This window comes from Devosia marina (assembly GCF_009758415.1).
Taxonomy (GTDB): Bacteria; Pseudomonadota; Alphaproteobacteria; order Rhizobiales; family Devosiaceae; genus Devosia; species Devosia marina.
The window spans coordinates 914,099-1,023,324 of the sequence record NZ_WQRF01000001.1 but is presented as its reverse complement, the minus strand read 5'-3'; the positions used below and the strand labels follow the sequence as shown (position 1 = coordinate 1,023,324).

Below are 109,226 nucleotides of genomic sequence, written 5' to 3'. Positions count from 1 at the left end.
CTGCTCGACTCGGGTGAAGCTGGCGACAACATCGGCGCCCTGATCCGCGGTGTTGACCGCACCCAGGTGGAACGTGGCCAGGTGCTCTGCAAGCCCGGTTCCGTGACCCCGCACACCGACTTCGTTGCTGAGGCCTATATCCTCACCAAGGAAGAAGGCGGCCGTCACACTCCGTTCTTCGGCAACTACCGTCCGCAGTTCTACTTCCGCACCACCGACGTGACCGGCATCGTGACGCTGCCGGAAGGCACCGAAATGGTGATGCCGGGCGACAACATCAACATGAATGTTCAGCTCATCGTTCCGATCGCCATGGAAGAGAAGCTCCGCTTCGCTATCCGTGAAGGTGGCCGCACCGTCGGCGCCGGCGTCGTCGCGAAGATCCTGAAGTAAGCCTCTTTGAGACAGTCGCGGCGCGCGAGACTCGCGCGCCGCGAACCTTTTATGTCAGGATTGTGAAGATGAACGGTCAGAATATCCGCATCCGCCTCAAGGCGTTTGACCACCGCGTGCTCGACACCTCGACCCGCGAAATCGTCAATACCGCCAAGCGCACGGGTGCACAGGTTCGCGGTCCGATCCCGCTGCCGACCCGCATCGACAAGTTCACCGTGAACCGCTCGCCCCATATCGATAAGAAGGCGCGTGAGCAGTTCGAGATCCGGACCCACAAACGTCTCCTGGACATTGTGGACCCGACTCCCCAGACGGTCGATGCATTGATGAAGCTCGATCTCGCCGCCGGTGTCGACGTCGAAATCAAGCTCTAAAACAAGAGTTTCCGCGCCTGCCGCTAAATGGGTCCTCTGAAAACATGACCCGGCAGAGCGCCAACAAGAAGGTAAAAACCGATGCGTTCTGGATTGATCGCACAGAAGCTGGGCATGACCCGCATCTTCACCGAGGACGGTAACCACGTCCCCGTGACGGTGTTGGGTTTGCAGAACTGCCAGGTGGTAGGCCAGCGGACCGTCGAAAAGGACGGCTATGTCGCCCTGCAACTGGGTGCTGGCCAGGCCAAGCCCAAGAATGTCTCCAAGGCTGAGCGCGGCCAGTATGCCGTTGCCAAGGTGGAACCCAAGCGCCATGTCGCCGAGTTCCGCGTTGACGCCGACAACCTGATCGAGGTTGGCGCGACCCTGAAGGCTGACCACTTTTCCGAAGGCCAGCTGGTTGACGTGACCGGCACCTCCATCGGTAAGGGCTTTGCCGGCGGTATGAAGCGCTGGAACTTCGGTGGCCTGCGTGCCTCGCACGGTGTGTCCGTGTCGCACCGCTCGATCGGTTCGACCGGTGGCCGTCAGGACCCGGGCAAGACCTTCAAGAACAAGAAGATGCCGGGCCATATGGGCGATCGTCGCATCACCACGCAGAACGTCAAGGTCGTCAAGACCGACGTGGAGCGTGGCCTGATCATGATCCAGGGTTCGGTGCCAGGCTCCAAGGGTGCCTGGATTATGATCAAGGACGCCGTCAAGAAGCCGGCTCCCGCGAACGCTGCCTTCCCTGGCTCGTTCGAGGCTGCAGCTTCGGGAGATGCTAAGTAAATGGAACTCCAGGTAACCACTCTCGAAGGCAAGTCGGCCGGTAAGGTCGAGGTCGCGGACGCTGTGTTCGGCCTCGAAGTCCGTCCCGACATCCTGCACCGCATGGTGCGCTACCAGCAGCTCAAAGCCATGTCCGGCACGCATGACGTGAAGAACCGGTCGGAAGGCGTGCGCACGGGCAAGAAGTTCGTGAAGCAGAAGGGTTCGGGTGGCGCCCGTCACGGCGACCGCAAGGCTCCGCAGTTCCGTGGTGGTGGCCGTGCTTTCGGTCCGACCCCGCGCAGCCATGCTATCGATCTTCCCAAGAAGGTCCGTGCTCTGGCGCTCAAGCACGCTCTGTCGTCCAAGGCCAAGGCCGGTTCGCTGATCGTGATCGACAGCGTTGCTCAGAAGGAAGCCAAGACGGCGGCCCTGCGCACCACTTTCGGCAAGCTGGAATGGGCAAACGCCCTGATCATCGATGGCGCGAATGTCGACCAGAACTTCGCTCTGGCCGCCCGCAACATCCCGAATATCGACGTGCTGCCGATCCAGGGGATCAACGTTGTTTCGATCCTGAAGCGCGACAAGCTCGTCTTGACCAAGGCAGCGCTGGAAGCGCTCGAAGCGAGGTTCGCATGAACAAGCTTGCCGCATACGACATCGTCCGTAACCCCGTCGTGACTGAAAAGTCGACGATGGCTTCGGAATACAACCAGGTCGTTTTCGACGTGGCGATTGATGCCAGCAAGACCGAGATCAAGGCCGCTGTCGAGCAGCTCTTCTCGGTCAAGGTCAAGGCAGTGAACACCCTGGTCCGTAAGGGCAAGGTGAAGCGCTTCCGTGGCAAGGTTGGTGTTCGCAACGACGTCAAGAAGGCCGTCGTAACCCTGGTCGATGGCCAGTCGATCGATATTTCGACCGGCCTATAAGGGATAAGAGACAGACAAATGGCTCTAAAGACTTACAATCCCACTTCCGAAGGCCGTCGCACGCTGGTGACGACTGACCGGTCGGAACTGTGGAAGGGTGCTCCGGTCAAGGCTCTGACCGAAGGCCTGAGCAAATCCGGTGGTCGCAACAATCGTGGTCGTATCACTGCGTTCCATCGTGGTGGCGGTCACAAGCGCAGCTATCGTATGATCGACTTCAAGCGCGTGAAGTTCGACATGGTCGGGACCGTTGAGCGTCTCGAGTATGATCCGAACCGCACGGCCTGGATCGCGTTGATCAAGTACGAAGACGGCGAGCTGGCCTATATCGTCGCGCCGCAGCGTCTGGCTGCTGGTGACAAGGTGATCTCCTCGCTCAACGGCGCGGACGTGAAGCCTGGTAACACCATGCCGCTCGAACGCATGCCGGTGGGTACCATCGTGCACAATATCGAGCTAAAGCCCCGCAAGGGCGGCCAGGTTGCCCGTTCGGCCGGTGCTTATGCCCAGTATGTGGGCCGCGACCAGGGTTGGGCCATTCTGCGCCTGAACTCGGGCGAGCAGCGTCGTGTGCACGGCTCGTGCCTTGCCACTGTTGGTGCGGTCAGCAACCAGGACCACTCGAACACCTCGATGGGTAAGGCTGGTCGCAATCGCTGGCTCGGCCGCAAGCCGGTCAACCGCGGCGTGACCATGAACCCGGTCGATCACCCGCATGGTGGTGGTGAAGGCCGTACCTCGGGTGGCCGTCATCCGGTGACCCCGTGGGGCAAGCCTACAAAGGGCAAGCGTACGCGCAGCAACAAGGCTACGGACCAGTTTATCGTTCGCAGCCGTCACGTGAAGAAGGGCAGGTAAGACATGACCCGTTCGATTTGGAAGGGGCCGTTCGTCGACGGCTATCTGCTCAAGAAGGCCGAGAAGGCCCAGACCTCTGGCCGCAATGATGTGGTCAAGATCTGGACCCGTCGCTCGACCATCCTGCCGCAGTTCGTCGGCATCACGTTCGGCGTGCACAATGGCCAGAAGCATGTCCCGGTGCTCGTCACCGAGGAAATGATCGGTCACAAGTTTGGCGAGTTCGCGCCGACCCGTACCTATTACGGTCACGCGGCCGACAAGAAGGCCAAGAGGAAGTAGAGATGAGCAAGCCTAAGACTGAGCGCGCTCTCAAGGATAACGAGGCAAAGGCTGTCCTGCGCATGCTGCGCATCAGCCCTCAGAAGCTGAACCTCGTCGCGCAGTTGATCCGTGGCAAGAAGGTCGAGCGGGCTTTGGCCGATCTCGAATTCAGCCACAAGCGCATCTCCGGCCAGGTGAAGAAGGTGCTCGAGAGCGCCATCGCCAACGCCGAAAACAACCACGGCCTGGACACCGACGCTCTTGTCGTTGCTGAAGCCTATGTGGGCAATTCGCTGGTGATGAAGCGCTTCACCGCTCGCGGCCGTGGCCGGTCGTCGCGGATCGAGAAGCCGTTCTCGCACCTGACGATTGTTGTCCGGCAAGTTGAGGAGGCCGCATAATGGGCCAGAAAATCAATCCGATCGGCTTCCGCCTCGGCATCAACCGGACCTGGGATAGCCGTTGGTTCGCCAACAAGGGCGAATATGGTGTCCTGCTTCAGGAAGACCTGAAGATCCGCACCATGCTGATGAAGGAACTGAAGGCCGCTGCGGTCTCCAAGATCGTCATCGAGCGTCCGCACCGCAAGTGCCGCGTGTCGATCCACACTGCCCGTCCGGGTATCGTGATCGGCAAGAAGGGCGCTGACATCGACAAGATCCGCGCCAAGGTGAAGAAGTTCACCGACAGCGAAGTGCACATCAACATTGTTGAAGTGCGCAAGCCGGAAACCGATGCAACGCTGGTTGCCCAGGGCATTGCCCAGCAGCTGGAACGCCGTGTGGCCTTCCGTCGCGCCATGAAGCGCGCCGTGCAGACCGCAATCCGCATGGGCGCCGGTGGTATCCGTGTCAATGTTGGTGGTCGTCTCGGTGGTGCCGATATCGCCCGTACCGAATGGTACCGGGAAGGGCGCGTGCCGCTGCACACCCTGCGTGCGGATATCGACTACGGTACTGCTGAAGCCGAAACCACTTACGGCATCATCGGTATCAAGGTCTGGATCTTCAAGGGCGAAGTCCTCGAGCATGATCCGTCGGCCCATGAGCGTCGTGCCACCGAAGGTGGTGAAGGTGGTCAGCGTTCTGAGCGCGAGCCGCGCCGTGAACGCGGCGACCGCGACCGCGAACGCGCATAAGAAGGTTGGTTCATTATGCTGCAACCGAAGAGAACTAAGTTCCGCAAGGCCCACAAGGGCCGGATCCATGGCGAAGCCAAGGGTGGTACCACCCTGGCTTTCGGTCAGTACGCACTCAAGGCCACCGAGCCGGAACGCGTCACGGCCCGCCAGATCGAAGCTGCCCGTCGTGCGATCACTCGTGAGATGAAGCGTCAGGGCCGCGTCTGGATCCGGATTTTCCCGGATGTGCCGGTTTCCAAGAAGCCTACCGAAGTCCGTATGGGTAAGGGTAAGGGCTCCGTGGAGTACTGGGCTGCGCGCGTAAAACCGGGTCGTATCGTTTTTGAGATTGACGGCGTACCCGAAGACGTTGCAAAGGAGGCCCTTCGCCTCGGAGCAATGAAGTTGCCGATCACCACGCGTATTGTCACGCGTATTGCCGATTAAGGAACACGAGCATGAAAGCCAGTGATGTGCGGGCCAAGACCGCAGACGAACTGAAAGATCAGCTCGTCGACCTGAAGAAAGAACAGTTCAACCTGCGTTTCCAGCGCGCTACCCAGCAGTTGGAAAAGCCGGCCAGGGTTCGGGAAGTCCGCCGCGATATCGCGCGGATCAAAACCGTCCTCGGCCAAAAGAACGCAGCTAAGTAAGGATTCACACCCATGCCAAAGCGCGTTTTGCAGGGGACCGTTGTCTCCGACGCCAATGACAAGACCATTGTGGTTCGTGTCGAGCGCCGTTTCACCCATCCGCTTCTGAAGAAGACCGTGCGTCGTTCCAAGAAGTACCACGCCCACGATGAAAATAATGTGGCAAAGGTCGGTCAGACCGTGTGGATCGAGGAAACAGCGCCGATTTCGAAGAACAAGCGTTGGTCGCTCGTGCCGGCTTCGTCGCCGTCTGCGTAAGAGAAACAATTCAGGTCGGCGCGCCGGGTGACGGTGCAGCCGATAAACTAGAAGGCATCCAGTCATGATCCAGATGCAGTCCAATCTCGACGTCGCGGACAATTCCGGCGCTCGTCGTGTCATGTGCATCAAGGTGCTGGGCGGTTCGCATCGTAAATACGCCTCGGTCGGCGACATTATTGTCGTTTCGGTCAAGGACGCTATTCCGCGCGGCCGCGTCAAAAAGGGCCAGGTGATGAAGGCCGTGGTGGTTCGCACCGCTACCGACATCCGCCGTCCCGACGGCACCGTCATCCGTTTCGACAAGAACGCCGCCGTTCTTCTGAACAATCAGAAAGAGCCGATCGGCACCCGTATCTTCGGACCGGTTCCGCGCGAACTCCGCGCCAAGAACCAGATGAAGATCATTTCGCTTGCCCCAGAGGTGCTGTAATGGCCGCCAAGATCAAGAAGGGCGATAAAGTGATCGTCCTGGCCGGCAAGGACAAGGGCAAGACCGGTCAGGTCCTGTCCGTCATTCCGTCCGAAACCCGCGCGATCGTCCAGGGTATCAACCTGGTTCGTCGCCACCAGAAGCAGACTGCATCGAATGATGCCGGCATCTTCACCAAGGAAGCGCCGATCCATCTTTCGAACCTGGCGGTCGCCGACAAGGATGGCAAGCCGTCCCGCGTCGGTTTCCAGATCAAGGACGGCGTGAAGACCCGCGTCGCCAAGACCACCGGAGATCAGATCGATGGCTGAGACCGCTTACATTCCGCGTCTCCGGACCGAATACGACACCACGATCAAGGCCGCCCTGCGTGAGCAGTTTGCGTACAAGAACGTGATGGAACTGCCGCGGCTCGACAAGATCGTGCTGAACATGGGCGTTGGCGAAGCCGTCAACGACACCAAGAAGGTGAAGTCTGCCGCCGACCAGCTTGAGCTGATTTCCGGTCAGAAGCCCGTGATCACGCACGCCCGCAAGTCGATCGCTGGCTTTAAGGTTCGCGAAGGCATGCCCCTGGGCGTCAAGGTCACGCTGCGCAAGACGCGCATGTATGAATTCCTGGACCGCCTGGTGAATATCGCCCTGCCGCGCGTCCGCGACTTCCGCGGCCTCAACCCGAACGCCTTTGACGGCCGTGGCAACTATGCCATGGGCATCAAGGAACACATCATCTTCCCCGAGATCAACTACGATCAGATTGATCAGGTCTGGGGCATGGACATCGTGATCACCACGACGGCCCGTACCGATGATGAGGCGCGTGCGCTTCTCAAGGCTTTCAACTTCCCGTTCCGCCAGTAAGCGGCGCCGAGGAAGGGATAAAGGATCAGGACATGGCAAAGACCAGCTCCATCGAAAAGAACAAGAAGCGCGCCGCTCTGGCTCAGCAGTACGCCGCCAAGCGCGCCGCGCTCAAGGCTACCGTCAAGAACCAGGACGCTCCGATTGAAGAGCGTTTCAAGGCCAGCCTCAAACTGGCTGAACTGCCCCGCAATTCGGCCAAGGTCCGCATTCGCAACCGTTGCGAAGTGTCGGGTCGTCCGCGTGGTTACTATCGCAAGCTCAAGATGAGCCGTATTGCCCTGCGTCAGCTGGGCAACCTGGGCCAGATCCCGGGTCTGGTGAAGTCGAGCTGGTAAGGAGAAACATCAAATGAGCTTTTCCGATCCAATCGGCGATATGCTGACCCGCATCCGCAACGCTCAGGAGCGTCGCAAGAATTCCGTTTCGACTCCGGCTTCGACCCTGCGTGGTCGGGTGCTGGACGTTCTCCAGTCCGAGGGTTTCATCCGCGGCTATTCGGAGACGAAGTTCGAGAACGGCGCTGCCGAGTACGAGATTGAACTCAAGTACTCGGACAATGAAGGCGTTATCCGCACGATCGAACGCGTTTCGCGTCCCGGCCGTCGGGTGTACGCATCCGTCAAGAATATTCCGCAGGTTGCCAATGGCCTGGGTGTCTCGATCCTCTCCACCCCCAAGGGTGTGATGGCCGACCACGAAGCCAAGGCTGCCAATGTGGGTGGCGAGGTACTCTGCCGCGTCTTCTAAGCCAATTGGCTTAGGGGATCGGCAAGACGATTACTCAAGGAAGCATTATGTCACGTACTGGCAAGAAACCGGTGGCCCCGGTGAGCGGCGTCACGGTAACGATCAATGGTCGTACCGTCAGCGCCAAGGGCCCGAAGGGCGAACTGAGCCTGCAGCTCATGGATATCGTCAATGTCGAGCAGGGTGAGGACGGTATCGTCGTTTCCCCGGCCAACGATACCCGTGAAGCTCGCGCCGCCTGGGGCACCACCCGCGCGCTGATCCAGAACATCGTTACGGGCGTGAGCGCCGGTTTCGAGAAGAAGCTGGCGATCCAGGGCGTTGGTTACCGCGCCGCGATGCAGGGCAAGGACGTCAAGCTCTCGCTCGGTTTCAGCCACGAAGTCGTGTATGAGGCTCCTCAGGGGATCACCCTCGCTGTTCCGGCCCCGACTGAGATCGTGGTGACTGGTATCGACAAGCAGCAGGTTGGCCAGGTTGCGGCTGAGATCCGTGGTTGGCGTCCGCCCGAGCCCTATAAGGGCAAGGGTGTGCGTTACGCCAACGAGCAGGTCTTCCGCAAAGAAGGCAAGAAGAAGTAAGGAGCGCCACAGATGGCTATTTCTGCAAAAGGTGCGGAACGCCGCAAGGCCCGTGTCCGCAAGGCGCTCAAGGCTCGTGCCTTTGGTCGTCCCCGTCTCAGCGTTTTCCGCTCGGACAAGAACATTTACGCCCAGATCATCGACGACACGACCGGCCGTACGCTGGCTGCCGCTTCGACCCTGGAAAAGGACGTGCGCGGTTCGCACAAGAACGGCGGCAATGCCGATGCGGCTGTGGCCGTTGGCAAGCTGATCGCCGAGCGTGGCGTGAAGGCCGGTGTCGGCGAAGTCGTGTTCGACCGTGGCGCCTATATCTATCATGGCCGTGTTAAGGCCCTTGCAGACGCTGCCCGTGAGGGCGGCCTGCAGTTCTAACAACGGCGAGGAAGAGAATTATGAGCAGAGACGTTCAAGAACGCGAAAGCGAGTTCGTCGATCGCCTGGTCCACATCAACCGTGTGGCCAAGGTTGTGAAGGGCGGCCGTCGCTTCGGTTTTGCCGCCCTCGTCGTTGTCGGTGACCAGAAGGGTCGCGTCGGTTTTGGTCACGGCAAGGCCCGTGAAGTTCCCGAGGCAATCCGCAAGGCAACCGAGCAGGCCAAGCGTCAGATGATCCGCGTGCCGCTGCGCGACGCCCGCACGCTGCACCATGATGTCACCGGCCGCCACGGCGCCGGCAAGGTCATTCTGCGTGCTGCAGTTCCAGGTACCGGTATCATTGCCGGCGGTCCGATGCGCGCAGTCTTCGAGACGCTGGGCATCAACGACATCGTCGCCAAGTCGCAGGGCACGGCGAACCCCTACAACATGATCCGTGCCACGTTCGATGCGCTCAAGCGTGTTGACAGCCCCCGTTCGGTGGCCTCGCGTCGCGGTATCAAGGTTTCCGAACTCCAGGCTCGCCGCGGCGAAGCTGCAGTCGAAGCCTGATAGGGGCTCTGGAGAAGTACAATGGCAAAAGACAAGACCATCGTTGTCCAGCAGGTCGGCTCGCCGATCCGCCGTGAAAAGAGCCAGCGCGCGACCCTGATCGGTCTCGGGCTGAACAAGATGAACAAACAGCGTGAGCTGGTTGATACGCCCGAAGTGCGCGGCATGATCAACAAGATCCCGCATCTCGTCCGCGTCGTCGGCGAGTAAAGGAAGGTCGGATCAATGACTCGTTTGAACGAACTTCGCGATAATCCAGGTGCCAACAAGACCCGCGTTCGCGTGGGCCGTGGTATCGGTTCGGGCGTCGGTAAGACCGGTGGCCGCGGTGTGAAGGGCCAGACCTCTCGCTCCGGTGTCGCCATCAACGGCTTTGAAGGCGGCCAGATGCCCCTTCACATGCGTATGCCAAAGCGTGGCTTCAACGCCTGGAACCCGAGCGACTTCAATGAAGTGCGCATCGATCGCATCCAGGCCTATATCGACAGCGGCAAGCTCGATGCCAAGGCTGTCGTGGATGCTGCTGCCCTGATCGCCGCTGGCGTTATCCGTCGTCCCAAGGACGGCGTGCGCCTGATCGGTTCGGAAGGTTTTTCGGCCAAGAAGGTAACCTTCAAGGTTGATTATGCCACCAAGGGCGCTGCTGCGGCCATTGAAGCAGCCGGCGGCAAGCTCGACCTTATCCCGGTCAAGGAGACCTGGAAGAAGGCCCCACGCGCCGAGTAATTCACTTGGCAGGGCGCACCCGGCATGACGCCGGGTGCGTTCTTATGGTTTGTTGCGTCTGGCCGGCACATATCCCATATATGCGTCTCCAGCGCTCCGAGCGCACCTGGCATCCAAGCCGTAGGAGCGAATTATATGGCGTCCGCAGCCGAACAGCTGGCACGTAATCTCAGTTTCTCGACCTTTTCCAAGGCGAAAGCCCTTCAGCAGCGCATCCTGTTTACACTTGGAGCGCTGCTTGTTTATCGTCTGGGCACTTTCATTCCGGTTCCGGGTATTGACCCCGATGCGTTCCGCGCGACATTCGAACAGTCGCAGCAGGGCATCATCGGCATGTTCAACATGTTTGCCGGTGGCGCTGTCGAGCGCATGGCAATCTTTGCCCTGAACCTTATTCCTTACATTACCGCATCGATTGTGGTGCAGGTGGTGTCCACGGCGTCCCCGCGTCTTGAAGCTCTCAAGAAAGAGGGTGAGGCCGGGCGTCGCAAAATGAACCAGTACACCCGCTATCTGGCGGTACTGTTCTGTGCCGTGCAGGCCTATGGCATTGCCGTTGGCCTTGAGGGCAGCCAGGGCGTTGTGCTCAATCCGGGCTGGTTCTTCCGCATTTCCACGGTGATTACCCTGGTGGGTGGCACCATGTTCCTGATGTGGCTGGGCGAGCAGATCACCGCGCGCGGTGTCGGCAACGGCATTTCGCTGATCATCTTTGCCGGTATCGTGGCGAACCTGCCCGCGACTGTTGCACAAACGCTTGAGTTGGCGCGTACAGGGGCTCTTCCCGCACTTGCCGGGCTCGGAATGCTGGTGCTGGCCCTGGTGGTGATTGCTGTCATCGTCTTCTTTGAGCGTGCTCAGCGCAGACTGCTGATCCAGTATCCAAAGCGTCAGGTCGGCAACAAGATGTTCCAGGGCGACACTTCGCACCTGCCACTCAAGCTGAACACGTCCGGCGTTATTCCGGTGATTTTCGGTTCTTCCCTGCTGCTGCTTCCGGCGACCATCGCCTCGTTCGCAGCCCAGGGCAATGCTCCGGGCTGGTTGACGACGGTGACGGCCCTGCTGGGTCGCGGGCAGCCGCTCTATCTGGCGCTGTTTGCCGCCTTCATCATTTTCTTTGCGTTCTTTTACACGGCGATCGTCTTCAACCCGACCGAGACGGCGGACAACCTGAAGCGTTCCGGCGGTTTCATTCCCGGTATTCGACCCGGTGAGCGCACCGCTCAGCACATTGACTATGTGTTGACTCGCATCACGGTGGTCGGCGCGATCTATCTGACGATCGTTGCGCTAATTCCTGAAGTGCTGTTCAGCCAGCTCGCGGTCAGCCAGTTTATCGGCGGTACCTCGCTGCTGATCATGGTGACGGTCACGCTGGATACGATAACGCAGATCCAGAGCCATCTGGTGGCCCAGCAATATGAAGGGCTGCTGAAAAAATCCCGTCTTGGAGGAGGCAAGCGTCGATGAGGTTGATCCTGTTGGGACCCCCAGGGGCGGGGAAGGGCACACAGGCCAAGATTCTGGTGGAGGCCTATGGCATCCCCCAGCTTTCAACCGGCGACATCCTGCGCGCCGCCATTGCTGCCAAGACCCAGCTGGGTCTTGAAGCCAAGGCGATCGTGGATCGAGGCGACCTGGTTTCCGATACTATCGTCAATGGCATTGTTTCGGAGCGTCTGGACGCGGAAGACTGCAGGCCCGGGTTTATCCTGGATGGTTTCCCGCGCACGATTGCGCAGGCCGAAGCACTCGATCAGATGCTGGCGGACAAGGGAATCGCCCTTGATGCGGTCATCGAGATCAAGGCGGAAGCTGACGAGCTGGTGAAGCGCGTCATCAACCGCGCCAAGGAATCGGGTGGCGCCCGTGCCGATGACAATGAGGAAGTGCTGCGCAAGCGCCTTGGTGTCTATTCGGAACAGACTGCGCCACTGGTTGAATACTATGCCGGCAAGGGCCTGCTGAAGCCTGTCGACGGGATGGCTCCCGTCGAAGAGGTAACAGCGGCCATCAAGAGTGCCCTGGGCAAGTAAACAATAGGCCGGGTAGGGCAGTTGACTCTACCCGGTCTTATCCTTAAAGAACCGCACCAGTCTCATGGATCATTGGGCTGGATTCGGTTCTCCCTTAGTTGGGGGTCGAAATCCGGTCCCTTGTTGTTTAAAGGCACCCGCCGGGATGGCGCGTGTGAATGAAGGAGAGCAGACGTGGCTCGTATTGCTGGCGTCAACATTCCGACGAATAAGCGCGTGGTTATCGCGCTGCAGTATATTCACGGGATCGGCGAAAAGTTCGCCAAGGACATTACTGAGGGTGCCGGTATTCCGGCTGAGCGCCGCGTCAACGAGCTGACCGACGCAGAAGTGATTCAGATCCGTGAAGCCATCGACCGCGACTATGTCGTGGAAGGTGACCTGCGCCGCAATGTTGCAATGAACATCAAGCGCCTGATGGATCTGGGTAACTATCGCGGCCTGCGCCACCGTCGTGGCCTGCCGGTCCGTGGTCAGCGCACCCATACCAATGCTCGTACCCGCAAGGGTCCGGCAAAGCCGATCGCCGGCAAGAAGAAGTAATTGCTGTCCCGCAATTGCGGGGTGGTTTTTTGAATTGGGAGTGGCGGGTCAAGCCTTTCCGGAGTTCGTCAGAGCTTGCCGGGTAGACTTGGACCGCTTCTTCCGTGGTGGAGCTGCTGGAATTACGGCAGCGCCGATATCCTAGAGGATAAGAATGGCTAAGACTGAAGTCGCGCGCGTCCGTCGCAAGGAGCGCAAGAATATCACTTCGGGCGTCGCTCACGTGAACGCCTCCTTCAACAACACGATGATCACCATCGCTGACATGCAGGGCAACACGATTTCGTGGTCGTCCTCGGGCGTGATGGGCTTCAAGGGTTCGCGCAAGTCGACCCCTTATGCTGCTCAGGTTGCTGCTGAAGATGCGGCCAAGAAGGCCCAGGAACACGGCATGAAGACCCTTGAGGTCGAAGTGCGCGGTCCGGGTTCGGGCCGTGAATCGGCACTGCGTGCTCTGCAGGCCGCTGGCTTTAATGTCACTTCGATCCGCGACGTCACGTCGATTCCGCACAATGGCTGCCGTCCACGCAAGCGGCGCCGCGTCTAACAGGACGATTGGAAGTCTCCCGGCCGATTGAATGGGTCGGGAGTTCTATTGTGTATGCGGCGGAGCGGCCGAATTGGCCGCTAAATTGAAAGGACATTACCGTGACGATCCAGAGGAACTGGCAGGAACTGATCAAGCCGACCAAGCTGGACATTGTTTCGGGCAGCGACAACGCGCGCGTGGCCTCGGTGGTTGCCGAGCCGCTTGAGCGCGGCTACGGGCTTACCCTGGGCAATGCCCTGCGTCGCGTGCTGCTGTCGTCGCTTCAGGGCGCGGCAGTGACCGCTATCCAGATTGACGGCATTCTGCACGAATTCTCCTCGCTGCCCGGCGTGCGCGAGGACATCACCGATCTCGTTCTCAACGTCAAGGAAATCGCCCTGAAGATGGGTGGCGAAGGCCCGAAGCGCCTGACCCTCTCCCGGCAGGGCCCCGGTGCCGTCACTGCTGGCGACATCAAGGTTACCGGCGACATTGAAGTGCTGAACCCCGAGCTGGTCATCTGCCACCTGGACGACGGTGCCGAGATCAATATCGAGTTCACCGTGGACACCGGCAAGGGCTACGTCCCCGCTGACAAGAACCGTCCCGAGGACGCACCGATCGGCTATATCCCGGTTGATGCCCTGTTCTCGCCGGTTCGCCGCGTGAGCTACAAGGTTGATGCGACCCGTGCCGGCGAAAGCCTGGACAAGGACAAGCTGACCCTTTCGGTCGAGACCAATGGCGCGATCTCGCCGGAAGACGCGGTGGCCTATGCTGCCCGTATCCTGCAGGACCAGCTGTCGGTCTTCGTCAACTTCGAAGAGCCCACCAAGGAAAAGGCCCAGGACGCTGTCCCGGAACTCGCCTTCAATCCGGCGCTGCTCAAGAAGGTGGACGAGCTCGAGCTGTCGGTCCGCTCGGCCAACTGCCTGAAGAACGACAACATCGTCTATATCGGCGACCTGATCCAGAAGACGGAAGCCGAGATGCTGCGGACGCCGAACTTTGGCCGCAAGTCGCTCAATGAAATCAAGGAAGTCCTGGCACAGATGGGGCTTCATCTCGGAATGGACGTCAACAACTGGCCGCCCGAGAATATCGATGACCTCGCCAAGCGCTACGAAGATCATTATTGATCCGGCGCTGACCAGACTTTAGGAGATAACCCATGCGCCACGCTTCCCGAGGCCGCAAATTCAGCCGGACCGCATCGCACCGCAAGGCGATGTTTGCCAACATGTCCGCCGCGCTGATCAAGCACGAACAGATCGTCACCACGCTTCCCAAGGCCAAGGACCTGCGTCCGATCGTCGAGAAGCTCATTACCCTTGGCAAGCGCGGCGATCTGCATGCCCGCCGCCAGGCCATCGCCCAGATCCGCGATGAAGCCATGGTCGCCAAGCTCTTTGCCGTGCTCGGCCCGCGTTATGCCGAACGCCAGGGCGGTTACCTGCGCATTCTCAAGGCCGGCTTCCGCTATGGCGACAATGCCCCGCTGGCCGTGATCGAGTTCGTCGATCGTGACGTCGATGCCAAGGGTCAGGACTCCGGTCCGGTCTTTACGCAGGACGACGAAGCCGAAGCGGCGTAAGCCTTGTCGGCAAGACAGTGATTGAAGGCGGTCTGGGATATCCCGGGCCGTCTTTTTCGTTCGGGGAGCGAAAATCTGAACACCATCCTGGTCACTGGAGCGTCCGAAGCTATCGGAGTTCATACGCGGTGCCTTGGACGGGGTGCAGGCTGTAGGTGCCGGGACAAAGTGGAGGCGATCAAAACGGCGTTGGTGATAGATCCCACGCTTTGTAGAGAGCCTGCAGTTGAGTCTGATCTTGGACTACGAGGTAGGGAAGGCCAGACTCTATTGCATGTCGTCGGCTGGCCAAGGCGGCATTTCGTGTGCGCCAGAGCCATTGGATCATGGCCCACTTGATCGAATCCCTGTTGCCTTCGAGTGCTCCGGCACGCGGTACATGTCCCAGCGTACGTCGAAAATAACGCCAGTAGCGGCGCCAGAGATGGTCGTCGACTACGATTATGCCGGTGGCCCGTGCGAGGCGCTGCGGCAGCAGTTTCGTGTAATTGCCGTCCATGACCCATTCCGGCCCGGCGATGGCGGCATCGTGGATCGCCGCGAACTCCTCATCAGGCCGTTGTTTCCAATCGGTGTTGGGGAGGTGACGAAACAGGTCGATATGCAAGGTCGGGACACCGAGCTTGTTGCCAAGGGCAACCGCTAGCGTCGACTTTCCGGCATTGGTTGGCCCCAAGATGATAGTGCGGCGACCAAGATCCTCGATCGGCATGAATTCATGCATGGTCAGCCCCCAAGGAGACAAAAAAGCCGCCCCAGCGAACCGGGGCGGCGAGATACGTTATGAATTGGCTACTCGGCCGGCGCCATGTCCTTGCCGGTGTAGATGCTGTCGACCCAGTACTGCTCGCGGCGGTCGAAGCCGTTGAACGGGGTCAGCGAGGCCTGGGTGTAGGCGCCCATCAGGCCGAACTCGATCCAGTCATCCTCGTCGATATCGCTGGGCAGGGTGAAGACCTGGGGCAGCACGTCATAGCTGTCGCAGGTCGGGCCCCACATGGTGAATTCTGAGAACTCGCCATTATTGTCGTGCAGGCGCGGGCCGCGCCAGACGCGCACCGGCGGGGTGAAGTGCATGAACTTCACTTCCATCAATGCACCATAGGCGCCGTCATTGACATAGACGGCCTGGCCACCGCGCTGATGCTTTACGCGCAGCAGGAGCGACGTAGAGGAGGTTACGAGAGCCCGTCCTGGTTCGATGATGAGTTCGGGTGCCTTGTTTGGGAAGTGTTCGGAGACTGCCTCGGCAATGGTCTCGAAATAGTAGTCCATCGGCGGCGCTTCGCTGGTCGGGTAGGGGGCCGGATAGCCGCCACCGATATTGAGGCGCTTGAGGTCGATGCCGGCTTCCTCGACAATGCGCGCCGCTGCTGCGATGTGGCGCGCATAGGCATAGGCGTCTTCGCACTGGCTGCCGACATGGAAGCAGAGGCTGGGCGTGTAGCCCATCTTCTCGACTGCGGTCACGATTTCGGCGGCGGACTGTTCCATCACCCCGAACTTGATGCCGAAGTCATAGGATTTCAGCGCCTTGCCGGCCTTGAAGCGGGTCGTGACTTCGACGTCACGGCTGGGCGAGACGATGGAGGCAAGTTGGTCGAGCTGCTGGGGGTGGTCGATGGTGAAGCTGCGCACCCCGAACTCGTCGTATGCGCGTTCGATTTCTCGCTTGTTCTTGATCGGGTTGTTGTAGTGCATCACCGCGCCGGGAGCGTAGTCGCGCACCAGCTCCATTTCGGTGTTCGAAGCAACGTCGAATGCCTTGAGACCCTCGGCATGCAGCTGGGCAATGACATGCGGGCTGGGATTGCACTTGACGGCATAGGTCAGCAGCCCGTCGAACCCCTTCTGGAACACCCCGATGGCCCTGTGAAACTCGCGCTCCGAGAACAGGAAGGAGGGGAAGTCGGGGGCTTCAGCAGCAATCAATGCCGAGGTGTTGGCATGAATGGTCTTCGGCTCGTCAGTCATTGGACAACAGGCCTTTCAGGGCTGGAGGTCGGGGGAAAATTGAGCGCTGCGTATAGGGCCATGTGCCCCTGGGCGCAAATGTTTATTTGGGCTGCAAGCCAACAATGTTGAGGCGTCATTTTCGTGACAGATTCGGGGTGTTCTGGTCGCCCTGTCCACAGCCTGTGGTTCGGCTCACAAACTGATTCCGAAGGATTGGCCATGTCTTTGCGTTCGCTGGTGTTTTCCTGCATTGCCCTCGTCGCTTTGGCTGGTGCGGGAACCCTCGCGCTTGCACCCTGGAATGGAGCGCAGCCGAGCGTGGCCCAACAGGTGCAGCCCGACACCTCAGAGGTGCAACGTGCCATTCCGCAAAGCGATGCACAACTAAAGCTCAGTTTTGCGCCCGTGGTACAGGCGGTGTCGCCCTCGGTGGTCAATGTCTATGCGACGCGTATCGAGCAAAGGGCGATGTCGCCTTTTGCCAACGATCCATTCTTCTCTCGCTTCTTCGGCGACCGATTTTTTCAGAGTCGGCCACGCGAATCCCGGTCGCTGGGCTCGGGGGTCATCGTTGAGAGCAGCGGCGTAATCCTTACCAATCGTCACGTCATCGAAGGCGCGACCGATGTGCGCGTCGCGCTTAGCGATGGGCGCGAATTCGACGTCGATGTGGTGATTGAAGACGAGCAGACCGATCTGGCCGTCCTCAGGGTCCGGACAAGCGGCGGAGCGGCCTTCCCCGCCATTGAATTTGCCGATAGCGATAAACTGCTGGTCGGTGATCTTGTGCTAGCGATCGGCAATCCGTTTGGGGTCGGGCAGACCGTGACGAGCGGAATTGTCTCCGCCCTGGCGCGCACGGGTGTCGAGGCAAGCGACTATGAATTTTTCATCCAGACCGATGCCGCCATCAATCCGGGTAATTCCGGTGGCGCTCTTGTGGATCTGAACGGGCGATTGGTGGGCATCAACACCGCCATCTATTCCCAGACCGGCGGGTCGGTGGGGATCGGTTTTGCCATCCCCGCGAACATGGCCCGTCTTGTGGCAGAGGCGGGCGTGAACGGAGGGGAGATCGTGCGCCCCTGGTTCGGCGCCAAGATGCAGCCAGTCAGTGCCGATATCGCAGATAGCCTGGGCATGGCAGCGCCGCACGGCGCGATGATCACCGAGGTGGCGCCTGGTGGTCCGGCGGAACGGGCCGGCTTCCAGTCCGGGGATGTTATCCTGTCCGTCGATGGATTGCGCGTCGATGATCCCAGTGCCTTCAATTTCCGGTTGGCGACGCGGGCCCTGGGTGAGGCAGCGCAACTGGAGCGGCTGCGAGGTGGATCGACCGAGATCGTATCGCTCCTGGTTGAGGCCGCGCCGCAACCTGCCGAGTCTGCCCTTGCGACTATTTCCGCCAGTTCGCGATTTTCCGGGGTGAGCGTGCGGCAGCTTGATCCGGCCCTGGCCGAGCAGCAGGGGTTGCCCTACGACGCCAAGGGTGTGTTGGTGACCGCGGTCGAGCCCGGGTCTCCGGCTGAGGCGATGGGATTGCAGGTCGATGATGTCATTCTCGCGCTCAACGATATCGAGGTGGTCGATGCGGCAATTTTCGAACAGATCGCCAGCCAGCGGGTGCGCACTTGGCAGATCATCCTGCAGCGTGATGGACGGATCAGCCGAGCTATTGTTTCTGGCTGATGCACGACGCCTTCTGGTCTGCTAGGGAAGGTTCATGTCTGACCTTTTCGCCGCCGATCCAACAGAAACCGACAAGGCCCGCCCCTTGGCGGACCAGCTGCGCCCGCTCAGCCTCGATGAGGTGATCGGGCAAACTCATCTCCTGGGAGACGGGGGAACCCTGCGGCGCATGCTGGCATCGGGCCGGTTGGGCTCGCTGATCCTTTGGGGCCCGCCAGGGACCGGCAAGACTACTGTGGCGCGGCTGCTTGCCGACCAGATCGGCTATCGCTTCGAGCAGATTTCGGCAATTTTTTCCGGTGTCGCGGACCTCAAGAAGGTCTTCGAGAAGGCGCGTTTCGAGCGTATGTCCGGCCACCGGACCTTGCTCTTTGTCGACGAAATCCATCGCTTCAACCGTGCCCAGCAGGACAGTTTCCTGCCGGTCATGGAAGACGGCACCGTGGTGCTGGTGGGGGCGACGACGGAAAATCCGTCTTTCGAGCTCAATGCTGCGTTGCTGTCGCGCAGTCAGGTGCTGCGCTTTGAATCGCTCGGCGCAGATGACCTGGAAAGCCTTTTGCGGCGTGCTGAGAATCTGTTGGGCGCCGCACTTCCACTAACGGATGAAGCGCGCGCCACCTTGCTGGGACTGGCTGACGGGGATGGTCGGGCCCTGCTCGGACTGGTCGAGGAGATCCTGGCCTCGGCAGCGCCGGAAGAAGTGCTCGATCCAAGTAGTCTGCTTTCGGTGGTGCAACGCCGGGCGCCAATCTACGACAAGGCGCAGGACGGCCACTACAATCTGATTTCGGCCCTGCACAAGACCATTCGCGGCTCTGATCCGGACGCGGCTCTCTATTACTTCGCGCGCATGCTCGATGCGGGCGAAGACCCCTTGTTCCTGGCGCGCCGCCTGATCCGCATGGCGTCGGAAGATATCGGGCTGGCCGACCCGCAGGCGCTGACCCTGGCCGTAGCCGCCCGCGACGCCTATCAAATGCTTGGCTCGCCGGAAGGTGAGCTGTCGCTGGCGCAGGTGGTGGTCTATCTGGCACTCGCGCCCAAATCGAACGCGGTCTATACCGCCTACAAGGCCGCTGTATCCGTAGCCAAGGCCACCGGGTCGCCCATGCCGCCCAAGGTCATTCTCAATGCCCCCACCAAGATGATGAAGGGGCAGGGCTATGGCGATGGGTATATTTATGACCACGACACGCCTGAGGCCTTTTCGGGACAGGAGTATTTCCCCGAAAAGATCGGACGGCAGGACTTCTACCGCCCGGTCGAGCGTGGGTTCGAGCGCGACCTGCGCAAGCGGATGGACTATTTCGCCCGGCTTCGCGCAACAAAAAACGGTTCTGGTAGCGAGGGTTAGATGATGCAGGCTGCACTACTCGTCGGTGCCGGAGGCGCCCTTGGAGCCATGGCGCGCTATGGAGTGTCGGTGGCCCTCGGGCGCCTCTGGCCCGTGAGCTTTCCGCTGGGAACACTGCTCGTCAATGTCCTCGGCTCGATTGCAATGGGATTGCTGATCGGGATCCTGGCGCGCACGACGCCGCAAATGTCCAATGAAATCAGGCTGTTCGTTGCCATCGGCATTCTTGGCGGCTTTACCACCTTCTCGTCCTTCTCGCTCGACACAATTGCCCTGGTCGAGCGTGGGGCATTGACGCAGGCAATGGTCTATATCGCCTTGTCGGTTGTGGTTTGCCTCGCCGGGCTATATCTCGGGCTGCTGGTAACGAGAGGCGGCGCAGCATGAGTGGCGTACAACATCGCGATGTAACGGCGGACGACGACGGGATGCGGCTTGATCGCTGGTTTGCCCGGCACTTTCCGCAGCTTGGTTTTGCACGACTGCAGAAGCTCATTCGCAATGGCGAGGTGCGCGTCGACAAGGGCCGCGTGCAGACCAGTACGCGTCTGGCCGAGGGGCAGATTGTCCGTGTCCCGCCGATTGATGATCCGGATACCGTCCGTGCATTCAAGCCCAACCTCGAAGATGTCAGGTTTCTCAAGGACCTGATCCTTTATGAGGATGACGACCTCTATGTCTTCAACAAGCCCCATGGCCTCGCCGTGCAGGGTGGCAGCGGCACGGTCCGGCATATGGACGGGTTGCTTAAAAACCTGCCCAACAAGGCCGGTGAAGCCCCGCGCCTCGTGCACCGGCTGGACCGGGACACCTCTGGCTGCCTTGTCGTTGCCAAGACAGCGGCCGCGGCCAAGCATTTCGGGTCCGTGTTCCGGTCGCGTTCGGCGCGCAAGATCTACTGGGCGATCGTTGCGGGCAACCCGACGCCGCGGCAGGGCGAGATTTCTTGCTTTCTGGCCAAGCAGGCCACGACCGACGGGGAGCAGATGGTTGTGGTGCGCAATGGCGCGCCCGGTGCCGTGCATTCGTCGAGCTATTATTCCACCACGGACACGGCGAGCCGGCGCTTCGCCTGGGTGACGCTGAAACCGGTGACCGGCCGCACCCACCAGTTGCGCGTGCACATGGCCCAGCTTGGCACACCGATCATTGATGACCCGCGCTATTTCAATATCGAGAACTGGCAGGCAGCACCGGGGCTGGGCGAGGGGTTGCACCTGCACGCCCGGCGCATTGCGCTGCCACTGCGCAATGGCAAGAAGATCGATATCTCCGCGCCGCTGCCGCCGCATATGCGGCAGAGCTTCGAGGCGCTCGGGTTCGACCCGGATCGCTATGATGCACAAAATACAGATCCGGAGTCCGCGGCGTGAAGCTTGTCATGTTCGACATGGACGGCACGCTGATCGATACCCAGGCGCTGATTGTCGAGCACATGGCGACGACATTTGCCGAGGCGGGCCTGGATGTCCCTGCGCCAAGTGCGGTGCGCAGGATCATTGGACTGTCCCTGCCCAAGGCGATGCTGCAATTGCTCGGCCGGGACGATCACGATCTCGCCGAGCGGCTGTCCGAACGTTACCGCGCGCATTATCGCGGTTCACTGGTGGCTGCTGAGGGGCGCGAAGGCCTGTTCCCGGGCGCACGCGAAGCTCTCGATATGCTTTCCGCACGATCGGAAGTGGTCATGGGGATCGCGACGGGTAAAGGTTTGCACGGGGTTCACCGGCTGACACAGTTGCACAATATCGCCCACCACTTCGTGACCTTGCAGACCCCGGACAATAATCCGTCCAAGCCTCATCCGGGCATGATGCTGCAGGCTATGGCCGAGACCGGCGCGGACAAGCACCGCACCGTCATCATTGGCGACACAACCTTCGACATGGAAATGGGCAAGGCCGCCGGCACCAGGACCATCGGGGTCACCTGGGGATACCATGACGCAGTTGAACTGCGCGGCGCAGGAGCCGATATGCTGATCGAGGGCTATGAGGACCTTCCGGCGGCCATAGACAGCATTCTGGAGAACTGACATGCGAGACCAGCTTGAAGAGGCGCTCCGGCATCAGGATGCCGGCTACGGGCGCGCGCAGCACCTGAACAGGGTGGAATTGCCCAAGCGGTTCTACAAGTCCGTCGATGTCGCGCGTAGCGAAGAGGGCTATGCGGTAACTCTTGACGGTCGCCCCGTTCGAACGCCGGGCAAGAAGATCCCCATCGTCTTGCCGGTACTCGATCTGGCTCAACACAAGGCTGAAGAATGGGCGGCACAGAAAGAGTTCATCGACCCGGCCACCATGCCGATGACGCGGCTGATCAACTCGGCGGTCGAGAGCGGCGAGGAAATGATCCCGGCCTTCCGCGCTGAAGTCGGCAAGTTCGCAGCCAATGATCTGCTGCTGTACCGCGCCGATTCCCCCCAGGAACTGGTGGCCGAGCAGGAGCGGGTCTGGGACGGCGCCTTGGTAAAGCTGGCGCGCAAGTTCGACGTCGCCTTTCAACCGACCATCGGCATTATTCACCAGCCCCAGCCGGCGGCCACGCTTGAAAAGCTGGATGCCGCGCTTGAGGGGCAGGGCTTGCTCAGCCTGACAGCGCTGGTGTCGATCACCGGGATCACCGGGTCGGGCCTTTTGGCCCTGGCGTTGCTGCACGAGTTGATGGATGCCGACGCGGTCTGGTTCGCCGCCCATGTCGATGAAGATCACCAGATCCGGCTTTGGGGCGAGGACGAAGAGGCCATGGCGCGTCGTGCCAAAAGACGGGTCGAATTCGATATTGCAGTTCGGGTCGTCGACGCGCTGCGTTAGCCTTGTCGCCGGACAATCCAGTCGGCCGTTTCCGGTGAAATTTCGCGCAAGGGATCCAGCACGAAATCGCGTTGATGGGCGAAGCGGTGCGGCAGGATGAGCTTGGTGGAGTCCATCTCGACCCGCTCATAGGCGATAATGTCGATATCGATGAGGCGCGGGCCCCACACTTCATGGCGTACCCGGCCCATGTCGCGTTCGATGTCGAGGCAGGCGTGCAGCAAGTCCACGGGTAACAGATCGGTTTCGACGGTTGCGGCCATATTGGCGAAATCGGGCTGGTCGGTCTTGCCCCAGGCCTTGGTGCGGATGACGGTCGACTGGGCGACTACGCTGATTGCCTGATGTGCGTTGAGCCGGGTCATGGCATCGGCCAGTTGCGCGGCAGGGTCACCAATATTGGCGCCCAGGGAGAGCCAGGCCGTCGGCATCAGACCGGCCTCACACGGTGCAACTCAATTGCCGCTTCGCCCCGCACCATGGCGATCGGGGCCTCGGGCTTTCGCACCCGCACGATCACCCAGTCGATATCGCTGAACGCCTCGAACAGCGCCGTGCAGATATTCTGCGCCAGGGCCTCAATGAGCTTGGCGCGCTGTGTCTCGAATGTTTTCTTCACCACATCGTAGATGTCGGCATATGACACGGTATGGCCGATCTCGTCGGTACTGCCGGGCGCGGAGAGATCGACGCCGCATTGCAGATCAATGAAGAAGCGTTGCCCGAGCTTTGCTTCTTCATTGAACAGGCCATGATAGCCGTAAAATCCCAGATCATTGAGGATAATGCGGTCGCCGGAAAAGGGTGTGGTCATCAATTGGGCCTCAGTTCTGCGGCGGACCGTACAACGTCGCTTCGGCCACGCGAAGGGCATCGCGATTGGGCGCGACATCATGGACCCGGAAAATGTGCCCGCCGCGCTCATAGCCCTGGACGGTGGTGGCCAGGGTTCCCGCGAGCCGTTCGGATGGCTGGTTGTCGAGCAATTTGCCGATCATCGATTTGCGCGAGGTGCCGATCAGCATGGCGTTGGCCGGGAATGCATGAGTCAGATCAGCGAGTTGACGCAGGATGCTGAAGTTCTGAGTCAGGGTCTTGGCGAAGCCGAATCCGGGGTCGAGGATGATGCGGGCTGCATCGACGCCGGCCCGGGCGGCGATGGCCAGCGTGTTTTCGAAATATTCTGACATGGCGGGAATGGGATCGGTTTCGACCGTCCAGTCGCGATCCCAATGCATGGCGATGACCGGGGCATTGAAGAGGGCCGCAATCTCGGCCATTTCCGGGGCGCCCTGGAGGCCATTGACGTCGTTGATGATGTCGGCGCCTGCCTCGAGCGCCTGATGGGCGACGAGTGGCTTCATGGTGTCGATGGAAATTGGGGCGGTGATGCCGGCGGCGCGAATGGCGTCGATGACAGGCAGGACCCGGTCGAGTTCCTCCTGCACACCCACCGGTTTCGCACCGGGGCGAGTGCTTTCCCCGCCGATATCGAGAATGTCGGCGCCCTCGGTCAGCATCAGACGGGCATGGGCCAGGGCAGCGGCGACATGGTCATGTTGGCCGCCGTCTGAGAAACTGTCCGGCGTAACATTGAGTATGCCCATAACGAGCGCGCCACGGCCCAGAACGAGCGGCGGGCGGTGGCGGAGCGAGATGGTGTGGGTCGTATGCATGAGTTGGCCTTCTATCCTCGCACCCTTTAGCCGATTCAATGTCGGGCCAGGGTAGAAACTGAATAGACGGAAACACCACATTTCCCGAGGATCAGGTGCACGCCCGGTCAGTCCCGCAATCACAGGATAGTCGAGTTCTCGGCATGGGGGATAGTCGCTAGAGCCCGGGCCGAACGCCTCATCCGTGGTGCCGGGCTTCCAGCGCAGATTTCAGGACCAGTGTCACCACAGCGATCAGCGTCAGGGTCGAGGCGGCGGCGAAGGCGCCGGTGACGTTGAAGTCGTTGAACAGCAGGTTGATCTGCAAGGGCAGGGTGTTGGTCTGGCCGCGAATGGCGCCCGAGACCACCGAGACGGCACCGAACTCGCCCATGACCCGGGCATTGGTCAGAACGGCGCCATAGACCATGGCCCATGAAATATTGGGCAGGGTGACGAACCAGAACATCTGCCAGCCATTGGCGCCCAGCGAGAGGGCGGCTTCCTCGTCCTCGGTGCCCTGCTGGCTCATCAGCGGGATGAGCTCGCGGGCAGCAAAGGGGGCCGTCACGAACAGGCTGACCAGCACGATGGCCAGGGGCGTGAACATGACTTGCAGATTATTGGCCTGGAGGAGGGGGCCGAGCAGGCCCTGGCCACCATAGAGGAACAGATAGACCACGCCAGCGACGATCGGGCTCATCGAGGCAGGCAGTTCGATGATGGAAATCAGCAATTGCCGCCCGCGGAAGCGAAACCGCGTGACCAGCCAGGCCAGGCATGCGCCGACCACGATATTGACCGGCACAACGATGAGGGCGGTGAGTACCGTCAGCCAGATGGCATGGAGCGTGTTGGGCTCCAGGATATTGGCGAGATAGATGCCGAGACCTTCGCGCAGCGCGAAGGAAAAGATCAGGGCCAGAGGAACGACCAACACGAGGATCGCCAAGATGATGGCAAGGGTGATCAGGGTGATCTCGCCGGGGGAGCGTTTGGCCATCGTCATGCGCTCCGCTCCACATAGCGGGTCTGCCACGCCGAGAGGGCATTGGTGGCGATCAGGGTGAGGAAGGCGACGAGGAGGAGGACGAAAGCCAGAGCGGCGGCGGCCTCGTAGTTGTATTCATCCAGCCGGATATAGATGAGCAGGGAGACGATCTCGGTAACGCCTGGGATATTGCCTGCGATGAAAACGACAGCGCCGAATTCGCCCAGTGAGCGGGCAAAGGACAACACGCAGCCGCCAATGAATGCGGGCATGATGGTGGGCCAGACAATCCGGGTGAAGACCTGCCAGCGATTGGCCCCCAGCGTCTCGGCGGCTGATTCAAGGCTCTGGTCGACTTCTTCGAGGACCGGCTGGACAGAACGGACGACGAAGGGGATGGAGGTGAACGCCATGGCCAGGACAATGCCCAGCTGGGTGTAATTCACCTTTAGCCCGTTGGGCTCGAGCAATTGGCCGTACCAGCCCGTTTCGGCAAACAGGGTCACCAGCACGAGGCCCGCCACAGCGGTGGGCAGCGCAAAGGGCAGGTCGACCAGGGCGTCCAGGACGCGGCGGCCAGGAAAGCGATAGCGGGTCAGCACCCAGGCGAGCAGCAGACCGACGGTGCCATTGATCAGCGTGGCATAGAAGGCTGAGGAAAAGGTGATCTGATAGGCGGCAATGGCACGGCGGGACGAGATGATGCGCCAAAATTCGGGCAGGCCCATGCCGGCGACCTTGAGCAGCATGGCAGCGATGGGCAGCAGGATGAGAAGCGTGATGTAGAAGAGAGAGACGCCCATGGTCAGCCCGAAACCGGGCAGCAGGTGTTTGCTGTGCTTGCGTGCCATGTGCGTTCCCCCAAACGGCAGGCGACGCGGCCATGCCGCGTCGCCGGAGCTCTGATCTAGGCCAGTGTCACTGGTTTATGAAGACCTGGTCGAGCAGGCCGCCTTCGGCGAAGTGTTCTTCGGACACCTTGGCCCAGCCACCAAATTCGTCGTCGACATTGACCAGGCGCACATCGGGGAAACGGTCGGCGAACTCGGCGGCGACGGCTTCGTTGTTGATGCGGTGGTTGCGGCCGGCGGCAATGCGCTGGCCTTCCTCGGAATAGAGGAAATCGAGATAGGCCTGAGCCAGGTCGCGGCTGCCGCGATTGTCCACCACCTTGTCAACGATGGCGACGGGGAATTCGGCCAGCAGGCTGACAGAGGGCACTACGGCCTCGTATTTGTCGGCACCAAGCAGGTTCACCGCGCTGAGGACTTCGGCTTCGAAGGTGATGAGCACATCGCCAAGCTGGCGTTCGGTGAAGGCGGTGGTGGCACCGCGACCGCCGGTCTCGAACACGGGCACGTTGAGAAAGACCTTGGTGAGGTAATCGGCCACCTGCGCCTGGTCGCCGCCGAATTCCTCGTTGGCCCAGGCCCGTGCGGCCAGATAGGTGTAGCGCGCATTGCCCGAGGTCTTTGGATTGGGGAAAATCACCTGCACGTCGTCGCGGGCGAGATCGCTCCAGTCGGCGATGTTCTTGGGGTTGCCGGCGCGGACCAGGAAGGCGGGCAGCGAATAGAAGGGCGAGGCGCTGTTGGGGAACTCACTCTGCCAGTCTTCGGACACGAAGCCGCCTTCGACGAGCTTTTCGATATCGGTGACCTGGTTGAAGGTCACCACATCGGCCGGCAGGCCTTCGAGGATGGCGCGGGCCTGGGTCGAGGTGCCGGCATGGGACTGGTTGATGGTGACTGTCACGCCATGGGCGGCCTCGTAGGCCGGGACGAAGGCGGCGTTCTCTTCCTCGAAGATCTCACGGGCAATGTCATAGGACGCGTTGAGAAGGTCCGTGGGTTGGGCCAGGACCGGTGAAGCGGTCAGGCTGAAGGCCGCAAAGGCGGTAGCAAAGAGCTTGTGCATCGTGACGCAAATTCCATTGGTCTGGTCGAGTTGGCCAAGGTGATGCGCCGGGTGATGCGATCTGGTAAAGCGCTAAATGCTTGCTTCGGATGAGTAATTTACGGTGATGCGGGTCGCCGGCAAAGACGTTGCGCGGGCCCGCCATTCGGTGACATTTCGTTCCCGAAGGAAAGTGCCGGCCCGGGTGGGGCCGGCACATATGCTTATTTAGCTACGGCGCGTCCGATCAAGATGATGATGCAGGCGCCGATGAATCCGGCAATAAGATAGCCGATCCAACCGCCAAAGGAGATGCCAAGCAGGCCAAAGGCCAGGCTGGCCAGAATGGCGCCGACAATGCCGAGAATGACGTTCTTTAGCACGCCTCCGCCGGCGTTCATGAACCGGCTGGCGAGCCATCCGGCGAGGCCACCAATGATGATGGCAGCGATCCAACCTACTCCGTCAAAACCCATTTGCTTCCTCCTCGCAGTGAGTCTGCGTACGAGACGAGGGTGGCATAGTGGACGGAAAAGGCAAGAAGCGTTCGGTTTGAATGCATTATCTCTAACCGCGGCGCCCTGAAAGAGGCCCTCCTGCGATCTGCCATCAATGTGGTCAGAACGGCCATACCACCATCAGGGCAGGGACGGCGGCCAGGACCACGAGGATGGATAGTGGAAAGCCCAGCCGCCAATAGTCACCGAAACGGTAGCCACCGGGCGCCATGACGAGCGTATTGCATTGATGGCCGATGGGGGTGAGGAAGTCGCAGCCGGCCCCGATGGCAACGGCCATCAGGAAAGCTTCGGGGCTGTATCCGAGACCGGTGGCGAAGGCCGCCGCGATGGGAGCCATAACGAGCACCGTAGCGGCATTGTTGAGGAAGGGCGTGACGGCCATCGCTGCGACCATAATCAGCGCCAGGGCGCCCCAGCCAGGCAGGGTGACGGCAGTGGCTGTGAGCAGGGCGGCGACAAGATCGGTGCCGCCGGTCAACTGCAGGCTTTCGGAAACGGGTATCAGGCAGGCGAGCATAACCAGTATCGGCCCGTCGATCTGATTATAGACATCGCGCAGAGGCAGGGCGCCGGTCAGGATCATCAGCGCTGCCGCGGCAAAAAAGGCGGGCGCGACAGGAACGACGCCGAAGGCGGTGGCCGCCATGGCAATGAGAAGGATGGCGAGCGGCACCAGGCCATTGCGGACGCTTCCAAGCCTGAGGCCGCGTTCCACCAGGGGGAGGATGTCCCATTCGCGCAGGAGCTCGGGGATGCGTTTGAGGTGGCCCTGGAGCAGAATCACGTCGCCATTCTGAAAGCGGATTTCGCCCAGGCGCTTGGTGAAGCGCTGGTCGCGGCGGGAGATGGCAATCAGGTTGAGGCCAGTGCGGTCGAACAGTGTCAGTTCCTGGGCGCTGGCGCCGATCAGGCCGGAGCTTTCCCCGATAATGGCCTCGATGACGCCAATATTGCCGCTGTCACGTTGGGCGCCGCCGCGCCGCTCGGCAAAGGAGAGGCCGGTCTGGCTGACCATCTTGTCGAGCGCTTCGGGATCGCCCTCGATCAGCAGGATATCGCCGGCTTTCAGGGTTGCATCGGGCAAGGGCGTGCGGCGGCGGCCCGAGGCGCTGACAATGCCGGTGACCATGGCGGCGCCGTCGGCGGCCGATTGCAGGTCGCCCACGGTTTTGCCGATGGCCGAACTGTCGGGCAGCACGTGGGCCTCGGTGGTGTAGTTCTTGATCTCGATGGCCTTGTCCATGCCGCTGTCTTCGCGGCGACGCTCGGGCAGCAGCCAGTAGAAGAAAGCCAGAAAGACGATGCCGACCGCGGCCAAAATGGCGCCGACGGGGGTAAAATCGAACATGGTGAAGGCGGTGCCCGTCAGCTCTTGGCGTACGCTGGAGACGATGATGTTGGGCGAGGTGCCGATCTGGGTCATCAAACCGCCCAGCAGCGAACCGAAGGCCATGGGCATGAGGAACATTGAGGGGGAGACCCTGGAGCGCCGCGCCATCTGAAAGGCAATTGGCATCATGATGGCCAGGGCGCCGATATTCTTCACGAAGGCGGAGAGCACGGTGACAATGGTCACCAAAATGATCAATTGCACCCGCGGGCTGCTCAAGCGCGGGACGTAGCGTCTGATGAGGATTTCCATGATGCCGGAGCGCGCGACGGCAGCACTGACCACCAGGGCGCTGCCGACAATGATGACAATGTCGTTGGAGAAGCCGACAAAGGCGTATTCGAACGGCACAACGCCGACCAAAATCCCCGCCAGCAGGGCACAGACTGCCACCAGGTCGTAGCGCCACCGGCCCATGATGAAGGCGACCATCATTCCCGCAATGATCAAGAATGCGAGCATTTGCGGGATCGTCATGAGCTACTCCGGTTCCGAACGGTCATAACGCAGGGGGCGGTATGAAAGTCGCACGCAGCGGGCTTTATAGACCAGGGCCGGTTGCCGCCGCGAGGGGGGTATGGAAAACTTGCCACTCTTGGAGAGCTTGATGACGACATTACATACTACTTTGGGGCCGCTGAAGCGGGACCAACTAGGACTGATTCTGCCGCACGAACATGTTTTTGTGGATCTGCGGACGCCCGACCAGCCGGGCTATGCCCAGGCCGATGCCAGGGATGTGGTGGCGCTGATGGCGCCGCAGATCGAGGCGATCAAGGCGCAGGGCGTGACGGCGCTGATTGAATGTTCCACCGGCGGGGTGGGGCTGCGAGTGGATCTGGACTTGGCGGTGTCGCGGGCCACCGGATTTCCCATCGTCGTACCGACCGGCAATTATCGTGAGCCATGGATTCCCGATTGGGTCGTTTCGGCAAGCGAAGCGGAGCTCGAGGCATGGATGGTGGGGCATCTGACCACCGGCGTCGATGATACCGGGGTAGTGGCCGCATGGATCAAGGTAAGCGCGGGTGATGATGGAATCACCCCAATGGAAACCAAGATTCTGCGCGCGGCAGCTCGGGCTTCGGCCCAGACCGGGGCGCTGATTGGTTCGCATACGATCAAGGGCCGGGTGGTGATGGATCAGCTCGATATTGTTGAGGCGGAGGGTGGATCAGCCGACCGCTTCCTGTCGATCCATACGCAGGCCGAGCCAGATTTCGAACTCAATCGCGCGGTCGCGGCGCGTGGCGCCTGGATCGAATATGACCATGTCGGACGCGATCCGGATGAGGATGTGCTGGCGCTTGTGCTCAAGGCTCTGGAGGCGGGGCTGGAAGGGCAATTGCTGCTGAGTCATGACCTGGGATGGTATGATCCGGCCAAACCCGGGGGCGGCACGCCCAGGCCTTATACGCATCTGGTGGGACAATTCCTGCCCAAGCTACGAAATGCGGGGGTGAGCGAGGAGACCATCACGCAACTGACGCATGACAATCCGTTCAATGCCTTTGCCCGCTAGTGCCGGTCAGACTCTACTGCGTAGGGAACCCTGGCAACCAGCTTACGAGCGCCGTCCTCGATTTCGAAACAGCCGCGGATCGGTCCGTCCGACAGGCCGAGAGCGTTGCTGGCAGCAAAGCTGGCCTCGTCGACAGCACTATGCAACGAAGGCAGCATGATGCCGTCGATATCGATCTGCAGGTCGCCGGACTGATCGCGGTGGTTGAAGAAGTAGCGTTCCATGTGAGCCTCCATTTGCATCACCGAACGCCGGTCCCGCGCGTCCGTTCCGCGCGAGGCCATCACGAATTTGGGGGACTCAGCCCTTCGCGGGCACCGCGAAAAGGTCGTATTCGTCATTGTCGGTGACAGTGACCTGGACGATGTCGCCGATCTTGATGCCGTCTGCCTGGTCGACGATGACCTGGCCGTCGATTTCCGGGGCGTCCCATTTGGATCGGGCGATGACGCGGTTCTGCTCGGGGCGGACGTCGTCGACGATGACGTCGATGGTGCGGCCGACCTTCTTCTGCAGCTGGCCGAACGAGACGTTCTGCGCCACTTCCATCAACTGGGCGAAACGCTCTTCCATGACTTCGTCGGGCACCACGCCTTCGATCTCATTGGCCGTTGCGCCGGTGACGGGCTCATATTTGAAGCAGCCGGCGCGGTCGATTTCGGCTTCTTCGATGAAGTCGAGCATCATCTCGAAATCTTCCTCGGTCTCGCCGGGAAAGCCGACGATGAAATTGGAGCGCACGGTGAGGTCCGGAACCTGGCGTTTCCAGTCGAGGATGCGATTGAGCGTCTTTTCCTGATGCGCGGGGCGGCGCATGGCCTTCAAGACCTTGGGTGAGGCGTGCTGGAAAGGAATGTCGAGATAGGGCAGGACGAGGCCGTCGGCCATCAGTTCCATGACCTGATCGACATGGGGGTAGGGATAGACATAGTGCAGGCGCACCCAGGCACCGAGTTCACCCAACTCCTTGGCCAGGTCGTAGAACTTGGCCTTGACCTCGCGGCCGCGATATTTGCTCGCAGCATATTTGATGTCGAGGCCATAGGCGCTGGTGTCCTGCGAGATGACCAGCAATTCCTTGACGCCGGATCGGATCAGGCCTTCGGCTTCGGACAAAATACCGGCGGCCGGGCGCGAGGCCAGATCGCCACGGATCTGCGGGATGATGCAGAACGAGCAGCGATTGTTGCAGCCTTCGGAAATCTTCAAATAGGCATAGTGGCGCGGCGTCAGCTTGAGGCCGCTTTCCGGCACCAGGTCGACGAATTTGTTCGGCACGGGCGGCACATGGTCATGCACCGCGTTGACCACGCTTTCGTACTGGTGCGGGCCGGTGATGGCGAGGACGCTGGGATGGGTCTCGCGGATCAGGTTCTCCTCGACGCCCAGGCAACCGGTAACGATCACGCGACCGTTTTCATTCAGGGCTTCGCCAATGGCCTCAAGGCTTTCCTGCTTGGCACTGTCGAGGAAGCCACAGGTATTGACCAGAACGACATCGGCCCCGGCATAGTCGCGGCTGAACGAATAGCCCTGCGCGCGCAGGGTGGTCATAATACGCTCGCTGTCGACGAGAGCCTTGGGGCAGCCGAGGCTGACGAGCCCGATTTTGGGCGCCTGAGTCATGCGCGTCACATTGTCCGGTGCTGGATAGGATGGCGCGTCATACAGAATGTTGGGCGGTTACGCAATGTGACTGACCGGCAACACGGGCTTGTCTGCCTTGCATGAAACGGCGAACACGCGAACGTTACTGTTTAGGTTGGGTGAACAGCGCGTGCGCTGATTGCCGGGTTCTGCCTGATCCGACCACGGGCTAGGTCAGAGTTCTGTTCAGCGCCCTTTGGCGCAGCAAGAAGGAATTCTCTTATGACCGACCGTCTCTCCGCATACGCGCCGCAGGCCCTGTCCGTGCTGCGCATCGTTGCCGCACTGCTGTTCCTCGCCCATGGCACCCAGAAGCTGATGGGCTTCCCGGCCGCCGAATTTGCGCCGCCAATGTTCTCGATCTTCTGGTTTGCCGGCGTGATCGAAATCATCACCGGCATTCTGATCGGTGTCGGCCTGTTTACCCGTCCGGCGGCCTTCATCGCCTCGGGCACCATGGCCTTTGCCTATTGGATGGCGCATGCGCCGGCCAATTTCTTCCCCACCAATAATGGTGGCGACGCGGCCATTCTGTTCTGCTTTGTGTTCCTGTTCCTGGTGTTCGCCGGTCCGGGCCGCTGGGCCGTGAACGGAAAGTAGCCACACCCTCCGAGCTCCGCTACGCCCTGCGGGCCAAGCTGCGCTTGCCTGCCCCTTCGGAGGGGGAGGTGAAGTGGTAGCTTGGCCTTTTCGCGTTCAGGTGACCGATTTGGGCGGGGTGCGCTTGGCGGTGCGGCGGGGCTTGTGAGTCTCGCCAGGCTTGGTCGCTGGTTCGCGGGGCGGTTCCTCGTCCGGCTTTGTCTGCGGCAGCGGCTCGGTGGCCGGGGTGATGTATTCATCGGCCTCGGCAAAGTCGCGTTCCTCGCCTTCCTCGGCCAGATCGCGGATGGCGTCGCGCACCTCGTCGAGCAGGGATGCGGAGAATCGCGAGCGCTGCACCGTGTCGCCAGTGGCTTCCTGGCTCTTAAACCAGACCAGCAGCGCCTCGCAGCCGATGCGCAGCCCGACCAGCGAGAGCAGGCCGAACACGGCAATCTCAAGCAGGCCCCAGAGGCCGTCACCAAAACTGGTGCCGAAGCGGAAGAAGAAGTGGCTGACGGCCCAGAGCAGGATGGCAGCCAGGCCCAGGGCATAGAAGATGGGCACCAGGCGTGGTGAGAGGATTGCATCGAGCCGGAACAGGGTCTGGCGCGTCAGCAGGCGCTTCAAGTCATCCAAAGTCATGGCAGGCTCCTAGAATCCCTCGTCTATTGCGCAAGTTGGTCGGATGGTGCCGCAATGGCAAGGCTGGTGGGTCCAAAAATCGCTTCAAACCGCCCGCGCAGCACCGAATCAACTTCGGCCATCGAGACCAGAGCCCCCAGATCCTCGAATGAGGTCACGCCCTGGTCGGTAATGCCGCAGGGCACGATACCGTCATAATGGGAAAGGTCGGGCGCGATATTGAGCGAAATGCCATGAAAGGTAACCCATTTGCGCACCCGAACGCCAATGGCCGCGATTTTGTCCTCCCGGGCGAGCCCCTTGTCTGGGCGCGACACCCAGACGCCGACGCGACCCTCGCGGCGCCCGCCGGAGATATTGTGCGCCGCAAGCGTGTCGATGACCCACTGTTCCAGTCCCTGCACCAGGCAACGGATATCGCGGCCGCGTTTGGTCAGGTCCAGCATGACATAGGCCACGCGCTGGCCAGGGCCGTGATAGGTGTACTGCCCGCCACGACCGGCGGGATAGACCGGAAAGCGCGGACTAAGCAGGTCTTCGGGGCGGGCCGAGGTGCCTGAGGTATAAAGCGGAGGATGTTCGAGCAGCCAGACGGCCTCGGGCGCTGCGCCGGCGGCGATGGCGGCCACCCGCTCATCCATCATGGCCAGGGCGGTTTCATAGTCCAGTGGGCGCTCGAAAATGCGCCATTCGACCGGCCCTGCGTCGTCGCGGTGCAGTTTCGCGCCGATTTCGCACGCTTCATTGATGTTTGTTAAGACTTCCATAACCAGATCTGGCTGACCTTCATGGGCAAACGAATCCTTGGCGCTGCGGCGTCGGACCCGGGACTGCACCTTATTTATGAACACCCTGGACAATATTGAAGTCGATATCACGGTCGAGCTGGGCGCGACCACCATGCCGATTCACCACATGCTGCGCATGGGCCGTGGCGCGGTGATCGAACTGGACGCCACCGAGCACGATCCCTTGCGCATCTATGCCAATAGCACGCTGGTCGCAAAGGGCGAGGTGAATGTGGAAGAGGGGCACTTGCGGGTGTTCGTCACCGAGAAGGTGCTGCGCTTCGGCTGAGGCCTGCCCATCGCTGCGGGGCCTTGATGCTCTTTGCACAGGGACGCGAAAATCTCCGATTATCCGCTTGTGGGAATGCAACAGCTTTGCTACACCCCCACTCGCTTCGGGGCCGCAGGCGCCAAAGCTTCTACCACACTGTGCGGTCGTGGCGGAATTGGTAGACGCGCAGCGTTGAGGTCGCTGTGCCGCAAGGCGTGGAAGTTCGAGTCTTCTCGACCGCACCAGTCTCTTAGGGCCACTCCATCGTTTTTGAGAACGATGAAGTGGCCCTAAGCGTTTCTTGCCCCTTTCAGAGCTTATGAAGCCGCACCGGGCTGCCCTTGGCGCGGGCAATGATCTTCTTTGATTCCAGGTCCAGGTGAACGGCCTTGAGCCACCAGCCGGCTTTGTCCCCGCCGGGGAAGAGCTCCTGGGAGAGGTGCGGCAGCAGCGCTTCCTTGGCCTCGGCGACGCTCAGACCGGGCGGCTCGGCGGGCAGAATGGCCAGCAGCGCATCGTGCATGGCCATGTATTTGGCACGGTCCACCCGCTCGCTGTGGCCGGGGTGGTTCACATTGCCGATCGTGATCTTGTCGTCAGAGTCAGGCATTGATCTTCTCCTCGATCGTGATCCCGGGGGACTTGAACCCCATGGCGATCCATTCCCCGAGCAGTTTGGCGTAGAAGCCTGCCGTTGTCATGGTTCCGGCGGGGAGGGAATCGTCGAGCGTCACGCCATCCGGGATATCGCCGGTCTGGGTGCGGATCCGGGCGGCAGGACGCTGGCCTTCAGGCCAGAGGCCGGCAAATAGGCTGAACCAATGGGCGGCCTCGAACTCGGTAAAGACCGGCGTGTTGCAGCAAGTGGTCAGGATACGGCGCGTTGGTGCTTCGTCGCTGAGGCGGAATTCGGCGAGTTTGTCCGTGCCGTCGGGAAAGCGCACGCGATCCTTGCGGTAGAGGGCATAAGGGACGCCACCATTGTCGCCCGCGATGGGGAAAGCCGGGGGCAAGACCGACAGGCGTTGCACGGCGTTGCGGCAGGAAGTGCAGTGGCATTCGGCGGTGATGAACGGGTCGCCGGTCACTTCGAGGTGGAACTGGCCGCAGGCACAGCTCAGCGTCGTGGTCGTTTTTGGCATGATGGGTCGGTCCCTTTTGCATCGTGCTCGTTCCGAAGTCTTGCGCGTTCCGATTGAACCCGCACATCGGCTCCAACTCTTGTCGTCGCAACGTGCCGCGAGAAACGGGTGTCCGGATTCTCGCGCGTTGCTCCAGGGACGACGATAGGACGCGGGGTGTTTCGACACGGTGACGAGATGAAAATGTTCAGCGCGCGTGAGGGCCATCGTGCGTTCAAACGAACTTCTGTCCATCGATGTGAACCGTCATCCAAGCGTCATTAAAGCTTCAAGTGAACGTCAAGCAAGCTCAATAGAGGGGACGGGCAGGTCGGTGCCCGAGGGCGGACGGCTTGTGCGCCGGGCCTTTCGGTTTGTTTCGTATTGTTTCGAACATATCGGGCCGGTGCTCACACACAATACAGGTCTGGCTGGAGCCGGGCGGCCCGATGCGGTCGCACTGGCCCATTGGGAGACAACCATGAAGACTCTGAACCGCGTGGGCCTTGCTGCCCTTTCGCTGATGCTTTCCACCTCCGTGGCTTTTGCGCAAACCGAAGTGACCTGGTGGCATGCCATGGGTGGCGAGCTGGGTGAAAAGCTCGAAGAAATCGTGGCCGGCTACAATGCCAGCCAGTCCGACTATGTCGTGACCCCGGTCTATAAGGGCACCTATGCCGAGACCATGACCGCTGCCATCGCTGCCTTTCGTGCTGGCGAGCAGCCTGAAATCGTGCAGGTCTTTGAAGTGGGCACCGGCACCATGATGGCCGCCAAGGGCGCCGTGTATCCGGTCTATCAGCTCATGGCCGACATGGGCGCCGAGTTCGACCCGGCCGACTACCTGCCGACCGTTGTTGGCTACTACACCGACACCGAGGGCAACATGCTTTCGATGCCGTTCAACTCCTCCACCCCGATCATGTACTACAACAAGGACGTGTTCGCGGCCGCTGGTCTTGATCCTGAAATGCCGCCCAAGACCTGGGAAGAGCTGGAAGCCTTCTCGCGCCAGATCATGGAATCGGGTGCCGCCACCTGTGGTTTCACCTCCGGCTGGATCTCCTGGGCACAGCTGGAAAACTTCTCGGCCTGGCACAACCAGCCGATCGGCACGCTGGAAAACGGCTTTGGCGGCCTGGATACCGAATTCGTCGTCAATGGCCCGCTGCAGGCCAAGCACTGGGAAAACCTCAAGAACTGGCAGGATGAAGGCGTCTTCCAGTATGGCGGCCCGGGCGGTGGTGCAGATGCTCCGTCGAAGTTCTATACCGGCGAATGCGCCATCTACATGAACTCCTCGGCCTCGCGCGCTGGCGTTCTGGCCAATGCCGAGGGTTTTGAAGTCGGCTTCGGCATGCTGCCGCACTACGAAGAAGTCGAGCCGCAGAACTCGATCATCGGTGGCGCGACCCTGTGGGTCCTGCAGGGTGCCGATGAAGGCCAGTACAAGGGTGTTGCCGATTTCTTCTCGTACCTCTCCTCGGCTGAGGTTCAGGCCGATTGGCACCAGTTCTCGGGCTATCTGCCGATCACCCAGGCTGCCTACGATCTGGGTCAGGAACAGGGCTATTACGAAGCCAATCCGGGTTCGGACGTGGCCATCAAGCAGATGACCCTGAACGCCCCGACCGAAAACTCCAAGGGCCTGCGTTTCGGCAATTACGTCCAGATCCGTGACGTGATCGACCAGGAATTCCAGGCTCTGCTGACCGGCGACAAGACCGCCCAGCAGGCGCTCGACGATCTGGTCAGCCGCGGCAACCAGATCCTGCGCGATTTCCAGGCTGCCAATCAGTAAGGCGGACTGACACTACCGGGCGGTGGCAGCTGGTCTGCCCCGCCTATTCGTCTTTATTGGAGCGGCTACAACTGTCGCTTCCGCGGATCGGGTCCATGGATACCAAACGCACAGTCTTTCCCTCGCAGGGGCTGCCATATCTTCTGGTAGCGCCGCAGCTGATCATCACGATCATCTTCTTCATCTGGCCGGCCGGACAGGCGGTGAAATCATCCTTTGAGCGGGAAGATCCGTTCGGGCTTTCGACCAGTTTCGTGGGCCTGCTGCATTATCTGCGCCTGTTCCAGGAGCCCGACTATCTGGCCTCAGTGGGCCGTACGGCCCTGTTTGCGCTGGCGGTAACGATCATCTCCATGGGTTTGGCGCTGGTGCTGGCAGTGGCGGTGAACCGGCTGATCCGTGCGGGCACCGCCTATTCGACCATGCTGCTTTGGCCCTATGCGGTCTCGCCCGTGGTGGCCGGCATATTGTGGTGGTTCATTTTCAATTCCTCGACCGGCATTCTGCCCTATATGCTCGAATTCTTCGGGCTGGACTGGAACCATCAGCTCAATGGCACACATGCGATGATCCTGATCATCGTCGCGGCGAGCTGGAAGCAGATTTCCTACAATTTCCTGTTTTTCCTGGCCGGGCTGCAGTCCGTGCCGCAATCGCTCAACGAGGCTGCGGCGATCGACGGGGCAGGGCCGTTCAAGCGGTTCTGGACCATCGTGTTTCCGCTGCTCTCGCCGACCACATTCTTCCTGATGATCGTCAATCTCAACTACACCATGTTCGACACCTTCGGGGTGATCGATGCGACCACTGCGGGCGGGCCGAACCAGGCCACCAATACGTTGGTCTACAAGGTCTACACCGACGGCTATATCGGGCTGAACCTGGGGTCCAGCTCGGCCCAGTCAGTCATCCTCATGCTCTTTGTCATCGTGCTCACCGTGATCCAGTTCCGCTACGTGGAACGCCGGGTCCAGTATTAGGAGGCTGGTCAATGGTCGAAAATCGTCCCTGGCTGACTTTCCTCACCCACTTCGTGCTAATCTGCGGCGTGGTGATCGTGGTGTTCCCGGTCTATATCGCGCTTATTGCCTCAACCCATGGCCCAACGGCGCTTTCGTCAGGTATGATGCCGCTGCTGCCCGGCGCCGAGCTGTGGAACAATGTGGTTCAGGTGCTGACCGAACAGCGCCGCGGCGTCGCCCCATTCTGGCTGATGGCCTGGAACTCGCTCTGGATGGCGATCATCATCACGGTGGGCAAGATCGCCATTTCCATCATCTCGGCCTATGCCATCGTCTATTTCCGGTTTCCCGGACGGGTACTGGCGTTCTGGCTGATCTTCATCACGCTGATGCTGCCAGTCGAGGTGCGTATCATTCCCACCTTCGCCGTGGTGGCGAACCTTGGCATGCTCAACTCCTATGCGGGTCTCACAATTCCGCTGATTGCCTCGGCAACGGCGACATTCCTGTTCCGTCAGTTCTTCATGACCATTCCCGATGAGATGATGGAAGCGGCGCGGGTGGACGGGGCCGGGCCACTCAAATTCTTCCGCGATATTCTTTTGCCGCTCTCGCGGACCAATATTGCGGCGCTCTGCGTCATTCTCTTCATCTATGGATGGATGCAGTATCTGTGGCCGCTGCTGGTGACCACAGATCCGAAATACTACACATTGATGATGGGCGTGAAACGGATGGCCGCCGTTGCTGACGCCGATCCGCAATGGAACACCATCATGGCGGCCGTCGTCATGGCCATGCTGCCACCCGTCCTCATCGTCATCTTCATGCAGCGCCTGTTCGTTAAAGGCCTGGTCGAAACGGAGAAATAAGAAAAATGGCAAGCATCGATCTCAAGGGCGTTCGCAAGGTCTATCAGGGCAATGTCACGGCCATCCATGCGCTGGATCTTTCGATCGCCGATGGCGAGCTGGTGGTGCTGGTCGGGCCGTCAGGCTGCGGCAAGTCCACCCTGCTGCGCATGATTGCCGGGCTCGAAACCATCACCGATGGCACAATTTCCATCGGCGAGGATGTGGTGAACAAGAAGGAGCCAGCCGAGCGCGACATCGCCATGGTGTTCCAGAACTACGCGCTCTATCCGCATATGAGCGTGCGCCAGAACCTGGAATATGGCCTGAAGAACCGGGGCACGCCGCGCGACGAAATCGATCGCCGCGTCAATGAGGCGGCCCGGATCCTGGAAATCACGCCTTTCCTGGATCGCAAACCGCGCCAGCTTTCGGGCGGCCAGCGCCAGCGCGTGGCCATGGGCCGGGCGATTGTGCGCCAGCCCAAGGCCTTCCTGTTCGATGAGCCGCTGTCAAACCTGGATGCCAAGCTGCGCGGGCAGATGCGCATCGAAATTCGTCGCCTGCAGCGGAGCCTCAAGACCACCAGTGTCTATGTGACCCACGACCAGCTCGAAGCCATGACCCTGGCTGACCGACTGGTGGTGATGAATGGTGGACGGATCGAGCAGGTCGGCAAGCCGATCGAGCTTTATGACAAGCCGGCCTCCCTGTTCGTGGCCGGCTTCATCGGTTCGCCGCCGATGAACCTGCTGCCCATTGCGGCGCTGCAGGCGATTGCAGGCGGGACCATGCCCAACCTGCCGACGGGCACGGATATTGTCGGCATTCGTCCCGACGAGGTGGTTGTCGGGTCCGGCGAGGGTATTGCGCTTTCCGGCACGGTCGAGCTGATCGAACCGGTGGGTGGAGAAAGCCATCTCTACGTCCGGGTCGAGGGCCTCGATCAGACGCTGATCCTGGTGCAGCAGGGCCGCGCCAGTGTCGGGGAAGCCGACAAGGTCGACTTCGTGCTGCCGCTGGCAGCGCTGCATGGATTCAACAAGGAAAGCGGTCTGCGAGTCGACTGACTACTGGCGTCCAGCTCGGGAGGTTTCTCAAGCCGCCCCTGGTAGCAGCCGGGGGCGGTTTCCTCTTTTTGGCGCTGCGCTAATCGACATATTTGCGCAGATTGTCCGGCGCGACATATTCCCAGGCATCATGCAGGCGCAAGGAGAGTTCCTCGTCATCGATCTTGTCGAGATGGACCAGAACCACGTTCTGTCCGACCTGCTGTTCAGTCTCGAAATAGACTTTTGGCGAGATGTCCATGAGCAGCACTTTCTGGTGCCGGGGGCAGGCCAGCGCGAGCACGGCTTCGTCGTGCAGCTCGGCCAGGGTCGAATCCGCGACCAGCAGGGCCGGGGAGGCGCCGCTTGATCGGGACACGCCGGGCAGGCCGCGTTGATCGACAAGCTGGACAATTCGGGCAAAGGCGCGTTCGAGGTCCTTGGCTTCGGTCATTCGCGCATCGTCTCCGCAATTGATGAAAAAGCCTCGCTTGCACTCTGGCGCATCACAGGGTGATTGGCTACAGCTTTACTTGCCCCTGAAACCCCCAGAAACACAAAGGGCTCCCGATGAGCGAAGAATTTGATCCGGCGCCCGGTTTCGATACCGGGAATGATAACAATGTGTTCCGCGACGCGGACGGCCGGATCAGTGCGCTCTGGCTCGAGCGGCTGCGCGCTTTCCTAGAGGCGGGCAGAAATGACGATGTCGCACTGGTCATGGAGCCGCTGCATCATTCCGAGGTCGGCGACGTGCTCGAGCAGCTCTATGCTGCCGAGCGCCTGGCGTTGGTCCACGCGCTGGGCGAAAAGTTCGACTTCTCGGCCCTGACCGAGGTGGATGAGAGCATCCGCCTCGAAATCATGGAAGCCCTGCCCAACGCGGCAATTGCCCGGGGCGTGGCCGAACTCGACAATGACGACGCGGTCTATCTGCTCGAGGACCTCGAAGAAGTCGATAGGGACGAAATTCTCTCGGCCTTGCCCGTCTTTGAGCGGCTGACGCTGAAGCGGAGCCTCGATTTTCCCGAGGATTCGGCCGGGCGCCGGATGCAGACCGATTTCATCGCCATTCCCCCGTTCTGGACAGTGGGCCAGGTGATCGACTATCTGCGCGCCGAAAAGGACCTGCCGGACGAGTTCTACCAGCTTTATGTCGTTGATGCGTCCTATACCGTGCTGGGCACCTTGCCGCTGGACAAGTTCCTGCGCACCCCCCGCGCGACCAAGATCGACAGCATCATGAACACCAATTTCGTGCTGGTGAATGCTGAGGAAGACCAGGAAGAGGCTGCGCGTAGCTTTGAGCGCTACGATCTGGTCGAAGTCGGCGTCGTGGACGAAAGCGGCCGGCTGGTGGGCGTCTTGACCATCGACGATATTGTCGACGTGATCCAGGAAGAGGCGGAAGAAGATATTCGCCTGATGGCCGGCGTGGGCGATGAGGATGTGTCTGACACCACCCTGGATACTGTGAAGAGCCGCGTGCCCTGGCTCGTGGTCAATCTGGTCACCGCTGTGCTGGTGTCCCTCGTCATCGGGCTGTTCAACGCCACAATCGAACAGATGGTGGCGCTGGCCGTGCTGATGCCCATCGTCGCCTCGATGGGGGGCAATGCCGGGGCGCAGACCATGACTGTGACGGTGCGTGCTCTTGCGATGCGCGAACTCGATGGCGGGCGCCTGAGGCGCCTGATCCGCCGCGAAATGGTGGTGGGCGTGGTCAATGGGGTGATCTTTGCCGTGCTGATCGGCATCGTCACGGCAGTCCGCTATGGCGATGTGCAGCTTGGAATCGTCATCGGCATGGCCATGGTCATCAACATGATCGTGGCCGGGACGTTCGGAATTCTTGTTCCGCTGGCCCTGGACAAGCTCAAGGCCGACCCGGCCATCGCCTCGGCGGTGTTTGTCACTACCATCACCGATGTCATTGGTTTCTTTGCGTTTTTGGGAATTGCGGGGCTCTGGTTCGGTCTGTTCTGACACCGAAGTGTCATTTTCCACAGAGCCGGAGTGTTGCAGTTTGGTCGCTTGCTTCCCATCTGCGACACGGATAACGATTCATTACCGACCTAACCCGGTCGGTGTGGACGACTGACAAGGAGCGATCTATGCGCAGTCAAACCAAGACCTCAGCCTGGCAGACGATGAGCTGGGCGCTGGTATGCCTCGTCTCTGTGGGGCTGGTTTTCTCCGTGGTTGCTAGCGTCTAGAAGGGACGTTGGAGTTATTCACTGGCAAAGAGTTTAGGGGAGGGCGCCCGGCCACTGGGCGCCCTTCTTCTTTTGAAGGGCTTGGTGAGCCGCTCCCCTTGCTTGACTGCGGCGGGTTCGAACCGCAAAACGAAGCGCTGCTGTGCGTGAGGACATTCGATGAAGCTCTTGATCGGGAATCGCAATTATTCAACCTGGTCGCTGCGGCCCTGGCTGGTGCTGAAGCATTTCGAGATCCCGTTCGAGGACGAAGTGCTGCAATTGTCCGGGCCGGGCTGGCGGGAAAACCTGGCCGCGCGGTCTCCGACAGCCAAGGTGCCGGTGCTGCTCGACGGTGAGCTGGTGGTGCCCGAAACCATCGCTATCATCGAGTATCTGGCTGACAGTTTTCCGGACAGGGCGATCTGGCCGCGCGACCGCGCCGAACGCGCGCTGGCCCGCGCCGCAGCGGCTGAAATGCATGCTGGCTTCAGCGCCTTGCGCACTCACGCACCGATGAATTTGCGCGCCAGCCATCCCGGCAAAATTGATCTTGATGCCGTGCGCAGGGATCTTCATCGCGTGGAAACGCTGTGGGGTGACCTGCTGGGGCGTTCTTCCGGGCCCTATCTGTTCGGGGATTTCTCGGCTGCTGACGCCATGTTTGCGCCGCTGGCAACGCGATTGCGCACCTATGAACTCCCCGTGTCCGACGTGGCCCAATGCTATGTCGAGGCGATCTATGCGCTGCCGGCCTTTCAGGCTTGGCGGGCGCTGGCGCTCCAGGAACCCTGGATCGTGGACGATGACGAGATCGACGTCATCCAGGGCCGAGTGGCGCCGGGGACGCTGGCATGATCCATATGGTCAAGCTCTGCGTTGGCGTTTCCAGCGTGGAGGAATTGGAGAGCTACCGGGACCAGCGTGCCCATTGGTGGGGCGCTGACTATGGCGAGGATGTGCATGTCCATCGCACCCGCATGATGCCCAAGCGCGGCGCCGAGATGGAGGGGCAGGGTTCGATCTACTGGGTGATGTCGGGCGCGATCTGCTGCCGACAGCCCATCCTGCGGCTGGCGCCCTATACCGACGCCGAGGGCAAGGATTTTTGCGACATCATCATGTCGCCGGACATCATCCGCACCGTGCCTTACCCTAAACGCCCGTTCCAGGGCTGGCGTTATCTGCGCGTCGAGGATGCGCCGCCGGACCTGGAGGCGGGCGCGAATGAGAATTCGGCCGAGATTGCCGCAGAACTGGCGCGCATGGGGCTGATTTAGATGCGTCTCAGACGTTGACCCTCCCTTCTGCCAGAAGGGGAGACGGGAGGGTCGGTGTGTGCGCAAGCTTCGAGCCATTCGAGCGTAGCTCTCATGGCCTTCTTAGCTAAATTCGCTCCACTGGCGCGAATTGGCCTGCGGCACGGTTCGAAGCTACTCAGCCGCTCTCGTCGCCACATTGGGGCGGCGGTCCATGATTTCCTTGAGGTAGATGCCGGTATGCGAGCGCGGGTTTTCGGCCACGGCTTCGGGCGTGCCGACGGCCACGATTTCGCCGCCACCATCGCCGCCTTCCGGGCCAAGGTCGATGATCCAGTCAGCGGTCTTGATGACCTCAAGATTGTGCTCGATGACCACGATTGTATTGCCGCCCTCGACCAGCTCATGCAGCACTTCGAGCAGCTTGGCCACGTCGTGGAAGTGCAGGCCCGTGGTCGGCTCGTCCAGCATGTAGAGCGTGCGGCCGGTGGCGCGCTTGGAGAGTTCCTTTGAGAGCTTCACGCGCTGGGCTTCGCCACCGGAGAGGGTCGTCGCAGGCTGGCCGATCTTGACATAGCCCAGGCCGACGCGCTGCAGCGTGGCGAACTTGTCGCGAATGGTGGGGACCGCCGAGAAGAACTCGACGCCCTCATCGATTGTCATGTCGAGAATGTCGGAGATCGACTTGCCCTTGAACTGGACTTCCAGCGTTTCGCGATTATAGCGCTTGCCCTTGCAGACGTCGCAGGTGACGTAAACATCGGGCAGGAAGTGCATTTCGATCTTGAGCACGCCATCGCCCTGGCATTTCTCGCAGCGACCGCCCTTGACGTTGAAGCTGAAGCGGCCCGGGCCATAGCCGCGGGTCTTGGCTTCGGGGAGGCCCGCAAACCATTCGCGCAGCGGCGTGAAAGCGCCGGTATAGGTGGCCGGATTGGAACGCGGCGTGCGGCCAATGGGCGACTGGTCGATATCGATGACCTTGTCGAGGAATTCGAGCCCGGTCAGGCTTTCATGCGGGGCCGGGACCACGCGGGCGCCGTTCAGCCGCCGGGCGATGGCCTGGTACATGGTGTCGATCATCAGCGTCGACTTGCCGCCGCCCGAAACCCCCGTGATGGCGACGAACATGCCCAATGGCACATCGACCGAGACATTCTTCAGATTATTGCCGGTGGCGCCCTTGATGGAGAGCGTCTTGCCCTTGCGGCCTTCGCGGCGCTCGGCGGGCAGGGGAATGCCCATGCGGCCCGAAAGATATTTTCCGGTCAGGGAATCCGGATGGTTGAGAATATCCTGGGGTGAGCCCTCGGCCACGATGCGGCCGCCATTGACGCCGGCGCCGGGGCCGATATCAAGCACATAGTCGGCGGTGAGGATTGCGTCCTCGTCATGTTCGACCACGATGACCGTGTTGCCCAGGTCGCGCAGGCGCTGCAGCGTTTCGAGCAGGCGTGAATTGTCGCGCTGATGCAGGCCGATGGAGGGCTCGTCGAGCACGTAAAGCACGCCGGTCAGGCCCGAGCCGATCTGCGATGCGAGACGGATACGCTGGCTCTCGCCGCCCGACAGGGTGCCGGAGTTGCGCGACATGGAGAGGTATTCCAGGCCGACATCATTGAGGAATGTCAGGCGCTCGCGGATTTCCTTGAGGATGCGTTCGCCGATCTGGCTCTGGGTGGGTGTCAGTTTGGCCGAAAGGTCGTTGAACCACTGGCTGGCATGGCGAATGGACATTTCGCTGACCTTACCGACATGCAGGCCATCGATTTTGACCGCCAGGGCCTCTGGTTTGAGCCGATAGCCGCCACAGGCCACGCAGGGCTTGGCCGACATGTATTTCTCGATTTCCTCGCGCATGCCGGCGCTCTCGGTTTCCCGGTAGCGGCGCTCGAGATTGCCAATTACCCCTTCGAACGGCTTGGTCGTCTTGTACTGGCGCAGGCCATCGTCATAGACGAAATTGATCGGGGTCTTGTCGGTACCATAGAGCACGGCGTGCTGGACATCGAAGGGCAGCTCATTCCAGGCAGTTCCGGTCGAAGCGCCGAAATGCTTCACCACGGCCTGGAGGGTCTGCTGGTAATAGGGCGCGCTGGTCTTGGACCAGGGCAGGATGGCGCCGTCGCGCAGAGACAGAGTGGCGTCCGGTACGATCTGGTCGGGGTCGATCTTCTGTTCAGTCCCCAGCCCATCGCAGACCGGGCAGGCGCCAAAGGGATTGTTGAACGAGAACAGGCGCGGCTCGATTTCGGCGATGGTGAAGCCTGAGACCGGGCAGGCGAATTTTTCCGAGAAGGTAATACGGCGCGGCTCGCCATTATCGTCCTTCTCATCGGCGAATTCGACCAAGGCGATGCCATCGGCCAGCTTCAGCGCGGTCTCGAAACTTTCGGCCAGGCGGCCCATAATATCCTTCGATACAACAAGGCGATCGACGACGACTTCAATGTCATGCTTGAACTTCTTGTCGAGCGCCGGGGCGTCCTCGATCTCGTGATACTCGCCGTCGATCTTGACGCGCTGGAAGCCCTTGCGCATCAGATCGGCCAGCTCCTTCTTGAACTCGCCCTTGCGGCCGCGCGCGATGGGGGCCAGCAGGTAAAGGCGGGTGCCTTCGGGCAGCTCAAGCGTGCGATCGACCATTTGGGAGACGGTCTGACTTTCGATGGGGAGGCCAGTGGCGGGCGAATAGGGCACGCCGACGCGCGCATAGAGCAGGCGCAGATAGTCGTAAATCTCGGTGACAGTACCGACCGTGGAGCGCGGGTTGCGGCTGGTGGTCTTCTGTTCGATGGAAATGGCGGGCGAAAGCCCCTCGATGTGCTCGACATCGGGCTTCTGCATCATTTCCAGGAACTGGCGCGCGTATGCCGAGAGGCTCTCCACATAGCGGCGCTGACCCTCGGCATAGATAGTGTCGAAGGCCAGGGACGATTTGCCCGAGCCGCTGAGCCCGGTCATCACGATCAGGCTGTCGCGCGGCAGCTTGACGTCGATACCCTTCAGATTGTGCTCGCGGGCGCCGCGCACGATGATTTCGCGGTTGAGGCTGGGCTTTTCGGTCATTTCGGGTCCATAGCAAGTCGCGCCGGCGGCGGGGGGAGGCGGCGAAGGCCAAGAAATAGGCCTTCGTGATGCTGCCCGCAAGTCAACTCGGCCGCTCAAGATTTTGTGAACGTAACCAGAACAAGGTGGATTCGGTCAAGCGTGGGATAGGGCAGCCTGCTGACATAAGCTGTCAGCAGGGGATGGGGGCTTGACTTCCGTTCCGCAAAATAGAACATAAGAGGAACAAATAGCCGCGAGCAGGCCCTGAGCGTTCTGTGCAGAACCGCAATTGTCAGGTGAATGGCGCCCAGAAAGGTCTATGGTGCGGCGAAACGGGTTGAAGGCCGCGCGCCGGGCGGCGGCAGGACCCATGAGAGAAAGCGTCCCGTAACCGGGCAGACCGGGACTGAATTGGAAGGATATGCGCCATGGCTGGCAGCGTGAACAAGGTCATTCTAGTGGGCAATCTGGGCAATGACCCGGAAGTTCGGAGCTTGCCGAGCGGTGGCAAGGTGGTCAATCTGAGCGTGGCGACATCGGAACGCTGGCGCGACCGCAATAGCGGCGAGCAGCGCGAAAAGACCGAGTGGCATCGCGTGGTGATCTTCTCGGAAGGTCTGGCGCGCGTCGCCGAGCAATATCTCAAGAAGGGCTCCAAGGTTTATCTCGAAGGCCAGTTGCAGACCCGCAAATGGCAGGACCAGTCTGGGCAGGACAAATATTCTACCGAGGTGGTGCTGCAGAACTTTAACTCGTCCATGGTGCTGCTTGACGGCCGCGGCGAGGGTTCGGGTGACAGCGGTGGCTATGGCGGCGGCGACGGTGGTTTCCGCGGCGTGCGCGACAATTCAGGTGGCGGTGGTGGCGGCGGACGCCGTCCTTCGGCCAATGCACCGGCCTTCGAGCCAGGCGGCATGGACGACGACATCCCGTTCTGATGGGATACAAAGTAATGGGCGGCCCGGAGCCGCCCTTTTTCTTTTCTGGTCAGGCCGCAGTAAAGTAGCACCAGGTGCCGCGACCTTCGGATTTTGCCTGATAAAGCGCGCTATCGGCATCGCGATACAGCGCCTCCGCGTCCTGGCCAGAATTGCGCGCCATGCCGATCGAGGCGCCGATCTGATGGGGCTGGCCGCCAAGTATAAAGGGTTCGCGGAACGCCTCGACGATGCTGGCGCAGAGGTTTTCCGGTCCAGGCTCGGTGCCCTGACTTGTAATGATGGCGAATTCATCGCCGCCGATGCGGGCAACCAGCGCTTCAGGCGCACAGTGGGCCGTCAGCCGGCGCCCGGCCTCGATCAGGCAGGCGTCGCCCTGGGCATGGCCCAAGGTGTCATTGATGGATTTGAAGCGATCCAGATCGATCAGGATCAGCGCGCCAATGGGCCTGGCATGGCTGTCGTCTCGCAGGTCATCCAGCCGGCTCTGGAACAGGCCGCGATTGGCCAGACCGGTCAGGGCATCGGTCTCGGCCATGCGCCGTGTCCGCTCGGCGAGCAGTTTTTCCTCGGTGACGTCCTGTTTCATGCCAAAAATGCGGCGTGCCTGTCCGTCCACCCCATCCACTGTGGCGGTGATCCGCATCCAGCGGTGCTTGCCGGTGCTGGTGATGATTTCGGCATCGAAATTGAAGTCGCCGAGCGTTTTTATGGCGCGTGCCCGCAGGGCCTGCATGCGGCGGCGCGAATGGGGCATGTACATCTTCAGTGTCTGGGCCCGGCTGACCGTCGAGCCGCGCGGCAGTTCGAACAAGTCATAGACACCGTCTGACCAGGACAGTTGCTCGTCGGGCAGGGAGCAGGACCAGATTCCAATGCGGGCCGTCGCCGATGCCCGCTCGATAAGATATTGCCGGTGCAGTTCGGCAGCGCGTCGGCGATCCATCGCGGCATGCCCAACCAGTTCGGTCACCCTGGCCAGCAGGAAACCGGCTTCAGCCTGGCTTCTCCCGGCATGATCCCAGAGCACCAGCCACTGCTGTCGCGCCTCATCGATGCTGGGCACCGGCACGGTCAATACAAAACTGGCGATGGGGTCGTCGTTCATGCTGACGCGGCCGGTCGGGGCGAGCAGGTTTGCCGCAATCCGGGTGGGTGACGTGGCGCCGTCCATGGCGATCCAGCGCATGCCGGTGGTAACAAACCCCGCGCCGGCCATGCCGGTCAGTGCCCGCAAACGAAACAGAAACCCGCCCGGCGACGGCGTGGTGTCCGGCGGAACCCTGGGTTGCTCTGCACTTGGCCAGTTTTCACTGAGGGGCTGCACATACATTGGCGGACCCTAGCAGTGCCTCCTTAAAACATTGTTTTCTCGGAGGGGTTTAGTTCGGCAAAAAGAGTGGCCATTCTGACCGCCGCTCTGGAAACGTCTTCAGCGTCATTAGCGCGAGAACGGCACTTCGGCGCGCAGGCTGTCGCCGGATTCGACATAGACGACTTCGAAAACCACCTGAATGGCGTCGCCATTAAGCTGAATCTGCGCCGAAATATTGAGATCCTTGCCTTCCTCGTCCTGGTCACGTTCGCGCAGGTTGAACACGAGGCCCGAGCCGCGTTTCTGGCCGACGGCGATGCCGGTGAAGGTGGCGTTGGAAGTCATGGCGGCTTCGAAGCGCCGGCTGGCATCGACATAGGCCATTGTGCCGGCAACCGACAGACTTGTTCCGGCCATTGCGCAACGGCCACTATAGTTGACCTTGTCCTGATTGCCCTGACTCAGGGACAGGCGGCAGACCACGGATTCCTCGTTTGCCCCGTAGAGCGTGCCGCGCCCGCGCCATTCGCCAATATAGGACTTGAGCAGGGCAACGTCGGCCGGCGCAGCCATTACAGGTGCGACACCGGAGATCGAAGAAAACAGGAGTCCTGCCAGCGCAGCCGCACGGGTCAGGGTTCCGAAACTGGTCATGGCGCTATGCCTCCAACAAGCAAAACAGGCCCCCCGGCATGTCTTCGCAGGCCAAGATTACCGATTGTCGGCCAGGGATGTGGCCGGTTCTCGCGAACGTGATCGCGCCACAAGCGGTCCGGCCGGAATCACTGCGCCGATGTTAGCTTTGCCGACCCATTTGCAGCAAGCGGCTCTCTCAGGGTGTGCGGCTGGCGCCGACGCGGGTGTCTGTATTGCCGGTCGGGTCGTCCGGTGTGGCGACATGATCGGCGGTCTGGACGTGGATGCCGGTGAGGTTCTCCAGCATGCGCGATGCGGCCACCAGCAGCGAGGGCAGCATGAACAGGTCGCCCACCAGGGCCAGCGACAGGGACAGCACGAAGAGCGAGCCAAACAGGGCCACCTGCGGCAATTCGGAGAAGGCCACGATGATGGTGCCCGCGCAGAGAATGACGGTGGTCGCGACAATGGCGCCGCCGATACGCCGCAGCGTGTGATGCACGGAATCGATATGGCTGCGCTGCTCTTCGCGCCGCCCATGCATGTAATGGGAGAGCATATGGATCGTATCGTTGACGGCGATGCCGAAGGCGATGGTCAGCGCCATCACCGTGGTCAGCTGCAAGCCCGCTCCGGTGGCCCAGAGCCAGGCCTGGGTGCCCAGTATGGGGAACATGTTGGGTATGGCGGAGACTAGAGCCATGCGCAGCGAACCAAAAGCGACGCCGATCAGCACCAGGTTGAGCAGCACGCTGGCCGCTAGGGATATCTGCAGCGAGCGCACGATATCGTCGGTGGCAAATGTCGTCAGGATGCGGAAGCCGCCCAGCTCGGCCTGGGGAATGCCGGCCTCGGCCATGCGGGTCTCGATGCGCGCCACCATGTCCTTGAGCGCCTGACTCTCCAGAATTGTCGGCATGAAGCCGGTGACCAGGGCCTGGCTGCCATCTTCGGTGATGAAGCGCTTGCGCATGAAGGGGCCGACGGCGTCGAACACCTCTTCGCGGGTGAAACCGCTGTCGGTGTAGTTCGTCAGGCTGGCGGCCGAGATGACCTTGTTTTCACCCAGCTCGGACTCGACGATTTCGTGAACGGTACGGATCGTCTCAAAATCCTCGGGCCCCACATTGGGGTTCATTTCCACCAGCGGCACGCGCACATAGAGCGGGGCGACGCCGCCCACGCCTTCATCAATGCTTTCGGCCGTGCTGAGGGCAGTGGAATCCTTGGCCATGAAGTCTTCGAACGAGAACCGTGGCTGGATGAGGAAGAAGGGAATGATCAAGAGGATGGTGAGCAGGATGGCGAGCACACTGACCGGGCGGCCGAACTTCATCGCCAGGCCAAGCGCGGCGGGCAGGGGTGCATTGAGCGCGAAGTTCGGCGCCTTGGGCAGCTTGAACCCGAGCCGCAGGGCTAGCTTGAGCAGAAGCGGCATCACTGTCATCAGGCAAACGAACATGATGGCGCTGCCGGCGGCGCCGGCCAATGCGAATTCCTGTACGCCCTGGCCCGGGGAGAAATAGAGCGAGGCGAAGGCCACGAGCGTTGTCAGGGTCGTCAGGGCGGTCGCGGGACCCACCAGCTTGAGCGTGGTATCGACGGCCTTGTTGGGTTCCATTCCGTCACGCCAATAGGCCAGCCAATTGAAGATGAAGAACATCGACTCGGCGAAGGCCATGACCAGCACAAGCGTCGTCACGATAATGGTGAGGAAAGAGAAAGAGCCAAACAGCAGCAGCACCGTGCCGATGGACCACATGACCGCCACGAAGGGGGTGGCGGCAACGATGATGGCGCCCCAGAAGGAGCGCAGGGCGAACAGGGCGATGAAGGCGCCCAGACCGAAGCCATAGACGGTGAACTTGATCTGGTCGTCGACCGCTGCGTTGAGCATTTCCGAGGTCCAGACCGGCGGGCCGGTCAGCTCGATCTCAAGGCCGGTGTCGTCATAAAAGGCAAGGGTTTCGCGCAGGCTGGCGATCATTGCCTTGGTGCCGTTCCGGCTCACCAGTTCCTGGTTGGGAAACATGATGAGCACCACGCCGGTCAGATCGGGCGTGATGAGGTTGCGCATCATCGGGTCGTTCTGCTGCAGGTCCATCAGCGCCATGGCGACTTCGTCGGCGTTCAGCATGCCCTCGGGCACAGCCGGCACGGACCCGCCGCTGCCATCGGGTTTGCGCAGGGTAAAGGGCGACATGGTGCCCACGGCATATTCATTGAGTTCGAGGTCGAAGGCGAGGCTGCGAATATCCTCCAGAACATCGGGATCGACCAGATTGGGCGAATTGACCATGACGTATATGTCGTTCTCGAAGGTCCCGAAGGTCTTCGAGAGATTGTCATAGGCGTCGTAATAGTGCCCGGAATGGGCGTAGACGCGCAGCAGGTCGCCGTCGACATTGGCTTTCGGGATCTGCCAGAAGCAGAGGATCGTGAACAGCAACACGATCACGGACATGATGCGCGGATAGCGCAGCGTTGCCACACCCAGATATTCAATGCCGAAACCAATGGATCGCCGGTTGGTGAACCAGTCGACGAAACGCGACACCACAGAACCCGAAGACACCAGAACCCGACTCCCCCTTGGGCGGCAATAGGCTCAATTTTCTACGAGTTTGTGGGCAATGCGTCCAGCTTGGGGCGGTCGCAAACTGATTGGGCGGTAAATGCCGGTTCAGGAGTGCATCGGACCCGGCGCTGCTTCAGGCGGCCTGAGAAGCCCGGCCTGGCGACACCGAACCGGCCCTGGGGGCGGCGGCTTGGTTATCGTGTCGAACGCGATTGCACCGCGGCGCGCCTGATCCAGAATCGAGCGCTGATCTCTCCACAGCTCAAACCTCTTGAAAATTGGCAATCGGGCGCGGAATCGCCTATCTATCGGGGATCAAGAACCAACGTAGAATCACCCCGTGACAGATACGCCTGATGATGTGAGCGGCGGACCCTCGTCCTCCGACATTTCTCCGATCTACATCACCGATGAAATGCGCAAGAGCTATCTCGATTATGCGATGAGCGTGATCGTGAGCCGTGCGCTGCCCGACGTGCGGGACGGGTTGAAGCCGGTGCACCGGCGCATCCTGTTCTCGATGAGCGAGAACGGCTACGAATACAACAAGCCCTATCGCAAGTCGGCGCGCGTCGTCGGTGACGTTATCGGTAAATACCATCCGCATGGTGACAGTGCCGTCTATATGGCGCTGGTGCGCATGGCCCAGTCGTTTTCGATGGGGCAGATGCTGGTGGAAGGCCAGGGCAATTTCGGCTCAGTGGATGGCGATATGCCGGCTGCCATGCGTTACACCGAAGTGCGCATGCAGCGGATCACCAATTCGCTGCTGGACGATCTGGACAAGGACACGGTCGATTTCCGCGACAACTATGACGGCTCCGAACATGAGCCGACAGTCTTGCCGGCGCGGTTCCCCAACATGCTGGTCAATGGTGGTGGCGGCATCGCCGTGGGCATGGCCACCAATATTCCGACCCATAATCTGACCGAGACCATCAACGCCGCATTGGCGGTGCTGGACAACCCGTTCGCAACGACCGAGGAACTGCTCGAGCACCTGCCTGGGCCGGATTTCCCGACGGGCGGCATTATTCTCGGGCGCGCCGGTATCCGGCAGGCCTATGAGACGGGCCGCGGCTCGATCATGGTGCGCGGTCGTTCCAGCATCGAGGAAGTGCGCAAGGAACGCGAAGCCATCGTCATCACCGAGATTCCCTATCAGGTGAACAAGGCCTCGCTGGTTGAAAAGATTGCCGAGCTGGTGCGCGACAAGCGCATTGAGGGTGTGGCCGATCTGCGCGACGAATCCAGCCGCGAAGGCATGCGCATCGTGGTCGAGGTCAAGCGCGATGCGCTGCCCGACGTGGTGTTGAACCAGCTTTATCGCTTCACCCAGTTGCAGAGTTCGTTCGGCTGCAATTTCGTGGCGCTCAATGGCGGCAAGCCGGAACTGATGAATCTCAAGCAGATTCTGGATGCCTTCATCGACTTCCGTGAGCAGGTGGTTACGCGTCGCGCGCGCTTCCTGCTCAACAAGGCGCGCGATCGCGCCCATGTGCTGGTTGGTCTGGCCGTCGCCGTGGCCAATATTGACGAGGTCATTGCCCTGATCCGTACCGCGCCCGACCCGGCGACGGCACGCGAGCAGTTGATGACCCGCCGTTGGCCGGCGGCCGATGTGGCGCCGCTGATTGCGCTGATCGATGATCCGCGTCACCGCATCAATGACGATGGCACGTTCAACCTGTCCGAAGAGCAGGCCCGTGCCATTCTTGAACTGCGTCTGGCACGCCTGACGGCACTTGGCCGGGACGAAATCGGCGAAGAGCTCAATGGCCTTGGCGCCGAGATCGAGGACTATCTCGATATCCTGCGCAGCCGCGAGCGGGTCCGGGCGATCATTCGCGAGGAGCTGGAAGCCATTCGTGAACAGTTCGGCACGCCGCGCCGGACCGAGATTTCCGATCACGCCGCAGACTTTGACGATGAAGACCTCATTGCACGCGAGGACATGGTGGTGACCGTCAGCCATGGCGGCTACATCAAGCGCGTTCCGCTCTCGACCTACCGGGCGCAGAACCGGGGCGGCAAGGGCCGCTCGGGCATGGCGACGCGCGACGAGGATTTCGTGGCGCGGCTGTTCGTGGCCAATACGCATACGCCGGTGCTGTTCTTCACCAGCCGCGGTATCGCCTACAAGCTCAAGGTTTGGCGCCTGCCGCTGGCCGCCGCCAATGCCCGCGGCAAGGCGCTGATCAATATTCTGCCGCTTGAACAGGGCGAGCGGATCACCTCGATCATGCCGTTGCCGGAGGACGAAACCTCCTGGGGCAATCTCGACATCATGTTCGCCACGACGCGCGGCACGGTCCGCCGCAATTCGCTGGCCGACTTTGTCGAGGTGCGCCAGAACGGCAAGATCGCCATGAAGCTCGATGAGGGCGACGCAATCGTGGGCGTGGACACCTGCACGGTGAACACGGACGTGCTGATGACCACGGCGCTGGGCCAGGCCATCCGCTTCCGGGCCGATGATGTGCGTCTGTTCAAGGGCCGTGACTCCATGGGCGTGCGTGGCATCCAGCTTGCCGAGGGCGACACGGTCATCTCCATGGCCATCATCAACCACTCGGACGCAACATCGGAACAGCGTGCGGCCTATCTCAAGATGAGCCGTGCAGTGCGCGGGGAGGCCGAAGGCGAGGACACAGGTTCGGACGAGGCCGATGTGGTCGCCGGCGAATTGAGCCCCGAGCTTTATGCGCAGATGAGCGCCACCGAGCAGTTCATCCTGACCATTTCCGAGAACGGCTATGGCAAACGGACCTCGAGCCATGAATACCGGATCACCGGTCGTGGCGGCAAAGGCATCGTCGCCATGGCGGTCAACAAGCGCAATGGCAATCTGGTGGCCAGCTTCCCGGTGGAGGATGACGACCAGATCATGCTGATCAGCGATGGCGGGCAGACCATTCGCCTGCCGGTGGGGGGCGACAAGCCGATCCGCATCGTCGGCCGTTCCAGCCAGGGCGTCATCGTGTTCGACACGGCCGAAGACGAAAAGGTGGTTTCGGTGGAGCGCATCAGCGAGCCGGAAGCCGACGAGGATGACCTGCCGCCTGAAGCGTCTGCGGATGGGCCCCCCGACACGCCTCCCAATGGCGATGGTGAGGGTGAAAGCCCGAGCGAGCCGAACGGCGAATGACTATGAAAGGGGCGCTGTGGCGCCCCTTTTGCATTAAATGAAGCGCTGGATCTCGCCTGCGTCGTTTCGGCGGGCCCGCTCCCTGGCGGCGCTGCTGCCCATTCGAACCTGTCGCGGAATGGTCGTGCGCGGCGGTCTGGTCCAGCTTGCTTGCGCCCGCGCGTCGCGCGGATCAGGCCCGAAATCGTTCTCGCCCTGTTCGGGCGGCCACATCATCCACACCAACATCGCTATGCTCCCGATCACGGGCACCAGTTGAATGAAATACCACCAGCCCGAACGACCGGTATCGTGCAGTCGCCGGACGGTTACGGTGATCCCGGGCATGAGGTGGAAAAGCCCGGCAAAAAGTGTGAATGGCCCATATTCGCCTTCGGCGAGATTGGCGCCATCAATCGTGTAATCGGCAAAGAGCGCGGCCCCACAGGCGATTGTCCCGAACAAAAAGAACAGCCAGTATTGACGCCGGGTGCTGCGACCCGAAAATTCGAAATAGCGCAGCATGCAGTCAAAATAGGATATCACGACTTTATTTCCCGCGTTATTGACCTTCGATATTACCACGACTTCCGTTGGCCTTCGCCAGCAAGTGTCGGCAGACTTAGCGAATGGTCAACACGCTTGCCGATGCCATCGGCGCGTGACTTGCGCAGGCTGCAAGGAGCAACGCCCATGGTCGATCTTTCGCTTCTCATCCCCTATGTCGGCGCCTGCTTTGTTCTGGCGGCGGTGCCCGGACCGACGGTGACGGTCATCGTTGCCGATGCGCTGTTGCGCGGCACTGGGGCGGGCCTTACCATTGTGGCCGGCACCCCGGCGGGCGTGCTGGTGATGACGCTGATTGTTGCCCCGGGAATGCAGGCGCTGGTGGGCTTCATGGGGCGGCCTTTGACTGGATCAAACTGATCGGTGCGGCCTATCTGATCTGGCTGGGTTACAAGATGCTGCGCAGCGACGGCAACCTCGGGAACGTGCGGGCTGAGCGCGGCGCGGGTGCGTGTGCTGTTGCGCCTGTCCGGTTTCATCCTGATGGCGGGTAGTGTCTGGCTGGCGCTGCAGAAACGCGCGTGAGTTTAGGCTACCCCTTTGTTCGATTGGCGATTATGCGCCTGTTGAAGGTGCCGTCGGCACAAAGATATCCCCGGATCAATATCCTGTTTCATACTCTCTTCATCACTCCCGCGCGGACGGACTGCAGCGAACTTTTGCGGGAGGAGCCGGTTGGGTGCTGGGTCGCTCCATTGCCTGCCTGCTCGTTGGGTCACCTTGCGACGAGGGATCAATAGGGGCCACGACAGCAGGAGAAACCCGGCGTTCCGAGGCGGCGACGTCTCTATTACTTAGTTTTACCGAGACGCACGTGCCTCGGAACACGTCCAACACCACAACCGGAAGCCGCAATGGCTGTCCGGCTTCTCGGCGTGGCCCGGCCTTGCCTCGGGGCGGCGCGCGTGACAAAACCATAGCAACTACAAAGGGGAAGGGGGACAGCGTGACCGAGTTGGTTGGCTTCTATCCAGGGTCGTTCGACCCACTGACCAATGGGCATCTCGATGTTATCGAGCGGGCTTGCAAGCTGGTGGATACGCTGGTCGTGGCGGTGGGCATCAGCGCCACAAAGAAGAACCCGCTGTTCACCCATGAGGACCGGATCGAAATCCTCAAGCAGGTCTTGCCCGCCGTCGGCACGCGGACCAGTACCGAGTTCCGGATTGTCGATTTCTCCGGCCTGATGGTCAATGCGGCGCGGACCAATGGCGCCAAGCTGATTATTCGCGGCCTGCGCGACACCACTGACTACAATTACGAGATGCAGATGGTGGGGATGAACGCCCAGATGGCGCCCGATCTGCAGACGGTATTCCTGCCTTCCAGCCCGCCGGTACGGCATATCTCGGCCACATTGGTGCGGCAGATCGCTGAAATGGGCGGGGATATCTCCGCCTTTGTCCCACAAATCGTTCTCAAGGCTCTCAAGAACAAATGATCAAGCTGACCCGCCGCCATTTCGCCGCCCTCGCTCTTGGCGCAACCCTTGCCGCCGCTCCGGCCTTTGCCCAGGAGGGGACCCCGCACCTGCTGCTGACGCTTGAGGACGGTGTCGTCGATATCGAGCTGCTGCCCAAGATCGCGCCCAAGCATGTCGAGCGCGTGGTGACGCTGACCGAGGCGGGTGAGTATGACGGGGTGGTTTTCCACCGCGTGATTGATGGTTTCATGGCCCAGACCGGCGACGTCGCCAATGGTGACTCGGACGACGCAAGCTACAACTTGGCCATGGCCGGGACCGGCGGTTCAGACCTGCCCGACGTGGAAGCCGAGTTCAATTCGGAGAGCTTCCAGCGTGGCATTGTTGGTGCTGCACGTTCGCAGAACCCCAATTCGTTCAACTCGCAATTCTTCATCACCACCGCCGACGCCAGCTTCCTTGATGGTCAGTACACCGTGTTCGGCAAGGTCGTTTCGGGCATGGAAGCGGTCGATGCCCTGGAAAAAGGCCCGCAGGAAATGAATGGCGCCGTGGCCAATCCGGACAAGATCGTTTCGGCGGTGATCGAGTATCGCTAACAGGTTCCAATGCCGGGGGCGGATGGCTGTGAGGCTTGCACCTTGCGCGCATTCGCCCTACACCCCGGCCACATTCTGAACCGAAAGAGACCTCTCATGGCCTATGCAGATCCCGAAAACACCCTCGTCATCGAAACCTCCAAGGGCAAGGTCGTCATTGCCATGAAGCCGGACGTGGCGCCGGGCCATGTCGATCACATCAAGAAGCTGGCCCGCGAAGGCGCTTATGACGGCGTGGTGTTCCATCGTGTGATCGAGGGCTTCATGGCCCAGACCGGTGACGTCAAGTTTGGCAATTCCAACCTGCCAGAATTCAACCCGTCGCGCGCCGGCACCGGCGGTTCGAAATATCCCAATATCAAGGCCGAGTTCAACGCCGAGCCGCACAAGCGCGGCACCGCCTCGATGGCCCGCGCCCAGGACCCCAACAGCGCCAATTCGCAGTTCTTCATCTGCTTTGCCGACGCGCCGTTCCTCAACCGCCAGTACACCGTCTGGGGTGAAGTGATTGAGGGCATGGAGAATGTCGACCAGATCAAGCGCGGCGAGCCGGTGACCGATCCGGACAAGATGGTGTCGGTCAAGGTCGCAGCCGACATCACCGAATAAGACGAAGAGCCGGCGGCAACGACCGCCGGTTTTCTTTCGCGGGCTGGTTGACGCGATGGGCCGGGATGGGATGACTTCGCCCATTCTCCCGGACTCACCCGAGTCGTCATTCGGATCGTTGCTTTGAAAATGGATAGTCTTCTCTGGGCCCTGATGGGTGTCATCGCCGGCGCCTGTATAGCTGCCCAGGCCCCGATCAATGCCAGCCTGGGCCGGGCGCTCGAAGTGCCGGTTGCAGCGGCAGCGGTTTCGTTCCTGGCGGGCGGCATAGCGTTGTGGGCCTTGGCATTTCTGTTCAGCTATCTCACCAGCACGCCGATCAATTACGGCGCACCTGCTCCCTGGACTTTCGTGGCCGGCGGATTGCTCGGCGCGTTCTATGTGTTCTCCAATATCACTCTCACCCCGCTGATGGGCGCGGCCGCCGTGATGGCACTGTCGGTGACGGGGCAGCTGATCGGTGGATTGTTCCTCGACAAGATCGGTTTCATGGGCATGGCCGTGCGGGAAATATCTGTCGGACGGATTGCCGGCGCCGTGCTGCTGGTGGCCGGTGCGGTGATGATCCGCGTCCTTTAGGGCACACTGGAGATGCGTTCTTTCCCAGTGGGGCAACTGCTTTGCATTTTGGCCCGTTCCCGCGAGCACAGACCCATGCTAACGAGCGGCCATGCGTGTTACAGAATTTGCCTTTGACCTGCCCGAAAACCTGATTGCCCTGCACCCCGCAGAGCCGCGCGATAGTGCGCGCCTGCTGGTGGTGCGTCCCGGCGAGCCCTTTGCCGATCAGCATATCCCCGATCTCAAGACCCTTTTGCGGCCGGGCGACGTGTTGGTGGTCAACGATACGCGGGTCTTGCCGGCGGAGCTGAAGGGCCTGCGGCTGCGCGGCGATGTGCGCGCCAATGTCGCGTTCAACCTGCACAAGCGCGTCGATGCCAATACCTGGCGGGCCTTTGCGCGGCCAGCCAAGAAGTTGCACCTGCTCGACCGGCTGGAGCTGGGCAATGGTGAAGCCGAGCCGCTGGTGGCGCGGGTCGCTGGCAAGGGCGAGACCGGGGAGGTCACGCTGGAGTTCGAACTGGGTGGGGCTCAACTGGACGAAGCGATCAAGTCGCATGGCGCCATGCCCCTGCCGCCCTACATCGGCGCGAAGCGTCAGGTCGAAGAGCGCGACAAGGTCGATTACCAGACCGTCTATGCGGCCGAAGACGGGGCTGTGGCCGCACCAACGGCGGGCCTGCATTTCACCGAGAAACTGCTGCAGGAACTGGCCAATATGGATGTCGCCATGGAGCGGGTTACGCTGCATGTCGGCGCGGGCACGTTCCTGCCGATGAAGGCAGACGATACCGACGACCATGTCATGCATTCGGAATGGGGCGAGATCGACCAGGCGACGGTTGAACGCATCAATGCGCGTCGTGCCGCCGGGGGCAGAGTGGTGGCAGTGGGCACGACCAGCCTGCGGCTTTTGGAAACGGCCTCGCGGGCAACTGGCGAGTTGAAGCCGTTCATGGGTGATACCGACATCTTCATCACACCCGGGTTCCGGTTCCGCACGGTCGATGTGCTGATGACCAATTTCCACCTGCCCAAGTCCACGCTCTTCATGCTGGTCAGCGCGTTCTCGGGGCTCGACACGATGAAGGCGGCCTATGCGCATGCGATAGCCAATGGCTATCGCTTCTATTCCTACGGTGACTCGTCGCTGCTGCACCGCGCCGCACATCCTGAGGATGATGCGTGAGCGCGCGGCCGGCGCCGATCACCCGCTATACGCGCCGCATTGCCGCTTCACTAAAGCGGGCGGCTGAACAGGACCAATCGCATCTGACCCTGTCGCGCCTGGTCGAAATATTGGGACCGCGGGCGCATCGGCTCCTGTTGCTGGTGGTATCGTTGTTCAACATGATCCCGGGTCCTCCCGGATATGGCGGCACTATTGCGTGGACGACCTGTGCCATTGCCGTGGGCATGTTGACGGGGCGTCCGATCCGGCTGCCGCGTATTATCGGCAAACGTAAGCTGCCGCTTGATCTGATGGTGAAGGCCAGCAGGCAGGTGGTGAACGTGGCCGGTATCCTGGCGCGATTCTCCAGGCCACGGATGCGCTGGATGACGGGTGCGGGCGTCAACACGCCCTATGCCATTCTTGTCATCTGCGTCAGCGTGGTGATGTCGCTGCCCGTTCCTTTCATTAATGCCATCCCCAATGTGGGACTGTGCATCATTGCCTTTTCCATGCTGAACAGGGATGGGGCGGGGGTGATCGTGGGACTGGTAGCGACGGCCATCGGGCTGGCAATCGCCATTGCGATTTTTATTGGCGCGTTCCATCTGGGCATGGCCGCAATCAATTCGATGGCCGCGTGAGCGGGCCACTTTCGCAAGTGCTCACAACCGGCTAGAACCCGCGCCATGAAGCAAGTCAATTTCTCCCTTATCGCCAGCGATGGCATGGCGCGCCGCGGCCGGATCGACACGCCGCGCGGCGAAATCAATACGCCGGCTTTCATGCCCGTCGGCACGGCCGGGACGGTCAAGGCGATGTATCCCGAGCAGGTGCGCGAAACCGGCGCGGATATCCTGCTGGGCAATACCTACCACTTGATGCTGCGTCCGGGTGCGGAACGCGTCGCTTCGCTGGGCGGGCTGCATGACTTCATGGATTGGCAGCGCCCGATCCTGACCGATAGCGGCGGCTTCCAGGTGATGTCGCTGGCCAAGCTGCGAAAGCTCACCGAGAAGGGCGTGACCTTCAAGTCGCATATCGACGGGTCGAGCCATGAGCTGACGCCGGAGCGCTCCATCGAGATCCAGACGCTGCTCGATAGTGACATCATCATGCAACTCGACGAGTGCATTGCCTTGCCGGCTGAACGCAAGGAGATGGAACGCGCGATGGAGCTATCCATCCGCTGGGCCGACCGCTCCAAGACGGCGTTCAACAATCAGCAGAACCGGGCGCTGTTCGGGATCGTGCAGGGTGGCGATGACGCCGAATTGCGCGGGCGCTCGGCTGCCGGGCTCAAAGGCATCGGGTTTGATGGCTATGCGGTGGGTGGCCTGGCAGTTGGTGAGCCGCAGGAGGTGATGTTCCGCGTGCTCAACGAGGTCACGCCGGAACTGCCGACCGAGCGGCCGCGCTATCTGATGGGAGTGGGCAAGCCCGACGACATTCTGGGCGGGATTGAGCGGGGCATCGATATGTTCGATTGCGTGCATCCCACGCGCGCGGGACGCCATGGCCACGCCTATACGCGGTTCGGCGTCATCAACCTGAAGAATGCCCGGCATAAGGACGATCATCGGCCGCTGGACGAGGCTTCGCCCAACCCCAATTGCCGCCGCTGGAGCCGGGCCTATCTGCACCATCTGGTTCGGACCGAAGAGATATTGGGCGCCATGGTGCTTTCACAGATCAACCTGGCCTATTATCAGGAACTAACGGCTGGATGCCGCGCGGCCATTGAAGCGAGCCGGATGAGTGATTTTGCGGCAGAGACGCGCGCGGCATGGGCCGCTGGCGACCTGCCGGTTTTGTAAGGGGACAAGGAATGGCCAAGGACGCGGGTTTCAACGCGCTGAACAAGCATCGCAAGCGTGTTGCACAAACCGATATGCGCGAAATGTTTGCGCTCGATCCCAATCGTTTCCAGCGGTTCTCTGCGACTGGTGCGGATATTCTGCTCGACTATTCCAAGAACCGGATCGACGAAGAGGTGATGGGCGCGCTGTTCGAGCTAGCTCGCGCCGCCGGCGTCGAAGAGCGTCGCACGCAGATGTGCGAGGGCGAGCACATCAATATCACCGAAGACCGCGCCGTGATGCACATGGCGCTACGCTATCAAGGTGGGCACCCGATCGAGGTTGATGGCAAGGATGTTATGCCGGACGTGCGATCCGTGCTCAAAGCCATCGAGGCCTATTCGAACGCTGTGCGTTCGGGAGAAATCCGTGGCCATGGCGGCGAGCAGATCGCCGATGTGGTCAATATCGGCATTGGAGGCTCCGACCTTGGCCCCGCCATGGTCACGTTGGCACTGGAGCCCTATACTCGGGCCGATTTGCGGGCGCACTACGTCTCCAATGTCGACGGCGCCCACATACATGACGTGCTCAAGCGCCTTGATCCGAAAAAGACCCTGTTCATCGTCGCCTCCAAGACCTTTACCACCGACGAGACCATGACCAATGCGAATTCGGCGCGGACATGGATTGCCGATGCGCTGGGCGAGGAGGCGGTGCCGAACCATTTTGCAGCGGTCTCGACCAATATAGAAGCCTGCGCCAAATTCGGCATTCGCGAGGATCGGATCTTCGGGTTCTGGGACTGGGTTGGCGGACGCTACTCGGTGTGGTCGGCCATTGGCCTGCCGATTGCCCTGGCCGTTGGCTATGACAATTTCGCAAAGTTCCTGGCCGGCGCTGACGCCATGGACCGGCATTTCCTGGAGACACCGCTCGATCGCAATCTGCCAGTGATCATGGCGCTGCTCGGAGTCTGGTATCGCAATGCCTGGGGGTTCTCGACCCATGCGGTGCTACCCTATGACCAGCGGATGAGCCGCTTTGCTGCCTATCTGCAGCAGCAGGACATGGAATCGAACGGCAAGTCGGTGACGCTCGATGGCAAGAAGGTCGACTGGCCGACCGGGCCGATTGTCTGGGGCGAGCCGGGGACCAACGGTCAGCATGCCTTCTACCAGCTCATCCACCAGGGCACCGATATCATTCCGTGCGATTTCCTGATCGCGGCACGGCCGCATGAAAGCCTTCCGCCGCATCACGACAAGCTGGTGGCCAATGTGTTGGCGCAGTCCGAAGCCCTGATGCTGGGCAAGACCAAGGACGAGGTTGTAGCCGAACTCAAGGCGCAGGGGCTTGAAAAGGCCGAAATCAAGGCGGTGGCACCGCACAAGGTGTTCCCGGGCAATCGCCCGTCCAACACGCTGTTCTACAAGCAGCTTACGCCGGAGACGCTGGGTTCGCTGATTGCGCTCTACGAGCACAAGGTATTCGTGCAGGGGGTGATCTGGAACGTCAACTCCTACGATCAGTGGGGCGTGGAACTGGGCAAGCAATTGGCCAAGGCCCTGTTGCCCAAGGTCAAGGGCGAACAGAGCGGCGAGGGGCATGATGCCTCGACTCAAGGCCTTCTCGGCTACTACCTCGCCAACAAGGCTTGACGCTTGATTATCACGACAGACGAGCAGCTCGGACAGCTCAAGGAAATCGGCCGCATCTGTGCCATGGCCCGCGAGGTCATGGCAGAAGCGATGCGGCCGGGCATGACCACGCTGGAGCTGGATGAAATCGGCGCCAAGTTCCTGGCCGACCATGGTGCGGTATCAGCGCCGATTATCACCTATGATTTTCCCGGCGCCACCTGCATTTCGGTCAATGAGGAAATTGCCCACGGCATTCCGGGGGACCGGGTGCTCAAGGATGGCGATCTGGTCAATATCGATGTGTCGGCGGCCAAGGATGGCGTATACGCCGATTGTGGGGCGTCCTATATTCTGGGCAAGGGTGATCCGCGACTGGAAAAGCTATGTCGCGACGGGAAGAAGGCGATGTGGGCCGGGATCAAGGTGGTCAAGGCCGGGGCGCCGCTGGCCGATATTGGCATGGCCATCGGCAAGGTAGCCAAGAAAGGCGGCTACACGCTGATCCGCAACCTTGCCAGCCACGGGGTCGGCGACAGCCTGCATGACGAGCCGGGTGAAGTGCCGACCTGGCCTGACAAGTCGGAGCGCCGCAAGATCGGCAACGGGCTGGTGTTCACCATCGAACCGTTCCTCTCGCTGGGCGGGCAGATGGCCGAGCAGATGTATGATGACGATGAATGGACGCTGACGGCCGAGCCGTTGGCGCCAACGGTGCAATATGAGCACACGATTGTCGCTACGCCGCGTGGGCCGGTGGTTGTGACGCTGGCAGGGTAGGCCGTCTCCAAGCCGACCTCTGCCCAAAGGGGCGAAGAGGCGCAGGGGAAAGTTATGCTGTCTACAGCCAGACCAGCAGCAGCGGACCGAGGATAACGAGGCCAACGCCGACCGCGTAGCGCAGATTGCCCAGGCGTCGCAGCGCGGGCACGCTGAGCACAGTGGACAGCGCCAGGAAGCCGATCAGGCCGACCAGCGCGGGCAGCAGCGGATTGAGGTTGAGCGCCGCGTTCTCGGTGATTTGCAAATAGACCATATGCCCGCCCGCAAAGCCGAGCAGGGCCATGATGACCACGGTGACGGCCTTGGATGTGATGAGCAGCGCCATGTCGATGGTGGTGCTGGTGAGCAGCAGCGCGATACCAGAGCCGGTAACGTGAACCGCGGCCAGAGTTGCGAACACGCCGCTTCCGGTCAGGACAGGGACCAGTTCAGGCGGCGCATTGAGGGGCAGGGACCCGACCATGGGCAGATCGGCTCCATATTGGGCCAGAAGCAGAATGCCATAGAGCATGACAAGCGTGCTGGTCGCGAAGACCAGCAAAGTGACCGCCAGGACCTTGAGCAGGTCCGTCGTCTCCTGAGACATGTGTATCCCCCAAACGCAGTGCTCGTTGCCGATAGTACGGCATGATGCTGATTCTCAAACGGGAATGCGGCGTACGGTGCCGATCAGACGCGTCTGGGTGGTGCGGGACGCGGGCCCGCGGGCGCGCTGGATGCGCGTAGGTTTGCGAAAATCCTCCGACAGCTCAAAGGCATCGGCCCGATTTTCGAGTTCGGCATAGGGGTCGGGATCTATGCAGGTCTGGGGCATGGCCGCGCACTGATTGAGAAGTGCATCAATATGTCTGCATACTGGGGCGGTTTCGAGACGCTAGCCTGATGCATTCTAGAAAAGTGGTACGCCGGGTGGGGGTCGAACCCACGACCATTCGATTAAAAGTCGAATGCTCTACCACTGAGCTACCGGCGCCTACATTTTTGAATGTCGCGTTTCAGTTCAAACGGGATAACCCATTTTCCGGAAACGCTCCGTGAACGCCCTTCGGCATCGCGGCGGAACATAGCCAGACTTGTCGGCCTGTCAACCGAATTTGGTCGCTAACGCGACATGTCCAGGGGAGTACCGGAATACGGCATGGGGATGCAGGCAATCGAGACGCGTTCGAAGCGCTGGCAAAGGGCGCGCGCCTCGGTCAATTCTTCAATGGGACCAACCACGATGCGCTTGTCCTCGCCATTGGCCTCATCTGCGACCAGCGGGGACAGACCGAACAGCAGCGGGCCTAGCTTGAGGGTCAGGTCGCTCCAGAGCGCGGGCGTCTGCTCAAAAGGCACGGCCGCGCCGACGGCAATGCCATAGGCATTCTCATTTGGCATGGCCAACGCCGTGGTCTGCTCGGTTGCCACGGGTGCAGGCAGGGGTTGATTGACTGAGGTAGCCACCGACGCCTGGGGCAGGGCTGACTGCCGGACCGCGACAGTACCGCCTTCGGCCTCGAAGGTCAGCGTCTGATTGCTGCCGATGGAGGCCGTCACATTAGCGCGGTCAACCGAGGGACCGTTGGGCAAGTTTTCGAGAATTTGCGGCACCGTGGTCTCAAGAGCACCGACCCGGCGGGTAATGTCATTGCCGGAGCGCTCCTGCATGGAGAAACGTGTCACCAAAAGCTCGTTTTCGCGCTTGAGCCGCCTGGTCTCGTCGCGCAGGTCGGATACCTGCAGGCGCAGCGTCTCGATCGACGCGCCTGCCACACGTGGCTGATGCAGGCCGCCAATGATGGATTGCGGCACAAGCAAAGAGATATTTGAGCCAAAGACCGCCAGGGCGACGCAGACAAGGGCAACCACGCCCCAGACCGTTACGTCGGATTGCCGGAACTGTTCGGATGCTTTAGCCAAGCGAGGGTCCTCTGAGACGCCCGAATCGCCGGGCGTGTCGCGGATAGAGTGGTCCCAATGTTATCGGTTCGCCAACTGTTGGCTGCCATAAATTTGTGTAAATGCCGGGAGAAAACCGGTGGATCGGGGAGAGCGTGATGGCCGAACTGCTTTCGATCATTCTGGCGGCGGGCGAGGGCACGCGGATGAAGTCCGCCATGCCCAAAGTTTTACATCCGGTCGGGGGGCTGCCGGTGGTCAGCCATGTGCTGCGTACGGTGCAGGGATTTGGTTCGAAAGTCGCTGTTGTTGTCGGGCCGGGCCACGAGGCGGTCGAGGCTGCGGTTACCCGATTTGAGGCGATGGCGCACATCTCGCGACAGGAGCAGCGGCTGGGGACGGCCCATGCGGTGCAGCAGGCGCGCGCTGCCTATGAGACGGCGCCCGGACATGTCTTGGTGCTGTATGCTGACACGCCGCTGGTCACTGCCGAGACAATCAGCAGCATCGTTGCAAAGCTCGATGATGGCGCCGACATGGTGGTTGTTGGGTTCCGCCCTGGTGATCCGACGGGCTATGGCAGATTGCTGACAGAGGGCGACCGGGTGCGCGCTATTCGGGAGCACAAGGACGCGACCGAGGCCGAGCGCCAGATCGGCCTGTGCAATTCGGGGATCATCGGTTTTCGGGGTGATGCGCTGCGCGGCGTGATCGATCGCATCGGCAATGAAAATGCCAAGGGCGAATATTATCTAACCGACGCTGTGGAACTGGCAACGGGTGATGGCCGGCGCGTAGACTTTATCGAAGCGGATGCCGCTGAACTGGTCGGTGTGGACAATCGCGAGAAGCTGTCAGAAGCCGAAGCGACCTTTCAGCAGTTCAAGCGCAAGGAAATCATGGCGGCCGGCGTCACCCTACGCGATCCGAACAGCGTGTGGTTCTCGTGGGATACCGAGATCGGGCGCGATGTGACGATTTTCCCCAATGTGGTTTTCGGGCCGGGCGTGAAAATTGCCGACAATGTCGAGATCCGCGCCTTCTGCGACATTGAGGATGCCGTAATCGGCGAAGGGTCGAGCATTGGGCCGTTTGCGCGCATTCGCGGTGGGGCCGAGCTGGGCCCCGATGTGCATCTGGGCAATTTCGTCGAAGTGAAGAAAAGCAAGATCGGCGCCGGAACCAAGGCGGGGCATCTGAGCTATCTCGGTGACGCTGAAATCGGGACCAAGACCAATATCGGGGCGGGAACAATCACCTGCAATTACGATGGCGTGAACAAGGACAAGACGATCATTGGGGACAATGTGTTTATTGGCTCCAATGCATCACTGGTGGCCCCGGTTAATATTGGCGCCGGCGCCTATACCGCTTCTGGCAGTGTGATTACCCAGGATGTGCCTGCAGATGCGCTGGCGCTGGGCCGGGCGCGGCAGGAAAATAAGCCGGGTTACGCGTCAAAATTGCGAGATCGGGCCCTGGCCAAGAAGGCGGCGAAAGGAAAATAGCATGTGCGGTATCGTTGGTATTGTCGGCGATGCGCCGGTGGCCGGTCGTCTTGTGGACGCTCTGAAACGCCTCGAATATCGTGGCTATGACAGCGCTGGCGTCGCGACGCTGGAGGATGGCGCGATTGCCCGCCGTCGGGCCGAGGGCAAGCTGGGCAATCTGGCCAGCAAGCTGGGCATGGAACCGCTCGAGGGGCATATCGGCATAGGCCATACGCGTTGGGCGACGCATGGCGCGCCGACGGAAATCAATGCGCATCCGCACGCGACCGAGCGCGTCGCTATCGTGCACAATGGCATAATCGAGAATTTTCGCGAATTGCTGGAAGACCTGGCGAGGGATGGCTATCGGCCCCAGACACAGACCGACACGGAATCAGTGGCGCTGTGGGTCACCCGGGAGCTCGACAATGGCGCCGAGCCGGAACTGGCCGTGGCGCGGACCCTCAAGAAGCTCAAGGGCGCCTTTGCCCTGGCTTTCCTGTTCAAGGGCGAGGACGGGCTGTTGATTGCCGCGCGCCATGGTGCGCCGCTGGCCGTCGGCTATGGCACGACCGAGATGTATCTGGGCTCCGACGCGATGGCCCTGGCGCCGTTCACCTCGCGGCTGACTTATCTTGAGGATGGCGACTGGGCGGTGATCACGCCGGCAGGGGTGACCATTCGTGACGGCAAGGATGCGCTGGTGGAACGCGAGCAGATGGTCTCGCAAGCTTCGGCCCTGCTGGTCGACAAGGGCAATCATCGCCATTTCATGGCCAAGGAAATCTATGAGCAACCCGAAACGATCTCGCATACGCTGAGCCACTATGTGGACATGGGTGCCGAAAAGGTCGCCATTCGCGAGACGCTTCCGTTTGATTTTGCCGATCTGTCGCGCCTTACCATGAGCGCTTGCGGGACGGCCTATTATGCCGGTGCTATCGCGAAATACTGGTTCGAGCGTTATGCGCGGCTGCCGGTGGATATCGATGTTGCCAGTGAGTTTCGCTATCGCGAGCCGCCGCTGGAAAAGGGCGGACTGTCGCTGTTCATTTCGCAATCGGGCGAGACGGCCGATACGCTCGCGGCGCTGCGCTACTGCACCGGACAGGGGCAGCATGTGGCGAGCCTGGTCAATACGCTTGAATCGACCATTGCGCGCGAATCCGGGGTGGTGTTCCCGATCCTCTGCGGCCCGGAAATCGGCGTGGCCTCGACCAAGGCGTTGACCGCACAGCTTACGGCGCTGGCCAGTCTGGCCATTGCGGCCGGACGGGCGCGTGGTGTGGTGTCTGCCGAGCAGGAAACGGAGCTGGTGCGGGCGATGACCGCATTGCCTTCGGCGGTCTCAGCGGCTCTGGCTGCCGAAGCACAGATCATGGACATTTCCAAGCGGCTCTCCAAGGCCAAGGATGTGCTTTACCTAGGGCGTGGAGCAATGTTCCCGGTGGCGATGGAGGGGGCGCTAAAGCTCAAGGAAATCAGCTATATCCATGCTGAAGGTTATGCGGCGGGTGAACTCAAACACGGCCCCATCGCCCTGGTTGACGAGGCCATGCCAGTGATCGTGGTGGCGCCGTCGGACGAGTTGGTCGACAAGACCTTGTCAAACATGCAGGAAGTGGCGGCACGCGGCGGGAACATCATCCTGATTACCGATCCCGAAGGGGCGCGGACAGTTGGGCACGGCGTTGCCGACATCATCGAAATTCCGCGTGTGCATAGCTTTGTCGCGCCGATCCTGGCGACCATTCCGGTGCAATTGCTGGCCTATCATACCGCCGTGTTCATGGGCACAGACGTGGATCAGCCCCGCAATCTGGCCAAGTCGGTGACGGTTGAGTAGAGCAGGCTAACCGGCCCGGATCAGCGGAATCGCAAGATCCTTGCGGAACAAATAGAGCAGGGTGCGTGCGGCTTCGCCATCGGGGCCCGTCAGCGCGGGGTTGCGCTGCATCAGCTCTTTCGCTTCGTCATGGGCAAACTCAAGCAGATGCCGGTGCACATCCGGCACGGCCAGGCGGTAGCCGGGCATGCCGGACTGGCGCGTGCCCAGCACATCGCCTTGGCCGCGCAGTTCAAGGTCGCGCTCGGCAATCAGGAAGCCGTCCTCGGTGGACTTGATGGTTTCGAGGCGCGCCTTGGCGGTTTCGGAAAGCGGGTCCTTGTAGAGCAGCAGACAGGCCGAGCGCTGGGAGCCCCGGCCGACACGGCCGCGCAACTGATGCAATTGGGCCAGGCCAAAACGTTCGGCATGCTCAATAATCATGATGGTGGCGTTGGGAACGTCGACACCGACTTCAATGACCGTAGTGGCTACCAGCAACTTGATCTCGTTGTCCTTGAAACGCTGCATGACGTCTTGTTTGGCAGCGGCGGACATGCGGCCGTGAACCAGAGCGACCTCGTCGCCGAAGACCGTTTTGAGCTCGGCGAAGCGATCTTCGGCTGAAACCACTTCCAGAGTATCGCTCTCCTCAACCAGCGGGCAGACCCAATAGGCCTGGGCGCCCTCGGCAAGGCGCGTCTGGAGACGGGAGACAACACGGTCATAGTCGCCAATCGACATGACGGCGGTGTCGATCGGCTGGCGGCCGCGTGGCTTCTCGCGCAGCACGCTGACCGCCATGTCACCGAAATGGGTCAGCACCAGGGTGCGGGGAATGGGGGTGGCGGTCATCACCAGCAGATCGGTGTGACGACCCTTGTCGGACAAGGCGAGACGCTGGTGCACGCCGAAGCGATGCTGTTCGTCCACCACTGTCAGGCCCAGATCGTGAAAGGCAATATCGGACTGGAACAGGGCGTGGGTACCAACAGCAATGGATATGGCGCCATCAGCAAGCCCAGCACGAATAGAGCGCCGCTCGGCCGCCGGCATTTTCCCGGTGAGGAGGGCACATCTCAGTCCTGCGGCCTCGCAAAGGGGCTGGATGGTCCGGTAGTGCTGGGAAGCCAGAAGTTCGGTGGGGGCCATAAGGGCGGACTGGGCGCCGCTCTCGGCCATCGCGGCCATGGCCATGAGGGCGACGACAGTTTTGCCGGAGCCGACATCACCCTGCAACAGGCGCGACATGCGATCAGGTGCCGCAAGGTCGGCCCGGATTTCCACCAAGGCTTTTTGCTGGCCCTGGGTGAGGGAAAAGGGCAGGGCAGCGGCGATCCTTTCCGAGATTGCGCCGGTGAAGCTACGGGCGACACCGCGGGCCGAGACCATGCTGGAGCGGACCAATTGCAGCGTGATCTGGCCGGCCAGATATTCGTCATAGGCCAAGCGCTGTCGAGCCGGCGACCAGAGCTCGGCTTGGTCGGGGCTTTCAGGGAGGTGCACCATGCGCATTGCTCGGGCAAAGCCGGGCCAGTTCCGCTTCTCCATGGTTTCAGGCGCAATCCATTCGGGCAGGTCGGGCACCGTGTCGACGGCCTGCCGCACCAGCTTGGCAAGGGCCTTTGAGCTCAGGCCATTGGTGAGCGGATAGACAGGTTCAACCAGCGGGAGGGTTTCGAACTTGTCCGCTTCGACCACGTAATCGGGGTGGGTAATCTGCTTTTCGCCATTGAAGAAGCCGATCTGGCCGGAGACGTAGCGCTCTTCGCCAATGGGCAATGCGCGTTCGACCCAACCGCCCTGGGCGCGAAAAAAGACGAGCTGCATATCTCCGGTGTCGTCATGGGCAAAAACCCTGTGCGGAACATGCGGCTTGCCGCGTGGCGGCGGCTGGTGCCTGTCGATGTGGAGGCGGAGCGTGACGATTTGGTTGAGGTAAGCTTCCGCAATACCAACTTGCCGCCGGCGGTCGACGACACCGGACGGCATGTGCATAAGGACATCGAGAACGATGGCCTCCTGTCCATCTGGAGCGCCGAAATAACGCGTCAACAGGGCGGCCAGCTTGTCGCCTACACCCTTGATGGTGTGCAGCGAGCGAAAAAGTGGTTGGAGGTTCTCAGGTCTGGTCACGATTCGGGTCGCAGCATTAGGTTAGCATGCACGAGCAACGGACAGTGTCGAAGGCGGAGAGCCCGTCAACTGTAAATTACTTGCGTGTCTCCTGGCATGGGACCATAGAATGCGCACAGAAGGAACTTAAGTTCCCGGAGGAGGCATTTTGCCCAAGAATAGTGAACTGGCCAGTGCCCCGCTGGCGAGTGAGAACGGGCGTAGGCTACGCCGGTGGCGCCTTGCTGTGATCATCGTGCTGGCGACGGTGTGCTGGATTTTGGTATTGGGCGCAATCTATCTCGTCTGGCTATTTATCAGCTAGCGCGTCTGGCGTTTGCAAGTTGTTGGCGCGGTGCGATCGCGCCGTGACAAGGCTGGGCATTGCGCGTAAACAACCCGTCCAAATTGCGAACATTTTTCAATCATGGGTGTCCAGATGACGGCCGGTGAGGACATTGCTATTCGGCGCAAGCGCCTGCGCTACAGGGCCTGGCACCGAGGTACCAAGGAGATGGACCTGATTCTCGGGCCATTTGCCGACGCCAATGTCGAGGTCTTTGACGGACCGACCCTGGACCGGCTCGAAGCCCTGATGAACGAGGAAGACCCGCCGCTGCTGAAATGGGTGATGAGGCAGGAAGTCCCTCCCGCCCATATCGACAGCGATTTTCTTGAACTGGTGATCGCCGATCATCAGGCCCGGGTCGAAAAATGAATGAACTGACCGGGGTGGCACCGCACGTGCGCACCATCTCCAACGTGCCAGACGGCATGCAGCCCATGGTGCTGGCACAACTGATCGAGCAGCGCCTCAAGGAGGCGCCGCAAGATGCCGCCAGCCTTGTCTTTGTAGCGCGCGACGGCCGACGCATGCAGCGCATGGCGGAAATTCTGGGCGCAATACTGCCCGGACATTCCATCTTGACGCTACCGGCTTGGGACTGCCTGCCCTATGACCGCGTTTCGCCCAATACGGTGACCATTGCGGCGCGCATGAACGCTCTTGCTGCTCTCACGAGCGGCGCAAGCGGGGCAATTGTGCTCACCGCGGTCAATGCGTTGATCCAGAAACTGCCGCCGCGCGATCTGGTCGAAACGATGAGCTTTTCGGCCGCCGTGGGCCGCATGGTCGACAGCGACAAGCTGATCGCCTGGGCCGCCAATAATGGCTATCTACGCGTGCCCACGGTGCGGGAAAGCGGCGAGTTTGCCGTTCGTGGTGGCCTGGTTGACCTGTTTCCGGCCGGATCGGACGCGCCTTTGCGGTTTGATTTTTTCGGCAGCCAGCTTGAATCGATCCGGACCTTTGACCCCGATAGCCAGCGCACGACCGGCACGCTCAAGCGCATTGACCTGACGCCGATGAGCGAAGTGGTTCTCAATGAAGAGACCATAAGGCGGTTTCGGCAGAACTATACCGCGGCCTTTGGCGGCAATACCGTGGACGACACGCTTTATGCCTCGGTCAGCGGTGGATCGCGCTATTCGGGCACTGAGCATTGGCTCCCGTTCTTTTACGATCACATGGATCGCCTCTCCGATTATGTCGGGGATGCGCCGTTTGTGTTCGACGATCAGGTGGCCGAGGCCTTTGCCGAACGTGCCGAGCAGATTCGCGATTATTACGAGGCGCGTGAAACGGCCCGACAGGAACCCAGGGTCGCCGGGGGCGGGGCACCCTACAAGCCGATCAAGCCAGAGCTGCTTTATGATCTGGAGGCGGTGCCAACCGAATTGGCGGGCGCATCGGTGGTGCGGCTTTCGCCGTTCCTCGCACCTGACACGGCGCGTGGCGACGATGCGGGCGGGCATATTGCGCCGAGCTTTGCGGCGGAACGGGTGGCATCCGACGTCAATCTGTTCCAGGCGGTGGTCGATCGGTTGCTGGCCGAACGGCGCGACGGACGCCGAGCTGTCGTAGCTTGCTGGAGTGCGGGCACGCGCGATCGCATGGCGCAGGTGCTCAAGGACCACGGGTTGACCAATCCGCGGCTGGCCGAAAACTGGCGCGATGCCGAGACCACGAGCGCTGCGACCACATCGCTGGTGGTGCTGCCGCTTGAAACCGGGTTCGAGACCAAGAATCTGCTGGTTCTTTCCGAGCAGGACATTCTGGGCGAACGCATTCTCCGGCCGCAGCGGCGGAAGAAGGCATCCGACGCCCTGACCGAGGCGGCGAGTCTGAGCGCAGGCGACCTCGTGGTGCATGTCGACCATGGTATCGGGCGGTTCCTGGGGCTCAAGGTGATCGAGGCGGGTGGGGCGCCGCATGAGTGTGTCGAACTTCAATATGCCGGTGACACCAAGCTGTACCTGCCAGTCGAAAACATCGAGCTGCTGACCCGATATGGCTCCGATGATTCTTCGGTAGCGCTGGACAAGCTGGGCGGTGTTGCCTGGCAGGCCAAGAAGGGCAAGCTCAAGAAGCGCATCCGCGAGATGGCGGAGCAACTCATCAAGCTGGCGGCGCAGCGGCTGCTGACCAAGGCCGACGTCGTCGACCTCAATACCGGCGCCTATGACGAGTTTGCGGCGCGCTTCCCGTATGAGGAGACTGAAGACCAGCTCAATGCGATCGAGGCGGTGTTTGACGACATCTCCTCGGGCAAGGTCATGGACCGGCTGGTGTGCGGCGATGTCGGCTTCGGCAAGACAGAAGTGGCGCTTCGGGCAGCCTTTGCGGTGGCGTTGAGCGGCAAGCAGGTGGCCGTCGTGGTGCCGACGACCCTGTTGGCTCGGCAGCATTTCAAGACCTTCTCGGAACGGTTCAACGGCCTGCCGGTGCGGGTGCGCCATGCCTCGCGCATGGTGCCCTCGTCCGAGTTAAAGGCCACCAAGGAGGGATTGGCGGATGGCCAGGTCGATATCGTGGTGGGCACTCATGCCCTCTTGTCGAAGTCGATCAAGTTCAACGATCTGGGGCTTCTCATCATCGATGAGGAGCAGCACTTTGGCGTCGGCCACAAGGAGCGCCTGAAGGAACTCAAGGCCAATGTGCATGTGCTGACACTGACCGCGACGCCGATCCCGCGGACGCTGCAGCTTGCGCTCACCGGGGTGCGCGACCTCTCGCTGCTGGCGACGCCGCCGGTGGATCGCCTTGCCATCCGCACCTTTATTTCGCCGTTCGATCCGCTTTCGATCCGGGAAGCGCTGCTGCGCGAGAAATATCGCGGTGGGCAGAGCTTCTATGTCGTGCCCAGGATCAAGGACCAGCCCGACATTGCCGCGTTCCTGCGCCAACAGGTTCCGGAAGTGAGCTTCGTGGTCGCCAATGGGCAGATGCCGCCGGGTGAACTCGATGACATCATGAATGCGTTTTACGACAACAAGTTCGATGTGCTGCTGGCGACGACAATCGTGGAATCGGGGCTTGATATTCCTAATGCCAATACGCTGATTGTACACCGTGCAGACCAGTTCGGGCTGGCGCAGCTTTACCAGATCCGGGGCCGCATCGGCAGGGCCAAGCAGCGCGCCTATGCACTGTTCACCGTGCCGCCTGACCGCAAGCTGACCGATACTGCCGAGCGGCGCCTGGGCGTGCTGCAATCGCTCGAAAGTCTGGGCGCCGGCTTCCAGCTTGCCAGTCACGACCTCGATATCCGCGGGGCGGGAAATTTGCTTGGCGACGAGCAGTCCGGCCACATCCGTGAGGTCGGCTTCGAACTCTACCAGGCAATGCTGGAAGAGGCCGTCGCCAACCTCAAGAGCGGCGAGGAAGAATACGAGGACCGCAACGAGTGGAGCCCGCAAATCTCGCTGGGCATGCCGGTGATGATTCCGGAGAGCTATGTGCCCGATCTGCAATTGCGCATGCAGCTCTATCGCAAACTCGGCGATCTGAATGAGTTGCGCGATATCGACGCGGCAGGTGCAGAGCTGATCGACAGGTTCGGTCCCTTGCCCGAGGAGGTGGAGGCCTTGCTCAAGGTGATCCTGGTCAAGTCGCTGTGCCGCCAGGCCAATGTCGAGAAGGTCGATGCCGGACCAAAGGGCGCGGTCATCAGCTTGCGAAATAATGAGTTCCCCAATCCGGCCGGTCTGGTGAAGCTGGTCAGCGATCCGGGTAATCAGGTTCGGATCAAACCCGATCAGAAACTCGTGTTTGCACGCAATTGGCCGAGTGCGGAGCAGCGGCTCAAAGGGGCCGCGGCCATCCTTTCAAAGCTTGCAAAACTGGCAGAAACCGGGGCCTGAGCGTGCCTCGGTTACCACGCTCAAGCATAATGTTTTGGCAATGCCCATCGGTCATGTTATTGCCCGATTTGAGCCCTTGAAGGGCAGTTCGAATTTACGGGCGGTTTTGCGCCGCCGGGACCGCCAAGGAAGGCAAGGACATTCTATGACTTTCAGGAAACCCCTCGTCGCCAGTGTTGCGGTAGCTGCACTGATGCTCTCCCCGATTGCTTCAATTGCGCAGGAGACGACGACCGAGGCGCCGGCCGCCGAAGCAGCGCCCACCGAAGACTCCGCGACTGAAGGCGTGGCCGCCGCCGTTGATGAGCTGGCCTCGCAAAATTGGCTGAAGGTCTGTGATCCGCTGCCTGACGGGCAGAAGGCCTGTCTGATGCGCCAGGTGGTGCTGGCCAATGGCCAGTTCCTCGGTTCGTTCCTGCTGCGTGATGATCCTGGTCAGGAAAGCCGCCTGCTGGCGGTGGCTGCTGTGCCGCTTGGCGTCTTGCTTCCGTTTGGGCTGACCTGGCAGATCGACAATGCCAAGCCGGTTCGCGTGCCCTATATGCTGTGCGACGTGCAGTCGTGCTCAACCCAGCTCGTGATCAATGAGCAGTATGTCAATTCGCTCAAGCGCGGCGCCAAGCTGACCCTGACCGCGAAGAACCGGCAGAATCAGGACCTGTCGGTCGAGATCGATCTGGCCGGCTTCACCGCCACTTATGATGGAGATGCCGCTCTGACGTTTGAGCAGCTGCAGCAGCAGGAATCGGGCCAGAACGCCCTGGAGCAGGTGCTGCAGGATCGTGCCGAACAGCTTCGCCAGCAGCTGTCAGGCGAGGGTGTCGAAGCCCCAGCCGGTGAGGGTGCAGCTGCTGAAGGGGCTCCGGCACAATAAGCCAGCAGGATTAGTGTTACAGGAGGGCGCGGGTGACCGCGCCCTTTCTTGCGCTCAGTCGCGCACACCCATGCCCAGCGCGAAGGCTTGCCGCCGAAGCGGTGGCAGCAGTTTTAGCGCCCACAGGCCTCCGGCACGCATGATTTGGCTGGGCAGCAATTCGGCAAGTAACGATCGGAAAAGGGTGTCGACCATGCCACCCGTGCGGGCCAGATCGGGCGCGCGCCTGCGGGCATAATCCTGACTCGCCTCAATCCCCCAATCAGATCGCGAGCGATCCGCAGCACGGACGGATGCGATCAGGTCGGCGACATCGCGCAGCCCCAGATTGAGTCCCTGGGCACCAATCGGGGGGAAGGCGTGGGCCGATTCGCCAACCAGCGCGAGGCCGTCGCGGCCACCGGTTTCCACGGTCAGTGTGGAGAGCGAAAAAACAAAGCTGGGGGAAGATAGCGATACCGCGCCGAACAGGTGTTGGGAATGCTGAGAAATTGCAGTTATCAGCGCATCCGGACCTTCTGATTGGATGCGCCGCAGCACAGGCTCTTCATCGATCCACACCAAATTGGCCTTTGACCCGCCAGCAGGAACCAGGGTGAAAGGACCGCGCGGGTAGTGAAATTCGATGGAGGTACCCTCGATCGACCGCCCCAGTTCCAGATCGCATACGAGGGCGGCCTCGGCAAAGTGGTGTTCGCGGGTGGCAATTTTGGCGGCGGTACGAAGCAGTGACTTCTTGCCATCCGCCCCGACGACGAGCGGTGCTGCGAGGGTTGAGCCGTCCGCCAGCGTGACCTCGCCGAGGTCGCCCGCGCGGCGATAATCCGCGACTGCAATGTTGCGAATATCGGGGCCATTGGCTGGTGCCGCTGTCTGAAAACGGGTGAGAAGCTCGGCGTTCGAGAAGTTCCAGCCGAATGCGGAGAGTCCCGCTTCCCTTGCTTCGAACACGGTCTCGGGGGCACGGATCAGGCGAGGGGTCGCGTCGATGATCCGGATCGCGGTTAGCGGGTGACCGAATTCAGCGGGATCGTCAATGAGACACGCTTCGCGCATGAAATTGACGCTGGGCATCATCAAAGCCGATGTGCGGCGATCCGGTGGGGCCGTAGGGGCGAGGTGGATGACTTTGAAGTCATTGCGCGCCAGGGCAATAGCGGCAGCGGCGCCAGCGAGGCCACCGCCCACAACGATGATATCCGCGTCCGGGCTCATGAGGCCGCGTCTGCCAGCCGACGGCGGTGACCGCTTGGCAATATCAGGCTACCTGCGAGTGAGCCGATGAGCATGGCAGCGATAAACAGCCAAAGGCCATCTGGCTGAAACGCGATCAAGGAAATTGCGGGCCCCGGGCAGATGCCGGACATGCCCCATCCGACGCCGAACATGGCCGCGCCGCCAACCAGTCGGCGGTCAATCCTCTTGTACTCGGGTTCGTGAAAATCGGTATCGAACAGGGGAGCGGCCCGGCGCCGGCTGATGCGCACGGCGATAAACATGACGAGGATGGCTGGCACGATGACAAAGGCCAGGCTGGGATCCCAGCGGCCGGAGGGTATGGCGGTAAAGTCGAGGAACCGCAACACTTTGAGGGGATCGACCATCTGAGACACGTAGAGGCCGAAACCGAACAATGCACCGCTTAGTGCGGCGGTGGCGAGGTAGGGCAAACGCAACACGGCCATCAGACGATACCCGTTACGGTGACAGTGAGAATTGCGACCCCAAAGAAGACAATGACTGCAACCAAAGAGCGCAGTGACAGGCGGGCGAGGCCGCAGACGCCGTGGCCTGAGGTGCATCCATTGCCGACCTTTGTACCGAAGCCCGTTAGCAGCCCGGCAACGATCAGCCAGACGGGCGCGGGCAGGGACCAAGCCGCAGGGGGAGTGACCAGAACTGCCGGCTCTACCCCGCCTACACCTATTTGTGGGAAGGCTAGAGCGGCCAGCGCCGTCGCGCCCACGAGCGACAAGATGAAGACAATGCGCCAGACCACAGTCTGAGCCGGCGGCAATAACTGCCCGAAAATGCCTGATATGCCGGCAATGCGGCCATTGCCCAACCACAATACGGCTGAGGCGAGCCCGATAAGCAGGCCGCCCAGTGTGGCGGTGAGTGGCGTAAAACTGTCCATGTCGCGTCTCGCTTGGTTTGGTTGCAGAGCCTAGCACTGACAATCATAGCCATACCAGCAGCCAAGCCTGGTCCGCGATCCGGTTTGATGCCGCAGGAAAACCGAAACGAAGATTGTGCCTTCACCAGGGTGCACCGGCTCCCTAGAGTGGGCTAGTGCAACGACTCGCCATTGCGGAGCTCATGATGCTTGAACTGCTTGCCGACCCCAATGTCTGGATTGCCTTTGCCACGCTCACCGTGATGGAGATCGTGCTGGGCATCGACAATATCGTGTTCATCTCGGTTCTTGTGTCACGCCTGCCGCGCGAGCAGGCCGAGTTCGCCCGCAAGCTCGGCATCGGCCTCGCGCTGGTGTTCCGGATCATCCTGCTGTTCCTGATCAGCCTTATTGTGCAGCTCAAGGAGCCGGTCTTCGAAGCGTTCGGCCATGGCTTTTCCTGGAAGGACATCATCCTGATCGCGGGTGGCGGGTTCCTGATCTACAAAGCTACCCATGAAATGCATGCGGCAATCGAAGAGCCGCACGAAGTGGGGCTGGTCGATGCTGCAAAGGCGAGCCTGCAGGCCATCCTGGTGCAAATTGTCGTCATCGACATGGTGTTCTCGATCGACTCGATCATTACTGCTGTGGGCATGGTCCCGGCCGATCAGGTGATCGTGATGGTTGCAGCTGTGCTCGTGGCTGTGGCGGTGATGTTCTTTGCCTCCGGGCCGATCGCAAAATTTGTGGCCGATCACCCCACCACCAAGATGCTGGCCCTGGCTTTCCTGTTGCTGATCGGCGTGACGCTGGTGGCTGACGGGCTCGGCTTCCACATTCCCAAGGGCTACATCTATTCGGCCATGGCTTTCTCGGTACTGGTCGAGGCCATCAATATTTTTGCGAAAGGTCGCAAGGCGCGGACCGGCAATGACAATGGTGGCAAGGTCGAATTCACGCCATTCACCGGTGACACAGGCTCAGTGTCGGCGCAAGTCGCCATGGCGGCGATTGACGGAACGGCGCCGGTAACGGTAACGCCAAGCGTGAAAGCTGCGACGGCGAAGTCGCGCACCAAATCCAGCAATGCCAGCCGATCGACTTCGAAACCGAAATCGGCACCGCGCAAACCAAGGACGCCAAAATGACCAGAGTCGTCGCCGTCAACACCGTCGGTGGACCCGAGATGTTGTCCATCGAGGATTGGGAGGTCGGCGCTCCGGGGCCAGGCCAGGTCCGCGTGCGCCAGACCGCCATTGGCCTTAACTTCATCGATACCTATCAGCGTTCGGGACTATATCCGCTGCCGCTGCCCTTCGTCGCTGGAAATGAGGCGGCGGGTGAAGTAATCGCGGTCGGGGAAGACGTTACGGAGGTCAAAATCGGTGACCGCGTCTGCTATCAGGGCTCACCCGGCGCCTATGCTGACGAGCGGCTGATGCCGGTGGAAAAGCTGGTGCCCATTCCCGAAGGCGTAGACGACCAGACGGCGGCGGCGGTTCTGCTCAAGGGACTGACGGCCTATTACCTGCTGTTCAAGACTTGGCCGGTGCAGTCGGGAGAAACTATCCTCTGGCATGCGGCGGCGGGCGGCACGGGACTGATCGCGACCCAGTGGGCGCGGGCCCTGGGGGCAACCGTGATCGGAACCGCGGGGGGGCCGGACAAGGTGCAGAAGGCACTCGATCATGGCTGTCATCATGTCATTGACTACAGTATTGAGGACTTTCCGCGTCTGGTTAAGGAATTTACCGGGGGCAGGGGCGTCGATGTCGTTTATGACGGTGTCGGCAAGGCGACCTTCGAAGGATCTCTCGATTGCCTTCGGCCGCGCGGTCTGCTGGCCAGTTTCGGCAATGCTTCTGGCGTGGTCAGCGTTCCTGATCTGGGCATCTTGGCGCGCAAGGGCTCGTTGTTTGTGACCCGTCCGACCGGTGTGCACTACTTTGCGAAGCGGGACGACCTGCTTGAGGGTGCCAGTGCGCTGTTCGGCGCGGTGCTGGCTGGCGATATCAAGGTGGATATTGGCCGGACCTACCCGTTGGCGGATGTTGTTGACGCGCACCGGGCCCTGGAGGGGCGGGAAACCACCGGGTCGGTGGTTCTGCTACCATAAGGCGGCAATTGGGCGGCGCAAGCCTCTAGACAGGTCGCGTCGCCACCGCTAAACGCACTGGCCATGGGCAGGTGGCAGAGTGGTCGATTGCTCCGGTCTTGAAAACCGGCGAGGGTGCAAGCCTTCCGGGGGTTCGAATCCCTCCCTGCCCGCCAACCACTATCGCTGAAAAGCCCGGTTTGCCTCACGTCTTCCGCTACGGTTGGCCTTTCGGGCGCTCCATGCGCCTTAGACTGTGTAAAATCGGGGGCGTTCGCATAAGGCCACCGGCGCAAGCAAGCCGCATAGGCGCGCTGGCATCTGTTACCCGCTGCGACGTGTCCCGAAGGATTTTGTCAACCTTGACCCGTGCGGCATTCGCGCCGCGCAGCGGGTCCAAACTCAACATCGAGTTCGATGCCTACTGGCGCGGTCTGCGCGACGGGCAAAGCGTGAAAGCCCGACGCCGCTTCGAGGCGGCGCGGAAACTGGCGCTGGATTTGGGCTATGTGTGCCAGACGAGCGAAGAACTGACCGATGCCCGGTTGTGAGTACAAGGCCAATTTAGAAACCGAGCTCGGCGACCAGGCGCTGGCAGATCTGACGCGCAACGACGCCCTGACCTTCTGCAAATGGTGGTCGGACCGCATTGTCGAAGAGAGTTTGAAGATCAGCACGGCCAATAGGGATTTTGGCCACTTGCAGAAGATGTTCACTACCATCGAGATGGCGCACCAGGTGCAGTTCAAGCCGGTGGTCGCCCGGCTTTGATTCGGCGGTGAGAACCGCGATAAGCGCAGCGCCTTTGATCCTCAGTTCATCCAGGAGCAGATACTGGCCGGCGGCGCGCTGGATGGGCTTAACGCCGAGGCGCGGGGCAGCTCTACCTGTTCGTCGAAACCGGCGTACGTCTTTCCGAAGCCTGCAACGTCCTCCCCAAGCAGATCAGACTGGGCACCGACGTGCCCCATATGCAGGTCTTGGCTGGGGAGCGGGAGCTTCGGCCCGGTTCGTTTGTGAAGAGCCGTTTGTCCGCAACTGCCTGAAGTGGATGAGGTGAGTTTGCCGTGCCTTGAGCTCACCGAAAGCCTAAATCCCTGACTTCCGAGGCCAGAGGGGTGGAAAGCGTCACTGCCCGGTCACGGCTAGAAACTGAACGGTGTTGCCTATCAGCTGAGCGCGTCAGATCAGAATTGGCGGACGGCGAGGCTCGTCGCTATAGCACTGCAGCGAGTTCCGCTTTTCCGTTCGAATAACTATCAACAATGGCGCGTTTGTTTTCGATTGACACTCATTTGGCTTTCGTTCTAGCGTTTAACGGTCCCTAAAGATCGGGTATCCGGCGTTGGGACGGGAGGATAAACAGATTGGCTATCCGGGTTTTCCAATTGGCCGGAGCTGCGGCGGGTGCTGATTGCGCGTCCGCCGGCGAAAGGCTGCGGGCACAGGCGAGCGGGCCTCGTGGAGACTGCGCTGGTGTTGGGCATTGGGCCAGCGCTGGGCGGCCACGGAGACACCTGCAAATTTATTGGCGTCTCCATGAACCAAGCTTGCTTGATGGTGCTATGCTGCCGAGCGATAGCAAAGCCACTACTGCCAATCTGAAGCTGCACGCCGTTTCGGCTGTCGACTAGGGGTAGGATATGCTGGAGCTTCGAAACGTCAGCAAGCGAGTAGGTGTCGAGAAGCATCTCGATGAGATTTCGCTGTCTTTTGAGCGCGGAACACTCAACGTACTGCTCGGACCGACGCTATCGGGCAAAACCAGCCTGATGCGGATCATGGCGGGCCTTGATCGGCCAACACGGGGAAGCATCCATTTCGACGGCGTCGATGTCACCGGCGTTTCACCGCAAAAGCGAGACGTCGCCATGGTGTTCCAGCAGTTCATCAACTACCCCACGATGAGCGTCTACGAAAATATTGCCTCGCCCATGCGTATTGCTGGCGCGGACAAGCAGAGTATTGATGAGGCGGTTCTCAGAGCCGCAGATCTGATGAAGCTGACGCCGTATCTGGACCGCACGCCATTGAACCTTTCGGGTGGTCAGCAGCAGCGCACGGCGCTGGCCCGTGCCATTGTCAAGAATGCCGGTCTGGTGCTGCTCGACGAACCGCTCGCCAATCTGGACTACAAGCTGCGCGAGGAACTGCGCGCGGAATTGCCGCGCATCTTTGCCGAAAGCGGCGCGATATTCGTCTATGCCACCACCGAGCCTTCAGAAGCTTTGCTGCTCGGCGGCAATACGGCGACGCTCTCCGAGGGGCGTGTCACGCAGTTTGGTCCGACCATCGATGTTTATCGGCGGCCCAACGACCTGATCACGGCCCGCACCTTTTCCGACCCGCCGCTCAATACTCTGGCAATGCGCAAGCGTGGGAGCGCATACGTTTTGGAGGGCAGGGTGGAAATGCCAGCGTCCGGGGATCTGGCCGCGGTTGCCGACGGAGAGTACACCGTCGGCTTCCAGCCACATCATCTGACACTTGAGCCCAGCGTTCCGCATGCCGTTCGGATGCAAGCCGTAGTCACTTCGGTGGAGATCACTGGTTCCGAAAGCTTCGTGCACCTGCGATTTGCCGATGCTGACTGGATCATGCTGGCCCCGGGAGTCCAGAAGCTGGAAGCTGACGAGGAAATCTCGGTGTTCCTTGATCCGAGCCTCGTGCTCGTCTTTGACAGTGCCGGCCGGGCCATTGGTCGGCCACAGGCCATGGCGGCGTAGGAGCACAGCAATGGCCAGAATTGACCTCGACCATATCCGCCATTCCTACCTCGCCAATCCCGAACGTGACGAGGATTACGCCCTCAAGGAAGTCCACCATACCTTCGCGGACGGCGGCGCATATGCCCTGCTGGGACCTTCAGGGTGCGGCAAGACCAGCCTTCTCAATATCATTTCTGGGCTTGTTCCCCCCACCCGGGGACGGGTTCTGTTCGATGGTGCGGACGTAACGGACCTGCCGACCGAGAACCGCAACATCGCTCAAGTCTTCCAGTTTCCGGTCATCTACGACACGATGACGGTGTTCGACAATCTCGCTTTTCCACTGCGCAATCGGGGCGTTGATGAGGCCGATGTGAAGCGGCGCGTCAACGAGACCCTGGAGATCATCGATCTGGCCAACTGGGCGAAAAAACGCGCCCAGGGGCTGACCGCTGACCAGAAACAGAAGATTTCGCTTGGCCGCGGCCTCGTCCGTCAGGACGTCAATGCGATCCTGTTTGATGAACCGCTGACCGTCATCGATCCGCACATGAAATGGGTGCTTCGCAGCCAACTCAAGCAATTGCACAAGCGCTTTGGCTACACGATGGTTTACGTGACCCATGACCAGACCGAGGCGCTCACCTTCGCTGACAGTGTGGTGGTGATGTATGAGGGGCAGGTGGTGCAGATCGGTACGCCCGCCGAGCTATTCGAGCGGCCCAGCCATACCTTTGTCGGCTATTTCATCGGCTCACCCGGCATGAACGTATTGCCAGTCAAGATGCAGGGCGCCAAGGCGCATCTCGGACCGCATGTGATCGAATTGCCGGGGGCACCCAAGGCTGGTTCCGGCGCACGGTTGGAATTGGGGGTGCGCCCCGAATATGTGCGCGTGGGCGATGAAGGCATGCCCATCCAGCTTCAAGCGGTTGAAGATATCGGCCGTCATCGCATCGTGCGCGGCACGCTGGAGGGCAGCGACATCGCAGCCATCGTGCCGGAGCATCAGGAACTGCCTTCCGAGCCGCGCGTGACGTTCGACCCCAAGGGCATCAACATCTACGCCGATTCCTGGCGTCAGACGCTGGAGGCGTGACGATGGACAGAACCTGGAACAACAAAGCCTGGTTTCTCGTGCTCCCGGTGCTGGTGTTGGTGGCTTTCTCGGCGATAATTCCGCTGATGACGGTCGTCAATTATTCCGTGCAGGATACCTTCGGGAACAACCAGTTCTTCTGGGCGGGCCTGGACTGGTTTGACGACACTTTGCATTCGGAACGCTTTTGGGCAGCCCTCTGGCGCAACCTGCTGTTCTCCGGCATCATCCTGGCCATCGAGATACCGCTGGGCATCTTCATTGCCCTGAACATGCCAAAGCGAGGTTGGGGGGTGCCCGTCTGCCTTGTGCTGATGGCGCTTCCGCTGCTGATACCGTGGAACGTGGTCGGCACCATCTGGCAGGTCTTTGGTCGCGTCGATATCGGTCTGCTTGGTCGCACTCTGGCGAGCCTAGGCATTGACTACAACTACGTGCAGGACCCTTTCGATGCTTGGGCCACCATCGTGGTGATGGATGTCTGGCACTGGACCAGCCTGGTCGTGCTGCTCTGTTATGCGGGCCTCGTTTCAATTCCCGACGCTTACTATCAGGCAGCCCGCATCGACGGGGCGTCACGCTGGAGCGTGTTCCGCTTCATCCAGTTGCCCAAAATGCAACGCGTGCTGCTGATCGCCGTGCTGCTGCGGTTCATGGACAGCTTCATGATCTATACCGAGCCATTCGTGGTGACCGGCGGCGGACCCGGTAACGAAACCACTTTCCTCTCAATCGATCTGGTGAAGATGGCGATCGGCCAATTCGACGTCGGGCCGGCTGCGGCCATGTCCCTGATCTACTTCCTGATCGTGCTGCTGGTCAGCTACGTCTTCTATACCGTGATGACCAATGTCGGGAAGGGAGCCGAGCAATGAGCGAACAAGACGTCGCCTCCGGGACTAAAGCAGTGGGCAGGTCGATGACCTCTGGCAAGGTCGCATCGCTCAATCGCACCCGCTCCACCGTCCGGCTGGGCTGGCTGGTGCCGACCCTCTACATCCTCTTTCTGATGCTGCCGCTCTACTGGCTCATCAATATGAGCTTCAAGACGAACCAGGAAATTACCGGGGCCTTTTCGTTGTGGCCCAGGGATTTCACCTGGCGGAACTACGCAGTCATTTTCAGCGACCCAAGCTGGTATTCCGGCTACATAAATTCGATCATCTACGTGGTGTTGAACACGGTGATCTCATTGGCCGTGGCTCTGCCGGCGGCCTACGCTTTCTCACGATACAGGTTCCTCGGGGACAAGCATCTGTTCTTCTGGTTGCTCACCAACCGCATGGCGCCGCCGGCCGTGTTCGCCCTCCCATTCTTCCAGCTCTATTCGGCCTTCGGCCTGATCGACACCCATATTGCGGTGGCGCTCGCGCACTGCCTCTTTAACGTGCCGCTCGCCGTCTGGATTCTGGAGGGCTTCATGAGTGGCGTACCGAAGGAGATCGACGAGACGGCCTATATAGACGGCTACTCGTTCCCCCGTTTCTTCGTGCGTATCTTCATGCCGCTGATCGCTTCGGGAATCGGCGTAGCGGCCTTCTTCTGCTTCATGTTCTCCTGGGTGGAACTGCTGCTGGCCCGCACCTTGACCACGACGGCAGCCAAGCCGATTTCGGCGATCATGACGCGGACCGTCTCGGCTTCGGGGCTGGACTGGGGTGTGTTGGCAGCCGCGGGGGTGCTCACCATCATTCCGGGCGCCCTGGTGATCTATTTCGTTCGCAACTACATCGCCAAGGGCTTTGCCCTGGGCCGCGTGTGAGGAGGACCACATGAATTTCTCATGGATGGCCTGGACCTGGCCGACGGCGCTCTTCTTTACCATCATCGCCTTGCTGTTGATCGGAATGACCGTCTGGGAATGGCGCGCGCCCGGTGGCAATCCGCGGGTGGGCATCCTCCGGTTCGAGACGACCAGAGGAGACAGGCTATTTATCTCGCTGCTCGGCAGCGCGTTCATAAATCTTGCATGGCTGGGCCTGATCGGGCCGCAGCTATGGTGGAGTCTCGCCCTATCGGTGGCCTACGCGATAGTCGTGTTCCGCTTTGTCTAGGGGAGGAAGTCAGGAGGACGGCCTGAAAGCGCTGTCGCTCCTGCATCGCATGACGTCGATCCAAGGGAGGATTGGAATGAAACGGCAATTATTGTTCTCGACTGCGGCGCTCCTAGCGCTGTCAGTGTCGAGCCCGGCATGGTCGCAAAGCATGGACGCGGGGCTCAAGTTTCTTGATGAAGAAATTGGCGATCTCTCCACCTTGAGCAGGGCGGAGCAGGAGGCAGAGCTCCAGTGGTTCATGGAAGCAGCCGCCCCCTATGTCGGCATGGACATCAAGGTGGTGTCGGAAACCATCACCACCCACGAATACGAGTCCAAGGTGCTGGCTCCCGCGTTCACCGCGCTGACCGGGATTAAGGTCACGCATGACCTGATCGGCGAAGGTGACGTGGTTGAAAAGCTGCAGACTCAAATGCAGTCGGGCGAAAATATCTATGACGCCTATGTCAACGACTCCGACCTGATCGGCACCCACTGGCGCTATCAGCAGGCCCGCAGCCTCACCGGCTGGATGGCGGATGAAGGAGCTGACGTCACGAACCCCAAGCTCAACCTGGATGATTTCATCGGGCTTGAATTCACCACCGCTCCGGATGGCGAGCTTTACCAGCTCCCCGACCAGCAGTTCGCCAATCTTTACTGGTTCCGCTATGACTGGTTCAGCGATCCGGAAGTCCAGGCCGACTTCAAGGAAGAGTACGGCTATGATCTGGGCGTGCCGGTCAACTGGAGCGCCTACGAGGATATCGCCGAATTCTTCACCGGACGCGATATGGGCGATGGTCCTGTCTATGGCCACATGGACTACGGCAAAAAAGACCCCTCGCTTGGCTGGCGCTTCACCGACGCCTGGCTCTCCATGGCTGGCAATGGCGACAAGGGCATTCCTAACGGTCTGCCGGTTGATGAATGGGGCATCAAGGTGGACGAGAACTCCCGTCCGGTCGGCTCGTGCGTGGCGCGGGGCGGCGATACCAATGGCCCCGCCTCGGTTTATGCCATCGCCAAATACCTTGAATGGCTGAACAACTACGCGCCGCCTGAAGCGCAGGGTATGACTTTCTCCGAATCCGGTCCGGTGCCGGCCCAGGGCGGCGTGGCCCAGCAGATCTTCTGGTACACCGCCTTTACCGCCGACATGGTCAAGGAAGGGCTACCGGTCATGAACGAGGACGGTACGCCCAAATGGCGCATGGCGCCCTCGCCACACGGCGTCTACTGGAAAGACGGGATGAAGCTCGGCTATCAGGACGTGGGCTCGTGGACCATTCTGAAGTCTACCCCAGTGGACCGTGCGCAGGCGGCCTGGCTCTACGCCCAGTTCGTGACTTCGCTCACTGTAGACGTCAAGAAGTCCCACGTGGGGCTGACATTCGTGCGGGAATCCACCATCCAGCATGACAGCTTCACCGAACGGGCTGACAAGTTGGGCGGCCTGATCGAGTTCTACCGGTCGCCCGCCCGCGTTCAGTGGTCCCCCACCGGCACCAATGTTCCGGACTACCCGAAGCTCGCTCAGCTTTGGTGGCAGGCCATTGGCGACGCATCCTCGGGCGCCAAGACGCCTCAGGAGGCGATGGACTCTCTGTGCGCCGAGCAGGAGAGCGTCATGGCTCGCCTCGAACGCGCTGGCGTGCAGGGTGATATCGGTCCCATGTTGGCCGAGGAACACGACCTCGCCTACTGGAACGCGGACGCCGTTTCCAAGGGAAATCTCGCTCCGCAGCTCAAGCTCGACAACGAGGACGAAGAGCCGATCACGGTCGACTATGACGAACTCGTAAAGAGCTGGGCCGACGCGAACTGAGCTGCTCAGCACGCAATGCGGCGCCGGGGCACTTAGCTCCGGCGCCAAATGCTGGCTCTTCATGTTGAATGGGACCGGACTGGTCGTGTGAAGCGCATGCTGTTGCGGCGCATTGCTGACTTGTAGGCAAATCATAGACAGCCGGCGATAGCCGAGTGATCGTTAGTCCTCCTACTGAACGCTATCTCGTCCGCTATCAGTCAAATTCCATCAGAACCGGTCGGACAGAACGTGAAGAGTTTCGGCTGCAGGCAAGCGCCCGAAAGTCTCCGAGGAAAGGACCCGCGAGCCACAGGATGGGGGCTATGGGTTTTTTCGGTTTGGCCAGTCTTGGGGAGCGCCCAGATGATGTGATAGCGCTGCAGCGTTAGGGTAGACCAGTTCAATGTCGCGGAAGTGTCGCCATGTTCATGCCGCCGATCAGTTTCTCGCGCAGCGGGCTGACAGGGTTGTTGGGGAGAGGTTTGGTCATCGTTCGGTTCCTGGGTTGAAGGAGCCAAAAGGGAACGACTGAACCAGGCGATCCTCAATCAAGCGTGATGACCGGTGCGTTGCCGTTATTTCACCGCGCACACTCTCCCGCGCAGCGGGTCAGTTCAACGGCCCCATATCCGCCATAAAGTCAGCACGGGCAACGGCAAGGAATGGTCGTTTGCGGTCAAAAAACATCTCAGTACAATCGGACGGTAGCGGACACCTACTGACTGCAGTTCTCACCACCCGATCCCTAATCCAGTGCCGAACGTTCCCCATTAAGTGCTGGACTCGATGTGGCTTTACAAGGCGAATTGCGACCGGCTTTTTGGGGCGCAGCAGATGCCCTAATAGCATGCCGCCTTTGCCAGAGCGAGGTTGTGCCACGCCGGCTAAGTTCCAGTTCGGGATTGAGTCTTTGACCATTTACCAGTCGCAGTGGATCTTATTGATACTAACTTCCTCATGATCGGCCGCTTGTTGCCGCGTTGGCTTTCAGCCATGCGGCCCGCAGGCTGCCGATGGTAGTGTGATCATCTTCGAAGGCAGGGTATCAGCCGAGGCAGTTGTGCCGCCGGCAGCCAATATCTGCATGGTGAGGCCGGAGCCGCAGCGGCCAAGACTGGCCACAAATACGCGGCCGACGGATCGGAGGCCCTTATGCAGGCGCCACTGTCATGTCTGGAAGCAGGCCCGCGCTCCCCGCCGCAATGATCTGGGTGTAGTCATGACACCCTCCCGCTTGCGCCAGCGACAGTGGTCGCGTTATGACGCTGCGGGGATCCCCAACTGCGTAACGAGTTGCGTAACACGCGCTGGCGGAGATGCCTATAAATCCTGGGCTGAGGGGTGGTATTCGAATCCCTCCCTGCCCGCCACTAGACCGGGGCCGCAACGATGAGCCGCAAGGAATTGGATAATTCGCGCATGCGGCGCATGAAACGGGCGGCGGCACGCCGCGGTTTGACGATTCTGACCTCGGAAAAGGCAAAGGTGCTCGGGCAGCCGGGCGGCCATGCCGTGCGCGACGATGAGAGCTTCAAGATTGTTTATGGGGATGAGCCCAAGCCCTTCTCGGCCACGCTGGACGATATCGAGTCGTGGCTAGATAGGCTTGATGACGAATCGTCCTAGTGCAGCAAAGACCGCATTGGGCCCCAAGGCGTTGCGGAAAATGGTGTTTCCCACTCGTGCGACAGAATTGTGAAAGCGCGCGAAGCGTAAGCGAGGCTGACCTTGTCGGCAAGACCGGTTCTGCCCCTTCAGGGTGGTTTCCGTTATTTAAGCGGTAACGGAATCGACGCACACTCCTATTCGTAGGCTCGTCTGGAGCCAGTCTGGTTCCAGACTATTGTGGTCGCGGGCTCCTGCGGAAACCGTCTCCCTACTTCCGCATCCCGCTCCAGTGTGGAGGCGCGTTCCTCATGTTTACCCTGATCAACGCCGACGCCGACGAAGACGACGCCGAAATCACCGATCCCCAGGAAATTGCGGAGCTGTTTGCAGCCATTGCTGCCGTGGCCATCGAGGCCATCGGGGCAGGGCAGGCCCGCACCCTGTTCGAGGCGGTGATAGAGCAGGAGGGGCGCGACCCAAACTGACCGATTGGACCACCCTGATCTCGCATCACGGATCTTTGGCATTCTGTTGACGCAGGGCTGCTGATGACTGGCCTCTTGACGGCATGCGGTTCCATCTGAACGACTGCATTGCCCATGAAACAGCCATCAAACCAGCCCCTGCGCGGCGGTGACCACCGCTTGCCGACTTTGCCTCAAATCGTGCCACTGGGCGATTGCGCCTTGCTGGTCCGCTTCGGTCAAAGCCTTGATGATGCCGCCAACCGGGCCGCACTGGTCTTTGCAGCACGGCTAAAGGCTGACGGCATTATCGGCGTTGTCGAGATCGTGCCGAGCCTTGTTTCGGTCTTGGTGCGCTTTGACCCTGCACAGGTCGGTGTGGCGCGCCTTTCCGGTGAGCTGGCTTTGCGCCTGAGTGGCGATGGTGCGTTCGGCGAGAGCCGAACGCATCGCATCGCGGTGCGCTTTGACGGTCCGGATCTCGGTGAAGTTGCGGCCTTGCTTGGCCTGTCGATCGACGGCTTCGTCGAAGCGCATAATCGCGGCGGCATGCGCGTGCTTGCGACAGGCTTCGCACCTGGCTTCGTTTACTGCGGGTTTCACGAGAAGTCCCTGACGGTGCCGCGGCGCACTCTGGTGCGGCCCCAGGTGTCAGCCGGGAGTGTCTTGTTTGCTGCCGGGCAAACGGCCATTGCGGCGACCGACATTCCGACCGGCTGGCACGTTATCGGGCACACTCAGTTTCGCAATTTCGACCCGACGGTCAATCCGCCGACGCAGTTGCGCGCTGGGGACCAGATCATCTTTGAGGTGGTCCTTTGAGCAGCAGTTTGAGAGTAGAACGGGCGGGACCGCTGTGCACAGTGCAGGATGGTGGGCGACCGGGTTTGCTCGCACACGGGATCAGCGCCTCCGGGCCAATGGATATTGATGCACACCGGCTGGCCGGTGCATTGGCGGGTGCATGTGACAAGACCGGGATCGAGCTGACCCGGGCGGGGCTCGACTTGCTGATGGAGTCCGGGGACCTGACTGTGGGCTGGGCGGGTGGCGCGTTCGAAGTGCAATTGAACGGAGAACGACGGCCCTGGCCTGGCAGCGCCAGCATTGCGGCCGGTGACCGGCTTTGCATAACGCCGGGCGCCGCTGGAAATTATGGCTATCTGCGCTTTGGCAAAAAGTTGGACCTGCCGATGGTGCTGGGAAGCAGGGCGACCAGCACAAGGGCAAGGCTGGGTGGCCTGGAGGGGCGCGCCCTGCGCGCGGGCGATGTTCTGAATTTTTCGGAGGAAGGCGGAACGGTGCAATCGGTGTGTTCGCCTGATCCTCCGGAGGCCGGACCTGTCAGGTTCGTCTGGGGAATCCATGCTGATCGGTTTGCGGCAGACATTCGCCGCAAGTTTGTCGAGACACCGTTTCGCGTGACCAATGCCATGGACAGGATGGGGGTGCGGCTGGCCGATGAAGGGGGGGTGTTCGCCGGGTCCAGCATATTGTCGCTGATTTCTGATCCGATCCTGCCGGGCGACATCCAGATCCTGGGGGATGGCACGCCGATCGTCCTGATGCGCGATCACCAGCCGACCGGTGGCTATCCGCGGATCGGCACTATTGTGAGCGCGGATCTCGGCCGGTTTGCACAAATCCGTTCCGGTGAGGCCGTTGTATTTGCGCCTGTCAGCGTGAACCATGCGCACCAACTGATGCGGAGCGGCAAGCCATGACCTCTATCGACCTTAACGCGGATCTGGGCGAAGGCATGGGCTCCGATGATGCCTTGTTGCAGATCGTTTCGAGCGCCTCGATTGCCTGTGGCGGACATGCCGGGGATGCAGCTACGATTCGGAGAATTCTCGGGATATGCAAGGCCAATGGCGTGCGCGCGGGTGCGCACCCAGGGTATGTCGATCCCAAGCGCTTCGGACGGTTTCGTATCGTGATGCCGCTTGAGCAATTGCTTGGACAGATCAGGGGGCAGCTTTTGCTGGCGCGGCACATTGCTGATGAAGTCGGCGTGGCGCTGTCCTATGTCAAACTGCATGGTGCGCTCGCAAACCAGACAGCCGAAGAGCTGGCCTTTGCCGTAGGCATTTTCGCCAGCATTCAGGCCATGGACCCGGAGATGGCGGTGCTGGCGCTGGACAACAGCCAGCAGGTGCGCGCCGCCAAGGCGGTGGGCTTGCCGCTGATCCGTGAGGCCTATGCCGACCGGGCCTATACGGCAGAGGGACTATTGGTTTCCCGCAAGGAAGAGGGCGCAGTGATCCACGATGCTGGGGCGGTTATTGCGCGGTGCCTGCGACTGGCTGAGGCAGGCGAGATCGTCGCTATTGACGGTACTGTGCTGAAATCCTCTGCTCGGTCTATCTGCCTGCATGGCGACACCCCCGGGGCGGTCGAGTTGGCCCGCGGTGTGCGTTCGGCGCTGGAAGATGCGGGTATCGAGATTGCGCCAACGGCGCCGGAGACGGATGTTTCGGCGCAGATTTGAGGGGAAGGGCGATTGATGAGGCGCATTCTTGCCACTCAAGCTTAGCTCTCATGGTCTTCTCGCCTAAAATTGCTTTACCGGAGCGATTTGGCGGCTGCGCCGCCGGATAGAATTACCCTGGGCCCCGTGAGGGGGAGAGGGTGAGATCGGCATCATGCCTTGGTTCTCACAGGACCCAGGGTAGCTGGTGCGCTGGTTCAGATGGCCAGATATTCGTGGCGAAGGTCGGCGTTCTCGAGGACCTCCTTGGCTGAACCGGCAAAGGCGACTTCGCCCGTATCTAGAATGACAGCGCGATCTGCCAGCTTGAGCGCCGCCACCGCGTTCTGCTCGACAATCACTGTCGTGATGCCCATGGGCTTGATCGAATGCAGAATGCGTTCGATCTCCTGCACGATTACCGGCGCCAGCCCTTCATAAGGCTCGTCTAGCAGCAAGAGCTTGAGGTCGCGGGCCAGGGCCCTCGCGATCGCAAGCATCTGCTGTTCGCCACCTGACAGGGTGACCCCTTCCTGGGTGCGGCGTTCGGCCAGGCGCGGAAAGCTTTCGTAGATCTGTTCAAGGCTCCACCCATTGCCGGGCGCGACCTTTGCCAGAGAGATGTTCTCCTCGACCGTCAGGCCCTGAATGATCCGGCGGTCCTCGGGAACGAGCTGGATGCCGGCGCGCGCCGCCTGAAAGCTGCTCATCTGGTGGATCGGCATGCCATCGAGCCAGATTTCGCCCCGCCGCATCTGCGGGTTGTCGGTCCGGGCTACTGTGCGCAATGTCGACGTCTTCCCGGCGCCGTTGCGACCGAGCAAAGCCAGGATTTCGCCCTTTCGGACATCGAGCGAGACGCCCTGCACGATGTAGCTCTCGCCGTAGTAGGCATGCATGTCGCGCACTGAAAAGAAGGGGCGGGTGGTTTCCAGTTCTGCGGCATTATTGCCGATGGCCGTTTCAGATTGCATGGCGACTGAACTCATCAGTGAGCTCCTCCGAGATAGGCTTCCTGGACCTTGGGGTTGCCGCGCACTTCATCCGGGCTGCCGTCGGCGATGATGCGGCCCTGGGCGAGCACGGAGATCTTGTCGGCGAGCGAGAACACCACATGCATGTCATGCTCGATGATCACCTTTGTCATGCCACGGCTCTTGATCTTCTGGAGAAGCTCGATGGTGGTATTGGTGTCATGCCGGCTCATGCCGGCGGTTGGTTCGTCGAGCAGCAGCAGGCGCGGGTGCTGGATCAGGCACATCGCCAGTTCCATGCGTCGTTTGTCACCACGGCTGAGGCTACCAGCCTGCATGTCCCGGCGGTTGAGCATGCCCACATCCTCAAGCATGTGCTCGGCCTCCTCACGGATGGTTGTTTCGCTGTCCAGGGCGCGCAGCATGTTGAGTGTGAAGGTACCATCGCGCTTGGCAAAGGCGGGGATCATCACATTGTGCAAGACCGACAGGTCGGAGAAGATTTCCGGCGTCTGGAAGACGCGGGCAATGCCGAGCTGGTTGATCTGGTAGGGCTTGCGACCGGTCAGTACGGCGCCGTCGAACACCACTTGGCCGCTGGACGGCGCCAGCTTGCCGATGATGACATTGAGCAGCGTCGACTTGCCCGCTCCGTTGGGGCCGATGATGGCGTGGGTCTTGCCCTCCTCGACCTGCAGATCAATGTCTGCCAGCGCGTGCAGGCCGCCGAACCGCTTGTGGACGTCCGCAACGTGCAGGACAATATTGGAATTTGCCATATCGCTTGTCCTTATTCTGCGGGCTGATGCTGATGTGACTTGGCACCGGGCGGGCCGGAGCGGCGGGCGACCGCCGCGATGCGGCGCACGCCTTCCATGATCCCGCCGGGCAGGAAGATCACAATGATCACAAACACCAGGCCAAGGGTCAGGTGCCAGCCATCACCCACGAACTTGCTGGTCACCTTGACCACGATTTCGGCGAACCCCTCGGGCAGGAAGCTCCAGAACTGGGTCAGAATGTTATCATTGAGGGCCGAGAGAATGTTCTCGAAGTATTTGATGATCCAGGCACCGATCACCGGGCCGACCAGCGTTCCCACGCCGCCCAGAATGGTCATCAGCACGACTTCGCCCGAGGCGGTCCATTGCATGCGTTCGGCGCCGGCCAACGGGTCGGTGACGGCGAGCAGGGCGCCAGCCAGGCCCGCATACATTCCCGAAATCACGAATGCAGACAGGGCATAAGGCCGCGTATTGAAGCCGGTGAATTGCATACGGGTCTGATTGGACTTGATCGATTTTAGCATCATGCCGAATGGCGACCCAGCGACGCGTTGGGCGAAGAAGAACGACAGGATCAGAAAGCCGGCGCAGAAGTAGAAGCCTGCATAGCCGCCCAATTGCTGCCCCAGAAGAGTCGGGACGGGCTGCCCTACAAAAGACTGACCGATGGCCGCGTCCAAGACGCGAGGATCGCTCAATGTGAGTTGCAGGCCGGTTTCGCCATTGGTGATCGGGGTGAGCACCGAATAGGCCAGATTGTAGCTCATTTGGGCGAACGCAAGGGTCAGGATCGAGAAGTAGATGCCTGAACGGCGCAGCGAGAGGAAGCCGATGATCAGGGCGAACAGGCCCGAGATCAGAACGGCAAAGATCATGGCGGGAATGGCGTCGAGCGTCAGCAGTTTGAACGACCAGACTGCGGCATAGGAGCCAACACCGAAGAAAGCGGCATGGCCGAAGCTGAGATAGCCGGTTAGGCCGAACAGGATGTTAAAGCCGACAGCGAAGATGCCAAAGATCATGAAGCGCTGCAGCAGGTCCGGATAGCCGGCGCCGAAGGGCGTGAGCCAGATTGGCATGGTCAGCACCACGGCGGTGAAGCCCACAAGCAGCAACAGATCGTTGCGGGACATGAAATTGGTCATGTCAATTCTCCATCACACCGCGGCGGCCCATCAGACCACGCGGGCGAACAAGTAGAATAACAACGGCAACGAGATAGATGATGATCTGGTCGATGCCGGGAACGATGGCCTTGATCTGGGTCATCGAGGCGAAGGACTGCAGGATACCAAGCAGGAAGCCGGCGGCGACGGCACCGGGCAATGAGCCCATGCCGCCCACGACCACCACCACAAAAGAAAGGACCAGAAAGTCCATGCCGAGATGGTAATTGGGAGGGAGCAGGGGCGTGTACATGACGCCTGCCATGCCCGCGACAACGGCGGCCAGGCCAAACATGATCGTGAAACGCCGGTCGATATTGATGCCCAGCAACCCAACTGTCTCGCGGTCCGCCATGCCGGCGCGCACGACCATGCCAAAGGTGGTGAACTGGAGGAAGGCAAAGACGCCGCCGATGATGATCACTGAAAACAGGAAGTAGATCAGGCGCCACAGCGGATAGGTGATGACATTGGCCTGAAACCCGATCCAGGAGCCGATGTCGGCTGCCCCGCGGAGATCGGTGGGCATAGGCTGGGGAATGGGGTTTGGTCCGAAGATGGACTTGATCACTTCCTGCGCCACAATGGCGAGGCCGAATGTCACAAGGATCTGCTCGGCATGGGGGCGCTTGTAGAAGTGCTTGATGATACCGCGTTCCAGCGCGATGCCGACGAGCAGCATGATCGGGATTGTGATGAGGATCGAGAAGGGTACCGAGTAATTGACGAGAACCGCCCCAAAGTCTCCAAACCAGGCCTGCACCAGCGGGGTCCTGATTTCGAGTGGTGCGCCCCAGGGCGATGTCTGGGTGGGATCAATGGTGACCGTTTCAAGGGTCAGGAACTGACGGAACATAACGGCACAAAAGGCACCGAGCATGAACAAGGCGCCATGGGCAAAGTTCACGACCCCGAGTGTACCGAACACCAGGGTAAGGCCAAGGGCGATCAGCGCATAAGCAGCGCCTTTGTCGAGCCCGTTGAGAAATTGCAGAAAGATGACTTCGAACATTTGATGCTCCGCTAGTGACGAGGCTCTCTCGATCCCCGCGCAATGCCATCATCGGATGTTCCGAAGACCCCGTCCTGCATGTGTGCAGGCGAGAGCACCCGGCGGACCGGGCGCTGGCGGACCTGAAGGGGCAAGGATCGCTCCTTGCCCCTCTACTGGTTTAGGCGCAGACGGGTGCCGGTTCTGCGGGACCGAGTTCACCGCCAAAGATCGAGGCGTCGTAGTCGACCGTATCGCGTTGGACTTCCTGGACCACGTTGAGAACGTCGTATTCGCTGGTAGGGGCGTCGTTGCCCTGCACGACGAGCACAGACTTCATGCACTGGTGGTCTTCGGCACGGTAGAGCGTGCGGCCATTGCCCATGCCGTCGAACTCGTGGCCTTCCAGCGCCTTGATGACTTCAGGCGGATAGAAGGTGCCAGCGCGTTCCACTGCGTCAGCATAAAGCAGGGTCTGCACGTAGCAGGTGTGCGCAGCCTGAGATGGTGGCGAGCCATAGGCAGCGCCAAACGATTTGGTGAAGGCAATGGAGCCTGGATCCTGCAGGTTCCAGTGCCAGTTCGAGGTGCCGTATATGCCCTTGATGTTCTCACCGGCGCCCTTGGCCATCAGTTCGGAGAACAGCGGAACCACGATCTGGAAGTCCTTGCCGTTCGCCTGGCGGTCACGCATGCCGAACTGGACCGCCTGAGTTAGCGAGTTCACCATGTCGTTGCCGTAGTGGTTGAGGATGAGCACGTCGGCACCGGAGTTGAGAACCGGGGTGAGGAACTGCGAGAAGTCGCCGGCACCAAGCGGGGTGCGCACGGCTTCCACAGTGTCCCAACCAAGACCCTCGGTGGTGTTCTTGATCGATTCTTCCTGAGTCCAGCCCCAGGTGTAATCAGCGGTCAGGTGATACGCGCGGCGATCAGTGCCGTAAGCTTCGCTCAGCACGGGACCCAGTGCAGTACCGGACTGGTAGGCGTTAAAGAAGTGGCGGAAACCGTAGCGCCGCTTATCCTTGCCGGTCGTGTCGTTGGAGTGCGTAAGGCCCGCCATGAAAATGACGCCCATCTCCTGGCAGAGACCCTGCACGGCTATGGCTTCGCCTGAGGACGAGCCCCCGGTGATCATGATGGCGCCGTCGCGTTCGATCATGCGGGTAGCACCGGCACGGGCGACGTCGGACTTCGTCTGGCTATCAGACGTAACGAATCCGACTTTCTTGCCTAAGATGCCATTGCCCTTGAGCGCAGAGGGAGTCAGCACGTTGATCAGGCCGCCGTCACCTTCGCCATTCAGGTGGGCGATGGCGAGTTCATAGGCCTTCTGTTCATCGGCGCCTTCTTCTGCATAGGCACCTGTCAAAGGCAGGTTGAGGCCAAGGGTGACCGTGTCGCCAGTGGGATTGTTGCAGAATTCCTGTGCCCAGGCCCCTTTGGTGAACATCATGGGGGCGACGCCCGAACCGATAATGCCGGCCATACCTGTCTGCAGAACCCTGCGGCGGGACATCCCGCTCTTCAATAATTTCATCGATCTCCTCCTTTTGGCGCGGGGCGACCGATACTTTGCCAGCCACTCACCGCCTGACCAGTATTCGACATATTTGAAAACGACAGCAATACGTCATTGTAATTCCTAGAAAAAATTGTAAATTGTTGTTCTTGTTGATGGGTACATCTGTCAATTTGTTGACAGAGCAGATTTTCTGGGAGGGAAGCCATGCGCGCGCCGATCGGGTTCCGGATCAGCAACAGGCGGAAATCGCTGAAGATTTCGCAGGTGGCGCTGGCGCGTCTGGTGGGAATATCGCCGAGCTATCTCAACCTGATCGAAAACAACAAACGCGACGTTGGCGGTGCGCTGCTGCAGCGCGTGGCACTGCATCTGAATATCGACATCGATGACCTGACCGGACAAGCCGAGCAAAAATTGCTGCAGGACCTGGAAGAGGCCTATGCAGAACCGATGGTTGAGTCGCTGCCGTTTCAGCCTGACGAACGGCGGCAAATGGTGGCGCAATATCCAGCCAGCGCTCAGGCCATGGCGCGATTGCACCGTGCCTACACCGAGGCGGTGGCCAGTGCTGACGCCTTTGCCGACCGTTTGCGTTCTGATCCATTGCTAGGCCAATTGCTGCACCAGGTGCTTTCCGGGGTTACCGCAGTGCGCTCGAGCGCGGAAATTCTTGAAGAGGTGGCCGACCTGGACGAGGGCGAGCGCGGCCGGTTTCTGGCCTCCATCGGGCGGGAAACCCGCAATCTTGGCGCGGTGGCGCGAAATCTGATTGGGCACTTCGAAAATGCCAGCGCCAGCCGGCGCAGCGTCTCTGCCGCGCGCGAGATCGATGATCTGCTCATCGAGCGAACCAATTACTTCCCGGCACTTGAAGTTGCAGCGGAGGGCCTGCGTTCGGACGTTGAGCGACACGGGAAATTTGGGCTGGAAGGCCTTGTCGCCGCACTTGAGACGCAATTCGGCGTGCGGGTCGCCATTGGTGGGGTGCCGCCATCAGGTCCGGCAGATTTTCCCGGGCAGTATCGCTATTTCCCCGAGCTGACGACCATGTGGTTGCAGGGCGCTACAACACTTGCAACGCGGCAGTTCCAGCTCGCCCGGCTCTACGGAGAATTGGCGGCTGGATCGATTATTGATACGGAGCTGGCCGAGGCCGCCCTGGAGTCTCCTGCGGCTCTGCGGTTAGCGCGACGGGCGCTTGGATCCTATCTGGCCGGTGCGATGGTGTTTCCCTATTCCCGCTTCTTGGAGCAGGCAGAGAAGACGGGATATGACATCGACCAGCTTCGCCAAGTCTATTATGCCAGCTACGAGCAGGTTGCTCATCGGCTGGTCTCGCTTCGTCGCCCCGGCGAGGAGGGCGTACCGTTCGGCTTTCTGCGGTCGGATCCAGCTGGCCGGCTGACCAAGCATTTTCCGCTGCCGGGATTGCTGCTGCCCTATTCGGGGCACGCCTGCCCACTCTGGGCAATCTACGGCGCTTTTCGAACGCCAGACATGCCAGTGCGCCAGGTGGTGCGATTCTCGGACGGCTCGCGGTATCTTTTTGTTGCCCGCACGGTGCAGCGCCGGGCCGCGGCATTTCACGAACCGCCCGTGATGGCCTCGGTCATGTTGGCCTGCAATGTTCTGCATGCAGACAAGTTAGTCTATGCGCAAGGTCTGGATCTGGGCAATACTGGCGCCGATGTGGAAGTCGGGCCAACCTGCCGGCTATGCACGCGTTCGAACTGTGCCAGCCGGCAGGAAGAGCCCTTGGCGCCGGCTCCGGGCCGCGAAAATCTGCGCACCGCCTTGGTCCCCAATGGTTTTGCCCTTGGCGGGGGCGGGTGATTGCGATTTAGTAGCGCCATTCGCGGAGGGGAGACCGCGAATGATGGGGGGAACGTTGGCTTTCGATATTTTGATCGCCGAAGATGAGCCTAGCATTCTGGAATCGCTCGACTTCATTCTGCGCCGAGCAGGGTGGAGCGTGGAATCGGTCACCGATGGCGAGGCCGTGCTTGAGCGTGTGCGCCGCGAGTTGCCGCGCATCCTGGTACTCGATGTCATGCTGCCCAAGCGCAGCGGCTTCGACGTGCTCAAACAATTGCGCTCCGAAGAGCCGACCAGGGTCCTGCCGGTCTTGATCCTGACTGCCAAAGGGCAACAACAAGACCGGCGCATCGCAGAGGAATTGGGAGCTGATGGGTTTGTGACCAAGCCCTATTCCAACGCTGAAGTAGTGGGAGCAGTGCGCCAATTGCTGGGTGATAATGACCGCGCGGCGTAAGCTGGAGAGCGGTGTTTTCGTCTTTGCGGTGTTCGGTGCGCTACTGATCATTCCGCCGCTGGTCTATATCTTCAATCACCCAATCCTGTTTTTTGGGATTCCACAGATCGTCGTGTATCTGTTCGGCGTCTGGGCGATGATGGTCATCGGTACCGGCATTCTGACGCATTATTTGCCCCATGCCTCTGACGAGGACAGCCACGAAGGGGACGAGTGATGCTTTCGGCCGACTTCGTCATTGTTACGGCTATCGTCTATGTGGGGCTGCTGTTCATTCTGGCCTATTTTGGCGACCGGCATACGCGCGCCAACAAGTCGTCGTTCCTGCGCTCGCCTGCGGTCTACACACTCTCGATCTCGGTGTATTGCACGAGCTGGACCTTTTACGGCGCCGTCGGCAATGCCGCGCGCGGCGGGCTCGAGTTTCTGACCATCTATCTTGGACCCACCATCGTTTTTGTCGGCTGGTGGTTCATATTGCGCAAGCTGGTCCGGATCGGACGAATGCAGGCCATCACCTCCATCGCCGACCTCTTGTCGTCACGTTACGGCAAGTCGAGTCGGCTGGCCGTGCTGGTGACACTGATCGCCGTGATTGGCATCACCCCCTATATTGCGCTGCAGCTCAAGGCGATTACGGCCTCTATCCAGGCGGTGGCAGAATCAGCCGAGGGTGCACGGGGCAGTCTTGTCGGTGTGGACGACGGTGCCTTGGCGTTCGGTATCGCTGCGGGCATGGCGCTGTTCACCATTCTGTTTGGCACGCGCAATGTCGATGCCAAGGAGCAGCACCATGGCGTGGTTGCCGCCATTGCGTTCGAGGCGGTGGTCAAACTCGCGGCGCTCCTGGCTGTCGGCGTTTTCGTCACCTTCGGGCTGGGTGGGGGCTTTGAGTCGATCTATCGCGGCGCGGAGGCGGCAGGCATCGCCATCTATGAAGACGATCCTTTCGGCCCGCGCTGGGTGGCAATGACGGTGCTGTCGGCCGCCGCCATCATCTGCCTGCCGCGCCAGTTCCAGATCACCGTGGTCGAAAACGCCAATGAGGATCACCTCCGCGTCGCAGGCTGGGCGTTCCCCGCTTATCTGCTGCTGATGAGCGTATTCACGCTGCCCATTGCGCTTTACGGCATGACTGTCATGCCGGAGGGGGCCAATCCGGACATGTTTGTGCTGACCCTGCCGTTGTCCGAGGGGCAATCTGGCATTGCTCTTCTAGCGTTTATCGGTGGTTTCTCATCTGCTACATCAATGATCATCGTGGCCTCGATCGCCTTGTCGATCATGGTGTCAAACCACATCATCATGCCGATCATCCTGCGCTCGTCCAATGTCGGGCAGGGCGACGGACAGGGCGTGCGCCGCCTGCTGCTGCTGAGCCGCCGGGTGTCGATCGGGGTGATCCTGACCCTGGGCTTTCTCTATTTCTCGCTGACCGGCGACGATGCCTTGGCGCCGATTGGGCTCATTTCCTTTGCAGGTGTTGCGCAGTTCCTGCCGGCCATCCTGGCGGGCCTCTACTGGCGCGAAGCGGCGCAGCGCGGGGCGGCGAGCGGCATATTTGTGGGTTTTGTCATCTGGGCGTGGACCATGTTCCTGCCCAGCTTCGAGACTGTTCTGCCCTGGGTTTCCGACGTGATGGAAAGCGGTCCATGGGGTATTGGCTTCCTGAGGCCGCAAAATCTGTTCGGTCTCAATGATCTCGACCCTCTGGTGCATTCGGTGTTCTGGAGCCTGTTGCTCAATAGCGTATTTCTGGTCGTCGGCTCGCTTGTATCAAATCAGTCCGCGCTCGAGCGGATCCAGGCGGCGGCCTTCGTCGATGTTTTCCGCCGCCGCCCCTTTGCCCATCGCGGGTTCATGCCCGGATCGGCGACGGCGAATGACCTCTATTTCGTGGCCGAGCGGGTGCTAGGTGAAAAGCGGGCGGCGACACTGTTCGAAACAGCAGCGCAGGAGCGGGGTGTCGAACCTGCGATGCTGGAGCCCACACCCGAGTTCATCTCCCGGCTGGAGCGCGAGTTGGCCGGATCCATTGGTTCGGCCTCGGCGCATGTGATGCTGGCAAAAGTGGTAGCTGGAGGCGATGTGTCGCTCGAAGAGATGATGCAGATGGCCGATGAAACCCAGCAGGTGATTGAGTACTCTCAGGAGTTGGAAAGGACCTCGGCGGAATTGCGGGTCACGGCACGCAAGCTTGAAGACGCCAATGCGCAATTGCGGGAGCTGGACAGCCAGAAGGACGAATTTCTTAGCCAGGTGAGCCACGAAGTGCGCACGCCGATGACCTCGATCCGTTCGTTCTCCGAAATCCTGATGGAGCCGGGGGAGCTCAATGACGGGCAGCGCCAAAGGTTCATCTCCACGATCCACAATGAGAGCCTGCGCCTGACCAGGCTTCTCGACGAAATACTGGACCTCAGTGCGCTCGAGCGGGGGGAGCGTAGCTGGCAGAATGCGCCTGTGGATGCGGAAGAGGCTCTGGATCGTGCCGTCGCGGTTTGCGACGCGTTGCTGCGGCAGAGGGGTATGCGGGTGGAGTTTGGCGAACGGGCGCATACGACCATGGTCGATGGGGACAGCGACCGGCTCTGTCAGGTGTTCATCAACCTGATTTCCAATGCAGTAAAATACAATGATGCCGACCATCCCATCGTCCGCGTGAGTTCGGCTGTGCGGGCGGGTCAGTTCGTGGTCGAGGTGGCCGATAATGGCCCGGGGATTTCCAAGACTGATAGAAAGCACATTTTCGAGAAATTCTGGCGTGGAGTTGAGGGCGGCGGAGATCAAGGTGGTGCCGGCCTTGGCCTGGCCATCAGCCGACAGATTGTGGCCCGGATGAACGGGACGCTGGAACTGGTGCCCGGACCCTTGCCTGGGGCGTGTTTCCGGGTGCGGCTGCCGGTTATCAAGTAGCGGCGGTCAACCCTGGCCTTCGTCCGGAATGTTGAGCAGGTGGCCGCAGGCCTTGCAGTGAACGGCATCTGGTTCGTGGCGATTTAAGCCGCATTGAGGACAAGGGAAGTTCACCTTGGCGGGGCGGAAGATGAGCTGGGCAAGTCGAACAAACAACGAAATGCCGACGATCATGACGACAACCGAGACCAGCTTTCCGAAGGTGCCAGGCAGGACAATGTCGCCAAAGCCGGTGGTGGTCATGGTGGTGACAGTGAAATAGAGCGCATCGACATAGCCGGCAATGCCGGAATCGCGTCGTGCAAAGGCGGTATAGACAAAGCCAGTGACCACGAAGATGAAGACCAGCAGGTTGATTACTGCCTGCATGGTGTCGCGATATTCGCCCAGGCCGCGTTTTTCGAGCGGCCGCCAGACCATGCTGGAGCGCGACAAGGTCCAGAGTCGCAGGATGCGCAGGAAGCCCAGATTGAACAGCCAGGTGGGTGCGAGCAGGGTGATCAGGATGAAAATGTCAATGATCACCGGCAACTGGCGCAGCCAGCGCATGGGATGGGTCGCGGCGAGGCCCCGCGCGATCAGATCGATAGCGAGGATCGCGGCGATCGAATAATCGATCCAGAGGAAAGTTTCGCTTTCCCGAAGCAGCGGCGTGGCGATGAAGAAGGCAATAATGGCCAGGTCGACGAGCAGGATGATGCTCTGAAAGCGCAATGCTTTGGGCGACTGGCCATGATAGAGCAGCCGCAATTTGGAGCGGAGCCGATCAAAGCGAGATGCTTCGGCTTCTTCTGCAGGGGATCTTTCGGAGGAGGCCACTTTGGCTCACTTCTTGACGGCCGGTCGGGTGGACACCAAAGGATGTTTTGCCCGACAGTTCAAGTGGCTGCGTTCTGCCTGTGCAGGTTGGGCGTCAGCAGTTCTGCGGATCTGTGCATGGCTGGTTTTGCGCCGGTGCAGGGCGGCCGGTTGATCGGTCCACCAGCGAGCCAGAGGCGGGTTGCGGCGGTGGAACCAGACATGCCTGGCCGCCGGAAACCCGAAAGGGGGGCAGGAAGCTCGATTGGATATTGGAAAGAGGGAAATTAGGCACCACGCGATTGCGCTCGTCATCTCGCCAGGAGAAAAGGTTGGCGCTGCTACCGGCTACGGTGCCAATGTCACACCGGTTGGTGAGGTTGACACAATTGGAGCTCCGGCAAATGGTCAAAGCGCCCTCATAGAGCAGGACGAAGCTCCGGCCACCACCAACGGTCAAATCGAACTCGGTGCCTCTTACCGCGATGGAAGCCGTGGGGGTGTTGATGGAATAGGCCGATTTTGGACTACTTCCCGAAATGAATCGGAAGGTGCCGGCCAGGGCGTTGACGGCGAATGTGTCGACGCCCGATCCGGCCAGCAGATAGGTTTCTATCTCCAGTGTACTGCCGGGTCCGACGACCAGCCTTGTCTGGTCATCGAACAAAAGCTGGACATTGCCCCTGGGGCCGGTGACGATGGTCTCGCCCACCGATACATCTGAACCGACAAAAAGGACGCGCTCGTCCGAAGCAGCGCGGGCCAGGGCATCTGGCCTAACGCCAACGGCGGTGCCCTCTGCGGCAGCAAGTGCCGTGCCGGTCAGGCAAAGTGAAGAGACGGCGAAATATGCAGCAAATCTGTTCATGGCGGTATCCATTCAACTTTGCCGCTGAACGGGACATGAACCGCTCAGACCTGAGAACATCTTAGCAGATTAGAGGTACTGGCGGAACGGGCGGGGCCACAACCGGCTGATTGATGCGCGATTTGCGCGATTGGTTGCCGCAAGCGGCGCAGCGCGCTATGTGCAGCACAAACAAGAACCGGCACCAGGCCGGGCAAAGGGGATCCCCATGAAGCTGGCCTTCGTCATTCCCGCCTATAATGAAGAAGCGCTGATCGGCAAATGCCTTGAATCGGTGCTGGCGGAAATCAAGCGCTCCGGCGCAGATGCCGACGTGATCGTCGTGAATAATGCCTCGACCGACCGGACTGGGGAAATCGCGCGCAGCTTTTCAGGCGTGCGGGTCGTCGATGAACCCAAGAAGGGCCTGGTGAATGCGCGCGATGCCGGCTTTGCGGCGAGCGAAGGCTATGAGCTGGTGGCCAATATCGATAGCGACACAATTGTGCCCGAAGGGTGGCTCGATGTCGTGCTGCGCGAATTCGGCGACGACAGCAAGCTTGTCTGCCTTTCCGGCCCCTATGTCTATTATGACATGGCCATGCACAATCGCGTCCTGATCAGCCTGTTCTATGGCCTGACCTATCTGATCTACATTCTCAACCGCTTCATTCTGCGGGTTGGATCGGTTGTGCAGGGCGGTAATTTCGTGTTCAAGCGCGCGGCCTGGGCCGCTGTTGGCGGCTATGATCGCAGTATCGAATTCTTTGGCGAGGATACTGATGTTGCGGTCCGTCTGTCCAAAGTCGGCGGGGTCAAATGGACCTACGCGCTCAAGATGAAAACCTCGGGCAGGCGGCTGGAAAAAGAAGGCGTGTTCCGCACAGCGGGCACCTATACGCTGAATTTTTTCTGGGTGACATTCAAGGGCAAGCCCATGACCAAAGACTATACAGATATCCGGCCGCAATAGGTTGATCACCAAGCCAAGTGTCGATGGCTGGCGCTGAACGCGCAATGCGCTAAACTCTGAGCAGCCACATGACGTGGCCGGAGTCGCCCGGCCGATGAGCATATCGACCCAGCTTCCGCCGATCTCGCTGGCCATGGCCGGTGCCGGTCTGCGCGCCCTGGCCCAGGCGGCGGGCCAAACCGTGGAAGCCCGTGTGCTGTCACAGGCCGGTAATGGCGCGACACAGGTGCAGATCGGACGACAGGTCTTGACCCTCAACCTACCGCAAAGTCAGCCGGTGGGTGCAACGCTGACACTTGCGGTGCAGCAGACCGAAGGGCATCTGCAGCTGACCCTTGAAGGCGTGCGGCCACCGCCTGGCGGCGCGGTGTCGATATCCGGTGCAGCCCAGAATGCGCCAGCTACACAAGTTCAGCTCTCTGCAATTGCACTGTCTGGGGGGCAGATCGATCTGGCTCCAGCGACGAGACCTTCCCTGCCCGGGACGGTGCCAGCGGCAGGGCACAGCGGGAGCACGCAGGCCGCGCCGGCGCCGACACAGGCTTTCCCGCCTGCCATGGCGCCGCTGGCGCCCTATGGGGCAGGTGCAATTCCGCAAACCAGTCCCGCCACCAGTGCGCCCGTGACGCCAGCGGTCGTCAATGCGGCATCTGCGCCAGCCCCAACGGTTGCCCCGCCGCTGGGCGCAACCGCATCGCCGCAGACTGTGACCGTGGCATCAAGCTCCGTGCCGGTGGGTGCCGCAAATGGATCGGCAACGCAGGTAGTGACTGCCAATTCAACGTCTCCAGCAACGGGCAATGTTGGGCAAGAGGCGGCAGCCGCTGGCGTTCGCGTGTCCGGACAACCTGCAGCTACGCCACCCGCCACAATGACAGCGGCGGGCCTTGCAACACCTTCTACAGTGCCACCGGCAGCGCCGTTGGCACCCGGGGCGTCGCATGCGCCGCGCGCTGAGATTCCCTATGCGGTGGCCGCGCCTGTGAGCGCACCGCCGCGGCCGGTGGTGGGCGTGGCAGGATCCGCGAGCACGGGTTTGCCGCCTGTGGGGCAGGCGGTTTCATCGAGCATTGTGGGGCAGCATGCGCCGCCGCCCAATTTGGCCGGTGTGCCTGCCGCTCAGGCGAACCAGGTGCGGCCTGTGCCGGTGCAGCCGCAATCCCCGGTACCGCCAAATCCGCAGGCCGCTCTGGCGCAGATGGTGCAGCAGGCGCTGCCGCGACAGGATAGCGTGGTCGGGCTGACGACGGTGCTCAGCGCTGCAATCGGCAAGTTTGCACTGCCCGAGCCGGTCGCCAAGGCTGCGCAGCAGGTGTTGGCCGCGCGGGTTCCGCTGGATGGCCCGCAAGTCAGCGGAGCCGCTCTCAAGACTGCCGTTCTAAAGTCCGGAATATTTCAGGAGGCCTTGCTGGCGTCAGGGCAGGGAGCCCAGGCGGCGGGCGACGCCAAGTCGGCCTTGTTGGGTTTGCGGCAGAGCCTGGGCGCATGGTTGGGGCAGCAGGCGCCGGTGACTCAGGTCGCGGCTGTGGCGCCGCCGTTGCGCGGTCTGCTGCCGCGCGCCAGGTCAGCAGACGGCGGCACGCCGGCGATCCCCGATGACATGCTGGAAGCAGGGAGGATGCTGCTGGAGCGGACGGAAGCGGCGCTGTCGCGGGTGCGGCTGCACCAGAGCGCCTCCTTGCCCGAGCAGAGCGCAGCGCGGCAGGACGCACAATGGAGCCTCGACCTTCCCGTGGTGGTGGCGGGCCAGCAGCATTTGCTGCAGATGCAGATACACAAGGACCCCGAAGGCGAGGATGAGCGGCCCGAGGATCGCGGTTGGCAAATTCGGTTCGCCATCAACCTTTCAGGCGCTGGTGAAATCGGCGCACAGATTTCACTGCGGGCCGGAAGTGCGGGCGTGCTGCTTTGGGCCGAGCGGCCCGAAACGAGTGCTGCGTTGTCGACGGATGTCGAAGCTCTAAAGTCGGACCTGGCCGCGCTCGGGTTGAAACTGCGTGCCGTGGTGATCCGGACGGGTGCGCCGCCACCGCCGACAAAGCCTGCGCCTTCTGCATCCGGACAGCATCTGGATGCCACACGATGAGCGCAGATGAACCCAAAGACCGCTCGCTTGCCGTGGCGTTGCATTATGAGGAAGGCGCATCCGAGGCGCCGCGCGTCGTCGCAAAGGGGCGCGGGCTGGTGGCCGAAAAAATCATCGCGTTGGCGCAAGAGAACGGGGTGGTCATCGAGGCCAACCCTGTTCTTGCCGAGGCGCTGAGCGGTGTGGAACTGGACGAAAGCATTCCGATTGAACTTTATGACGCAATGGCCGTGGTGATCGGCTATGTGCTGCGCCAAACCCGGCAGTGACCTTGCGGGGATGAGGCAGGCTTCCCATGTCTGAGACCGAGACGATGGGAGAGCGCCATGCTGCGAGACGAAGACCAACACGCCATTGAGGATTTGTTTGAGCGCCTGCGCCGGGTGGAGCGCAATAGCGGACCGCGTGATCGAGATGCCGAAGCCCTGATCTCTCAACGCTTGTCCGAGCATCCGGCGGCGGCCTATTACATGGCACAGACCATAATCGTGCAGGAAGCGGCCCTGCGTGACCAGCAGGCTCAGATCGAATCGCTGGAGGCCGACATCAAACGCGGTCGGTCAGGGTTCCTTGGCGGCATTTTTGGTGATGACACAGAAGAGCGACGGCCGCCGTCAGCACCTGCGCAGCGGCAAAGAGGGCCTTGGGACCGGCCTGCCTCAGGTGGATTTCTGGCCGGTGCCGCGCAGACTGCGCTGGGCGTGACCGGTGGCGTGCTCCTGGGGTCGGCAATTGCCGGCATGTT

Annotated in this window: 121 protein-coding genes and 3 tRNA genes (2 of these 124 running past the window's edge); 87 read left to right on the top strand and 37 right to left on the bottom strand. The window is 61.0% G+C overall.

Features of this window, described 5'->3' with window-relative positions:
• The 28 genes from tuf to rplQ form a co-directional block, all read left to right on the top strand.
• A protein-coding gene (gene tuf / locus GO014_RS04875; RefSeq protein WP_104894172.1) for an elongation factor Tu crosses the window boundary here: on the top strand, window positions 1–393 show its final stretch. The gene continues 798 nt to the left of window position 1, outside the view; only the last 393 of its 1,191 coding nucleotides appear in the window; the start codon falls outside the window, past its left edge; the stop codon is at window positions 391–393.
• 68 nt (window positions 394–461) lie between these two features.
• Complete coding sequence (gene rpsJ / locus GO014_RS04870; RefSeq protein WP_035080820.1) at window positions 462–770, top strand: 30S ribosomal protein S10; 309 nt, start codon at window positions 462–464, stop codon at window positions 768–770.
• Between the two features lie 81 nt (window positions 771–851).
• Complete coding sequence (gene rplC / locus GO014_RS04865) at window positions 852–1,547, top strand: 50S ribosomal protein L3 (protein ID WP_116588564.1); 696 nt, start codon at window positions 852–854, stop codon at window positions 1,545–1,547.
• A complete protein-coding gene (rplD, locus tag GO014_RS04860; protein ID WP_116588565.1) occupies window positions 1,548–2,168 on the top strand; it encodes a 50S ribosomal protein L4 in 621 nt (206 codons plus the stop codon).
• Entirely contained in the window at window positions 2,165–2,458 is a 294-nt protein-coding gene (locus GO014_RS04855; protein WP_104894175.1) for a 50S ribosomal protein L23, read from the top strand. The genes rplD and GO014_RS04855 overlap by 4 nt, the downstream gene beginning before the upstream one ends.
• Window positions 2,459–2,476: 18 nt before the next feature.
• A complete protein-coding gene (rplB, locus tag GO014_RS04850) occupies window positions 2,477–3,316 on the top strand; it encodes a 50S ribosomal protein L2 (RefSeq protein ID WP_104894176.1) in 840 nt (279 codons plus the stop codon).
• Between the two features lie 3 nt (window positions 3,317–3,319).
• Window positions 3,320–3,598 (top strand): 30S ribosomal protein S19, encoded by a 279-nt coding sequence (gene rpsS, locus GO014_RS04845; protein ID WP_104894177.1) that lies wholly within the window; start codon window positions 3,320–3,322, stop codon window positions 3,596–3,598.
• Between the two features lie 2 nt (window positions 3,599–3,600).
• Window positions 3,601–3,981: a 50S ribosomal protein L22 gene (gene rplV, locus GO014_RS04840; RefSeq protein ID WP_067453330.1), complete on the top strand. Its 381-nt coding sequence runs from the start codon at window positions 3,601–3,603 to the stop codon at window positions 3,979–3,981.
• The gene (rpsC, locus tag GO014_RS04835) at window positions 3,981–4,718 is read left to right on the top strand and encodes a 30S ribosomal protein S3 (RefSeq protein ID WP_104894178.1); all 738 of its coding nucleotides are present in this window, start codon (window positions 3,981–3,983) and stop codon (window positions 4,716–4,718) included. The genes rplV and rpsC overlap by 1 nt, the downstream gene beginning before the upstream one ends.
• 15 nt (window positions 4,719–4,733) lie before the next feature.
• Window positions 4,734–5,147 (top strand): 50S ribosomal protein L16, encoded by a 414-nt coding sequence (gene rplP / locus GO014_RS04830; RefSeq protein WP_104894179.1) that lies wholly within the window; start codon window positions 4,734–4,736, stop codon window positions 5,145–5,147.
• Window positions 5,148–5,158: 11 nt separating this feature from the next.
• Window positions 5,159–5,353 carry a 50S ribosomal protein L29 gene (rpmC, locus tag GO014_RS04825; RefSeq protein WP_104894180.1) on the top strand — a complete coding sequence of 65 codons (195 nt, stop codon included), beginning with the start codon at window positions 5,159–5,161 and terminating at the stop codon, window positions 5,351–5,353.
• Between the two features lie 12 nt (window positions 5,354–5,365).
• Window positions 5,366–5,611, top strand: coding sequence for a 30S ribosomal protein S17 (gene rpsQ, locus GO014_RS04820; RefSeq protein ID WP_104894181.1), 246 nt, complete (start codon window positions 5,366–5,368; stop codon window positions 5,609–5,611).
• Between the two features lie 64 nt (window positions 5,612–5,675).
• A complete protein-coding gene (rplN, locus tag GO014_RS04815; RefSeq protein WP_104894182.1) occupies window positions 5,676–6,044 on the top strand; it encodes a 50S ribosomal protein L14 in 369 nt (122 codons plus the stop codon).
• Window positions 6,044–6,355 carry a 50S ribosomal protein L24 gene (gene rplX, locus GO014_RS04810; protein ID WP_104894183.1) on the top strand — a complete coding sequence of 104 codons (312 nt, stop codon included), beginning with the start codon at window positions 6,044–6,046 and terminating at the stop codon, window positions 6,353–6,355. Before rplN ends, rplX begins: the two co-directional genes overlap by 1 nt.
• Window positions 6,348–6,905 (top strand): 50S ribosomal protein L5, encoded by a 558-nt coding sequence (gene rplE / locus GO014_RS04805; protein WP_104894184.1) that lies wholly within the window; start codon window positions 6,348–6,350, stop codon window positions 6,903–6,905. Before rplX ends, rplE begins: the two co-directional genes overlap by 8 nt.
• A 32-nt stretch (window positions 6,906–6,937) precedes the next feature.
• Window positions 6,938–7,243, top strand: a complete 306-nt coding sequence (rpsN, locus tag GO014_RS04800) for a 30S ribosomal protein S14 (protein WP_104894185.1) — start codon at window positions 6,938–6,940, stop codon at window positions 7,241–7,243.
• A gap of 13 nt (window positions 7,244–7,256) precedes the next feature.
• Complete coding sequence (gene rpsH, locus GO014_RS04795; protein ID WP_056308241.1) at window positions 7,257–7,655, top strand: 30S ribosomal protein S8; 399 nt, start codon at window positions 7,257–7,259, stop codon at window positions 7,653–7,655.
• A 47-nt stretch (window positions 7,656–7,702) separates the two neighbouring features.
• Complete coding sequence (gene rplF / locus GO014_RS04790) at window positions 7,703–8,236, top strand: 50S ribosomal protein L6 (RefSeq protein ID WP_116588566.1); 534 nt, start codon at window positions 7,703–7,705, stop codon at window positions 8,234–8,236.
• Between the two features lie 12 nt (window positions 8,237–8,248).
• Window positions 8,249–8,611 (top strand): 50S ribosomal protein L18, encoded by a 363-nt coding sequence (gene rplR, locus GO014_RS04785; protein ID WP_104894187.1) that lies wholly within the window; start codon window positions 8,249–8,251, stop codon window positions 8,609–8,611.
• Window positions 8,612–8,631: 20 nt separating this feature from the next.
• Entirely contained in the window at window positions 8,632–9,165 is a 534-nt protein-coding gene (rpsE, locus tag GO014_RS04780) for a 30S ribosomal protein S5 (RefSeq protein WP_104894188.1), read from the top strand.
• Between the two features lie 21 nt (window positions 9,166–9,186).
• Window positions 9,187–9,375, top strand: coding sequence for a 50S ribosomal protein L30 (gene rpmD, locus GO014_RS04775; RefSeq protein ID WP_104894189.1), 189 nt, complete (start codon window positions 9,187–9,189; stop codon window positions 9,373–9,375).
• Between the two features lie 15 nt (window positions 9,376–9,390).
• Window positions 9,391–9,891: a 50S ribosomal protein L15 gene (gene rplO, locus GO014_RS04770; RefSeq protein ID WP_104894190.1), complete on the top strand. Its 501-nt coding sequence runs from the start codon at window positions 9,391–9,393 to the stop codon at window positions 9,889–9,891.
• Window positions 9,892–10,026: 135 nt separating this feature from the next.
• Window positions 10,027–11,364: a preprotein translocase subunit SecY gene (gene secY / locus GO014_RS04765; protein WP_116588567.1), complete on the top strand. Its 1,338-nt coding sequence runs from the start codon at window positions 10,027–10,029 to the stop codon at window positions 11,362–11,364.
• The gene (locus tag GO014_RS04760) at window positions 11,361–11,930 is read left to right on the top strand and encodes an adenylate kinase (protein WP_116588568.1); all 570 of its coding nucleotides are present in this window, start codon (window positions 11,361–11,363) and stop codon (window positions 11,928–11,930) included. Before secY ends, GO014_RS04760 begins: the two co-directional genes overlap by 4 nt.
• 174 nt (window positions 11,931–12,104) lie before the next feature.
• The gene (rpsM, locus tag GO014_RS04755) at window positions 12,105–12,473 is read left to right on the top strand and encodes a 30S ribosomal protein S13 (RefSeq protein ID WP_104894193.1); all 369 of its coding nucleotides are present in this window, start codon (window positions 12,105–12,107) and stop codon (window positions 12,471–12,473) included.
• Window positions 12,474–12,627: 154 nt separating this feature from the next.
• Window positions 12,628–13,020, top strand: a complete 393-nt coding sequence (gene rpsK, locus GO014_RS04750) for a 30S ribosomal protein S11 (protein ID WP_046104437.1) — start codon at window positions 12,628–12,630, stop codon at window positions 13,018–13,020.
• A gap of 95 nt (window positions 13,021–13,115) precedes the next feature.
• Window positions 13,116–14,141, top strand: a complete 1,026-nt coding sequence (locus GO014_RS04745) for a DNA-directed RNA polymerase subunit alpha (RefSeq protein ID WP_343030840.1) — start codon at window positions 13,116–13,118, stop codon at window positions 14,139–14,141.
• Window positions 14,142–14,173: 32 nt separating this feature from the next.
• The gene (gene rplQ, locus GO014_RS04740; protein ID WP_104894195.1) at window positions 14,174–14,596 is read left to right on the top strand and encodes a 50S ribosomal protein L17; all 423 of its coding nucleotides are present in this window, start codon (window positions 14,174–14,176) and stop codon (window positions 14,594–14,596) included.
• 178 nt (window positions 14,597–14,774) lie between these two features.
• Here rplQ and GO014_RS04735 read toward each other — a convergent pair whose 3' ends face one another.
• Both GO014_RS04735 and GO014_RS04730 read right to left on the bottom strand, forming a co-directional pair.
• On the bottom strand, window positions 14,775–15,320 hold the full coding sequence (locus tag GO014_RS04735) for a P-loop NTPase family protein (protein WP_157289311.1): 546 nt from the start codon (window positions 15,318–15,320) through the stop codon (window positions 14,775–14,777).
• A gap of 68 nt (window positions 15,321–15,388) precedes the next feature.
• Window positions 15,389–16,570, bottom strand: a complete 1,182-nt coding sequence (locus GO014_RS04730) for a type III PLP-dependent enzyme domain-containing protein (protein WP_157289310.1) — start codon at window positions 16,568–16,570, stop codon at window positions 15,389–15,391.
• A gap of 201 nt (window positions 16,571–16,771) precedes the next feature.
• Here GO014_RS04730 and GO014_RS04725 point away from each other — a divergent pair, with 201 nt between their 5' ends.
• The 6 genes from GO014_RS04725 to GO014_RS04700 are packed head-to-tail and all read left to right on the top strand — an operon-like array spanning window position 16,772 to window position 22,411.
• Complete coding sequence (locus GO014_RS04725) at window positions 16,772–18,241, top strand: DegQ family serine endoprotease (RefSeq protein WP_157289309.1); 1,470 nt, start codon at window positions 16,772–16,774, stop codon at window positions 18,239–18,241.
• A 34-nt stretch (window positions 18,242–18,275) separates the two neighbouring features.
• Window positions 18,276–19,598, top strand: coding sequence for a replication-associated recombination protein A (locus GO014_RS04720; protein WP_157289308.1), 1,323 nt, complete (start codon window positions 18,276–18,278; stop codon window positions 19,596–19,598).
• Entirely contained in the window at window positions 19,599–19,985 is a 387-nt protein-coding gene (crcB, locus tag GO014_RS04715; RefSeq protein WP_343030772.1) for a fluoride efflux transporter CrcB, read from the top strand.
• Window positions 19,982–20,971 carry an RluA family pseudouridine synthase gene (locus GO014_RS04710; protein WP_157289307.1) on the top strand — a complete coding sequence of 330 codons (990 nt, stop codon included), beginning with the start codon at window positions 19,982–19,984 and terminating at the stop codon, window positions 20,969–20,971. The genes crcB and GO014_RS04710 overlap by 4 nt, the downstream gene beginning before the upstream one ends.
• Window positions 20,968–21,633 carry an HAD-IA family hydrolase gene (locus tag GO014_RS04705; RefSeq protein WP_343030771.1) on the top strand — a complete coding sequence of 222 codons (666 nt, stop codon included), beginning with the start codon at window positions 20,968–20,970 and terminating at the stop codon, window positions 21,631–21,633. The genes GO014_RS04710 and GO014_RS04705 overlap by 4 nt, the downstream gene beginning before the upstream one ends.
• A gap of 1 nt (window position 21,634) precedes the next feature.
• Window positions 21,635–22,411, top strand: coding sequence for an ATP12 family chaperone protein (locus tag GO014_RS04700; RefSeq protein WP_157289306.1), 777 nt, complete (start codon window positions 21,635–21,637; stop codon window positions 22,409–22,411).
• On the opposite strand, the gene folK is transcribed toward GO014_RS04700, so the two are convergent.
• The 8 genes from folK to GO014_RS04660 form a co-directional block, all read right to left on the bottom strand.
• Entirely contained in the window at window positions 22,408–22,842 is a 435-nt protein-coding gene (folK, locus tag GO014_RS04695) for a 2-amino-4-hydroxy-6-hydroxymethyldihydropteridine diphosphokinase (protein WP_157289305.1), read from the bottom strand. The two genes, GO014_RS04700 and folK, sit on opposite strands and share 4 nt — an antisense overlap.
• Window positions 22,842–23,225, bottom strand: a complete 384-nt coding sequence (gene folB, locus GO014_RS04690; RefSeq protein ID WP_157289304.1) for a dihydroneopterin aldolase — start codon at window positions 23,223–23,225, stop codon at window positions 22,842–22,844. Before folB ends, folK begins: the two co-directional genes overlap by 1 nt.
• 10 nt (window positions 23,226–23,235) lie before the next feature.
• The gene (gene folP, locus GO014_RS04685; RefSeq protein WP_157289303.1) at window positions 23,236–24,087 is read right to left on the bottom strand and encodes a dihydropteroate synthase; all 852 of its coding nucleotides are present in this window, start codon (window positions 24,085–24,087) and stop codon (window positions 23,236–23,238) included.
• A 178-nt stretch (window positions 24,088–24,265) separates the two neighbouring features.
• Window positions 24,266–25,075 carry a sulfate ABC transporter permease subunit CysW gene (cysW, locus tag GO014_RS04680; protein WP_157289302.1) on the bottom strand — a complete coding sequence of 270 codons (810 nt, stop codon included), beginning with the start codon at window positions 25,073–25,075 and terminating at the stop codon, window positions 24,266–24,268.
• Window positions 25,072–25,908 (bottom strand): sulfate ABC transporter permease subunit CysT, encoded by an 837-nt coding sequence (gene cysT, locus GO014_RS04675; RefSeq protein ID WP_157289301.1) that lies wholly within the window; start codon window positions 25,906–25,908, stop codon window positions 25,072–25,074. Before cysT ends, cysW begins: the two co-directional genes overlap by 4 nt.
• A gap of 67 nt (window positions 25,909–25,975) precedes the next feature.
• A complete protein-coding gene (locus GO014_RS04670) occupies window positions 25,976–26,974 on the bottom strand; it encodes a sulfate ABC transporter substrate-binding protein (protein ID WP_116588581.1) in 999 nt (332 codons plus the stop codon).
• Between the two features lie 203 nt (window positions 26,975–27,177).
• Window positions 27,178–27,429, bottom strand: coding sequence for a GlsB/YeaQ/YmgE family stress response membrane protein (locus GO014_RS04665; protein ID WP_157289300.1), 252 nt, complete (start codon window positions 27,427–27,429; stop codon window positions 27,178–27,180).
• A 142-nt stretch (window positions 27,430–27,571) separates the two neighbouring features.
• Complete coding sequence (locus GO014_RS04660; RefSeq protein ID WP_157289299.1) at window positions 27,572–29,341, bottom strand: SLC13 family permease; 1,770 nt, start codon at window positions 29,339–29,341, stop codon at window positions 27,572–27,574.
• 130 nt (window positions 29,342–29,471) lie between these two features.
• On the opposite strand from GO014_RS04660, the gene GO014_RS04655 reads away from it, so the two are divergent.
• Window positions 29,472–30,386, top strand: coding sequence for a phosphotriesterase family protein (locus tag GO014_RS04655; RefSeq protein ID WP_157289298.1), 915 nt, complete (start codon window positions 29,472–29,474; stop codon window positions 30,384–30,386).
• Here GO014_RS04655 and GO014_RS04650 read toward each other — a convergent pair.
• Window positions 30,383–30,610 carry a DUF6894 family protein gene (locus tag GO014_RS04650; RefSeq protein ID WP_133244482.1) on the bottom strand — a complete coding sequence of 76 codons (228 nt, stop codon included), beginning with the start codon at window positions 30,608–30,610 and terminating at the stop codon, window positions 30,383–30,385. The two genes, GO014_RS04655 and GO014_RS04650, sit on opposite strands and share 4 nt — an antisense overlap.
• Before the next feature lie 76 nt (window positions 30,611–30,686).
• Entirely contained in the window at window positions 30,687–32,012 is a 1,326-nt protein-coding gene (rimO, locus tag GO014_RS04645) for a 30S ribosomal protein S12 methylthiotransferase RimO (RefSeq protein WP_157289297.1), read from the bottom strand.
• A gap of 243 nt (window positions 32,013–32,255) precedes the next feature.
• Here rimO and GO014_RS04640 point away from each other — a divergent pair, with 243 nt between their 5' ends.
• The gene (locus GO014_RS04640) at window positions 32,256–32,633 is read left to right on the top strand and encodes a DoxX family protein (protein WP_116588585.1); all 378 of its coding nucleotides are present in this window, start codon (window positions 32,256–32,258) and stop codon (window positions 32,631–32,633) included.
• Between the two features lie 96 nt (window positions 32,634–32,729).
• Here GO014_RS04640 and GO014_RS04635 read toward each other — a convergent pair whose 3' ends face one another.
• Together GO014_RS04635 and lipB are read right to left on the bottom strand one after the other, a co-directional pair.
• Complete coding sequence (locus GO014_RS04635) at window positions 32,730–33,257, bottom strand: DUF4282 domain-containing protein (protein ID WP_157289296.1); 528 nt, start codon at window positions 33,255–33,257, stop codon at window positions 32,730–32,732.
• Window positions 33,258–33,280: 23 nt separating this feature from the next.
• Complete coding sequence (gene lipB / locus GO014_RS04630; protein WP_157289295.1) at window positions 33,281–34,024, bottom strand: lipoyl(octanoyl) transferase LipB; 744 nt, start codon at window positions 34,022–34,024, stop codon at window positions 33,281–33,283.
• Between the two features lie 76 nt (window positions 34,025–34,100).
• Between lipB and GO014_RS04625 the strand changes: the two genes are divergently transcribed.
• Both GO014_RS04625 and GO014_RS04620 read left to right on the top strand, forming a co-directional pair.
• Window positions 34,101–34,334 (top strand): FliM/FliN family flagellar motor switch protein, encoded by a 234-nt coding sequence (locus GO014_RS04625; RefSeq protein WP_104894216.1) that lies wholly within the window; start codon window positions 34,101–34,103, stop codon window positions 34,332–34,334.
• Between the two features lie 142 nt (window positions 34,335–34,476).
• Window positions 34,477–34,561: transfer RNA gene (locus GO014_RS04620), tRNA-Leu, on the top strand.
• A gap of 65 nt (window positions 34,562–34,626) precedes the next feature.
• On the opposite strand, the gene GO014_RS04615 is transcribed toward GO014_RS04620, so the two are convergent.
• Window positions 34,627–34,926 carry a DUF6958 family protein gene (locus GO014_RS04615; RefSeq protein WP_157289294.1) on the bottom strand — a complete coding sequence of 100 codons (300 nt, stop codon included), beginning with the start codon at window positions 34,924–34,926 and terminating at the stop codon, window positions 34,627–34,629.
• Complete coding sequence (locus GO014_RS04610) at window positions 34,919–35,458, bottom strand: GFA family protein (protein WP_157289293.1); 540 nt, start codon at window positions 35,456–35,458, stop codon at window positions 34,919–34,921. Before GO014_RS04610 ends, GO014_RS04615 begins: the two co-directional genes overlap by 8 nt.
• A 460-nt stretch (window positions 35,459–35,918) precedes the next feature.
• On the opposite strand from GO014_RS04610, the gene ugpB reads away from it, so the two are divergent.
• The 4 genes from ugpB to GO014_RS04590 all read left to right on the top strand — a co-directional run bounded on the left by ugpB (window position 35,919) and on the right by GO014_RS04590 (window position 40,121).
• Window positions 35,919–37,238 carry a sn-glycerol-3-phosphate ABC transporter substrate-binding protein UgpB gene (gene ugpB / locus GO014_RS04605; protein WP_157289292.1) on the top strand — a complete coding sequence of 440 codons (1,320 nt, stop codon included), beginning with the start codon at window positions 35,919–35,921 and terminating at the stop codon, window positions 37,236–37,238.
• A gap of 95 nt (window positions 37,239–37,333) precedes the next feature.
• Complete coding sequence (gene ugpA, locus GO014_RS04600) at window positions 37,334–38,218, top strand: sn-glycerol-3-phosphate ABC transporter permease UgpA (RefSeq protein WP_116588590.1); 885 nt, start codon at window positions 37,334–37,336, stop codon at window positions 38,216–38,218.
• An 11-nt stretch (window positions 38,219–38,229) separates the two neighbouring features.
• Window positions 38,230–39,072: a sn-glycerol-3-phosphate ABC transporter permease UgpE gene (gene ugpE / locus GO014_RS04595; protein ID WP_157289291.1), complete on the top strand. Its 843-nt coding sequence runs from the start codon at window positions 38,230–38,232 to the stop codon at window positions 39,070–39,072.
• 5 nt (window positions 39,073–39,077) lie between these two features.
• Window positions 39,078–40,121, top strand: a complete 1,044-nt coding sequence (locus GO014_RS04590; RefSeq protein WP_157289290.1) for a sn-glycerol-3-phosphate import ATP-binding protein UgpC — start codon at window positions 39,078–39,080, stop codon at window positions 40,119–40,121.
• A 79-nt stretch (window positions 40,122–40,200) separates the two neighbouring features.
• Here the strand turns inward: GO014_RS04590 and GO014_RS04585 are convergent, their stop codons facing one another.
• A complete protein-coding gene (locus tag GO014_RS04585) occupies window positions 40,201–40,554 on the bottom strand; it encodes a hypothetical protein (RefSeq protein WP_157289289.1) in 354 nt (117 codons plus the stop codon).
• 116 nt (window positions 40,555–40,670) lie between these two features.
• Here GO014_RS04585 and mgtE point away from each other — a divergent pair, with 116 nt between their 5' ends.
• The 3 genes from mgtE to GO014_RS04570 all read left to right on the top strand — a co-directional run bounded on the left by mgtE (window position 40,671) and on the right by GO014_RS04570 (window position 43,575).
• Entirely contained in the window at window positions 40,671–42,086 is a 1,416-nt protein-coding gene (gene mgtE, locus GO014_RS04580; protein WP_157289288.1) for a magnesium transporter, read from the top strand.
• Window positions 42,087–42,475: 389 nt separating this feature from the next.
• Window positions 42,476–43,153: a glutathione S-transferase family protein gene (locus GO014_RS04575; protein ID WP_116588595.1), complete on the top strand. Its 678-nt coding sequence runs from the start codon at window positions 42,476–42,478 to the stop codon at window positions 43,151–43,153.
• The gene (locus tag GO014_RS04570) at window positions 43,150–43,575 is read left to right on the top strand and encodes a DUF1489 family protein (RefSeq protein WP_157289287.1); all 426 of its coding nucleotides are present in this window, start codon (window positions 43,150–43,152) and stop codon (window positions 43,573–43,575) included. Before GO014_RS04575 ends, GO014_RS04570 begins: the two co-directional genes overlap by 4 nt.
• Before the next feature lie 153 nt (window positions 43,576–43,728).
• Here GO014_RS04570 and uvrA read toward each other — a convergent pair whose 3' ends face one another.
• Window positions 43,729–46,623 carry an excinuclease ABC subunit UvrA gene (uvrA, locus tag GO014_RS04565; RefSeq protein ID WP_157289286.1) on the bottom strand — a complete coding sequence of 965 codons (2,895 nt, stop codon included), beginning with the start codon at window positions 46,621–46,623 and terminating at the stop codon, window positions 43,729–43,731.
• Window positions 46,624–47,033: 410 nt separating this feature from the next.
• Here uvrA and ssb point away from each other — a divergent pair, with 410 nt between their 5' ends.
• The gene (gene ssb / locus GO014_RS04560; RefSeq protein WP_116588597.1) at window positions 47,034–47,543 is read left to right on the top strand and encodes a single-stranded DNA-binding protein; all 510 of its coding nucleotides are present in this window, start codon (window positions 47,034–47,036) and stop codon (window positions 47,541–47,543) included.
• 49 nt (window positions 47,544–47,592) lie between these two features.
• On the opposite strand, the gene GO014_RS04555 is transcribed toward ssb, so the two are convergent.
• The 3 genes from GO014_RS04555 to GO014_RS04545 all read right to left on the bottom strand — a co-directional run bounded on the left by GO014_RS04555 (window position 47,593) and on the right by GO014_RS04545 (window position 52,069).
• The gene (locus GO014_RS04555; RefSeq protein ID WP_157289285.1) at window positions 47,593–48,876 is read right to left on the bottom strand and encodes a diguanylate cyclase domain-containing protein; all 1,284 of its coding nucleotides are present in this window, start codon (window positions 48,874–48,876) and stop codon (window positions 47,593–47,595) included.
• 108 nt (window positions 48,877–48,984) lie between these two features.
• A complete protein-coding gene (locus tag GO014_RS04550) occupies window positions 48,985–49,512 on the bottom strand; it encodes a hypothetical protein (protein ID WP_157289284.1) in 528 nt (175 codons plus the stop codon).
• Window positions 49,513–49,690: 178 nt separating this feature from the next.
• The gene (locus tag GO014_RS04545; protein ID WP_157289283.1) at window positions 49,691–52,069 is read right to left on the bottom strand and encodes an efflux RND transporter permease subunit; all 2,379 of its coding nucleotides are present in this window, start codon (window positions 52,067–52,069) and stop codon (window positions 49,691–49,693) included.
• A gap of 343 nt (window positions 52,070–52,412) precedes the next feature.
• Between GO014_RS04545 and gyrA the strand changes: the two genes are divergently transcribed.
• On the top strand, window positions 52,413–55,220 hold the full coding sequence (gyrA, locus tag GO014_RS04540) for a DNA gyrase subunit A (protein WP_343030768.1): 2,808 nt from the start codon (window positions 52,413–52,415) through the stop codon (window positions 55,218–55,220).
• A 33-nt stretch (window positions 55,221–55,253) separates the two neighbouring features.
• Here the strand turns inward: gyrA and GO014_RS04535 are convergent, their stop codons facing one another.
• Window positions 55,254–55,745, bottom strand: a complete 492-nt coding sequence (locus GO014_RS04535) for a DUF805 domain-containing protein (RefSeq protein ID WP_157289282.1) — start codon at window positions 55,743–55,745, stop codon at window positions 55,254–55,256.
• Window positions 55,746–55,892: 147 nt separating this feature from the next.
• Here GO014_RS04535 and GO014_RS04530 point away from each other — a divergent pair, with 147 nt between their 5' ends.
• From GO014_RS04530 to map, 10 genes are all read left to right on the top strand, one after another.
• Window positions 55,893–56,126, top strand: a complete 234-nt coding sequence (locus GO014_RS04530) for a hypothetical protein (RefSeq protein WP_157289281.1) — start codon at window positions 55,893–55,895, stop codon at window positions 56,124–56,126.
• Between the two features lie 586 nt (window positions 56,127–56,712).
• Complete coding sequence (gene coaD / locus GO014_RS04525; RefSeq protein ID WP_343030767.1) at window positions 56,713–57,207, top strand: pantetheine-phosphate adenylyltransferase; 495 nt, start codon at window positions 56,713–56,715, stop codon at window positions 57,205–57,207.
• Window positions 57,204–57,788 carry a peptidylprolyl isomerase gene (locus GO014_RS04520; RefSeq protein ID WP_157289280.1) on the top strand — a complete coding sequence of 195 codons (585 nt, stop codon included), beginning with the start codon at window positions 57,204–57,206 and terminating at the stop codon, window positions 57,786–57,788. Before coaD ends, GO014_RS04520 begins: the two co-directional genes overlap by 4 nt.
• Window positions 57,789–57,884: 96 nt before the next feature.
• A complete protein-coding gene (locus GO014_RS04515) occupies window positions 57,885–58,397 on the top strand; it encodes a peptidylprolyl isomerase (RefSeq protein WP_104894242.1) in 513 nt (170 codons plus the stop codon).
• Window positions 58,398–58,526: 129 nt separating this feature from the next.
• A complete protein-coding gene (locus GO014_RS04510; RefSeq protein WP_157289279.1) occupies window positions 58,527–58,976 on the top strand; it encodes a DMT family transporter in 450 nt (149 codons plus the stop codon).
• Between the two features lie 91 nt (window positions 58,977–59,067).
• Entirely contained in the window at window positions 59,068–60,147 is a 1,080-nt protein-coding gene (gene queA, locus GO014_RS04505) for a tRNA preQ1(34) S-adenosylmethionine ribosyltransferase-isomerase QueA (RefSeq protein WP_157289278.1), read from the top strand.
• The gene (locus GO014_RS04500) at window positions 60,144–60,773 is read left to right on the top strand and encodes an exopolysaccharide biosynthesis protein (protein ID WP_157289277.1); all 630 of its coding nucleotides are present in this window, start codon (window positions 60,144–60,146) and stop codon (window positions 60,771–60,773) included. The genes queA and GO014_RS04500 overlap by 4 nt, the downstream gene beginning before the upstream one ends.
• Before the next feature lie 45 nt (window positions 60,774–60,818).
• Window positions 60,819–61,946: a tRNA guanosine(34) transglycosylase Tgt gene (gene tgt / locus GO014_RS04495; protein WP_157289276.1), complete on the top strand. Its 1,128-nt coding sequence runs from the start codon at window positions 60,819–60,821 to the stop codon at window positions 61,944–61,946.
• 11 nt (window positions 61,947–61,957) lie between these two features.
• Window positions 61,958–63,589: a glucose-6-phosphate isomerase gene (gene pgi, locus GO014_RS04490; RefSeq protein WP_157289275.1), complete on the top strand. Its 1,632-nt coding sequence runs from the start codon at window positions 61,958–61,960 to the stop codon at window positions 63,587–63,589.
• 3 nt (window positions 63,590–63,592) lie between these two features.
• Window positions 63,593–64,348 carry a type I methionyl aminopeptidase gene (map, locus tag GO014_RS04485; RefSeq protein ID WP_157289274.1) on the top strand — a complete coding sequence of 252 codons (756 nt, stop codon included), beginning with the start codon at window positions 63,593–63,595 and terminating at the stop codon, window positions 64,346–64,348.
• 61 nt (window positions 64,349–64,409) lie between these two features.
• Here the strand turns inward: map and GO014_RS04480 are convergent, their stop codons facing one another.
• From GO014_RS04480 to GO014_RS04465, 4 genes are all read right to left on the bottom strand, one after another.
• Window positions 64,410–64,937 carry a hypothetical protein gene (locus GO014_RS04480; protein WP_157289273.1) on the bottom strand — a complete coding sequence of 176 codons (528 nt, stop codon included), beginning with the start codon at window positions 64,935–64,937 and terminating at the stop codon, window positions 64,410–64,412.
• 54 nt (window positions 64,938–64,991) lie between these two features.
• A complete protein-coding gene (locus GO014_RS04475; RefSeq protein WP_157289272.1) occupies window positions 64,992–65,165 on the bottom strand; it encodes a hypothetical protein in 174 nt (57 codons plus the stop codon).
• An 84-nt stretch (window positions 65,166–65,249) separates the two neighbouring features.
• Window positions 65,250–65,324: transfer RNA gene (locus GO014_RS04470), tRNA-Lys, on the bottom strand.
• A gap of 128 nt (window positions 65,325–65,452) precedes the next feature.
• Window positions 65,453–66,253 carry a coiled-coil domain-containing protein gene (locus GO014_RS04465; protein WP_157289271.1) on the bottom strand — a complete coding sequence of 267 codons (801 nt, stop codon included), beginning with the start codon at window positions 66,251–66,253 and terminating at the stop codon, window positions 65,453–65,455.
• Window positions 66,254–66,390: 137 nt separating this feature from the next.
• Here GO014_RS04465 and glmU point away from each other — a divergent pair, with 137 nt between their 5' ends.
• Together glmU and glmS are read left to right on the top strand one after the other, a co-directional pair.
• Window positions 66,391–67,740, top strand: a complete 1,350-nt coding sequence (gene glmU / locus GO014_RS04460; RefSeq protein ID WP_157289270.1) for a bifunctional UDP-N-acetylglucosamine diphosphorylase/glucosamine-1-phosphate N-acetyltransferase GlmU — start codon at window positions 66,391–66,393, stop codon at window positions 67,738–67,740.
• 1 nt (window position 67,741) lies between these two features.
• Complete coding sequence (gene glmS / locus GO014_RS04455; protein WP_157289269.1) at window positions 67,742–69,568, top strand: glutamine--fructose-6-phosphate transaminase (isomerizing); 1,827 nt, start codon at window positions 67,742–67,744, stop codon at window positions 69,566–69,568.
• 6 nt (window positions 69,569–69,574) lie between these two features.
• Here the strand turns inward: glmS and recG are convergent, their stop codons facing one another.
• Window positions 69,575–71,683: an ATP-dependent DNA helicase RecG gene (gene recG, locus GO014_RS04450; protein WP_343030766.1), complete on the bottom strand. Its 2,109-nt coding sequence runs from the start codon at window positions 71,681–71,683 to the stop codon at window positions 69,575–69,577.
• 148 nt (window positions 71,684–71,831) lie between these two features.
• Here recG and GO014_RS04445 point away from each other — a divergent pair, with 148 nt between their 5' ends.
• The 4 genes from GO014_RS04445 to GO014_RS04430 all read left to right on the top strand — a co-directional run bounded on the left by GO014_RS04445 (window position 71,832) and on the right by GO014_RS04430 (window position 76,739).
• Window positions 71,832–71,987, top strand: coding sequence for a hypothetical protein (locus GO014_RS04445; protein WP_157289268.1), 156 nt, complete (start codon window positions 71,832–71,834; stop codon window positions 71,985–71,987).
• Window positions 71,988–72,089: 102 nt separating this feature from the next.
• On the top strand, window positions 72,090–72,380 hold the full coding sequence (locus tag GO014_RS04440; RefSeq protein WP_116588616.1) for an FAD assembly factor SdhE: 291 nt from the start codon (window positions 72,090–72,092) through the stop codon (window positions 72,378–72,380).
• The gene (gene mfd, locus GO014_RS04435) at window positions 72,377–75,865 is read left to right on the top strand and encodes a transcription-repair coupling factor (protein ID WP_157289266.1); all 3,489 of its coding nucleotides are present in this window, start codon (window positions 72,377–72,379) and stop codon (window positions 75,863–75,865) included. Before GO014_RS04440 ends, mfd begins: the two co-directional genes overlap by 4 nt.
• 145 nt (window positions 75,866–76,010) lie before the next feature.
• Window positions 76,011–76,739, top strand: a complete 729-nt coding sequence (locus GO014_RS04430) for an invasion associated locus B family protein (protein ID WP_157289265.1) — start codon at window positions 76,011–76,013, stop codon at window positions 76,737–76,739.
• 54 nt (window positions 76,740–76,793) lie between these two features.
• Here the strand turns inward: GO014_RS04430 and GO014_RS04425 are convergent, their stop codons facing one another.
• Genes GO014_RS04425 through GO014_RS04415 form a run of 3 tightly spaced genes read right to left on the bottom strand, consistent with a single transcriptional unit; the run spans window position 76,794 to window position 78,876 of the window.
• On the bottom strand, window positions 76,794–77,954 hold the full coding sequence (locus tag GO014_RS04425) for an FAD-dependent monooxygenase (RefSeq protein WP_157289264.1): 1,161 nt from the start codon (window positions 77,952–77,954) through the stop codon (window positions 76,794–76,796).
• A complete protein-coding gene (locus GO014_RS04420) occupies window positions 77,951–78,424 on the bottom strand; it encodes a DUF6691 family protein (RefSeq protein WP_157289263.1) in 474 nt (157 codons plus the stop codon). The genes GO014_RS04425 and GO014_RS04420 overlap by 4 nt, the downstream gene beginning before the upstream one ends.
• On the bottom strand, window positions 78,424–78,876 hold the full coding sequence (locus GO014_RS04415) for a YeeE/YedE family protein (RefSeq protein WP_157289262.1): 453 nt from the start codon (window positions 78,874–78,876) through the stop codon (window positions 78,424–78,426). Before GO014_RS04415 ends, GO014_RS04420 begins: the two co-directional genes overlap by 1 nt.
• 185 nt (window positions 78,877–79,061) lie before the next feature.
• On the opposite strand from GO014_RS04415, the gene GO014_RS04410 reads away from it, so the two are divergent.
• The 16 genes from GO014_RS04410 (at window position 79,062) to GO014_RS04335 (ending at window position 93,169) form a co-directional block, all read left to right on the top strand.
• Window positions 79,062–80,006 (top strand): TerC family protein, encoded by a 945-nt coding sequence (locus tag GO014_RS04410; RefSeq protein ID WP_157289261.1) that lies wholly within the window; start codon window positions 79,062–79,064, stop codon window positions 80,004–80,006.
• Complete coding sequence (locus GO014_RS04405; protein ID WP_157289260.1) at window positions 80,003–80,974, top strand: quinone oxidoreductase family protein; 972 nt, start codon at window positions 80,003–80,005, stop codon at window positions 80,972–80,974. Before GO014_RS04410 ends, GO014_RS04405 begins: the two co-directional genes overlap by 4 nt.
• 65 nt (window positions 80,975–81,039) lie before the next feature.
• Window positions 81,040–81,129 (top strand) — tRNA-Ser (locus tag GO014_RS04400).
• Window positions 81,130–81,315: 186 nt separating this feature from the next.
• Window positions 81,316–81,504 carry a hypothetical protein gene (locus tag GO014_RS04395; RefSeq protein WP_157289259.1) on the top strand — a complete coding sequence of 63 codons (189 nt, stop codon included), beginning with the start codon at window positions 81,316–81,318 and terminating at the stop codon, window positions 81,502–81,504.
• A complete protein-coding gene (locus tag GO014_RS04390) occupies window positions 81,491–81,724 on the top strand; it encodes a hypothetical protein (protein ID WP_157289258.1) in 234 nt (77 codons plus the stop codon). The genes GO014_RS04395 and GO014_RS04390 overlap by 14 nt, the downstream gene beginning before the upstream one ends.
• A gap of 872 nt (window positions 81,725–82,596) precedes the next feature.
• Window positions 82,597–83,679: an ABC transporter ATP-binding protein gene (locus GO014_RS04385; protein WP_157289257.1), complete on the top strand. Its 1,083-nt coding sequence runs from the start codon at window positions 82,597–82,599 to the stop codon at window positions 83,677–83,679.
• Between the two features lie 10 nt (window positions 83,680–83,689).
• Window positions 83,690–84,760 (top strand): ABC transporter ATP-binding protein, encoded by a 1,071-nt coding sequence (locus GO014_RS04380; RefSeq protein WP_157289256.1) that lies wholly within the window; start codon window positions 83,690–83,692, stop codon window positions 84,758–84,760.
• Between the two features lie 2 nt (window positions 84,761–84,762).
• Complete coding sequence (locus tag GO014_RS04375; RefSeq protein WP_116588627.1) at window positions 84,763–85,635, top strand: carbohydrate ABC transporter permease; 873 nt, start codon at window positions 84,763–84,765, stop codon at window positions 85,633–85,635.
• Window positions 85,636–85,679: 44 nt separating this feature from the next.
• Window positions 85,680–86,522 carry a carbohydrate ABC transporter permease gene (locus tag GO014_RS04370; RefSeq protein ID WP_116588706.1) on the top strand — a complete coding sequence of 281 codons (843 nt, stop codon included), beginning with the start codon at window positions 85,680–85,682 and terminating at the stop codon, window positions 86,520–86,522.
• A 10-nt stretch (window positions 86,523–86,532) separates the two neighbouring features.
• Window positions 86,533–86,814, top strand: coding sequence for a DUF2160 domain-containing protein (locus GO014_RS04365; RefSeq protein WP_157289255.1), 282 nt, complete (start codon window positions 86,533–86,535; stop codon window positions 86,812–86,814).
• A 76-nt stretch (window positions 86,815–86,890) separates the two neighbouring features.
• Entirely contained in the window at window positions 86,891–88,624 is a 1,734-nt protein-coding gene (locus GO014_RS04360; RefSeq protein ID WP_157289254.1) for an ABC transporter substrate-binding protein, read from the top strand.
• A 1,371-nt stretch (window positions 88,625–89,995) separates the two neighbouring features.
• A complete protein-coding gene (locus GO014_RS04355; protein WP_116588630.1) occupies window positions 89,996–90,232 on the top strand; it encodes a hypothetical protein in 237 nt (78 codons plus the stop codon).
• A 290-nt stretch (window positions 90,233–90,522) separates the two neighbouring features.
• Complete coding sequence (locus GO014_RS04350) at window positions 90,523–90,699, top strand: hypothetical protein (protein ID WP_157289253.1); 177 nt, start codon at window positions 90,523–90,525, stop codon at window positions 90,697–90,699.
• A 114-nt stretch (window positions 90,700–90,813) separates the two neighbouring features.
• The gene (locus GO014_RS04345; protein ID WP_157289252.1) at window positions 90,814–91,500 is read left to right on the top strand and encodes a 5-oxoprolinase subunit B family protein; all 687 of its coding nucleotides are present in this window, start codon (window positions 90,814–90,816) and stop codon (window positions 91,498–91,500) included.
• A gap of 41 nt (window positions 91,501–91,541) precedes the next feature.
• Complete coding sequence (locus tag GO014_RS04340) at window positions 91,542–92,402, top strand: 5-oxoprolinase subunit C family protein (RefSeq protein WP_343030839.1); 861 nt, start codon at window positions 91,542–91,544, stop codon at window positions 92,400–92,402.
• Window positions 92,399–93,169 carry a LamB/YcsF family protein gene (locus tag GO014_RS04335; protein ID WP_116588633.1) on the top strand — a complete coding sequence of 257 codons (771 nt, stop codon included), beginning with the start codon at window positions 92,399–92,401 and terminating at the stop codon, window positions 93,167–93,169. The genes GO014_RS04340 and GO014_RS04335 overlap by 4 nt, the downstream gene beginning before the upstream one ends.
• A 197-nt stretch (window positions 93,170–93,366) precedes the next feature.
• Here the strand turns inward: GO014_RS04335 and GO014_RS04330 are convergent, their stop codons facing one another.
• The 5 genes from GO014_RS04330 to GO014_RS04310 all read right to left on the bottom strand — a co-directional run bounded on the left by GO014_RS04330 (window position 93,367) and on the right by GO014_RS04310 (window position 98,604).
• Window positions 93,367–94,122 (bottom strand): ABC transporter ATP-binding protein, encoded by a 756-nt coding sequence (locus tag GO014_RS04330; protein ID WP_246204475.1) that lies wholly within the window; start codon window positions 94,120–94,122, stop codon window positions 93,367–93,369.
• A gap of 14 nt (window positions 94,123–94,136) precedes the next feature.
• Window positions 94,137–94,901, bottom strand: coding sequence for an ABC transporter ATP-binding protein (locus tag GO014_RS04325; protein WP_116588635.1), 765 nt, complete (start codon window positions 94,899–94,901; stop codon window positions 94,137–94,139).
• Window positions 94,902–94,912: 11 nt separating this feature from the next.
• Window positions 94,913–96,052, bottom strand: a complete 1,140-nt coding sequence (locus GO014_RS04320) for a branched-chain amino acid ABC transporter permease (RefSeq protein WP_157289249.1) — start codon at window positions 96,050–96,052, stop codon at window positions 94,913–94,915.
• A 1-nt stretch (window position 96,053) separates the two neighbouring features.
• A complete protein-coding gene (locus GO014_RS04315; protein ID WP_157289248.1) occupies window positions 96,054–97,085 on the bottom strand; it encodes a branched-chain amino acid ABC transporter permease in 1,032 nt (343 codons plus the stop codon).
• 160 nt (window positions 97,086–97,245) lie between these two features.
• Window positions 97,246–98,604: a substrate-binding protein gene (locus GO014_RS04310; protein ID WP_157289247.1), complete on the bottom strand. Its 1,359-nt coding sequence runs from the start codon at window positions 98,602–98,604 to the stop codon at window positions 97,246–97,248.
• Between the two features lie 189 nt (window positions 98,605–98,793).
• Between GO014_RS04310 and GO014_RS04305 the strand changes: the two genes are divergently transcribed.
• Genes GO014_RS04305 through GO014_RS04290 form a run of 4 tightly spaced genes read left to right on the top strand, consistent with a single transcriptional unit; the run spans window position 98,794 to window position 103,777 of the window.
• Entirely contained in the window at window positions 98,794–100,422 is a 1,629-nt protein-coding gene (locus tag GO014_RS04305; RefSeq protein WP_157289246.1) for a helix-turn-helix domain-containing protein, read from the top strand.
• Window positions 100,423–100,462: 40 nt separating this feature from the next.
• On the top strand, window positions 100,463–100,861 hold the full coding sequence (locus GO014_RS04300) for a response regulator transcription factor (protein ID WP_246204372.1): 399 nt from the start codon (window positions 100,463–100,465) through the stop codon (window positions 100,859–100,861).
• Complete coding sequence (locus tag GO014_RS04295) at window positions 100,845–101,078, top strand: hypothetical protein (protein WP_116588640.1); 234 nt, start codon at window positions 100,845–100,847, stop codon at window positions 101,076–101,078. The genes GO014_RS04300 and GO014_RS04295 overlap by 17 nt, the downstream gene beginning before the upstream one ends.
• The gene (locus GO014_RS04290) at window positions 101,078–103,777 is read left to right on the top strand and encodes a sensor histidine kinase (RefSeq protein WP_157289245.1); all 2,700 of its coding nucleotides are present in this window, start codon (window positions 101,078–101,080) and stop codon (window positions 103,775–103,777) included. The genes GO014_RS04295 and GO014_RS04290 overlap by 1 nt, the downstream gene beginning before the upstream one ends.
• Window positions 103,778–103,783: 6 nt before the next feature.
• Here the strand turns inward: GO014_RS04290 and GO014_RS04285 are convergent, their stop codons facing one another.
• Together GO014_RS04285 and GO014_RS04280 are read right to left on the bottom strand one after the other, a co-directional pair.
• Complete coding sequence (locus GO014_RS04285) at window positions 103,784–104,596, bottom strand: ion channel (protein ID WP_343030765.1); 813 nt, start codon at window positions 104,594–104,596, stop codon at window positions 103,784–103,786.
• Between the two features lie 94 nt (window positions 104,597–104,690).
• A complete protein-coding gene (locus GO014_RS04280; protein WP_157289244.1) occupies window positions 104,691–105,443 on the bottom strand; it encodes a FecR family protein in 753 nt (250 codons plus the stop codon).
• Between the two features lie 208 nt (window positions 105,444–105,651).
• Between GO014_RS04280 and GO014_RS04275 the strand changes: the two genes are divergently transcribed.
• The 4 genes from GO014_RS04275 to GO014_RS04260 form a co-directional block, all read left to right on the top strand.
• Complete coding sequence (locus tag GO014_RS04275) at window positions 105,652–106,395, top strand: glycosyltransferase family 2 protein (RefSeq protein ID WP_157289243.1); 744 nt, start codon at window positions 105,652–105,654, stop codon at window positions 106,393–106,395.
• A gap of 94 nt (window positions 106,396–106,489) precedes the next feature.
• Window positions 106,490–108,481: a flagellar hook-length control protein FliK gene (fliK, locus tag GO014_RS04270; RefSeq protein ID WP_157289242.1), complete on the top strand. Its 1,992-nt coding sequence runs from the start codon at window positions 106,490–106,492 to the stop codon at window positions 108,479–108,481.
• Window positions 108,478–108,750, top strand: a complete 273-nt coding sequence (locus GO014_RS04265; RefSeq protein WP_157289241.1) for an EscU/YscU/HrcU family type III secretion system export apparatus switch protein — start codon at window positions 108,478–108,480, stop codon at window positions 108,748–108,750. The genes fliK and GO014_RS04265 overlap by 4 nt, the downstream gene beginning before the upstream one ends.
• A gap of 57 nt (window positions 108,751–108,807) precedes the next feature.
• Window positions 108,808–109,226: the 5' portion of a DUF2076 domain-containing protein gene (locus GO014_RS04260; RefSeq protein ID WP_246204370.1), read on the top strand. The gene runs 115 nt beyond the window's last position; only the first 419 of its 534 coding nucleotides appear in the window; the start codon lies at window positions 108,808–108,810; its stop codon lies beyond the right edge, outside the window.

What these genes read in the sequence shown, in the direction of transcription:
- rpsJ (WP_035080820.1), top strand. Translation starts at nt 462, where the DNA reads ATGAACGGTCAGAATATCCGCATCCGCCTCAAGGCGTTTGACCACCGC.
- rplC (WP_116588564.1), top strand. Translation starts at nt 852, where the DNA reads ATGCGTTCTGGATTGATCGCACAGAAGCTGGGCATGACCCGCATCTTC.
- rplD (WP_116588565.1), top strand. Translation starts at nt 1,548, where the DNA reads ATGGAACTCCAGGTAACCACTCTCGAAGGCAAGTCGGCCGGTAAGGTC.
- GO014_RS04855 (WP_104894175.1), top strand. Translation starts at nt 2,165, where the DNA reads ATGAACAAGCTTGCCGCATACGACATCGTCCGTAACCCCGTCGTGACT.
- rplB (WP_104894176.1), top strand. Translation starts at nt 2,477, where the DNA reads ATGGCTCTAAAGACTTACAATCCCACTTCCGAAGGCCGTCGCACGCTG.
- rpsS (WP_104894177.1), top strand. Translation starts at nt 3,320, where the DNA reads ATGACCCGTTCGATTTGGAAGGGGCCGTTCGTCGACGGCTATCTGCTC.
- rplV (WP_067453330.1), top strand. Translation starts at nt 3,601, where the DNA reads ATGAGCAAGCCTAAGACTGAGCGCGCTCTCAAGGATAACGAGGCAAAG.
- rpsC (WP_104894178.1), top strand. Translation starts at nt 3,981, where the DNA reads ATGGGCCAGAAAATCAATCCGATCGGCTTCCGCCTCGGCATCAACCGG.
- rplP (WP_104894179.1), top strand. Translation starts at nt 4,734, where the DNA reads ATGCTGCAACCGAAGAGAACTAAGTTCCGCAAGGCCCACAAGGGCCGG.
- rpmC (WP_104894180.1), top strand. Translation starts at nt 5,159, where the DNA reads ATGAAAGCCAGTGATGTGCGGGCCAAGACCGCAGACGAACTGAAAGAT.
- rpsQ (WP_104894181.1), top strand. Translation starts at nt 5,366, where the DNA reads ATGCCAAAGCGCGTTTTGCAGGGGACCGTTGTCTCCGACGCCAATGAC.
- rplN (WP_104894182.1), top strand. Translation starts at nt 5,676, where the DNA reads ATGATCCAGATGCAGTCCAATCTCGACGTCGCGGACAATTCCGGCGCT.
- rplX (WP_104894183.1), top strand. Translation starts at nt 6,044, where the DNA reads ATGGCCGCCAAGATCAAGAAGGGCGATAAAGTGATCGTCCTGGCCGGC.
- rplE (WP_104894184.1), top strand. Translation starts at nt 6,348, where the DNA reads ATGGCTGAGACCGCTTACATTCCGCGTCTCCGGACCGAATACGACACC.
- rpsN (WP_104894185.1), top strand. Translation starts at nt 6,938, where the DNA reads ATGGCAAAGACCAGCTCCATCGAAAAGAACAAGAAGCGCGCCGCTCTG.
- rpsH (WP_056308241.1), top strand. Translation starts at nt 7,257, where the DNA reads ATGAGCTTTTCCGATCCAATCGGCGATATGCTGACCCGCATCCGCAAC.
- rplF (WP_116588566.1), top strand. Translation starts at nt 7,703, where the DNA reads ATGTCACGTACTGGCAAGAAACCGGTGGCCCCGGTGAGCGGCGTCACG.
- rplR (WP_104894187.1), top strand. Translation starts at nt 8,249, where the DNA reads ATGGCTATTTCTGCAAAAGGTGCGGAACGCCGCAAGGCCCGTGTCCGC.
- rpsE (WP_104894188.1), top strand. Translation starts at nt 8,632, where the DNA reads ATGAGCAGAGACGTTCAAGAACGCGAAAGCGAGTTCGTCGATCGCCTG.
- rpmD (WP_104894189.1), top strand. Translation starts at nt 9,187, where the DNA reads ATGGCAAAAGACAAGACCATCGTTGTCCAGCAGGTCGGCTCGCCGATC.
- rplO (WP_104894190.1), top strand. Translation starts at nt 9,391, where the DNA reads ATGACTCGTTTGAACGAACTTCGCGATAATCCAGGTGCCAACAAGACC.
- secY (WP_116588567.1), top strand. Translation starts at nt 10,027, where the DNA reads ATGGCGTCCGCAGCCGAACAGCTGGCACGTAATCTCAGTTTCTCGACC.
- GO014_RS04760 (WP_116588568.1), top strand. Translation starts at nt 11,361, where the DNA reads ATGAGGTTGATCCTGTTGGGACCCCCAGGGGCGGGGAAGGGCACACAG.
- rpsK (WP_046104437.1), top strand. Translation starts at nt 12,628, where the DNA reads ATGGCTAAGACTGAAGTCGCGCGCGTCCGTCGCAAGGAGCGCAAGAAT.
- rplQ (WP_104894195.1), top strand. Translation starts at nt 14,174, where the DNA reads ATGCGCCACGCTTCCCGAGGCCGCAAATTCAGCCGGACCGCATCGCAC.
- GO014_RS04735 (WP_157289311.1), bottom strand. Translation starts at nt 15,320, where the DNA reads ATGCATGAATTCATGCCGATCGAGGATCTTGGTCGCCGCACTATCATC.
- GO014_RS04730 (WP_157289310.1), bottom strand. Translation starts at nt 16,570, where the DNA reads ATGACTGACGAGCCGAAGACCATTCATGCCAACACCTCGGCATTGATT.
- GO014_RS04725 (WP_157289309.1), top strand. Translation starts at nt 16,772, where the DNA reads ATGTCTTTGCGTTCGCTGGTGTTTTCCTGCATTGCCCTCGTCGCTTTG.
- GO014_RS04720 (WP_157289308.1), top strand. Translation starts at nt 18,276, where the DNA reads ATGTCTGACCTTTTCGCCGCCGATCCAACAGAAACCGACAAGGCCCGC.
- crcB (WP_343030772.1), top strand. Translation starts at nt 19,599, where the DNA reads ATGATGCAGGCTGCACTACTCGTCGGTGCCGGAGGCGCCCTTGGAGCC.
- GO014_RS04710 (WP_157289307.1), top strand. Translation starts at nt 19,982, where the DNA reads ATGAGTGGCGTACAACATCGCGATGTAACGGCGGACGACGACGGGATG.
- GO014_RS04700 (WP_157289306.1), top strand. Translation starts at nt 21,635, where the DNA reads ATGCGAGACCAGCTTGAAGAGGCGCTCCGGCATCAGGATGCCGGCTAC.
- folK (WP_157289305.1), bottom strand. Translation starts at nt 22,842, where the DNA reads ATGCCGACGGCCTGGCTCTCCCTGGGCGCCAATATTGGTGACCCTGCC.
- folB (WP_157289304.1), bottom strand. Translation starts at nt 23,225, where the DNA reads ATGACCACACCCTTTTCCGGCGACCGCATTATCCTCAATGATCTGGGA.
- folP (WP_157289303.1), bottom strand. Translation starts at nt 24,087, where the DNA reads ATGCATACGACCCACACCATCTCGCTCCGCCACCGCCCGCCGCTCGTT.
- cysW (WP_157289302.1), bottom strand. Translation starts at nt 25,075, where the DNA reads ATGACGATGGCCAAACGCTCCCCCGGCGAGATCACCCTGATCACCCTT.
- cysT (WP_157289301.1), bottom strand. Translation starts at nt 25,908, where the DNA reads ATGGCACGCAAGCACAGCAAACACCTGCTGCCCGGTTTCGGGCTGACC.
- GO014_RS04670 (WP_116588581.1), bottom strand. Translation starts at nt 26,974, where the DNA reads ATGCACAAGCTCTTTGCTACCGCCTTTGCGGCCTTCAGCCTGACCGCT.
- GO014_RS04665 (WP_157289300.1), bottom strand. Translation starts at nt 27,429, where the DNA reads ATGGGTTTTGACGGAGTAGGTTGGATCGCTGCCATCATCATTGGTGGC.
- GO014_RS04660 (WP_157289299.1), bottom strand. Translation starts at nt 29,341, where the DNA reads ATGACGATCCCGCAAATGCTCGCATTCTTGATCATTGCGGGAATGATG.
- GO014_RS04655 (WP_157289298.1), top strand. Translation starts at nt 29,472, where the DNA reads ATGACGACATTACATACTACTTTGGGGCCGCTGAAGCGGGACCAACTA.
- GO014_RS04650 (WP_133244482.1), bottom strand. Translation starts at nt 30,610, where the DNA reads ATGGAACGCTACTTCTTCAACCACCGCGATCAGTCCGGCGACCTGCAG.
- rimO (WP_157289297.1), bottom strand. Translation starts at nt 32,012, where the DNA reads ATGACTCAGGCGCCCAAAATCGGGCTCGTCAGCCTCGGCTGCCCCAAG.
- GO014_RS04640 (WP_116588585.1), top strand. Translation starts at nt 32,256, where the DNA reads ATGACCGACCGTCTCTCCGCATACGCGCCGCAGGCCCTGTCCGTGCTG.
- GO014_RS04635 (WP_157289296.1), bottom strand. Translation starts at nt 33,257, where the DNA reads ATGACTTTGGATGACTTGAAGCGCCTGCTGACGCGCCAGACCCTGTTC.
- lipB (WP_157289295.1), bottom strand. Translation starts at nt 34,024, where the DNA reads ATGGAAGTCTTAACAAACATCAATGAAGCGTGCGAAATCGGCGCGAAA.
- GO014_RS04625 (WP_104894216.1), top strand. Translation starts at nt 34,101, where the DNA reads ATGAACACCCTGGACAATATTGAAGTCGATATCACGGTCGAGCTGGGC.
- GO014_RS04615 (WP_157289294.1), bottom strand. Translation starts at nt 34,926, where the DNA reads ATGCCTGACTCTGACGACAAGATCACGATCGGCAATGTGAACCACCCC.
- GO014_RS04610 (WP_157289293.1), bottom strand. Translation starts at nt 35,458, where the DNA reads ATGCCAAAAACGACCACGACGCTGAGCTGTGCCTGCGGCCAGTTCCAC.
- ugpB (WP_157289292.1), top strand. Translation starts at nt 35,919, where the DNA reads ATGAAGACTCTGAACCGCGTGGGCCTTGCTGCCCTTTCGCTGATGCTT.
- ugpA (WP_116588590.1), top strand. Translation starts at nt 37,334, where the DNA reads ATGGATACCAAACGCACAGTCTTTCCCTCGCAGGGGCTGCCATATCTT.
- ugpE (WP_157289291.1), top strand. Translation starts at nt 38,230, where the DNA reads ATGGTCGAAAATCGTCCCTGGCTGACTTTCCTCACCCACTTCGTGCTA.
- GO014_RS04590 (WP_157289290.1), top strand. Translation starts at nt 39,078, where the DNA reads ATGGCAAGCATCGATCTCAAGGGCGTTCGCAAGGTCTATCAGGGCAAT.
- GO014_RS04585 (WP_157289289.1), bottom strand. Translation starts at nt 40,554, where the DNA reads ATGACCGAAGCCAAGGACCTCGAACGCGCCTTTGCCCGAATTGTCCAG.
- mgtE (WP_157289288.1), top strand. Translation starts at nt 40,671, where the DNA reads ATGAGCGAAGAATTTGATCCGGCGCCCGGTTTCGATACCGGGAATGAT.
- GO014_RS04575 (WP_116588595.1), top strand. Translation starts at nt 42,476, where the DNA reads ATGAAGCTCTTGATCGGGAATCGCAATTATTCAACCTGGTCGCTGCGG.
- GO014_RS04570 (WP_157289287.1), top strand. Translation starts at nt 43,150, where the DNA reads ATGATCCATATGGTCAAGCTCTGCGTTGGCGTTTCCAGCGTGGAGGAA.
- uvrA (WP_157289286.1), bottom strand. Translation starts at nt 46,623, where the DNA reads ATGACCGAAAAGCCCAGCCTCAACCGCGAAATCATCGTGCGCGGCGCC.
- ssb (WP_116588597.1), top strand. Translation starts at nt 47,034, where the DNA reads ATGGCTGGCAGCGTGAACAAGGTCATTCTAGTGGGCAATCTGGGCAAT.
- GO014_RS04555 (WP_157289285.1), bottom strand. Translation starts at nt 48,876, where the DNA reads ATGTATGTGCAGCCCCTCAGTGAAAACTGGCCAAGTGCAGAGCAACCC.
- GO014_RS04550 (WP_157289284.1), bottom strand. Translation starts at nt 49,512, where the DNA reads ATGACCAGTTTCGGAACCCTGACCCGTGCGGCTGCGCTGGCAGGACTC.
- GO014_RS04530 (WP_157289281.1), top strand. Translation starts at nt 55,893, where the DNA reads ATGGTCGATCTTTCGCTTCTCATCCCCTATGTCGGCGCCTGCTTTGTT.
- GO014_RS04520 (WP_157289280.1), top strand. Translation starts at nt 57,204, where the DNA reads ATGATCAAGCTGACCCGCCGCCATTTCGCCGCCCTCGCTCTTGGCGCA.
- GO014_RS04515 (WP_104894242.1), top strand. Translation starts at nt 57,885, where the DNA reads ATGGCCTATGCAGATCCCGAAAACACCCTCGTCATCGAAACCTCCAAG.
- GO014_RS04510 (WP_157289279.1), top strand. Translation starts at nt 58,527, where the DNA reads ATGGATAGTCTTCTCTGGGCCCTGATGGGTGTCATCGCCGGCGCCTGT.
- queA (WP_157289278.1), top strand. Translation starts at nt 59,068, where the DNA reads ATGCGTGTTACAGAATTTGCCTTTGACCTGCCCGAAAACCTGATTGCC.
- tgt (WP_157289276.1), top strand. Translation starts at nt 60,819, where the DNA reads ATGAAGCAAGTCAATTTCTCCCTTATCGCCAGCGATGGCATGGCGCGC.
- pgi (WP_157289275.1), top strand. Translation starts at nt 61,958, where the DNA reads ATGGCCAAGGACGCGGGTTTCAACGCGCTGAACAAGCATCGCAAGCGT.
- GO014_RS04480 (WP_157289273.1), bottom strand. Translation starts at nt 64,937, where the DNA reads ATGTCTCAGGAGACGACGGACCTGCTCAAGGTCCTGGCGGTCACTTTG.
- GO014_RS04475 (WP_157289272.1), bottom strand. Translation starts at nt 65,165, where the DNA reads ATGCCCCAGACCTGCATAGATCCCGACCCCTATGCCGAACTCGAAAAT.
- glmU (WP_157289270.1), top strand. Translation starts at nt 66,391, where the DNA reads ATGGCCGAACTGCTTTCGATCATTCTGGCGGCGGGCGAGGGCACGCGG.
- glmS (WP_157289269.1), top strand. Translation starts at nt 67,742, where the DNA reads ATGTGCGGTATCGTTGGTATTGTCGGCGATGCGCCGGTGGCCGGTCGT.
- GO014_RS04440 (WP_116588616.1), top strand. Translation starts at nt 72,090, where the DNA reads ATGGGTGTCCAGATGACGGCCGGTGAGGACATTGCTATTCGGCGCAAG.
- mfd (WP_157289266.1), top strand. Translation starts at nt 72,377, where the DNA reads ATGAATGAACTGACCGGGGTGGCACCGCACGTGCGCACCATCTCCAAC.
- GO014_RS04430 (WP_157289265.1), top strand. Translation starts at nt 76,011, where the DNA reads ATGACTTTCAGGAAACCCCTCGTCGCCAGTGTTGCGGTAGCTGCACTG.
- GO014_RS04425 (WP_157289264.1), bottom strand. Translation starts at nt 77,954, where the DNA reads ATGAGCCCGGACGCGGATATCATCGTTGTGGGCGGTGGCCTCGCTGGC.
- GO014_RS04420 (WP_157289263.1), bottom strand. Translation starts at nt 78,424, where the DNA reads ATGGCCGTGTTGCGTTTGCCCTACCTCGCCACCGCCGCACTAAGCGGT.
- GO014_RS04415 (WP_157289262.1), bottom strand. Translation starts at nt 78,876, where the DNA reads ATGGACAGTTTTACGCCACTCACCGCCACACTGGGCGGCCTGCTTATC.
- GO014_RS04410 (WP_157289261.1), top strand. Translation starts at nt 79,062, where the DNA reads ATGCTTGAACTGCTTGCCGACCCCAATGTCTGGATTGCCTTTGCCACG.
- GO014_RS04405 (WP_157289260.1), top strand. Translation starts at nt 80,003, where the DNA reads ATGACCAGAGTCGTCGCCGTCAACACCGTCGGTGGACCCGAGATGTTG.
- GO014_RS04390 (WP_157289258.1), top strand. Translation starts at nt 81,491, where the DNA reads ATGCCCGGTTGTGAGTACAAGGCCAATTTAGAAACCGAGCTCGGCGAC.
- GO014_RS04385 (WP_157289257.1), top strand. Translation starts at nt 82,597, where the DNA reads ATGCTGGAGCTTCGAAACGTCAGCAAGCGAGTAGGTGTCGAGAAGCAT.
- GO014_RS04380 (WP_157289256.1), top strand. Translation starts at nt 83,690, where the DNA reads ATGGCCAGAATTGACCTCGACCATATCCGCCATTCCTACCTCGCCAAT.
- GO014_RS04375 (WP_116588627.1), top strand. Translation starts at nt 84,763, where the DNA reads ATGGACAGAACCTGGAACAACAAAGCCTGGTTTCTCGTGCTCCCGGTG.
- GO014_RS04370 (WP_116588706.1), top strand. Translation starts at nt 85,680, where the DNA reads ATGACCTCTGGCAAGGTCGCATCGCTCAATCGCACCCGCTCCACCGTC.
- GO014_RS04365 (WP_157289255.1), top strand. Translation starts at nt 86,533, where the DNA reads ATGAATTTCTCATGGATGGCCTGGACCTGGCCGACGGCGCTCTTCTTT.
- GO014_RS04360 (WP_157289254.1), top strand. Translation starts at nt 86,891, where the DNA reads ATGAAACGGCAATTATTGTTCTCGACTGCGGCGCTCCTAGCGCTGTCA.
- GO014_RS04355 (WP_116588630.1), top strand. Translation starts at nt 89,996, where the DNA reads ATGAGCCGCAAGGAATTGGATAATTCGCGCATGCGGCGCATGAAACGG.
- GO014_RS04350 (WP_157289253.1), top strand. Translation starts at nt 90,523, where the DNA reads ATGTTTACCCTGATCAACGCCGACGCCGACGAAGACGACGCCGAAATC.
- GO014_RS04345 (WP_157289252.1), top strand. Translation starts at nt 90,814, where the DNA reads ATGAAACAGCCATCAAACCAGCCCCTGCGCGGCGGTGACCACCGCTTG.
- GO014_RS04335 (WP_116588633.1), top strand. Translation starts at nt 92,399, where the DNA reads ATGACCTCTATCGACCTTAACGCGGATCTGGGCGAAGGCATGGGCTCC.
- GO014_RS04330 (WP_246204475.1), bottom strand. Translation starts at nt 94,122, where the DNA reads ATGCAATCTGAAACGGCCATCGGCAATAATGCCGCAGAACTGGAAACC.
- GO014_RS04325 (WP_116588635.1), bottom strand. Translation starts at nt 94,901, where the DNA reads ATGGCAAATTCCAATATTGTCCTGCACGTTGCGGACGTCCACAAGCGG.
- GO014_RS04320 (WP_157289249.1), bottom strand. Translation starts at nt 96,052, where the DNA reads ATGACCAATTTCATGTCCCGCAACGATCTGTTGCTGCTTGTGGGCTTC.
- GO014_RS04315 (WP_157289248.1), bottom strand. Translation starts at nt 97,085, where the DNA reads ATGTTCGAAGTCATCTTTCTGCAATTTCTCAACGGGCTCGACAAAGGC.
- GO014_RS04310 (WP_157289247.1), bottom strand. Translation starts at nt 98,604, where the DNA reads ATGAAATTATTGAAGAGCGGGATGTCCCGCCGCAGGGTTCTGCAGACA.
- GO014_RS04305 (WP_157289246.1), top strand. Translation starts at nt 98,794, where the DNA reads ATGCGCGCGCCGATCGGGTTCCGGATCAGCAACAGGCGGAAATCGCTG.
- GO014_RS04300 (WP_246204372.1), top strand. Translation starts at nt 100,463, where the DNA reads ATGATGGGGGGAACGTTGGCTTTCGATATTTTGATCGCCGAAGATGAG.
- GO014_RS04295 (WP_116588640.1), top strand. Translation starts at nt 100,845, where the DNA reads ATGACCGCGCGGCGTAAGCTGGAGAGCGGTGTTTTCGTCTTTGCGGTG.
- GO014_RS04290 (WP_157289245.1), top strand. Translation starts at nt 101,078, where the DNA reads ATGCTTTCGGCCGACTTCGTCATTGTTACGGCTATCGTCTATGTGGGG.
- GO014_RS04280 (WP_157289244.1), bottom strand. Translation starts at nt 105,443, where the DNA reads ATGAACAGATTTGCTGCATATTTCGCCGTCTCTTCACTTTGCCTGACC.
- GO014_RS04275 (WP_157289243.1), top strand. Translation starts at nt 105,652, where the DNA reads ATGAAGCTGGCCTTCGTCATTCCCGCCTATAATGAAGAAGCGCTGATC.
- fliK (WP_157289242.1), top strand. Translation starts at nt 106,490, where the DNA reads ATGAGCATATCGACCCAGCTTCCGCCGATCTCGCTGGCCATGGCCGGT.
- GO014_RS04265 (WP_157289241.1), top strand. Translation starts at nt 108,478, where the DNA reads ATGAGCGCAGATGAACCCAAAGACCGCTCGCTTGCCGTGGCGTTGCAT.